Raw genomic sequence first — 110,667 nt, forward strand, 5'->3', positions numbered from 1 at the left:
ACCACGCATGGCCAACGCCACCAAACCCCAGGTGGGCAGATCTGTTGGCCATGAGTGGGCAGTTTTCATGGCCACCAGCGGGCATTTCTACTGGCCGCCCGTGGGCAGATCGGATTGGCCATTGACATCGGAGGATGAGCACGATTAACTGGTCGTCGTGAATCTCGTAAATGATGCGGTAATCACCCGTTCTGACGCGCCATTCCCCCGAGCCCCCCACGAGTTGGATCGCCCTGGGTGGCCGCGGATCGTCTGCCAAGAGGTCGATCGCTGCTTGAACTCGACGACGGACTTGCGGATCGAACTGGCGCAGTTGCCGTTCAGCCGCTGGCGCGATCTTCACCGAGTAGTTCATACGAGGCCGAGGTCTGCCTTCACCTGTTCCCAAGGAGTCGGTTCGCTTGTCGTGCGACGCATCTCTTCACGTGATTCCTCGGCGGCACGAATATCGGCCATGTCTTCGGCCAATTCGATGAGACGCTCCAAATCGTCGACGTCGATAACAGCCGCGACTCGCCGCCCGCGGCGAGACAAGAAGACCGGCTCGTGCTCGGTGCGAGCGCGGTCGATGATCGATGCGAGCTGGTCGCGTGCATCAGAGACGCTGACAGGGACTGTGGCCGACATTCTTCAATCGTACATTTCACCTACGGGATGTACAAGTGTCCTTCAAACGTACAACTGGCCTCCCGTTGAGGGTTCGGCTTGCGGACCAAACTCGGTGCCTGGGCACGGCGTCCCGAACGCACCGTCGGCCTTCACGTGGACGTCCGGAAAGCGTCTCAACGGCGACAGTGATGGCGGCGAGGTGGTCGCGCGCGACGACCTCGGTCAAGATTCGATCACTCAACGCGATGCCAACGCCATATACGTTCCCGGGGACGTCGGCGCCATCGACCCGGGCTGGTTTGTAATCGATGTGCTCTTTGGTCTCGGGCGAATCGAGCTGTCTCAGGAATTCGCGGACTACACGCTTCACACGAGCGGTCGTCGTCCACTGTTTTGAGCGGCGTGCGCTCTCGTCAGGCCACTGCCGGCGGTCGGTCGACTGCCGTGGTCTCACGCGGCCAGAGGAGCCAGCTCACCACAGCCCAGAGGACCAGCGATGCGATGGTCAGCGGGTTGTGGAAGTACATCACCCAGAAGCCGAGCCCGCGCGGCGCGTAGATGACACCACCGATGACGTCAGCTGGCACTGGCGTCGACGGATCCGCGGACGTATTCGCGTCCCCTTTGGTTGTCAACGTCCCGTCAGCGTTGACGCTGACCAGCCGGTGCGTCACCAGCTCATCTTGCTTGCGGAAGGTGATGACCTGACCGACCTGGTATTTGTCCACCTCAACGATGACGAGGCTCGCGGGCGGGACCGTCGGGCTCATCGACCCGGTTTGCACCACGTACGCGCGGTACGGCAGCACCCCCGAGACAAGCAGCGCCACAGGCGCGAGAATCAGCATGACGGCGATGACCGCAGTCACCAGGCGCCTGACCTTCTTGTTCACGAGCATCCTCTGATTGAGTACAAGAAACCCGGATGCCTACCTTCGGGTAGCAGGCATCCGGGTTTCAACCGCGTGTGACTACGGGGTCTGACCAACCTGCGTTGCAACAAGCTGGTACGGCAGGCCGCTGCCGACAACCACAGGGTTCGGCTTGGGCACAGTGGATACCGGGTAGGAGTTCCACACACCGCCGCCGGCCGCCGTCTGACCCTTCAACTTCGACGCGTAGCCGAAGGTGAAGTCGACAGTTCCGCTGGCCGAAGGTCCGACGTTGGACGCGATCTTGATCATCTTCGGGACAGGCCAGCAACCGGTCGGGGCGATCGGCCCGCAGCTGAGGTTCGCCGGGTCGTCCATGTCATCGCTCAGGTTCGCGGAGTCGAACAACGCCGTTCCGTTCGCCTTGACGTGGAACTCACCGTACGTGCCGAGGTCGTTCAACGCGTGCAGAGCGTCCACGTTGTTGAACACAACCCAGACGTCCTGAGGGCTGGCCCCCGTGTTCTGGTAGCCGGCGGTCACCGTCTGCGGCGTGCCAGGCAGCAACCCGGTGAAGTTCAGGTCCAGGCTTTCCGTGCCGGTGCCAGCTGAACCCACCACCTTGATTGAACCGATCGTGCCGGTGATGTCTCCCTGATGGGTGTCGCTGAAGTACGCGCCGGTGGTGCCGAGGCTGACAAGCGAGAAAGTGAGTGCGATAGCCGCACCTCCCGCTCCGACAGCCCACTTCTTTCTGGTGTTGTTTCTGGGCATGGTGAATCTCATCTCTGGTTGAATTCGGCTTCGGGTCCGAATGACAGCGATGCGATCCACTGTCCCCCACCGCTCAAGCTAGACCTGGTCTTCTGATGCCGTAAGCACCCGAAGTGACGGCTTGCGCATGGCTCTTCCGGTCCTGTATGGTTACCGGCCCCAGAATCAACAGTCAGACGCCACAGGAATATGCCGATGGCTGCATGTCCCCTCGGCGCGCCCTACCTGTCAGGGTGAGTTGAGGCCAGCAGCTCAGAGCAAGTCCACCGTTTGGCGTATGCGAACGTAGTCACACCAGGTTGATGGCGTCGCCATGATTGCCCCGATGGTAATTGGGGCGGCCAGCAGCCCCCGAGCCCATTCACCCGCACCGGGCTCGTGCGGGCTTGTTGTCAATGACCGCGGCCATGCGCCTGTCGGAATTCGCCTGACCCCTGTGGAGGTTCTCTTGGCTCGCTCATAGGAGGCAGACTGCTCCGGCATAGGCCACGGGCCGAGAGTTGCCGTTATGACCAGATCAGCAGCCCTCGCCCTCGACGTCGTCGTTCCTGTGTACAACGAACAAGAGACCCTTGCGCGCAGCATGCGGGTGTTGCACGCGTACCTGGTCGACTCGTTCGACGAACCCTGGCGCATCACCATCGCGAACAATGCCAGTACCGACAACACAGCCGCCATCGCCGAAGCCCTCGTCGCAGATTTGCCGGGTGTCCACGCCGTGCACCTCGCAGAGAAGGGCCGTGGCCGGGCGCTCAAGAATGTCTGGCTCGCCTCGCCGGCCGCGGTCGTCGCGTATGTCGACGTGGACCTCTCCACCGACCTTCGCGCGCTGCCGCCGCTCGTCGCCCCGCTGCTCTCAGGCCATTCCGACGTCGCCATCGGCAGCCGCCTGTCGCGCGGCTCCCGAGTCACGCGCGGCGGCAAGCGGGAATTCATCTCCCGGAGCTACAACGCGCTGGTGCGGGCGACGATGGGCGTCGACTTCAGCGACGCCCAGTGCGGCTTCAAGGCCATGCGCCGTGACGTCGCCCAGCGCGTGCTCCCGCTCGTGGAGGACACCGGCTGGTTCTTCGACACCGAGATGCTCATCATCGCCGAGCGTGCCGGGCTCCGGATCCACGAGGTGCCGGTCGACTGGATCGACGACCCGGACAGCCGCGTCGACGTGGTCGCCACCGCCACCGACGACATCAAAGGCCTCGTGAGGGTGGCCCACTCGCTCGTCACCGGGAGGATCCCCGTCGACGAGATCTATGCCGAACTCGGTCGTCCGCCCTTCGAACCGCCGACCCCGCCCACTTTCTTCGGCCAGGTGCTGCGCTTCGGCGTGATCGGCGTGCTGTCGACCGTTGCCTTTGCCGCGCTCTACCTGGTGCTCCAGGCCATGATGTCCGCCCAGCTGGCCAATTTCCTCGCCCTGCTCATCACGGCGGTCCTGAATACCTGGGCCAACCGGCGTCTCACCTTCGGCGTGCGCGGGCGGCGAAGTGCGATCAAGCACCAGGCGCAGGGCCTCGTGATCTTCGGCCTGGCCTGGCTCGTGACGAGCGGATCGCTCCTCGGGCTGCACTTCCTGCGCCCGGATGCCGGTGCGCAGGCCGAGATCATCGGGCTCACCGCGGCCAACCTGCTCGCGACCGTCATGCGGTTCCTGCTGTTGCGGCTCTGGGTCTTTCGGGGCCAGAGTTCCCCGGCACCGACCCGGATCGAACCCCGAACTTCCCGCGACGATGTCATCTCCCGTGTCCATTTGTCCCCCAACCAGAAAGTAGCCAGTTCATGACGACCCAGGTCGCCCCCCGGCCTCTCGCATCCCCGTTCGGAACACGCGTCGCCGCCCGTGTCGCAGCCCTGCCGCGCACCCTCGTGCGGGGCAGGCCCGACTCGGCGCGATGGGAGCGCCCGGCCCTGCTGGGCCTTCTGCTCGTCACCGCAATGCTCTACATCTGGAACCTGGGCGCGAGCGGCTGGGCCAATTCGTTCTATTCCGCGGCTGTGCAGGCCGGATCGGTCGACTGGACGGCGTTCTTCTACGGGTCTTCGGATGCCGCCAATGCGATCACCGTCGACAAGCCCCCCGCGAGCCTCTGGCTGATGGCCCTGTCCGTGCGCCTGTTCGGGCTCAGTTCGTGGAGCATCCTCGTGCCGGAGGCCCTGATGGGTGTCGCCTCGGTCGGTGTGCTCTATGGCACCGTGCGCCGCCGGTTCTCGGCCGGCACCGCGTTGCTCGCCGGTGCCGTGCTCGCCGTGACCCCCGTCGCCGCACTGATGTTCCGGTTCAACAACCCGGATGCCCTGCTCGTGCTGCTCCTCAGCCTCGCGACCTACTTCACGCTGCGCGGCATCGAAACCGGCAGGCTTAAATGGGTGCTCTGGGCCGGAGTGATGGTGGGCCTCGGCTTCCTGACCAAGCAACTCCAGGCCTTTCTGATCCTGCCGGTGCTCGCGGGCGTGTACCTCTACGCGGCGCCGCACAAGTTCGTCACCCGGCTCTGGCACTCTCTTGCGGCACTCGGCGCCGTGACCGTCTCGGCCGGCTGGTGGGTCGCCGTCGTCGAACTCGTTCCCACAAGCTGGCGCCCCTATATCGGCGGCTCGCAGACGAACAGCTTTCTCGAGCTGACCTTCGGCTACAACGGGTTCGGGCGCCTCACCGGGAGCGAGACCGGGAGCGTCACCCCCGGCGCTGCGACGGCGACGGGTGCGGGCTCGATGTGGGGCGAGACCGGAATCTTCCGGCTCTTCCTCGGCGAGTTCGGCGGCCAGATCACCTGGCTCCTCCCCGCTGCGCTGGTGCTACTCGTCGCCGCCCTCGTCGTGCTGCGACGCGCCCCGCGCGTCTCCCCCCGCCGGGCCTCTCTTCTCCTCCTAGCGGGCTATCTTCTCCTGACCGCGCTAGCCTTCAGCTTCATGGCCGGGATCTTCCACGCCTACTACACGGTGGCCCTGGCCCCCGCACTCGCCGGGACCGTCGCGATCGGTGCGAACCTCGTCTGGATGAAGCGCACAGCGCTCTGGGCCCGGATCACCGCGGCCGGTGCAATGCTGGCCACGAGCGTATGGGCGTGGGTGCTGCTCGACCGGGCTGTCGACTGGTGGCCGTGGTTGAAGTTCGCCGTCGTCGCGCTCGGCATGATCGCGGCAGTTCTGCTGATGCTCCCGCCCAAGATCGGCCGCCCCAGCTCGCCGTCCGGCACAGTGCTGCGGTGCGTGACCGTCGCGGTCTCTCTCACCGGCGCGCTGTTGGCACCGGTGGCCTACACGCTCGAAACCGTGTCGACGGCCCACACCGGGTCGATCGTCACGGCCGGGCCGACCGTTTCCGGAAGCATGGGCGGCATGGGCGGAGGCGGAATGCCCGACGGCGGGGGCGGCCTCCCGGGAGCAACGACCGGAACTGCCGACGGCACCGGAGGCCCGCCGCCCACGGGAACCAGGGGAGGCGCCAACGGTCCGCCGGCGGTCGGAACGGGCACGGCGCCCACCGGCGTTACGGGCGGCACCGGGACTACGCCGACTGACGGCACCGGCGGCGGCCGCGGGGGCGGGGGCGGCGCACCCATGGGGTCCGTTGCCGTGAGTTCAGAGCTTGCCGCACTGCTCTCCGCTGATGCCGCCAGGTACACCTGGATCGCCGCGGCCGTCGGATCGGACTCGGCCGCAAGCTACCAGCTCGCGACGGAACTGCCGGTGATGGCAGTCGGGGGCTTCAACGGCAGCGATCCCGCTCCGACGCTCGCTGAATTTCAGGCCGACGTGGCCGCCGGGAAGATCCACTACTTCATCGGAGGAACGGCAGGCCAAGCCAACGGCGGATCGAGTGAATCGACCGAGATCGCGGCCTGGGTCGCGGCAACCTACACAGCCCAGACCGTCGACGGCGTCACGCTCTACGATCTGTCAGCGGCCGTGGACACGGCGGCATAGGCCGACCGTCGGCAACGGCAAACCGGCGCCGGCGCCTCGGAGCAGGCAGCAAGCTCATCCGTCACGCGACAACAGTTGTCACGTGACCGGCCCGTTCGGACTTGTGTCGGGTAGTTGGGCCTCGAGAACTCGTCGCGGCGATGATCCACGCGGATTGCGGCTGCTCGCATCGGCTATACCCCACTGGCAGCTACCGCCAGTATTGATTCATGACCTCAATCACGACCGGACGAACCCGGTCGCAGCGCCTCGACGCCCTGCCGTGGACACGCAAGCACTCCTCACTACTCGGTGGCAGCGGTATCGGGTGGGTCCTCGACGCGATGGATGTCGGACTCATCTCGTTCGTTATCGCCCAACTGGTCGTGGTCTGGAACGTCGAGGCCGCCGACCTGTCCTGGGTCGCATCCGCTGGGTTTCTCGGCATGGCGATCGGCGCGAGTGTCGGCGGACTGCTCGCCGATAAGCTCGGTCGACGCCAGGTGTTCGCGCTGACACTCCTGGTCTATGGCGTATTCACCGGGTTGTCGGCGCTCGCCTGGTCGATCGGCGCGCTCGTAGCCCTGCGGTTCCTGGTGGGTCTCGGGCTCGGTGCGGAATTGCCCGTCGCCTCCACGCTGGTGAGCGAGTTCGCTCCCGCCCGCATCCGCGGTCGCGTCGTCGTGATTCTCGAGTCCTTCTGGGCCGTCGGCTGGACTGCTGCGGCACTCATCGGCTACTTCGTCGTGCCCACCAGCGATGACGGATGGCGCTGGGCTCTCGCGCTCGGGGCCATACCCGCGGTCTACTCGATCGTCGTGAGGCTCCGTCTGCCCGAGTCAGTGCGGTTCCTCGAGGCCAAGGGCCGGTACGCCGAGGCGGAGAGGATCGTTCGGGACTTCGAGGATGCCGCGAACGTGCCGGCGCCGCCCGTGACATCCGCAGCTCTCGCACCGGATGTCACGATGGAGGAGCCCAAGCCCACCCTGTTCGGTGCGGTATTGCGTCGGCGCACGATCTCGCTCTGGATCGTCTGGTTCTGCGTCAACTTCGCGTACTACGGCGCCTTCATCTGGCTGCCGACACTGCTCGTGGCGCAGGGTTTCTCCTTGGTGCGTTCCTTCGAATACACGCTCATCATCACGCTCGCGCAACTGCCTGGCTACGCGGTGTCGGCCTGGCTCGTGGAGAAGTGGGGACGACGCCTCACCCTTTCCGCCTTTCTCTGCGGGTCAGCGATCTCGGCGGGTTTGTTCGCCACCGCCGGCGATGTCACGGCCATCCTCGTTTACGGTTCGATGCTGTCGTTCTTCAACCTCGGTGCGTGGGGAGCGCTCTACGCGGTCACGCCCGAGCTCTACCCCACGCGGGTCCGCGGAACCGGGGCCGGTTGGGCCGCCGGTTTCGGCCGGTTGGCATCGATCATCGCGCCGCTGTTCGTTCCCCTGCTTCTGGCGATCGGGGGTGTGGCGCTGCCCTTCGGGGTGTTCGCCGCGGTGTTCGCGGTGGCGGCGATCGCGGCCCTCACCCTGCCCGATCTGCGAGGTCGTGCGCTCGAGGACTGAGATTGTGCGCTCCGGCTCGATTGCAGTCAGCGCATGACGCGGTGGCGGAGATAAACAACTCCTGAGCTGAAGCTGCGGGTCTCGACGAGTTCGAGGCTGACTCGGTGTCGGCTGTGGGGGAAGAACGGAATGCCCCCGCCGACCAGCACCGGGTAGACCCTGGCCCGGTATTCATCGATCAGACCCAACGCGGCCGCTTCGGCGGCGAGAGTCGCGCCGCCGATCGCGATATCGCCCCTTTCCGGCTCGGCTCGTAACCGTTCGATCTCCTCCGCCAGACCGCCGGATGCCAGGCGGGCATTGCCCTGCACCGCCGACAGCGTGGTGGAGAAAACTATCTTGGGCAGCGGCTTCCAGATCGCGGTCCATTCACGCTCCGATTCGTCGAGCGACGGATCCTGGTCGGCGGTCTCCCAGTACAGCATCGTCTCGTACAGCCGTCGCCCCAGTAGGTGAACACCAATGTCTCGAGCCTCCTCGATGACGAATCGAAAGATCTCCTCTTCGGGCGGCGGCGAGGCGATGTTGCCGTCCGGTCCGACAATGTAGCCGTCGAGGGAGACGCCCATCGAATACGTAACCCGGCGCATCAGAAGACCTCCTCGTAACGCATTGAGAGTACTACCGCTGCACTGTGATCTGCGTCAGAATGTTCGCGTCAGGCGATCGATGGCAAGCTGAGCGTTGACACTGGGAATACCAATCCGGACTGCGGCTTCGGCTGCGCCGATCACGGGTTGGCGAAGGAGAATATCCACCAGTCGGCGGACTGCCTAGTCTCGTCCCGCGCGGATGCGACCACGCCATTCGACGAAGTCAGAGGCGTTGCGTGCGCTGTTCAGAGCGTGAGAAGCATCGTGTCGGATCCGCCGTTTCGACCGGCCACCGTGAATCCAACGCGCTGATAAAGGTGTCGAGCTCTATTGCCGTCTTCAACACTCAGACTCAGAGCGCGCAAGCCTCGCGCCTTGGCGGACGCAATCAGCTGTGCGAGCAAGTCACTGCCGATGCCCGTCCCGCGAAAGCCTTCGAACGTCGTGATGCTCAACTCGGGGGTGTCCAACTCGACGAATCCATAGCCGGGGCTTTCCACGGGCAGGAATACGAGCCACGCGACGGCTCGAACGGTGCCCCCGTCGTGGTCCACCAGGCCAAAGTCTCGCCCACGAGGGAAGGTGCGGAAGTAGTGGGTGAGTTCGTCCGACTCATCGACGTCGTCGAAAGTGAACCGGGGGCCGATCCAGTTCATGTTGGCCAGTGTTGCCCGGCGGAGGAGACCACGATCCTCTTCACGTAGTGCTCGAATCGCCATAGCGAAAGTGTATGCGTGAGACGCCGAGCTCACCCGATCGCTCGCCCAGTGGCCGTTGGCTTCCTGGGCCGAACTTTCCGACGCCTCAGTAGGGTTAGGCCATGGTGAATGCGTCACGTCCCCACCCAGCCGTCCCGGCCAATCTGATCGACACGCTCAACGCGTGGAAACCACTCGGGCAGGGCCAGAGCGAGCTGCGTGATGAATACGTCTCGTTCGTCAGCGCGTCTCCTGGATCTGCCCTGGATCGGGACGGGGGGTCGGAGCACGTGACTGCGAGTTGTTTCGTCTTCACCCCCGATCTCGCCCAGGTTTTGCTGTGCTTTCATCGAAAGGGGCGTTTCTGGGTTCAACTCGGCGGCCATGTGGAGGCAACGGACGTATCTGTTCCATCGGCAGCCCTTCGTGAGGCCCGCGAGGAAGGCGGCATCAACGACATTCGCCCGGTCGGAGGCGTCCTCGACGTCGACCGTCACACCCTGGGTGCCGGCTTCACTCGTTGCAGCGTGCATTGGGACATCGGATTCGGAGCGATCGCGAGGACTGATCTGGCCCCGTCCACCAGCTCTGAGAGCGAGGATGTCGCCTGGTGGCCCGTCACGGGACTGCCCGACAACGTGCCTCCGCACTTCGGGAACCGCGTACTCAGGATTCTTGACGAAATCTTGAACCAGGGCGACACCGAGTAAGGCATCACCTTCGGCGAGCGTCCTTTTCCGATGGGCTTCACCCTGATCGGAATCGCGCCCGAATTGGCCGTCAGGCGTGTGTCGGATCCGACGGTACCGGCGTGTTCGGCGGCGACGCCCGAGTGATTCCTGACCTTCTCTCAGCCTAACCATAGTGTCCTGATAGGCGCGGCCCGCAGGCTTCATTTCACCAACCGGAGACTCCGGGCAGGACGGAAGGAACCACCATGAAGAGGAAACTGATCGCCGGAGTAGCGGGCGTGGCTTTGGTCTCGGGTGTCGGGCTGGGCATGGTCCAGACCGCCCAGGCCGAAACCCCCACCCCCACAGCCGGCTCATCGGAACTGTCTGGCGAAACCGCCAACCCCACCGGCCGTCACGATGGCCACGGCGGCAAGGGATTCGACGCCGCAGCACTGGCCACCAAACTGGGACTGCCCGCGGCCACCGTCTCGGACGCCCTGACCGCAGTGCGTGATCAAACCGCCGCTACCGCCCGCCCATCCCCGGATGCCACCCAGGCCGAGAGAGAGGTCGCCAGGGATGCCCGCCGGACCGAGCTCGCCAAGGCACTGGCCGCCGAGTTGAACATCGACGAAGCCACGGTGACCACAGCCCTGACCCAAGTCCAGTCCGAGCAGGAGGCCGAAAGGGCCGCCCAGACGAAGGCCACCCTCGACCAGGCCGTGACCGACGGCACCCTGACCCAGACTGAGGCGGACGCCGTCCAGAAGGCCCTGGCAGCCCACATCATCACCACCCGAGACGGAGGTCACGGCCGACGCTGACGAGACCAATCCAGTGGAGGGTCTGCGACTGACCATCGCAGGCCCTCCTGCCTGCGACCTCTGAGATTCCGGCTATGACTGTTCGGCCAGGCACCGCGCGCGGCCCGGCTCCCCCGGAGAATCGCCGTTTCTGCGGAGAGTCGACGTTGCAGGAGCGATGTCGGCGCGATCGCCGATTTTCGAAAGTCGTGCAAGATTCGCAACGGATCTGACACATTCAGTATGTGACGATCGACAGCACCAGAGCAGCCGCCGATGCAAATGAGGGCGTGGCGATGCCCGCGGGCACCGACCTGCCTGTTTCGCGACCGGGCCACGACCCGAGCACGGATGCGGCGTGGTTCACCACCGTGGTCCGCGAGCATTCCGCCGCGCTCGTGCGCTACTTTGCGCGCCGCGGCCCACGTCAAGACGCCGAAGATCTTGCCGCCGAGGTCCTGGCGGTTGCCTGGCGCCGACGCGCCGACGTTCCGCTTGAGGCCGTCCTCCCCTGGCTGTATCGAACCGCCGGATTCACTCTCGCCAACCATCGCCGCAAACTCATCGACCTCCCCGTCGACGTGGTCCCCGAGACGGGCACGGTGCGCGTGAGTGAACACCCAGAACTGAGCGCGCTCTTTGACGCCGAGCTTCGCGGTGCGCTTGAGAGCGTCGGCGAACGCGACCGCGAAATCCTGCTCCTGCACGCGTGGGAAGGTCTCGACGGCGAGGAACTCGCGGAGGTGCTCGGCATCTCCCGCTCCGGATCGGATGCCGCACTCTCGCGCGCCCGCAAACGACTGCGAGAGGCATGGACGGAACGACTTTCCTTCTAAGCGCCTGCAAGGTTTGAAACGCACCGCACATATCCGTAGATGAACCACACTCACGGAGGGTGAACGACATGAACGACATGAACGATACGAACAGCATCAACGACGACAACGAGCTCGACCCGCTCGCCCGGCTGCGCGCCGCAGACCCCGCGGCCGACGTTGAACCCCGCGCGGGATTCGCCGACGCCGTTGTCGAGGACACCCTGGCGAACACTCTCCCCGAGCCCGCCACCGAGTCGGCGCCGATCGCTGATCTGAGCGCAGCGCGTGCGCGCCGGCACCCCCGGTGGATCCCGTTCGTGGCGGTCGCCGCATCACTCGTGATCGTCGGCGGCGCTGGATTCGGGATTGGGGCGTCGACCGGTCAGACCACGAACTCCGCAGGCGGCGCCGTTCCCGCCATTGTGCTGCCGGGCGCCGGAAGCGGCGGGTCAGCGGCAGAGGGAGGCACAGCCAACGGCGGCTTCGCCGGGGCTCCTTCCGGTGCGCCATCCAAAATGTCCGCGGGCGGCGTGTCCGACATGACGTACCCCTTCGGATCCGGCCGCAGCAGCTTCAGTTCTTCTGGCCTGTCGGCGACCGCGGGCACGGCGCCGGCGTACACCTTCGACGCGCGCACCGCATCCACTACTGAGCGGGTCGCCGCACTCGCCACGGCGCTCAAAGTCCAGGGAAGCCCGAAAACGATGGACGGCTCCTGGCTCGTGGGCGCGCCAGACGGCACCACGCCGTACCTCTCCGTGAGTCTCGACGGGATGCTCAGCTTCTCCTTCACCGATCCACAGATCAACCCGTGGCAGTGCGGCCTGGATGCCAACTCAACCCAGCCGTGCGAACCGCCGACTGATCTTCCGAACCAGGACGCCGCGATCGCCGCGTTGCGCTCGCTGATCGCTTCGGCCGGGCGAGACCCGGGGTCGTTCGAATACAGCTCAGACACGTGGGAGGGCTCGTTCACGCGGAGCGCGCAGGCCTGGCCCGTCATCGACGGGCGGCGCATCGACTCAGCCTGGGGCCTCGAGCTCACGGCTGCCGGCGTGTACAGCGCCTCCGGCGCACTCGCCGACATCGTTCCGCTTGGCGACTATGCCATCGTCAGTGAACAGGCAGCGTTCGAACGGCTCTCTGACCCGCGGTTCGGCGCCCAGATGACGGGCGGACCGATGGCCCTGCGTTCCCAGACCGCACCGGGGACCACCGAGTGGGTGCCGCCCACGGAGCCGCCGGTGACCCCCGCAGCGGGTACGTCGCTGTCGTGGCCCGTGAACAAGATCGACATCGTCAGCGCGCGACTTGGTCTCACGACCCAATGGCAGCCCGACCGCAGCGTGCTCGTTGTCCCGGCCTATGAATTCACGGATGCCGACGGCGGCAACTGGACGGTCATCGCCGTCGCCGACTCGAAGCTCGACTTCGCAACGAGGTAGTGGGTATCGGGATCGTCCACTCGTCAAGCGGGATGTTCGACGATGGCAGGTCGCTTTCACCGGACCCGGGAACACCTCTCGGTTGGCGAGAGAAGACAACTCACGCGACTGAGGATTACGCCGCAGGCGGTCTGCCCGACGTTCGCAGTTTCGCCGGGGAGTGACCGGCCGACGACCACGGCCCGGTCAGCCCGATGACGGCGAACGCCGAGGTAGGCATCGACGCCGACTCGCCGGCGAGGAGCGTGATCAGGTCTTCGAACCCGGGGTTGTGCCCGACCATGACGACGGTGTCAACGTCGTCCGGCAGTTCGGCCACAACAGCGAGGAGTCGAGTACCGGACGCGGCATACATCCCGTCGTCGATCCGGACCGATGGCCGATTATCGAGCTCACCCGAGGCGATCTCCCAGGTACTCCGAGCTCGGGTGGCCGGCGAAACAACGGCGAGGTCGATGCCTTCGAACATGCGGGCCAGCCACCGCCCTGCGCGGTGGGCCTGTCGGAGCCCGTGCTTGCCGAGCGGGCGGTCGACGTCTGCCTGCCGGACCGACCAGTCCGACTTGGCGTGCCTGAGAAGGATCAGCGTGCGCTCATTCATCATGGACTTGGCCTGACGTCGTGCTGCACCATGCCTACAGTCTGCCAGTGCTCATCGGCCGGGCGAGCCGGAAGCCCCACGCTAAACGCCATGACGCAGGGCGTCGCCGTCGAGCCGATACGTGGTCCAGCCATCGAGCGGGCGAGCGCCGAACGACTGGTAGAAGCCGATTGCCGGCTCGTTCCAGTCCAGCACGTCCCACTCGAGCCGGGCGTAGCCGCGCTCCACACAGATCGCGGCCAGGCGGGCCAGCAAGGCCTTGCCGTACCCACTCCCCCGGTACGCCGGCCGCACATAGAGGTCCTCGAGGTGAATGCCATGCACGCCCTCCCAGGTCGAGAACGTGAGATACCAGATCGCCACCCCGGCCAGCGTGCCCTCCTCCGCGCCATCGACGACGAGCGCAAAGACGGCCGGGCTCTCTCCGAACAGTGCCGACCGGAATCCGTCTTCGGTCGCCTCGACCGCGTCTGGTTCCTTCTCGTACACGGCGAGCTCGAGAACGAGCCGAAGGATTTCGAGGATGTCTGACGGTTCGGCGGGGCGCAGCAGGCTCATACACTGAGCGTACGTTCTTGCGGCCGCGTCACCGACCTCCGGCCAGGCGGCAAGGCCCGGGCGACCGGAGGAGAGATATGACGGTACTCATTGCGGGATGCGGCGACCTCGGCACCGAGGTGGGTCTGCGCTTCGCGGAACTCGGGCACGACGTGGTGGGCCTGCGTCGCAACGCTGCCCGGCTGCCCCCGGCCATCACGGGGAGGTCGATCGACCTCAGTCTGGAGAAGCCGGTCGTGCCACCGGGCACCGAGACCGTCATCGTGGCGCTTGCCGCCGGCAGCCGCACAACCGAGTCGTACACGGCGGCCTACGTCAACGGGCTGCACAACCTCCTCGATGCTCTCGACGAGGCCCCGGTCACGCCGCGACGCGTGCTGCTGGTGTCATCAACGGCCGTCTACGACGTGAACGACGGCAGCTGGGTCGACGAGCTGACACCGGCGAACCCCAGACCGGGCACCGCGGCCATCCTGCTGGAGGCAGAACGGATGCTGCACACACGCATTCCAGAGGCGGTCGTGCTCCGACTGGCCGGAATCTACGGACCGGGCAGGGAACGGCTGATCACTCAGGTGCGCGCGGGACACGCCACCGTGTCTGCGCTGTCACGGCACACGAACCGCATCCATCGTGACGATGCGGCAGCGGCGATCGTGCACCTGATGGCGCGTGACGAACCGCCGGCTCCGCTCTACCTCGGCGTGGACAGCGCCCCGGTCGTCGGCATTGATGTGCTTAACTTTCTCGCCGGTGAGCTTGGCTTGCCGGCGCCGATGGTCGTGGAGACCCGCAGTGGGCGCGGCGGCGACAAACGCCTCCGCAATCAGCGCCTGCTCGACACGGGATTCAACTTCACCTACCCGAGCTATCGCGAGGGCTACCGCGCCATCCTCGAGGGCAGCGGGACCCGCCATGCCTGATGAAACTCAGAGCCTGCGCGCGGACGCCGGCGAAGAATGGTGGGGACTCCACGCCGATCGAGCGAAAGCGGTATCGGGGAGCAAGCCCGAGGTCGCCGAACGGCTCGCTCTCGAGCTGGTCGACGGACCGTGAAGCAGTCGTCCGGTTACCGCGCGGGCGTCGTCCTGGTCCTGGCCGCTTCGATCCTGTGGGGAACGAGCGGGACGGCAGCAACATTCGCCCCCGATGTCAGCCCGATCGCCATCGGCGCGACGGCCATGGGATTCGGGGGGCTCTTGCAGGCGCTGATCGCTCTGCGATCAATCCGACACAACGGCCGTGGTTTGCGAGGACAGTGGAGGATCGTGGCTCTGGGCGCGATCGCTGTGACGATTTACCCGCTGGCTTTCTACACATCCATGCACCTCGCCGGCGTCGCCGCGGGAACGGTCGTCTCCATCGGCTCCGCGCCCATCTTCGCGTCCATCATCGAACGTGTGGCCGACCGGCATCGCTTGACTCGCCGATGGGTGACCGGTGCCGGCCTGGGAATCGCCGGCGCTACCGTGCTCTGCGTTGCCGAGTCAGCGACTCCCGGAGCAAGCCGCGCCTTCGATTCCGCGCTGGGCGTCTTCCTTGGCCTGCTCGCCGGGCTCACCTACGCCCTGTATTCATGGGCCGCGCACCACGTCATCGAGACCGGTGTTCCGGCTCGGCCCGTGATGGGCTCCATTTTTGGCGTCGCCGGGGCACTGCTCATGCCCGTCGCGTTAGCCCCGGGTGCCCCCTTTCTGTCCTCGTGGCCTACGGCATCCGTGGGGATATACCTGGCCGTCATACCGATGTTCGCCGGCTACGTCCTCTTCGGAATGGGCCTCGCCCGGGTGCGCGCCAGCACAGCGATCGTCCTGACCCTGGTCGAGCCCGTCGTCGCGGCCATACTCGCCGTCGTGATCGTGGGAGAACGACTCCCAACCCTGGGATGGGTAGGGGTAGGCCTTATCGTCAGCAGTTTGATAGCGCTCACTTTCCGATGGCCGCGGCGCAACGAGCCGATCATTCGTTCCAGCCGGATCGATGACCGGCAGATCGCACTCCCGCCGTCTTGATCGTCTAGAAGGAGTTCACGGATAGCGCGTGCTCCAGTGGCTCGTGCTTCAGTGGCTCGTGCTTCAGTGGCTCGTGCTTCAGTGGCTCGTGCTTCAGTGGCTCGTGCGCTCCGGCCCGACCCGCGCCGAACGTACGGACTGGTAGTGCCGTGCCGCACGGGCTCGGTTGCCGCAAGCAACCGAGCACCATTCCCGTCGGGGGTGTGTTTTCAGGAAGTAGAGCACGCAGCCGGGCGCGTAACAAGCCCGCAGATGGGAGCCGTTCTCGCCCAGTAGATGCAGGGCTTCATAGGCGACTTCGGCCAGGCCGGCACCCACCGGTGACACTGCAGAATCGGCCGCCAGTACGAGACGACCGTCATTCAGCCGCAGCAGCGGGATAGTACGCGCGCTGGCCGCCACGTTCACAATTCGGGCGGCGTCATCCACGTGCGCCACGGTTGACGCTGCAGCGGAACGCTGATCGTCCGTGACGTGGGCTGCCAGCCTGCGCACCGAGTCTCGCAGATTGAGCGCGCTTTGGAGCTCCTCCTGAGTGGCCGTGACACCCTCGCGGTCGACGCCGACAGCATCCAGCCATGCGTCCACGTCCGACGGGACCGCGAAGTCGTCGTGCAGACCATCCGTGTCCGCCCAGATAGTCGCCATCAAACGCACCGGCGTCGGTTCTTCCGCGAGCACCCAACTGCGCTCTGACCCCATCTTTTCCATAGAGCCAATCTATCACGGAAGAATTGACTTGCATGCGTTAGAACAATCGTGTTATAACTTCTAACGGATGAACACAAGTTCTTCCGTTAGAAATCAAGGAGACAGAAGCAGATGACCGCCACCACCACCCTCGCCATCCTCGCCCCCATTCAGCCTGAGACCGCCACCGGCGTTGCCAAGGAGCTGCTCGACCAGGTCCAGAAGGGACTGGGTCTCGTTCCGAACATGACGAAGGTCATGGCCAACAGCCCCGCACTGCTGAAGGGGTACCTCGCGCTTTCCGCTGCGGTCGGATCCGGCGGCCTGCCCGCGGCGGTACGTGAGCGCCTGGCGATCTCCACCGCTCAGCTGAACGGTTGCGAGTATTGCCTCTCCGCCCACACCTACATCGGCAGCAATATCGCCAAGGTGGATTCCGCCGAGCTGGACTCCGCGCGCCGCGCCGAGTCGAGCAACCCGCATGTGGCCGCGTTGCTGAAGCTCTCCAACACGATCGCCGAGAACGCGGGCGACGTGGACGATGACGCGATCGCGGCGGCCCGCGCCGCCGGCGTGACCGACTCGGAGATCGGTGAGCTGGTCGCCAACCTTGCGCTGAACATCCTGACTAACTACTTCAACGTGCTCGCCAATGTGGAGAACGACTGGCCCGTCATCGGACTGTAAGCCTTCCCTCGCCCTCAAGGAGATGATGACCATGACCGGAACACAGCAGCTCGCCGACGTGGGCTTCCACGCCGGCGAGCTTGCCGTGCAACACCAAGCCGGGGTCGAGCAAGATGCGGCTCGCCTGTCCCGAATGCTTGAGCCCGCCGCCCTGACTGGCGGCATCGCGGGAATCCTCAGCGACCGAACGTTCCTCGTCATCTCCGGGAGGGATGCCGCCGGACGGCTCTGGACGTCCCCACTGGTCGGCAAACCCGGGTTCCTGGAGGTGCCGTCCGAAACCACCGTCGCGGTCCATGCCGTGATCCCCGCAGGAGACCCATTGCACGGGCTGCCCGCAGGCCAGAAGGCGGGGATGACGACGGTCGAATTCGCCACCCGGCGCCGGGTGCGCATCAACGGCACCCTCGCCGTGAGCGGCGGTGATCTTCTTCTCATCGAAGTCGAGCAGGCCTACGGCAACTGCCCGAAATACATTCAACAACGCCTTCTCGCACCCGAAGACCGCGACCGGACCGGCCGCGATCACGTTCGCGAGGGCAGCACGCTCGAGCCGGAAGACCTGGAGCTGATCCGGGCCGCCGACACCTTCTTCCTCGGCACCGCGAACCCCGAACGAGGCGCTGACGCGTCCCACCGCGGCGGCCCACCCGGTGTCGTCCGCGCCGACAGGTACGGGCTGTGGTGGCCCGATTACCCGGGCAACAATCTCTTCAACAGTTTCGGTAACCTCGCCGTGAATCCTGAAGCCGCCCTGCTTTTCTTCGACTTTTCCACCGGACGCACGCTGCACCTCTCGGGCACGACCCAGATCGACTGGGGAGAACCCGGCCGTCCCGGAGACGACGGACACACCGGCCGTATTGCACGGTTCACCCTGCAGCGCCTCGTGGCCGGTCATCTGCTCCCGGCGCGGGAGACTGCCCACACCCCCTATCCGCGTAACCCCGCACTGACCGACTGACAAGGACACGTTTCGATGACCGAATCCCGCCCCCCGTTCCCGCCTTTCGATTTGCCGACGGCGCTCCAGAAGGTCCAGGCCGCCGAGGACGGCTGGAACAGCCGTGACCCCGAGAAGGTCGCCCTCGCCTACACACCGGACTCGGTGTGGCGCAACCGCGACATGCACGTCATCGGCCGTCCGGCCATCATCGAACTCCTCACCGCGAAATGGCAACGCGAGCAGGACTACGCACTCCGCAAGGGACTGTGGGGCTTCCGCGAGAACCGCATCGCCGTCCGCTTCCAGTACGAGTGGCACGATGATCACGGCCAGTGGTGGCGCAGCTACGGCAATGAACTGTGGGAATTCGAGTCCAGCGGGCTGATGAGCCGCCGCGAGGCATCCATCAACGACCACCCGATCGCCGAGGTCGAGCGTCGCATTTTCGGACCCCGTCCACATTCCGAACTCGGTGTCGACTTCCCGGTCTGGTGACCGCCATGAACGGGGAGAAACCGTACGCCGCACTCGCGCAATCGGACCCGGCGCTCGACCACGTGAAGCCCTGCAGCGAGTCCGCGGGCGTCCAGGGCCCCGAGCTCGTCGCGTGAACATGCGATGCTGACCGTTGAAACGTGACTACTCGGACTTCTCCAGTTGCCCTTGCATGGTGACCCACCAGCGGGCAAGGGCGTCACGTTCGGGCAGCGACGCGACAATCCCGGACTCAACCATGTCCCGAGCAACGGGGAGGTCGATACAGGCCTCATCCAGAATCCGTGCATCGATGTAGCCGAGTACAGACGCCAGAGTGGCGAGGGCACCGCGGCCGCGCCCCGGGGCGGCCACATTGATCCACGCGACCGGCTTCCCGGAGACTACCTCGCTGCCGACGGTCCAATCGAGCAGGTTCTTGAAGCTGCCAGGCAAGGTGCCGGCGTATTCGGGCGTGCTGAACAACATCGCATCGGCGTGACTGATCTGCTCCCGCAGCTCGGCAATCGCTGCCGGGACAGGGTCGCGGTCGTCATCCGGGTTGAATGAGGGCAATGCGGACAGGCCCGAATACAGAATTGCGGTAGAGCCTGCCGGTGCCAGTTCACGCACGGTTGCCAACGTGGCGTTGTTGGTCGATGATTTCCGTGTGCTGCCCGACACAAGCAACAGTCTCATGATCTATCCAATCTTATTGGCCGCTCTGTGCCGCGATGCGGCACCACATCCAGCGATACGAACACAGGAGGAACAGCATGTCAGTGAACGTGAATCAAGAGGAGTCCAACGGTGAGACTCGTCTCGCCTACATCCTCGGCGTGCCTCTGGCCGAGAATGTGGTGCGGCAATGGCCACAGATGGGCGAGATCGTGCGCACCAGCAAGCTCATCGGCAGCGTGGAGGGTAACTTCGCCGAACTGACGCTCGAGGTCGGAAGACGCCTTCACCTTGCAAATGTCGTGGTGGTCGAGTGGACCTGCAACTATGGCGACGGTCGCCTGTACCGCAACGTGACCATTGGTGAACTCGAGAACGGGAAGGCCGTGCGAGTAACCGACTACTGGGGCGAACCCACCGACACCCCGCAATGGCGCGCGCCGATGACTGACCGGCTCGACATGCCCGGCGACGGCATCTGGAAAGACAACGAACACCTCAGCCACCACTAGCGGGACTGCTGACGATTTCAAACAATGCCGGAAACTCCGGGTCAGTGCTACGCCGTGGCGACGCTCACGGTCACCGGCGTCGCGTTGGCGAAGAGGTCGAGCACGGGGCAGTGGGCGTCGACCGCCGCCCGAAGCTCCTGATAGCGGGCGTCTGTCTCCGGGCCGGTGATGGTGATGTCCAGGCGCACCGCGGTGAAGCCGGCGCGAACAGATTCCTCGATCCCGAACAGGCGGCGGGCGTCGAGGTCACCCTCGGCCTTGACGTCGATCTCATCCACCCGGATTCCGAGGGCGTGCGCGTAGAGGCGGTAGACGACGATCTGGCAGGAGATGAGTGCTCCGAGCGCGAACTCCACGGGGCTGGCGGCGATATCGTCTCCGGCTAGCGCTGCGGGCTCGTCCACCTGGAAGCTGTGCTTGCCTGCCGTGATTGTCGACGCGACCGAGCCCTCGCCGGTGCCGCGCACGCGATAGGTCAGCAGCCCATTGGCCACATCGGCGGCGATTCGTTCCTGCCAAGCCGTGCCGGCCTCGGTCAGTCGCGTGGCGCGCTCGTCGGCGGTGACAAAGGTTACGGGGAATACGTCGAGGAGAGTCATGCGCCGACAGTACTGCGGATGCCGCCGCCCGCGAAGAGCGCACCGTCATAGCGGGACTCCCGCGGTAACACTGCGCCTTATTGGCCAATCCCGGTGGGTGAGGAGCAGTTCGGCAGCCCCGGCAAGCGGTGCAGCGTCGCCACGGGCGGCGCCGTTCACACCCCTCAATGCACGTCGTCCGCAGGCACCGGGACCTAAGTCTCTATTTGCGCATTATAGTCCCGCCTACTGTTGGCAGCAGTGCAGGCGGCGCCCGCCCGGCGGGAGAAACGGAATCCCATGAGAAGCTCACAACGAGTATCGGGGCCCCCCACACGCGCAGTGCACGTGCAGAAGTTGACGAGGTTCGCCAGGATTGGTCGACTCCTCGTCACTGGTGTACTCATGGCGCTTCTGGGAGTGATTGCGGTCGGGCAGCCTGCACAGGCGGACGGAGGTCAGTCGGCGGACGAAGGCTACGTCATGGTTCAGCAGGCTCTGAGCTTTCTCGTCAACGAACCGGGCGAGGACGGCACGGCCGAGGCCCTCATGAGGGTCGACAACGCGCTTGCAGCGGAGGATCAGGATGGCGTCGATGTGTCGATGGTGAATGAGGCCAGAGATGCACTAGTAGCTGGGGACACCGTGGCCGCTCGCACTTTGCTGCAGGATTCCATCACGGAGGCAATCAATGAGCTCAGCCCCGCCGTGGGCGAGCAAACCGGCACGACGATCGTGCTGGCCCCATTTCCGTCGCGAGGTCCACTCAGTCTCGTTGAATGGATGCTCCTCGCCCTGTCGGCGATTGCCCTGGCCATTGGCATTGCACTCTCGGTCAGATTCCGACCCGGCGAAAGCCTGAAGGAGTTGCGACGCGACATTTCCGACGCGGCGGGCGAGAACAGCAAACGGTCCGAAGCCACGGTTGCGGGAGAAAAGTAAATGTCCACTGAACTCGCCAACGGCAAGCCAGCATCCACCCCCGAGGAAACCCGCTCGTGGAGTCGAAAGGCGTGGGACGTCATCGACGAACGCATGGGTATCTCGGCTCTCGCCTACCCTGTCCCGGAACACGCCAACCGGATCGCCTGGACTCTCGGCGGGATCACGGTGCTGAGTTTCGTGCTGCTCATTGGGTCGGGAATCATTCTGACCCAGTTCTACGCACCGAGACCCGCACTCGCAAACCTATCGGTCCGAGCGATCGAAGCGAACGACTGGGGCAGGCTGTTTCGCGGTGTCCATTTTTGGGCGTCCCAAGCCATGTATGTCGCAACTGTTCTGCACCTCGTCAGAGTGTTTCTGACGGGATCGTATAAGAGGCCGCGGGAGGGGAACTGGCTCGTCGGGGTCGCGATGTTCGGGCTCCTGACATTCGCCGTCTTCACTGGCACGGTGCTCAAATGGGATCAGGAGGCCTACGAGGCGCTCGGTCATAACCTTGAACTCGGCAAGCTCCTCGGCGGGGTGGGCTTCTGGTTTTCCCCTGGGTTCTCGAGCGGGGTCTCGATTCTTCTGCGGCTATACGGCGCGCACGTGGTCATCATTCCCGGCATGATCCTGGTGCTCGTCTTCCTGCACTTCCTGCTGGTAAAACGGCACCATATGTCTCCCCACCCGGCATTGCCTGTCGGAGCGTCTCCTGATCAGGCGCCAGATTCAGAACCCACTCAGCCCTTCACCCGACACATCCGCCGTCTGGTGGCCTTCGGGGTCGCATTGTCCGGACTTCTCGGCATCCTTGCCATTCTTCTGCCGGCGCCAATCGGCTCCCCCCCGGTGGCAGGGATCGAAATCACCCTTCCGCCCTGGATGTTCTGGTGGCCGTTCACCCTGGAGAACTGGTTCGGGCTGGCCGCGATCGTCTGGGGAGAAGTGGTCTTCTTCCTGCTCCTGGCAATCCTCCCGTTTGTCGATCGAAACCCCAATAGATTGTGGCGCCGCCGCCCTGTTGCGATGACCATCGCCGCAGTCTTAGCCCTCGCCCTGATCGTGCTGACCATCCTGATGGCAGTTACCCCAGCTCAGACGCACCTGTGAGCGAGGGAGCACGGGACCGAGCCCGGGGGGAGTCCCCCCTGCGACGTGCGCATATCTCGCTGTGGATCCTTGTCGGGATTGCGATATTGGCTACCGGCGGCCTCAGCTTGACCGTGACTGCGCCACCCAGCCCGATGGTCGGCTTGGGCTTTGGTGTCAGCGCACTCTTCCTGATCGTCTCTCTCCTGCTCGCAGGACGTGTGACAATCGCCCTCGAACGCAATCGCCGGCTCAACCGTCCGGTCATTCCGGAGGGCGATTCCTTCCCCATTCTCCGCAAACTTTTTCGTTTAGCTCCCGCCGCCCCACAGAAGAAGCCATAGCCTCTCGACGCGCAAGCCGAGAACTTTCTCAATCCTCAACCTCCGGGCTCGTCGTTCTCCGCCGCACAGGTCAATCCGGCCGACGCCAGTAGTCTGGCCCTGTGAACGATGCAGCGGCCGGGGCGCCGAAGAAGATTCGACTGCGGAAAGCGACCGGTCATCTGTCGTCGACGCCGGCAGACGCGTCCCGGATCATCTGGGTCGTGCGCGTCGCCGCCGCGGCCGGCGTCCTGGTCGTCGCCTGGGCGTGCCTGACCGGTTGGGGCGCCATCGTGCACGGCCACCCGCTCTACGCCGTCCTCCTCCTCGCGACCCTTCTCGCATCCGTGTTCGTCGGCTGGCGGTCGGTTCGCCCCCGGCGCAGTAGTCCGGGGTGGCGTCGCATCGCCCGCGTCGTCCTTGTCGTCGCGTCGATCGCGTGGATCGCGCTGATCGCGTGGCTGCGCCCGTTCTCCGCGCTCGAGCCGGCCCTGACTGCGATGGGCTCGGACACCAGCGTCACCGTCGCCGAGGGCCCGACCCGGATCGTGATGACTCCGACCGGCGCCAACAGCCGCACGGGAGTGTTCTTTCAGCCCGGTGCCAAGGTGGACGCCCGCGCGTACGCCGCGGTCCTGCGCCCGTTGGCCGAATCCGGTTACACCGTCATCATCCCCAAGCAGCCGCTGGGCATCGCTTTCCTCTCCGTCACGGCCTTTGACTCCACCAGGGCCAGCTACCCCGGCATCACGCGCTGGGTCGTGGGCGGGCACTCCCTGGGCGGAACCGTCGCCGCGATCGAGGCCGACTCGGGCGATGTCGACCCCGTCGCACCCGTCGTGGGCCTGCTTCTCTATGCCTCGTACCCTGCCAACGACATCAGCACCTCGCTGACCGCGAAGGTCCTGTCCATTTCGGTAACCAGCGACGCACTCGCCACCCCCGACAAGATCGAGGCATCCAGGGAAATCCTGCCCGCCGGATCAACGTTCAGTGCGGTCGGGGGCGCTGTGCACGCCTACTTCGGTGATTACGGCCCGCAGCCGGGCGACGGAACTCCCACGGTCAGCCACGACGACGCCCGCGTCCAGATCTCCCGCGACAGTGTCGCCTTCGTGGCCCAACTCAGCGAGTGATCGCCGACAAGACAGCGGTTAAGCTTGCTCCGTGCCTCACCCCAACAGTCGCGCCGCCAAGGCCGTTCGTCGACGCAAACGGCGCATGGCGCTGGTCGAGAATGATCTGACCGCAGAGCAGTGGGCGACCCTGCAACAGCTGTGGGGAGGGTGCGCGTACTGCGCAGCAAGCGACCGCGCGCTGCAGCGCGACTGCGTGCAGCCGATCTCCCGCGGCGGTCGCTACACGCTCGACAACATCGTTCCGGCGTGCGGCTCATGCAACGCCAGCAAGAGCAACGACGAGGTGACGAGTTGGATGCGTCGCAAGAAGTTGGACGAGCGCCGTTTTCTCCTGCGTTTCGTGGAGGTGCGGGCCTCGCTGGTGCTGACACCGGATGCGGGCACGGCTTGACTCGCACGGGGTGTCGGGCGGTGAATCGCCGACTCTCGATGAACTGCAGCGGCGTTGCGCCACGCGTCCTGAAGTTGTCGCCGAGCACGCGAGTTGCTCTCACCGCATCACTCGCAGCAGACTGGACTTACCGGATCGCTATTGAGTCTTCCGCCTGCGGCTAAGGAGCTCACCATGACCGAACCGAACGATGCCAACGATGCACGCGTCGGCCTGTACATCGACTTCGACAACATCGTCATCTCGCGCTATCAGCAGCTGCACGGACGCAATGCGTTCCAGCGCGACGGCATCCGCGATTTCGACCGGTCGAGCCGGGATGCCGACCCCGAGGTCGCCGCACGCCTGGCCGCCGCAACGGTCGATTTCAACGCCATCATCGATTTCGCCGCATCATTTGGGGCCCTCGTCGTCAACCGGGCCTACGCCGACTGGTCGGTGCCCGTCAACGCGAGCTACCAACGCCAGCTCATGTCCCGAGCCGTGGACCTCACCCAGCTGTTCACCGCGACGACCCGGGGCACCAAGAACGGCGCCGACATCCGTCTCGCCGTCGACGTGGTGGAAGACCTCTTCCGACTGCCCGATCTGACCCACGTCATCATCGTCGCGGGCGACTCGGACTACATCGCCCTCGCCCAGAAGTCGAAGCGACTGGGTCGCTACGTCGTGGGCATCGGAGTCGCGGGGTCGACGAGCACGTCGCTCGCGGCGGCCTGCGATGAATTCGAGGACTACGACTCGCTCCCCGGAATCGTGAAGGTCGCCGCGACCGCACCCGTCGCCGCGGCTCCCGCCGAGCGGTCCAGGTCTGGCAAGAAGGCTGCGGAGCCCGCGGAGGAGCCGCCCAAGGCCGCGCCCGTCGAAGCTCGCAGATTCACGACGATCCCGATGTTCTCGCACACCGACGACTCGCAGTTCGACGAGCCGGAACCGGCCGAGGACATCGACCCGCAGACGGTCGCAACGGAGCTCCTCGTGCGCGCGCTACAGATCGGTCACGCCAAGGGCGACGCCGACGAGTGGCTCAACACGGGCACGGTCAAGAACCAGATGCGCAGGATGGACCCCTCCTTCAATGAGCGGCCGCTCGGCTACCGCTCCTTCACCGACTTCCTCTCCTCGCGCGGCGACCTCGCCGAGCTGGTCGAGGACGGTCCGCAACGGCTGATCCGCCTGCGCCCCGAGGGTAACGCCAAGCAATAGCGAGGCACTGAACGGCGCGGGCACCCGCCGAGCCTGGGACTGTGCCACGATGGGCCGGTGACGACCAGACTTCAGACAATGCCTCGAGAGCGATTCGATGCGTGGCTGCTGTCCACGCACGAGGACTACGTGGCGTCCCGGATCGAATCGGGTGAAACCGAGATCCAGGCCAGGGAAAATGCCGACAGATCATTCGCGGCGAATTTCCCCGGTGGAGAACTGCTCGCCACACATCGGGTATTTGACGTCCTCGACGGCGATGAACCGGTGGGCTACCTGTGGATCGGCCCGCAGCCGAACCGCCCGGATGCCTGGTGGGTCTTCGATGTGGAGATCCTGCCCGCGCTGCGCGGGAAGGGATTCGGACGCCAGGCCATGCTCCTGGGCGAATCGGAGGCGCGCCGTCTGGGTGCCACCTCGATTGGCCTCAACGTGTTCGGTTACAACACCAACGCTCGGGGTCTCTACGAATCCCTCGGCTACGAAGCCACGGCAATCCAGATGAGCAAGAGCCTGACGCCTGCTCTGTAGTCAGGGCCCCGACCGGCGGGAACGTGCGGAAACCGCAGTGGTCACGCTCCGAGCAAAACCAGCAGGTGGTAGACGACGTAGGCCGGCCACACGATTGCCTGGAGCAGCCCCAGGATGACGCCCCAGAATGTGCCGTTCGACAACGACACGAAGTAGATGGCGGCTCCGATATACGCCAGAAGGAATACGAAACCCAGCGGGCCTTCTCGCACGATCACCCGTCCACGACCATCCGTCGCCATCCGATCCTCCGCTTCCCCACATTCGCAGCCACTCCGTCGCCACCAGGCTAGCCGGAGCGCCCGGCCTACGACACCCCGGGCGGGCCGCAGTGTGGCATGATGCCGCCGTGACCGATCACCGTGAACGCCGCATGCTCCTCGACACCGCCGGACTGTACTTCCGTGCGTTCCACGGAGTTCCCGACACCGTGCACGCGCCGAACGGGATGCCCGTGAACGCCGTTCGCGGGCTGCTCGACATGATCGCCGGGCTCGTCACGGAGTTCCAGCCGAGCGAGATCGTGGCGTGCTGGGACGACGACTGGCGACCGCAGTGGCGCGTGGACCTCATCCCCACCTACAAGAGCCACCGGGTCGCAGCGATCCAGCCGGTCGATGACGGCCATCCGATCGAGGAGGTACCGGACCTGCTCACACCGCAGATCGCGGTCATCCGCGAGGTGCTCGGCGCGCTCGGGATCCCGGTGATCGGCGCCCCGCGGCACGAGGCGGACGACGTGATCGGCACGCTAGCCTCGAACTCGCCGCACCCCGTGGATGTCGTCACCGGTGACCGCGACCTCTTCCAGCTGATCGACGACTCTCGCGAGGTCCGGGTGATTTATACCGGTCGCGGTATGGCCAGGCTGGAGGCGCTGACGGATGCCGCGCTCGAGGCCAGGTACGGAGTCACCCCGGCACAGTATGCGGACTTCGCGGCCCTGCGCGGGGACGCGTCGGATGGTCTGCCCGGCGTGCCCGGCGTGGGAGAAAAAACCGCCGCCTCGCTCCTGTCCAGCTACGGCAGCCTTGACGGGATCGTCGCGGCTGCCGCGGACCCTGCATCCGTGATGGCAGCATCCGTGCGCGCCAGGATGCTCGCTGCCGCCGACTACCTGACGGTGGCCCCGGCAGTGGTGAAGGTCGTCCGCGATCTCGAGCTGCCCGGCTTCGACGCCCGCATCCGGTTCGGTACTCCAGAGCGCACGGCCGAACTGCACCGGCTGGCCACCGAGTGGGGGCTCGGGTCGTCGTTGGAGCGCGCTCGAGTAGCCCTGGCCGCACGGGCGTAGCTGAGCCCAGCCCGACAGGCCAGATTTCGTTGCTTTACGCCCCGCTCGCACCACCGAAGTCGAAATGGTCGATGATGGCATGGGCGGTGATCCGCCCGACGACAGTCCCCCGCACCCGCCGACCAGAGAGCCGCCACCGCATGCCGCGCAACGAGATCGCCCCGGAGGGCGAGCGGTGACGGCCGAGAGCCCCGGGCTGCTGGGCTTCGGCCGCAGCACCTGGTTGAAGCTGGCCTGGGCGCTCCCCCTCGCGATCCTCGCCCTCGCCGCGGTCGTGCTCGCGGCCAGGGGCATTCGCGCCCTGCCCGATGCCCAGTCCTTCCTGGCCGACTACCCGGGCACCTCACCGCTGCCGGCCGGGGCCCCCGTCGGATTCCCCGCCTGGCTCGCCTGGCAGCACGGCCTGAACGTATTCTTCCTCCTCTTCATCGTGCGCTCGGGCTGGCAGATCCGCACGGCCGGACGTCCGACAGCGTTCTGGACCCGCCGGAACACCGGCCTCGTGCGCACGAGGCGAGCCCCCACCCGAATGGGCATCAACGCCTGGCTGCATCTCACCGTCGATCTGCTCTGGGTGGTCAACGGAGTGTTGTTCTACGTTCTGCTCTTCGCCACCGGCCAGTGGGTGCGGATCGTGCCGGTCAGCTGGGACATTTTCCCGAACGCGGTCTCCGCCGCGCTCCAGTACGCCTCGCTGGGCTGGCCCGTCGGCGACGGCTGGGTGAACTACAACGCCCTGCAGACCTTGAGCTACTTCAGCATCGTGTTCGTGGCCGCGCCGCTCGCCCTGGCCACCGGCATCCGCCTGTCACCGCTCTGGACCTCGCGCCGACTCAGCAGGCTGGTTCCGATCACCGCGACGAAGGTCGTTCACGTCGGCGTAATGGTCTTCTTCCTGTTCTTCATCGTGGTGCACGTCACGCTGGTTCTCGCGACCGGCGCCCTCCGCAACCTGAACCACATGTACGCGGCGACGAGCGACGACGGCTGGACCGGATTCTGGATCTTCGCCGCGTCGCTGGTCGTGATGGTACTGGCCTGGTTCGCGGCCGGTCCACGCTTCCTGCGAGCCGTCGCCTCGCTGGGCGGAACCGTCACGAACCGCTGATGCCCGCCGCGGGATCGGTGCACCGGGAGACGGAACGAATGATGACCTGTTGGGGGTCTGTGTCGTTCGTGATCGAAACCCGGTAGATCAGCAGCTGCTCGCCGACGAATTTGAGAGCGAGATTAGCGTGGCTGCCCAGCGTGCGCAGGGTGACGCTCCAGCCCAGGTCTTCATATTTTTCGGTGACGCTCTCGATCCACGCATAGCTGTCGAAGTCCGCCCCGACGGTCATCGTGCGGGACACGGAGATCTCCTCGCCGCCGGTTCCGTCCGGACAGTCGGCGGTCTCGCTCGCGTCCGACGACGTCGTCACGGTGCCGGACGGAAGCGTCGCGGCGATCGAATCGACGTCGACGAGAACTTCCGCGATCACTCCGGCACGGGTGGTGGGCCTGTCCGTGTGAATGTTCTGGCTGATGATCACGACCACGACCAGGATCACGAGCACCGACACGGCCAACGCAATCGTCGGGCCGACCTTCCAAAACTTTCCCCTGGTCCCCATTCGCGCAGCCTATCGGCCGACCGAGAACAACTGGAGAAACTCCCTCCCAGAGAATGCCGATTTTGCTGGGCTACGATCTTCTGGTGCCTCACCCGTTACCTTCCCTCCACATCGCGCTCGTCTGCCTGCACACCTCGCCGGGAGCAGAGCCGGGATCCGGTGACGCCGGCGGCATGAATGTCGTCGTGCGGCAGCAGGCGGAGGCTCTGGCGGCGGCCGGCCACACCGTCGACATCCTGACCCGCCGCTCGTCGTTCGAATTGTCCGGCGACGTACAACTGACCCCGGGGGTCACCCTGCGATTTCTCGATGCCGGCCCGGCCGAGCCCGTGGCCAAGGGCGACCACGAGGGGTTCATCGAAGAATTCCGGCTGCGGATGAGCACCCTCGGCCCCTACGACATCTACCACTCCCACCACTGGTTCTCCGGCATGGCGGCTCTGCCACTTGCCGACCTCCGCGGCGTGCCCCATGTGCAGAGCTTCCACAGCATCGCGGCCGACGAATCCACCCCACTGTCGGCCGGTGAACGCCCCGAATCCCCTGGGCGGATGGCCGGTGAAGCGTGGCTCGCTCGCGAATCCGACGCCGTCGTGGCAATCAGCGCAGCCGAGGCCGAAACGGTCATCCACCGCCTCGGCGGCTCGCCGGACCGGGTCGCAATCGTGCCGCCCGGCGTCGACGGCTGCCTGTTCCGACCGAACGTTCCTAACCCCGATCCCGGCCGCGGCTACGCAATCGTGGCCGCCCGGCTTCAGCCTCTGAAAGGCCTCGACCTCGCGATCGAGGCCATCGCCGCGGTCCCTGCCGCGGTGCGCCCCGAGCTGGTCATCGCCGGGGACGCCTCGGCCGACTACGACGGGTACGTCGACGAGCTCAAGGCGCTCGCGGCTCGGCACGGGATCGAATCCGGCGTGCGGTTCCTCGGTCCGCAGTCCAGGGTCGCCCTGGCCGCCCTGCTGCGCGGTGCCCGCGTGGTGCTCATCCCCTCGCACTCCGAGACCTTCGGCCTGGTCGCCCTCGAAGGCGCGGCGAGCGGCGTGCCCGTCGTCGCCGCGGCGGCCGGCGGCCTGCGCGAGGCCGTTCTGCACGGCGACACCGGGGTGGTGCTCGAGTCGCGCGACCCGGCGGTCTGGGCCGAAGCCGTCACCACGATCCTGTCGGACCCCGGGCTCGCCCAGCGCCTGTCCGTCGCGGGGCGCGAGCACGCGGAAGACCTCGACTGGCCCCGGTCCGCGGCCGGCCTGCTGGTCGTCTACCGCTCACTCCTCGGCCCCGGTGCCGGCAACCGCTTGCATCTCGCGATCGCGTGAGCGTGCAGGGCCTGGGCGCGTTCGCGCTCTTCGTACACGCCCACCCCGACGATGAGACCATCTCGACCGGGGCGCTGATTGCGGAACTGGTCGCGCGGGGCATCCGGGTTTCGCTGCTCACCGCCACTCGCGGCGAGCGGGGCGAAGTCGTTGCGGGTCCGCTCTCCGGCCTTGAAGGCACCGCCGCACTCACCACGGCGCGTGAACAGGAACTAAGGCTGGCCACGGCCGCACTCGGAGTCTCCGAGCAGTTCTGGCTCGGCGACCCGCCCGCCCGGGCCGCCGGTCTATCCCCCCGCCGTTACCTGGACTCGGGCATGACCTGGATCCGTCCCGGTCTGGCCGGGCCGGCCGACGATGTCGATGACGATGCCCTCGCGATTGCCCCGCTCGATGACGTGACGGCGGACGTCGCCGCGCTCGTCGCGGTCCTGAAGCCGGATATCGTCATCGGCTACGACAGCGGCGGGGGCTACGGTCACCCTGACCATGTGCGGATGCACGATGCCACGCTCGCCGCCTGCCACGCCAGCGGCACGACTTTCGCGGAGATTCTGCACCAGCCCGCAGCCGCCGAAGAGTGGTTCGAGCTCGATCACCACCTCGCCACGGTGACCGCGGCCCTTCGCTGCCACGCCAGCCAGCTGACCGTTGACGGGGCCGACATTGTGCACTCCGGCGGGCAGCGGGAGCCCATCACCACCTCGATCGGCCTGCGCGTCATTCCGGCCGATGCTCAGGATTATCAGCAAAAGGGGGTTTGATTGAGGGATGACCAGCATTGACACGAACGCGGCACTCGTCATCATCGACGTACAACAGGGATTCGACGAGTCCGAGTGGGGCACCACCGGCAATCTCGACTGTGAGAAGAACGTCGACGCCCTCGCCGCGGCCTGGGTTGCCACCGGTCGGCCGATCGTCGTCGTGCGCCACGACAGCACGAAGGCCGGATCGTCGCTGCATCCGGGACAGCCGGGCAATGCGCTCAAGCCGAGCGTCGCCGCGCTTCCCGCCAGCCTTCTGGTGGCCAAGAACGTCAACTCGGCCTTCATCGGCGAACCCGACCTGCACCTGTGGCTGGGCGGGGAACGCATCCACCAGCTCGTCATCTGCGGCATCCAGACCAACATGTGCGTGGAAACCACGGCCCGTATGGGCGGCAACCTGGGCTACGACGTGATCGTCCCGCTGGACGCGACCCGCACCTTCGGCCTGGCGTCGCTGAGCGGGACAGGACCGTCCGCCACCGCAGATGAAGTGATGCGCATGACTGCTTTGAACCTGGAAGCCGGCGGTTTCGCCACGGTGACGAGCACCGCGGAACTGCTCCCGCTGGTCTGATCTCCGCGCCCTTCCGCGCGGGGATCCACTCCTCCACATTGTGGGTTTGATCAGGTTATCCACACCCCTCGGTTGGCGTCATGGTGCGGGCTGGGAATGTCGGTGGCTGGTCGTAGTGTTCGGGTATGGCCACCCCGGTGAGTACCTCCCAACAAGAGCTCGGACGGCTCTTCGACGCGGTCGCGGCAGCCGAGAAGGCGATCGCCCAGTGCTTCGCCGCCCGGGCCGAGGCTGTCGACCGGGCCCGCCGCTACAGCGCCGCGCACGCCGCGGGGATTCCGCTCAGCCTGCAGGCGCGGTGGACCCGGGAGGAGATCGCCGAACGCGAGCTCTCCAGCGAGCTGGCCGCCACCCTGCGGATCCCGGAGCGCACCGCGGAGAACCTCCTCGCGGAGAGCCGGGCTCTGGCCGATGACCTGCCCGGCACCCGGGCGGCGTTGGCGGCGGGGCGGATCAGCTACCGGCACGCGCAAACGGTGGTGCAACAGTCCTGGTCGATCCCGGTCGGCGGACTCGCCGCCTTCGAACAGGCGTTATTGCCCGCGGCGGAGACTCTGACCGTGGCCAAACTCAAGCACAAGGCCCGCCTGTTGCGGGAGCGGCTGCACCCGGAGACGATCACCACCCGGCGGGAGAGGTCGATCGGGGACCGCACCAGCGGGGTGATCCCCGAGCACGACGGGATGGCGACGCTGTACGTGACGACGGGGGCGGAGCTGGTGCAGGCGATCTTCCACCGGGCCACCGACCTCGCCACCAGCCTGCAGGGCCCGGGCGAAACGCGCACGCTCAGCCAGATCCGCACCGATGTGCTCAGCGACCTGCTGATCGACGGGGTCACCCCCACCGGGGTGGGCGCGGGAGTGAAAGCGAGCGTGCAGGTGACCGTGCCGGTCATGACGCTCCTGGGCCACAGTGACGAGCCCGGCTACCTCGAGGGGTACGGGCCGATCGACGCCGACACGGCCCGGGACCTCGCCTCGCGGGCGCCGAGCTTCACCCGGCTACTCACCCACCCCGAAACCGGGGTGATCCTCTCCGTCGGCCGAGACCGATACAAGGTCCCCAAACGCATGCGCCGCTTCCTCCGCCTCCGCGACGAAACCTGCCGCTTCGTGGGCTGCAACCGGTCCGCCCGCAACGCGGAACTCGACCACACCCATGACTGGGCGCTGCTGGGCATGACCGCAGCCGACAACCTCGCCCACCTCTGCACAGCCAGCCACGCCCTGAAAACCCAAACCCGCTGGACCGTCGCCCAACAACCCGGCGGCATCCTCACCTGGACCTCACCCACCGGGCGCGACTTCACCACCGAACCAGCCACCATCCTCCCCACCGAACCACCACCGCCGGCGCCGGCGGCAGCTGACTACGACGACGCACCGTTCTGAGGCCCCGAGCCTGCTCACGCCGGTGTTGATCCGCTATCCGGCCGGCACTCCCGTCATCAGGATCGCCGTGAGCCCGACGAAGGCCACCACGTTCAGCACGACGGTCCCCCAGAATGCCGCCCGGAAGCTCGCCTTCTGCGTCTTGTGACGGAGGGTCTGCTGGGCGACGATGGCACCCGGCCAGCCCCCAACGACACCCCAAACGAGCAAGGCACTTTCCGACACCCGCCACCGGCCGGCGGTCGCCGCAGACTTGTCAACCGCATAAGCGACGAAGCAGCCGACGCTCGCGGCGAGGTAGACACCGGCGACCCAGATCGGCAGCGGCCAAACCGCGTTCACGACCAGGTAGACCACGAGAAACGCCGGTATTGCGAGATAGGCGCCCGCGCCTGACCCTGATCGTCGCTTCGAGCCCCGAGGCGCCTGCCTAGTGTGTGTTCTGCCCCGGCCCATGAGTCGAGCGTAACGTTCCGGCGCGAGATGACCTGCGACCGTAGGTTGGGAGGCATGACCTCATCGCCAATGCCGACACGTCCCGACAAGCACGACCCGCGCAGCCTTGGTTTCGCCACCCAGTCGGTTCATGCCGGCAACGAGATCGACACCGGTTCCGGTGCGCTGCGCACGCCCATCGTGATGGCGAATTCCTACGCGCTGCCCGACGACCCTGCTGCGCTGAGCTGGTCCGGCACCGACGTTCCCCTGTACACCCGCAACAGCGGCGCCAACCAGCTGGGCCTGCAGCAGAAGCTTGCCGTGCTCGAGGGAGGCGAGGATGCCGTCGCACTCGCGAGCGGAGTCGCCGCCCTGCACGCGGTCTTCTTCACACTGTTGCGCACCGGCGACCACGTCGTCGTCGCCGATGTGACCTATGAGGCGGTCTTCCGGCTCTTCACCGAGCTCTTGCCCGAGAAGTACGGCATCCAGGCCAGCTTCGTCGACCCGACCGACCTCGACGCCGTGCGGGCTGCGATCCGTCCCGCAACCCGACTGGTGCACATCGAGTCGGTCGGCAACCCGACGACCAAGGTGACGGATGTCTCGGCCATCGCCGATATCGCCCACGCGGCCGGCGCTCTGCTCTCGATTGACAACACCTTCACTCCCCCTCCGCTGTTCCGCCCGCTCGCGCTGGGTGCCGACCTCGTCGTGCACTCGTTGACGAAGTACATCAACGGGCATGGCGACGCGATGGGTGGCGCCGTCATCGGCCGTGCCGACCTGATCAAGCGGATCAAACTCGACGCGATGGTCGACGTGGGTGGGGTAATCAGCCCGTTCAATGCCTGGCTGATCATGCGCGGCTCCGTCACCCTGCCGTTGCGCTTGCGCCAGCACTGTGCCTCGGCTCAACTGGTCGCGGAGTTCCTCGAGGACGACCAGAGGGTGGCCTACGTCGCCTACCCGGGGCTGGCGTCGCATCCACAGCATGCCGTCGCGGCACGCCAGTTCGGCCGGGGCTTCGGCGGCATGATGGCGTTCGCTGTTGTCGGTGACGCGGCAACCCAGAACCGGTTCGTGTCGAACCTGCGGGTGATCACCTCCGCCGTGTCGCTCGGCCACGACGAGACCCTGATCGTGCACGTCGACGCGTCCGGGCCGAGGGTGGCCGCCTACCCGCCGGAGTTCCGCGAGTTCGGTCACCTGCGTCTTTCGGTCGGGCTGGAAGACGCCGACGACCTGGTCGCCGACCTCTCCGCTGCCCTGGCCGCGACGTTCCCGTGAACCGTTACGGAATGTAGTTGAACTCGTCCGGGTTCGGGCCGGTGCGCTCGTCGCGGTTCAACGCCGTGATGGCCGCCACGTCGTCAACGCTGAGCTCGAAGTCGAAGAGGGCGAAGTTTTCCTCGACCCGGCTGCGGGTAACCGACTTCGGGAAGACGATGTCTCCGCGCTGCAGGTGCCAACGCAGGGTGACCTGGGCGGCGGAACGGCCGATTCGGTCGGCGATCGCCGTGATGATGGGGTCGCCGAGCACCTTGCCCTGGGCAATCGGCGACCAGGCCTCGGTCGCGATACCGTGCTCGCTGTTGAACGCGCGCAGGTCGTCCTGAGCCAGGTAGGGGTGCACCTCGATCTGGTTCACGGCGGGTACCGTACCGGTCTCGTCGAACAGGCGCTGCAGGTGGTGCCGCTGGAAGTTGGAGACTCCGATGGACTTGACACGTCCGGAGGCGAGCATCTCCTCCATGGCCCGCCAGGTCTCCACGAAGTCGCCGACCGCCGGGAGCGGCCAATGGATCAGGAACAGGTCGAGATAGTCGAGCCCGAGGGTCGCGAGGCTGGTGTCAAAGGCGGCCAGGGCATCCGCCCGATGGTGAAAGCCGTTGTTGAGTTTGCTGGTGACGAACACCTCGGAACGGTCGAGGCCGGATTCACGCACGGCCTCACCGACGCCCTGCTCATTGCCGTACATCTCGGCCGTGTCGATGTGGCGGTAGCCGACCTCGAGGGCTGCAAGAGTGGCCCGTTTGGTGCCGGCCGGCTCGATCTGGAATACGCCGAAACCGAGCTGCGGAATCGCCTGCCCGTTGTTCAACGTAATGGTGGGAACTGCCGAGGTTGTTGTCGTCATTCCGGGTATCTCCTTCGGTCGGGGCGGTGCGCCGAGGATGGTGCGCACCCCACCCTGACCCCAACCCCACGAGGGACGTCCGGCATTCCCATAGTCAGCGAACGGTCAGGCCGAACGGTCAGGCCGCCACAAGGTCTGCGACGCGCGCGCCGGCGACCTGGCGCTGCAGTGCGGCGAGAAGGAGCGGGAGCTGCTGCGCCGGCGCATCCGGCGCCTCGGGGTGCCATTGCACTCCCGTGATCGGTGCCGACTCGTGTTCGACCGCCTCGACCAGCCCGTCCGGGGCGATGGCCGCGGGAACCAGACCGGCGCCCAACGCTCCGACGCTCTGATGGTGGGCGCTCTGCACCGAGACGGCCACCGAGCCGAGGCTGTCCAGCAGTCCGCTGCCACCCAGAAGTTCGACGGGGTGTTCGCTCAGGATCTGGTCGACCGGCACATCCACGTTGCGGTGGATGCCGTCTTCGATGTGCTGCACGATTCCGCCACCGAGAGCGACGTTGATGATCTGCAGACCGCGGCAGATGCCCAGCAGCGGAGTCTCGCGCTCCACGGCGCGTCGGACGAGGGCGATCTGTCCCTCGTCAGCCCGGTCGTAGTGGCGGGTCTCCCCCTCGTAACCGTCGGCCCCGCCGTAGAACCCGGGCGTGATGTCCTCGCCGCCCATGATCAGGATGGCATCGCAGCCGTCCGTCGCCTCAAGCAGCTCTGCCGGCGTCATGTCGGCCGCCGCGAGGCGGGTGACGTGCCAGCCGCCGCGTTCCCCAGCGGAGACGGCCGTTGAATTGAGCACCTGCACCTTGGCGTGGTACGCGGGACGATCCGGGCGGTGACCGGTGACCTCGACGACAGCGAGGCGGGGAGCATCCGACGCAGAGGCCGACTCGGGCGAAAAGTGCCTGGTCATGGTCGCCTCCGTTTCGATCGTTGTGGTTTCACCAGTCTGGAGACTCAGCGGGGTTCCCGCCACCGGCCCCGTAACAGTGCGAAACAGTGCCGGGGTGCCAACTCGACGGTCTCATAGACGCACCACACCTCACCGCTCTATGCTCGGCACGAGAAACACCCGCGTAACGACGGTTTTGTGAGGATGTGGGCCCATGCGGTCTCGGTGGTTGGTCCCTGTCGTTGTGGCGGCGCTGCTCGCCTTCTCCGTCCCCGCTCTTGCCGCTCCCGGTGCCGCCCGGGCCGAGGACCCCGTCACATTCGGCGCGAGCCACATTGCGGACAAGGTCGGCGCCGTTGCGGGGCGCACCGACGAGGTGACGGCCGCCCTGGACAAGCTGTACGCCGACACGCGAACCGACCTCTTCGTCGTCTACGTCGGCTCCTTCACCGGGGTGGCCGACCGCCAGCAGTGGGCAGACACGACCGCCGACGACAACGGACTCGGCACCAACGACATCCTGCTGGCCATCGCCACCAACGATCGGGAGTACCAGCTTTCGGTCGCCCCGGACTTCGCCCTGACGGATGCCCAGCTCCGCGAGGTCGAGACCGTCGCGATCGAGCCGGCCCTGCGGGTCAACGACTGGGCCGGCGCGGCCATCGGAGCCGCGAACGGTCTCGCCGCCGGTCTCACGGGCGGGGCCGTCACCGCCCCGGACATCACCCCCGGCGATGCCTCCCCCAGCCCGCCCGGCGGCGGATCGTCCGGCCTCATCCTGGTGATTCTGATCGTGATCGCCCTCCTCTTCGCGGGTGCCGTGGTCTTTTTCATCGTGCGTGGCCGGCGGAAGGGCGCCCTGTCGCCGGCCGGGCCTCCGCCGACCGGCCTGCGAGCCCTGTCGACAGCCGAGCTGAAGCGACGCGCGGCGAGCGCGCTCGTGCAAACGGATGACGCGGTCAAGTCGAGCGACCAGGAACTCGGCTTCGCAATCGCCCAATTCGGCGCCGGCACGACTGACGCCTTCCGCACCGCTCTCGCCACTGCCAGGGCGCAGCTCACCGAGGCGTTCACCCTGCAACAGCAGCTCGACGACTCCGAACCGGACACCGAGGAACAGCAACGGACCTGGTATGCCGGAATCATCGACCTGTGCGGCCAGGCAAACACCGTCCTCGACGAACAGACCGAGGACTTCGACGAGCTCCGGCAGCTGGAGAGGCAGGCACCCGAGGCCGTGGCCGCGGCCACCGGGGAGGTTGCCGCGATCGAGGCGCGCATCAGCACGGTCGATGCGGCCCTGGCCACCCTCGCCGCCAGGTACACCGACGACGCGATCGCCACGGTTGCCGACAACCCGCGTCAGGCGCAGGAACGGATCGATTTCGCCCGATCTGCCCTGACCGAGGCCAACACGCGCCTCACCGCCGGCGATACCTCCGCCGCCGTCGTGGGCGTGCGCGCGGCCGAGGAGTCGGTCGACCAGGCCAGGTTGCTGCTCGACGCCGTCGACCGGCTCGGAGCCGATCTGCAGAGCGCGTCCGTCAGCGTGGCAGCGACCCTCGCCGAGCTGCAGGCCGACCTGGTCACCGCCCGCGGACTGCCGACGAACACCCCCGCCTCTGCGGCGCTGCCCGGTGTGATCGCCGCGACCCTGCAGACCGTCGACGCGGTCACCACCCGGCTCGGGGCCGGGCGGCTCAATCCTCTCGAACTGATGCAAACGCTCGAGGCCGCGAACACCCGGATGGACGCGGCCCTGCAGGGTGTGCGCGACGCCGTCGCGAATGCCCAGCGGGCCCAGGCCGCGCTCAACCAGAATCTGCTGGCCGCCCGAGCCCAGGTGTCCGCCGCGGAAGACTTCATCACGGCGAGGCGGGGTGCGGTCGGCGCCGAGGCGCGCACACGCCTCGCCGAGGCGGGTCGTCTCCTGGTCGAGGCGGAAGCGGCGAGCGCCGTCAACCCGGATGCCGCCCTCACCGCCGCCGCGCGGGCCAACTCCCTGGCCGCCAACGCCATCGCCCTCGCCCGGAGCGACGTCAACGGTTTCTCGGGCGGCCAGCCGGCCGGCGGCCTCGGCAACGTCTTCGGAGGCGGCGGAAATCAGGGCGGCAGCGGGATGATGGGCGCCATTCTCGGCGGCATCGTCATCAACTCGATCCTCGGCGGCGGGGGAAGCGGAGGCGGCGGTCGCCGCGGCGGGGGTGGAGGCTTCAGCATTCCCGGCGGATTCGGCGGGGCAGCCAGCCGTTCCCGACGCGGAGGCGGCGGCAGGTTCTAAGCCGCGCGGCATCCGCGTGGCCGCTTGACCATCACAACCGGCATGTTCACCAGATCATGCGATCACCGGCACACACCGACAGAATGGGACTATCCCCAGTCTGATCCCACGAAAGGACACAGCAATGACAAAACAGTCCATCTTTGGCCGCATCGCCCAGCTGGCGAAGGCCAACATCAACTCGCTCCTGGACTCTGCCGAGGATCCGAAGCAGATGCTCGACCAGATGGTGCGCGACTACTCCAACAGCATCGCCGACGCGGAGAGCGCGATTGCGGAGACCATCGGCAACCTGCGGCTGCTCGAAGACGACCACCGCGAGGACGTGGAGGCGGCCACCGAGTGGGGCGGCAAGGCACTGGCCGCGAGCCGCAAGGCTGACGAGCTGCGTGCGACGGGAGCCACGGCAGACGCCGACCGCTTCGACAGCCTGGCGAAGGTGGCGCTCGGCCGCCAGCTTCAGTCCGAGAAGGAGGCGAAGATCGCCGAGCCGCAGATCGCGGCCCAGTCGGCCGTCGTCGAACAGCTCAAGAACGGCCTCAACGCGATGAAGGAGAAGCTGACCCAGCTTGCCTCCAAGCGCAACGAACTGGTCGCCCGGTCCAAGACCGCGGAGGCGCAGACGAAGGTGATGGATGCCGTCAAGAGCATCGACATCATGGACCCGACCAGCGAGGTCTCCCGGTTCGAGGACAAGATCCGCCGTGAGGAAGCCCGCGTCCGCGGCGCCAGCGAGCTGGCCGCGTCCAGCCTCGACGCCCAGTTCGAGAGCCTCGAGGACCTCGGCGAGCTGACCGAGGTCGACGCCCGCCTGGCCGCCCTCAAGGCGGGCGGCGCCGGCCGGCTCGAGCAGTAGCACGAGAGGTAAGCCTGGCAATCGGGCGCCGGCGGGAACATCCAGCCGGCGCCCGTCGTTGTCGGTCGCATGACAACAATCGGACTCATCGGCGCCGGGAACATCGGCAGCCAGCTCGCACGACTCAGCGTGGCCAACGGCTATGACGTCGTCATCAGCAATTCGCGAGGGCCGGAAACCCTGCGCGACCTCATCGAGGAACTCGGCCCCCGCGCCAGGGCCACGACCGCGACCGAGACGGCCGCGGCGGGCGACCTCGTCGTCGTGACCATCCCGCTCAACCAGATCGACACTCTGCCCGTTGCGGAGCTGGCCGGCAAGGTCGTCATCGACACGAACAATTACTACCCCGGACGGGACGGCAATATTGCCGCCCTCGACGAGGAGTCGACCACCACCGCGGAACTGTTGCAGGACCGGCTCTCCGCCTCGAGCATCGTCAAGGCCTTCAACCACATCTACGCGGCCGACCTGACCACGGATGGCCAGCCCGCCGGCTCGGACAACCGGCGCGCCCTCGTGATCGCCGGCGATGACACGGCGGCCTCAGCCACCGTGACCGCGCTGCTCGATGAGTTCGGCTTCGACACCGTCAACCTCGGCCCACTCGCCGAGGGCTGGCGGATCCAACGTGACACCCCCGGCTACGGCCCGCGCCTGAACGCCAGCGAACTCAGGGAAGCCACGGCAGCGGCGCGCCGGTACCGCGACCAGTAGCACGACCTACTCGCGCACCCCGCAATCGCGCACCCCGTGCTCGCGCACCGCGAGCACGGGGGAGCATACTGAAGGTATGGCTCCCACGTTCGTTGTTGTACCGCAGTGGCAGGGTTCGATTTCTCCTCGCGCGATGCGCCTGAGCGACGGGGCGGAGGCCATTCGAGGCGATCTCCCCTCGTCCGCGACGCGGGAAGTCCCCGTGCCGGTCGAGGCGGGCGACGCACTGGACACCGGGATCGACCGGTTCTCCACCCTCGTGATGGTGCGCGAGCGCCTGGCGACCGCGCTGCGCACGACCACGACACCGGTGCTGACGCTCGGCGGCGACTGTGGCGTGTCCCTCGCGTCGGTCGAACACGCCGCCCGGCAGCATCCGGCCGACCTCGCCGTGGTCTGGCTCGACGCCCACCCCGACCTGCACACCGCGGACACCTCTCCCTCCGGTGCGTTCGACGGCATGGTCCTGCGTGCCATCACCGGCGAGGGCACCGACGGTCTGGCGCTGACCGGAGACGACAGGGTACCGCTGGACCGGGTGATCCTCGGCGGGACACGGGACATCGATCCGGCCGAGGCCGAACTGATCGAAGACCGCGCAGTAACGAACCTCTCGGTCGACGAACTCGACACCCCCGACGCCCTGCTCGCCGCCGTGCGCGCGACCGGTGCGAGTTCGTTCTACCTGCACATCGACCTGGACGTTCTCGACCCGGCGGCCATCACCGGTCTGGCTGACCTGATGCCATTCGGGTTGAGCGTCGAGGCGCTCAACCGCACCATCACCGCCTTGCGGGGGGAGTTCACCCTCGCCGGGGCGACCATCGCCGGCTTCGCCCCCGCCTCGCCGGAGGCGGCCAACGACGACCTGCCGACGATCCTCCGGATCATCGGAGCACTCACGCGCTGACCGGGGATTACTCAGGGGCACGACGCGTAGCATGGGAACGACGCGCCGAGCGTCGCGACGCCAAGGGAGGCATCCGTGAACCTGCAGAACACCGTTCCCGACCAGCCGAGGATCATCACCGAGCGGCGGGGGCACGTGTTCCTGATCGGGTTCAACCGCCCCGACAAGCGCAACGCGGCCGACCTGGCGCTGTTGCAGCAACTCGCCCTCGCCTACGGCGAACTCGAGCGTGACCCCGAACTGCGTGTCGGCCTGGTCTACGCGGTCGGCGACCATTTCACCGCCGGCCTCGACCTTGCCGACATCGGGCCGCGCCTCGGACCGAACGGGATCGACATGGTGCCCGAGGGCGGCATCAACCCCTGGCAGGTCGAGGGCCAGACCCTGTCCAAGCCCGTCGTGATGGCCGTGCAGGGCACCTGCCTCACCCTCGGCATCGAACTCATGCTCGCCAGCGACATCTCGGTCGCGGCCGAGTCCACCCGCTTCGGCCAGATCGAGGTCGCCCGCGGCATCCTCCCCTTCGGTGGGGCCACCATCCGGTTCCCACGAACGGCCGGCTGGGGCAACGCGATGCGCTGGATCCTCACCGGCGACATGTTCGACGCCGCCGAAGCCCACCGGATCGGGCTCGTCCAGGAGGTCGTGCCCGACGGCACCCAGTTCGACCGGGCCCTCGAACTGGCCGAGCGCGTCGCCGGTCAGGCCCCGCTCGCCATCCAGGCAACGTTGGCCAGCGCCCGCACCGCCGTGCGTGACGGAGAGGCCAAGGCCGCGGCGGGCCTACAGCCCGCACTGGCCCGCCTCGCCGCGACCGAGGATTCCCGGATCGGCATGGAGTCGTTCCTCACCCGCACCCCGGCGACCTTCATCGGCCGCTGATCACGCCCCGGATCAGGAGAACAACGATGACCGAACCAGCAGGCACCACCGACAACTACGACGTGATCGTGATCGGCGCCGGCGCCGTGGGTGAGAACGTCGCCGATCGGGCCGTGCAGGGCGGGATGCGCACCGTGATCGTCGAGAGCGAACTGGTCGGCGGCGAATGCTCCTATTGGGCCTGCATGCCGTCGAAGGCGCTGCTCCGGAGTGGGGCCGCGGTGGTCGCCGCCAAACGGGTGGGTGGGGCGGCCGAGGCCGTCGCCGGCGAACTGGATATCGCGGCCGTGTTGCGCCGCCGGGATTCTTTCACGAGCAACTGGTCTGACGACGGCCAGGTCAGCTGGCTGGGCAAGACCGGAATTGCCCTCGAGCGCGGCCACGCCCGGCTGAGCGGCGTGCGCGAGGTGACCGTGACCCACGAGGACGGCACCAGCACCGTGCTGACCGCCGCCCACGCCGTGGTCGTGAGCACCGGGTCCGCCGCGCTGCTGCCCGACATTCCCGGCCTGGCCGACGTGGCGCCGTGGACCAGCCGCGAGGCAACCAGCGCCCGCAGCATCCCGGCCCACCTCGCCGTCATCGGCGGAGGAGTCGTCGCGGTCGAGATGGCCACCGCGTACGCCTCGCTCGGGGCGGCCGTCACGATGATCGTGCGCCACGGCCTGCTCGGCGCGATGGAGCCGTTTGCGGGCGACCTCGTCCTGGCCTCGCTCCGCGAGAACGGTGTCACCGTGCGCACCGGCGTGTCCACAACCGGCGCGGCCCGCAGCAAGGACGGCCAGGTCGTGCTCACCCTCGACGACGGCACGACGGTCACCGCCGCGGAAGTGCTCGTCGCCACCGGCAGGGTGCCCCGGACCGGCGACCTCGGACTCGAGGCGGTCGGGCTCAGATCGGACGACTGGCTCACGGTCGATGACACCATGCTCGTTCAGGGAGACGCCGCAGAGCTCGACGGGCAGTGGCTCTACGCCACCGGAGACGTGAACAACCGCGCGCTGCTCACTCACCAGGGCAAGTACCAGGCCAGGGCCGCGGGCGACGTGATCGCCGCGCGGGCCGCAGGCCGGCCGGTCGACGACGCACCGTGGGGAACCCACGTTGCAACGGCCGACCACGCCGCGATTCCGATGGTGACCTTCGGCGATCCGGAGGTCGCGTCGGTCGGGCTGACCCAGGCCGCCGCGGAGAAGGCCGGACTCCGCATCCGGGTGCTGGACTACAACCTGGGCTGGGTCGCCGGGTCGAGCCTCCACTCCGACGGGTACACCGGATCGGCCCGAGCGATTGTCGATCTCGACCGGGAGGTGCTGGTCGGCGTCACGTTCGTCGGCCAGGACGTTGCCGAGCTGCTGCACGCGGCGACGATCGCCGTGGTCGGCGAGGTGCCGATATCCCGGCTGTGGCACGCCGTGCCGAGCTACCCGACGATGAGCGAGGTCTGGCTGCGCCTGCTCGAGGAGTACGGGCGACCGTAGGCCGTGGTCCGGTTCGGTGAGTACGCAGCTTCGGGACGGGACACCGGCCTAGGCTGGGGATGTGCGCCGCATCCTCTTCGACTCCCCCATCAGCCAGGCCGGCTACCTCTACGCCACCCTGGTCGGCCTCGTCTGGGGTTCCATCTGGAGCACCGGCCGGGTCGAACGCCGCGGTGGCCTCATCGTGTTTCGCGGGATGCCGGCCTGGGCCTTCGGGCGCGGCGGCTCCTGCGTCGGCGGCTGCTACCTGACCAACCAGAACGCCTCCGACCGCATCCTGGAGCATGAGGCCGTGCACAAGCGCCAATGGCAGCGCTTCGGCATGGTCTTCCCGCTGCTCTACCTGGTGGCCGGCCGCAATCCACTCCGCAACCGCTTCGAAATCGAAGCCGGACTCGACAAGGGCGGCTACCTCGCCCAGGGGGAACACAAATGAACCAGCGAACCATCATCATCACCGGCGCCAGCGATGGCATCGGCGCAGCCGCGGCGCGAAAGCTCAGCAACGACGGCGCCCACGTCGTCATCGTGGGGCGCTCCCCCGACAAGACGGCGGCGATCGCCGCGGAGCTCGGCGTTGACTTCTTCGTGGCCGACTTCGCCCGGCTGGCCGAGGTGCGCGGGCTCGCGGCAGAACTGCAGGAACGCTACCCGCGCATCGATGTGCTCGCCAACAACGCCGGCGGCATCATGGGCGGCCGGGAACTGACCGTCGACGGTCACGAGAAGACGTTCCAGGTGAACCACCTCGCCCCGTTCCTGCTGACCACCCTCCTGATCGACCGGCTCACCGAGAGTTCGGCCACCGTGGTCAACACGTCGAGCGCCGCCAACAGCGTCTTCGGCAAGTTCGATCTGGACGATCTCGATTCCGAACGTTCGTACTCGGCGAACCGGGCCTACGGCAACGCCAAGCTTGCCAACATCCTCTTCACCCGTGAGCTGCACCACCGTTTCCACGACCGCGGCATCAACACCGCCGCATTCCACCCCGGCGTCGTCGCAACCGGCTTCGCCGCCGGCTCGACGAGCGTGATGCGGGTCATCTACCGCACGCCGCTCAAACGTTTCCTGATGGCGCCGGAGCAGGGCGCGGACACCCTCACCTGGCTGGCCACGGCAACGCCCGGCACCGACTGGGTCTCAGGTGAATATTACGAGAAGCGCGTGGTGCAGAAGGCGAACCCGCAGGCGTACGACCCGGCCCTGGCCGCCGGGCTCTGGGCCCGCAGCGAAGCCATGACCCACGAATCGGCGGCGCCCGTCCCGGAGTGACCGTCCCGGCCCGACAGTTTCACGATCCCAACTGAATTCACGATCCCAACTGATTTCACGATCCCAACTGATTTCACGATCCCAACTGTTTCACGATCCCAACTGAGGAGATGAACGATGAGCTACGCACACACCATCACCATGGATGCTCCATTCGACGAGGCGGTGCAGTTGACCAAGGCCGCCCTGGCCGAACAGGGCTTCGGGGTGCTGACCGAGATCGACCTGCACGCCACCTTCGCAGTGAAGCTCGGGGCCGAACAGGCGGAAGCGGTCGGCGAGTACATCATCCTCGGCGCCTGCAACCCGGTGCTGGCCAGCCGCGCAGTTGCCGCCGACCCCAGCATCGGGGCGCTCCTGCCCTGCAACGTGGTCGTGCGGCGTGCCGTCGGCGCGACCGCGACGACGGTGCAGGCCATCGACCCGGCCATCATGGTGCAGTTGAGCCATGCACCGGAGATCAAGGACGTCGCAGCGGACGCGGACACCCGACTGAGGGCCGCCCTGGCCTCCATGCTGACGCCCCGATAGCCCGGCGCGACCGGCAACGAGAAACGCCCGGCCTCCGCGGAGGCCGGGCGTTTCTGCCGTGGCAGCCGGAGTGCTACTCGGCGGCGTAGCCTGCGGCGGCCTCGGCGAGCAGGTCCGCCTCGGCCCACGTCGCAAGGTTCGCCCGCAGCTTCGCCCCGAGGTCGGCGTCGACGCTGGTCCAGTAACCGATGGCACGCTCGGTGACCTCCGGACGCTCGACGCCGCTGATGGCGCCCGTGATGGTGTCCAGGAAGCGAGCCTTGGCCGCGTCGTCGAAAACGTCGCGGTAGAGCGTGCCGGCCTGGCCGAAGTCGCTGTCCTCGCTGCGCAGCGTCGCGGCGGCGCGGAGCAGCTCGCCGTCGTTCTCCCAGCCGCCTTCGGCAGCGAGGAGCGGGTCGGCGACGGGGCCACCGAGCGAGTTCGGAGCGTAGTTCGGCGCCTCAGGAGCGTTGAAGTGGTGTCGCGCCGCGCCATCCTGCGAGTAGTTGTTCACCGGGGCCTTCGGCGCGTTGACCGGCAGCTCGGCAAAGTTGGTGCCGACGCGGTAGCGCTGTGCGTCCGGGTAGGAGAAGATGCGCGCCATCAGCATCTTGTCCGGGCTCGCCGCGATGCCGGGCACGAAGTTTGCCGGCGAGAAGGCCGCCTGCTCGATCTCCGCGAAGAAGTTCTGCGGGTTGCGGTTGAGGGTGTGCGTGCCGATCTTCACCAGCGGGTAGTCGGCGTGCGGCCAGACCTTGGTGAGGTCGAACGGGTTGAACCGGTAGGTCTTGCCATCCTCGTACGGCATGATCTGCACCGAGACGTCCCAGGACGGGAAATCGCCGGCCGCGATGGCGTCGTGCAGGTCGCGACGGTAGTAGTCGGCGTCGGCACCGGCGATGAGCTCGGCTTCCGAGCCCTCCATCTCGATGTTGCCCTGGTTGGAGGTGAAGTGATACTTCACCCAGAAGCGCTCGCCCTCGGCATTGATCCACTGGTAGGTGTGCGAGCCGAAGCCCGGCATCTCGCGCCAGGAGCGCGGCAGGCCGCGGTCGCCCATCAGATAGGTGACCTGGTGCGCGGATTCGGGAGAGAGCGTCCAGAAGTCCCACTGCATCGTGGCGTCGCGCAGACCGGAACCCGGCAGTCGCTTCTGGGAGTGGATGAAGTCGGGGAACTTGATGCCGTCGCGAATGAAGAACACCGGCGTGTTGTTGCCGACGATGTCGTAGTTGCCCTCCGAGGTGTAGAACTTCACCGAGAAGCCGCGCACATCGCGCCAGGTGTCCGGGCTGCCCTGTTCGCCGGCGACGCTGGAGAAGCGCTGCAACGTCTCGGTGGTGGTGCCGGGCTGGAAGACCGCGGCGCGGGTGTACGCGGACACGTCACCGGTGACCTCGAACGTGCCGTGCGCCCCGCCGCCCTTGGCGTGCACGATGCGCTCCGGAATGCGCTCGCGGTTGAACTGCGCGAGCTTCTCGACGAGGTAGCGGTCGTGCAGCGCCGTGACGCCGTCGGTTCCGACGGTCAGCGAGTGCTCGTCGCTGGCGACGGGCGTTCCCGTCTGGGTGGTCGTTGGCTTGATAGTCATCGTGCTCCTTTGTTCAACAGCAGGGGTGCGGAGGAAAGCGTGGTGGCCAGCTCGACCTGGCAGGTGGGGCACACGCCCCAGTAGGTGACCTCGGCGGCCTGCACGGCGAAGCCGGAGGCGTCCTCCGGCGTCAGGCACGGCGCAGCGCCGACGGCGCAGTCGACGTCACGCACCGTGCCGCAGCGCGTGCAGACGATGTGGTGGTGGTTGTCGCCGACCCGGCGTTCGAACAGGGCAGCGGAGCCCGACGGTTCGATCTTGCGGGTCAGGCCGGCCGCCGTGAAGGCGGCGAGCACGCCGTAGACGGCCTGCAGCGACGTGCCGGGAAGGTCGGTGCGCACCGACGCGAACAACCGGTCCGCGGTCGAGTGCGGTGACTCGGCCAGGGCGAGCAGAACGGCCAGGCGCGGGGCCGTGACCCGGAGTCCGGCGGCCCGGATGCTGTCGGCGAGCGCTTCCGGGCGGTGTGTCGTCTCGGGAGGGGAGACCTCGGTGCTCGTCATCATCACCTCGGCCCCGTCATGCCCCCAAGGCTAGTCCTTGTTTTGAATTACTCAAAATAAGACCTAGGCAGCGGGCTGACCACCGGCATCCAGCGCCTCGTCGGGCGCCAGCGCGACCTCGTAGATCTCCACCACCTGGGTCAGGAAGGCCTCGATCACGGCACGGTCCTCCGGCGAGAGCTCCTGGGTGAGCGCCGCGACACCGCCGATGACGGGCATCAGTGCCTCGACGGCCCGAGCCACCGACGCGACGGCCGGAACGACGACGACCTTGCGGCGGTCGGAGGCGTGCGGGTGCCGCTGAACGTGGCCCAGCGTGACGAGGCGGTCCACGACGAGGGTCGTCGCCGCAGTGGAGATGTCCAGTCGCCGGGAGAGCTCGCTCGGCGTGAGGGACCCCGCGACCATCAGGTGTTCCATGGCGGACAGATCGGTCGGGTTGACCGCGAGGGCCGCGCCGACGTGGCGCTCGAAGTCCCGGGAGAGCGTGACGATCTTGCGCAGCTGATTGCCCACGCCGCCGGAACGCGGCAGGCCGATGTCATTGAAGCCGGTCTCGCCGGAGTCCCCGCCGCCCGGCGCGGAACCGGGGGCTGAGTTGCGACGCTGGTCCATAGAAGACATACTAGTACAAACATAGCTAGGATGCTTAGCAATAAGGCTCATTGGAGGAAATTGTGATCGCAATCCTGCGCTTCATTACCGGTCGACGCACGGCCTGGCTGGTTCTTTCCGCCACGTTTATCGCCGTCGGGATGATGTTCAGTCTCCTCCCGCAGGATAAATCAGAGGATTTCCCGACCTCCGGGCTGCCGAGTTCGAGCCAGGCCGCCCAGGTCGACAAGCTTCTCGCTGACTTCCCGTCGGCCAGGCAGACCTCCGCAATCGTGGTCTGGAGCAGGACCGGAGCCGACCTGTCCGCCGCCGATGTCACGGCCATCACCGACCGCGCCGCCACCCTCGGCGAGCAGTCGATCGCCCCGCGCGCCACGACCCCGCGGTTCAGCGACGACAAGCGGGCCGCGATCAGCGTCGTCCCACTCGAGGCACAGGAGGCCACCGCCGATATCGGCAAGACGGCCACCGATATCCGGGCGTCGGCCTCGGCCGACCTGCCGACCGGGCTCACCGCCTACGTCACGGGACCGGTCGGGTTCCAGTCCGACATCACCAATGCCTTCGCCGGCGCCGATCTCCGACTGCTGCTCGTCACCGTGATCGTCGTCGCGGTGCTCCTCATCGTCACCTACCGCAGCCCCGTGCTCTGGATCGTCCCCCTGGTCGTGGTCGGGGTGGCCGACGGCCTGTCCACGGTCGTGGTCGGCGCCCTCGCCGGCCCGTTCGGCATCGTTCTCGACCCGTCGGTGGCCGGGATCCAATCCGTGCTCGTCTTCGGGGCCGGCACGAACTACGCCCTGCTGCTCGTGGCCCGCTACCGGGAGGAACTGCTGAGGGTGGAGAACCGCAACACGGCCATGCTCACCGCCGTGCGCAGCGCCGGACCGGCGATCGCCGCGAGCGGCGGCACGGTGGCGCTCAGCCTGTTCACCCTGCTCTTCGCCGAGCTCTCCGGCAACCGCGCCCTCGGCTTCGCCTGCGCGATCGGCGTCATGGTCGCCATCCTCTTCGCCCTGATCGTGCTGCCCGCGGCCCTCGTGGTCTGCGGTCGCGGCCTGTTCTGGCCCTTCGTGCCGCGCTACCTGGCCGGTCTGGAACCGAAGCGCGCAGGCTTCTGGACCCGACTCGGCCGCGGCGTCGCTCGCCGGCCGGTCCTCGTCGTTGCCACCTCGATCGTCGGCATCGGTGCACTCAGCCTCGGCCTGTTCGGCGCCTCGGTCGGCCTCTCCCAGGCCGACCAGTTGCTCGGCAACCCCGAATCGGTGCAGGCCCAGAAGATCGTCGACGTTTCCTTCTCGGCCGGCCTGACCAGCCAGACCGTCGTGCTGGCCCCTGACTCCGCGGCCGGCGAGGCCGCCTCCCTGGCCTCCGCCATGACCGGGGTCGAGTCCGTTCAGCCGGGCGAGAGCGCGAACGGCCGCACGCGGTTGAATCTCTCCCTGACCAGCGAACCGGGCAGCGACGACACGTTCGGCACCATCACCGCCCTCCGCGGCGCCTACGGGGACGCCACCGGCACGGTCTCCGAGTCGCTCGTCGGCGGCAGTGACGCCACCGCGCTCGACAACCGCACGAGCGCCCAGGCCGATCAGGACCTGATCATTCCGATGATCCTCGCCATCGTCTTCGGCATCCTGGCCATCCTGCTCCGCTCGTTGGTGGCACCCGTGCTGCTGATCCTGAGTGTGCTGGCGACCTTCTTCGCCAGCCTCGGCGCCTCCAACGCGATCTTCCAGAACCTGATGGGCTTCCCTGCCTTCAACACGAACGTGGTGCTCTTCGCGTTCCTGTTCCTGGTGGCGCTCGGGGTGGACTACAACATCTTCCTGACCACCAGGGCGAGGGAAGAGGCCCACCGCCATGGCACGAAGGAGGGGATGGTGCGCGCCCTCTCCTCCACCGGCGCGGTCATCACCAGCGCCGGCATCCTGATCGCCGCGGTCTTCGCCGTGCTCGGAGTGCTTCCCGTGGTCGCCCTGACCCAGATCGGCGTGATCGTCTGCATCGGGGTGCTGCTCGACACCCTGGTCGTGCGCACCCTGGTGGTGCCGGCGCTGGTCTTCATCACCGGCGACCGCTTCTGGTGGCCGTCCCGTCCGGCCGCTCAGGCGCCGCGGATCTGACCGTCAGCCCTGCTCCGGCGGCACCCGGTGCTGCCAGAGCAGGCGCCGCTCGAGCTGCGCGCCGAGCGCGAGCAGGGTGGCCTCTCCGCCTGGCCGGCCGATCAGCTGCACCCCCATCGGCAGGCCGTGCTCGGTCTGCAGCACCGGCAGCACGATGGCGGGCAGCCCGGCCACGTTCACCATCGACGTGAACGGCGTGTAGCGCACCTGCTGGGCGAAGTTCGCCTCGCCGTCTTCCCGGTCGTACCAGCCCACCGGGCGCGGGGTCATCGCGAGCGCCGGCGTGAGCACGGCATCGAACCGGGAGAGCTGGGCGATGAAGGAACGCTCGTAGGCGGCCAGCGTGGAGAGCGCCTCGGCCAGGCTGCGCGCCGTGAGCGCACGACCGCGGCCGACGAGCCACCGGGTGAGGGGTTCGAGCAGCCCAAGCTGCTCCTCGGTCTCGGCCGGGATACTCGCGGCCCCCGCCTGCCAGATCGTGCGGAAGGCGGGCGCATAGCCGGGGTCAGGGGTCAGCGCCGTCTCCTCCAGGCCGTGCCCCATGGCGGCGAACTCGGCGACCGCGAGGTCCAGCGCCGCGCGTGCCTCCGGCGCGAGGTCGATCGGGTAGTCGCCGTCCCAGGCCGAGGTGGTCATCACACCGAGCTGGAACCTGCCATCGCCGCGCACGGCGGCCGCCAGCAACGGGGCGTCGTCGCCGGGCGCCCGGAGGGTGAAGGGGTGCTGCGGATGCCCGCCGCGGGGTGTGATCATCGCGTCCAGCAACAGCGCGGCATCCGCCACTGTTCTCGCCAGCGGCCCGCCAACGCTGAGACCGCCGAGCTTGTCGATACCGGAGGCGGCCGGCACCCTCCCCCGCGACGGCTTGAGGCCGACCAGGCCGCATGCCGCTGCCGGTATCCGAATCGATCCGCCCCCGTCGGAGCCGGGCGCGAACGGGAGGAGGCGTGCCGCGACGGCGACCGCCGCGCCGCCGCTGGACCCCCCGGCGCCGAGTTCCCGGTTCCACGGGTTACGGGCCGGGGGCTCGGCGAGGCTTTCGGTGTAGGAGGGCAGCCCGAACTCGGGAGTGCTGGTCTTGCCGAGGCTCACTCCTCCGGCCGCGTCGATGGCCTGCACAAGCTCGTCGGACTCCGCCGGAACGAAGTCCCGCATCAGGCGTGAGCCGAAGCGGGCCGGTACCCCGGCACGAAGCTGGAGATCCTTGTCGGCGAACGGAAGCCCCCAGAGCGGTGCCGTGCGCGGCACTCGTTGTTCGACGAGACGGGCGCGAGCCCGGGCCGCGTCCGCGGTGACGGTGACGAACGCGCCGAGGGCGGGGTTGGCCGCGTCGATGCGGGCCAGGTAGTGCTCGGTCAGCTCGGCGGGGCCGAGCTCGCCGCGCTGCAGCGCCTGCCACTGTTCGAGCGCGGTCAGTTCGTGGGGTTCGGCCATGCTCGGCTCAGGCGCCAAGCCCGGTCAGGAGCGCCTGGAACGCGCGCGGGGCAGCCGTGAGCACGGATCGCGCCGCCCAGGTGCCGGCCCAGTGTGCGACCTGGGCAACGTTGATGATCTCGTACTGCACGACCGAGCCGGAATTCTCCGCGAGCACCCGGTACTCTCCGCGATACCACCAGCCACGCTGCACCACGATCAGGCGCTGGGCGGGGTCACTGAGGAACCGGCCACCGGCGCCGGCACCGGCGCGCGGCTCGAGCGCACGGAGGAGCCGGGGGTAGACGGCGGTCGGGGCGGCGTCGAGGTGGCCGGCGAAGGAGCGCAGGACCGTGTGTCGCTCGGGCAGGTCGAGGGGAGCATCGGTCATCCCTCGACTTTACGCGGGCCGACGGCGCTAGCCTGAAACAATGAGAAACAGAGTGTTCAACCCGATCGGCACCGTCGCCCTGGTCACGGGGGCATCGAGCGGTCTGGGCGCCGGATACGCGCGGGAACTCGCCCAGCGCGGGGCCGATCTCGTCCTCACCGCCCGGCGCCAGGAGCGGCTCGAGGGACTCGCCGTCGAGCTGGCCGAGAAGTACGGCACCGTGTCGACGGTGATCCCCCTCGACCTGGCCGCCCCTGGCGGCGTCGCCGAGCTGGTCAACGACCTGCACTCCCGCGACATCACCATCGGCACGCTCGTCAACAACGCCGGCTTCGCCACCTCCGGCGACCTGGTCGACGCCGACCCGGCCCGGCTGGCCGAGGAGGTCTCGCTCAACGTGGCGGCCCTGACCGCGCTCACTCGCGCGCTGCTGCCCGACCTGCTCCACACCAGCCGGGCACAGCCGGCCAGCGCGGCACTGGTGAACCTCGCGAGCACCGCTGCGTTCCAACCGGTTCCCGGGATGGCGGTCTACGGTGCGACGAAGGCCTACGTGCTCAGCTTCACGGAAGCGCTCTGGTACGAAACCCGCGCTTCCGGCCTCAAGGTGACGGCGATCTGCCCCGGCGCGGTCGACACCGAGTTCTTCGAGGTCGCCGGGCGCAGGCCCGACTCTCGCCGTGCCCTGCTCACTGTCGCCGAGGTCATGCGTACGACGTTCGCGGCCCTCGACCGGGCGTCCACCCCGCCGCACGCCGTGAGCGGCCTGCGCAACACGGTGCTCGCCGGAGTGGCCGGTCGGCTCCCCCACCGCGCCGTCGTCAACGCCGTGGGCCGGATGAACCGTTCCGGTCCGACCGCCTGACCTCCCCCGGTCGCTGGTCGCCGCGCCCCAATCCGCAGGCCGCGCCCGCGCCCGCGGGCGCGCGCTGCCGAAACCGGCGCGGCAACGCGCTACTTGAGGCTCTTCTGCATCAGCACGGTGCCGAGCCACCGGTCGAACTTGAAACCGACCTTGCCCATCCGGCCGATTTCCTCAAAGCCGAAGTCGCGGTGCAGCTTGACCGAGGCATCCGCGCCCTGGTCGGCGATCACCGCGATGATCTCCTTGAGGCCGGCTGCCTTCGACCGGGTGATCAGTTCGCCCAGCAGCACCCGGCCGAGGCCCTTGCCGGTCGAGGCCGCGCCGAGGTAGATCGAGTTCTCGACCGTGAAGCGGTAGGCCCGCTTCTCTTTCCAGGGGCTGACCAGCGCGTAGCCGAGGATCTGGCCGGCCGGCGAGACGGCGACGACGAACGGCATCCCGAGCTTGCCGAGGTAGTAGAACTTGCTCCGCCACGCGGCGAGGGTCATCGGGTCGACGTCGAAGGTCACCGTGCTGTTGGCGACGTAGTAGTTGTAGATCTCGCGGATGTACGGCAGATCCGTGATCTGGGCCTCACGCATCGCGTATTCGAACGGCGCCTCGGGTGCCGGCTGCGGCCGGAGGTGTCTGGGCAGCTGTCGACGCGGCTGGTATTCCTCTTCAAGCACGTGTAACTCCTCACCCGGAAGCTTCCAGATTACCCGAGCGACCAGTCGACGGGAGCCGCCCCCGCCGCGAGGAGCATGTCGTTCGCGCGGCTGAACGGCCGGGATCCGAAGAAGCCCCGGCGCGCGGACAGCGGGCTGGGATGCGCCGACTCGATCACGGGCGTGTCACCGAGCAGGGGGCGCACCTTCGCCGCGTCCCGCCCCCACAGGATCGCGACCAACGGACGCCCCCGTGCGACGAGGGCGCGGATGGCCTGCTCGGTCACTGCCTCCCAGCCCCGGCGCCGGTGCGAACCGGTCACGCCTTCCTGAACCGTCAGCACCCGGTTCAGCAGCAGCACCCCCTGGTCGGCCCATTTCGATAGATCGCCGTTTCCGGCCGTCACCTCGATGTCGCCCCGCAGCTCCGCGGCGATGTTCTGGAGGCTGCGCGGCAGCGGGCGCACGTGTCGCTCCACCGCGAAGGCCAGGCCGATCGGATGCCCGGGAGTCGGATACGGGTCCTGGCCGAGAATGAGCACGGACACGGCGTCGAAGGGGTCCCGGAAGGCGCGGAAGATCGTGTCGACCGGAGGCAGCCAGGGGCGTCCCGCCGCCGTTTCCGCGCGGAGGAACCGGTCCATCTGGTCGATCTCGGCCGACACCGGTTCGAGCGCGAGGGCCCAGCCCTGGTCGATCGCCCCGGACAGGGCGAGCGTCTCCAGGCTGGTCGGGGGCACCCGCGGTCCGCTCAGGCGCCGAAGGTGCTGACGAGCACCCCGCCGTCGGCCTGGCTGACCCTCCACACGCTGCCGGCCCCGACGACGCCGAGCGCTCCGACGCCGACGATCAGGGCCGTGCTCTCGTCGATCGCCAGTCCGCCATCGATCAGGCCGGCCTCGGTGGCCGCGACCAGCCGGGAGAGCGTTCCCCATTGCGCCGCATGCACCTCGACGGTGACGTCGAGGAGCCCGATGCCCGGTTCGATCGTGATCTCGTCGAGGCCTTCGGCGGCATCCTGGGTGGTCACCTCGACCCCGCCCATCCGCCAGCCACCGATCAGGGCGCGTTCGGCCGCGATCATGGCACCGGCGGAAAAGCCGAGGTAGGGAATGCCCGCGGCCACCTGGCGGCGGATCTCGCCGGCGATCGGCGCGACCGCGGCGAGATAGGCGGGGGTGAGCCCGCCACCGATGACGATGCCGTCGACCTCGGAGACCGCGAGCAGCCCGGCGAGTTCGCCGTGGGCGAGGGTGGTGATCCTCGGTTCGAGTTCCCCGGCGGCGCCGATCGCGGCGACGAGGTTCGCCGCGTGTTCCGGGCCGTCGGCCTCGCGCACGGCGATGATCGCGATCAGGGGCGCGGTGCGGCCCTGGGCCACGCCGCGCGCAGTCGCTTCGACCAGGAACGGCCCGTAGACGGCCGCGTCGTGGGCGGGAGTCCAGCCGCCGCCGACCAGGTGCACGCTCACGCGCTCACCTCCATGGCTTCGGCGGCGACAACCAGCGGCAACGACGACCACGGGAACACGATCCAGCGGTCGGTCTCCCGCCAGGTGTAGTCGGGCACGAGCACCGTTCTCGGCTTGGTGTACAGGGTGGCGGTGCGCACCTCGGCGGCGGAGTCGCGCAGCAGGGCGACGACGAGGGCGAGGGTGTGCCCGGAATCGGAGACGTCGTCGACCAGGAGAACGCGCAGCCCGGCGAGCGCCGGGGCGTCGAGCATCGGCCCGGACAACACGGGCTCCGGCAGCCGCTCGTCGATGCCGGTGTAGAACTGCACGTTGATGCTGCCGCAGTTCTTGGTGCCCAGCGCGTAGGACATGGCCCCGGCGAGCAACAGCCCGCCGCGGGCGATGGCAATCACGACATCCGTCTGGTAGCCGCTGGCCAAAACCGACGCGGCCAGCGTGCGGGCCGCGTCGGCGAAGACATCCCATTCGAGGACTTCTCGTTGAATCCCGGTCAGGTCTGTGCCTGCGTCATGCGCGTCGAATGCCATTCATCAATGCTAGGTCACGAGACGGTCACGGAAGGTGCCGCTCCTCGTGACCGTTGTAGAGCGACAGTGGCCGGATGAGCGCATTCTCCGCGGTCTGTTCGATGATGTGAGCCGTCCAGCCGGTGAGCCGGGCCGCGACGAAGAGCGGCGTGAAGGTGAGGGTGTCGAATCCCATCAGGTGGTAGGCCGGGCCCGACGGGTAGTCCAGGTTGGGCAGGATGCCCGTGCGCGCCGTCATCGCCGCGGCGAGCGATTCGTAGAGGTCGAGCAGGTCGGGCCGGTCGTAGTGTTCGATCAGCGTGAGCAGGGCCGTGTACATGGTCGGCACCCGGGAATCGCCGTGCTTGTAGACCCGGTGCCCGAATCCCATCACCTTGTGCTTGGCGTCGAGGGTCTGCTTCAGCCAGGTTTCGGCCCGCCCGCCGGCACCCTGGCCCGCGCCGATCTCGTCGAAGATGTGCATGACGGCCTCGTTCGCGCCGCCGTGCAGTGGACCCTTCAGGGCGCCGATCGCACCGGTCACGGCGGAGTGGTAGTCCGACATCGTTGAGGTGATCACGCGCGCGGTGAAGGTGGACGCGTTGAAGGAATGCTCGGCGTACATGATCATCGACACGTCGAAGGCCTCGACGACGACGAGCTCGGGCACCTCGCCGAAGGTCATGAACAGGAAGTTCGCCGAGTAGCCGAGGTCGTCGCGGGGTTCGACCGGGTCCAGCCCGTGGCGGCGGCGCTGGTCGTACGCGACGATCGACGGCATCTGCGCCCACAGGCGCAGGCCCTTGGCCCGGTTGGCTTCCGGCGACGGGTCGTCGACCTGGGGGTCGTTGGCGCCGATCAGGCTCACAGCGGTGCGCACGACATCCATCGGGTGAGCCGTCATCGGCAGCTCGTCGATGACCCGGCGCACGGCCGGTGCGAGGTGCCGCAGCGATCGCTCCTGCTCCTCGAAGGCGGCCAGTTCGGTGTCCGTCGGCAGCTCCCCGTTCCAGAGCAGGTAGGCGACCTCCTCGAAGCTGCGCTGCGAGGCGAGCTCCTGCACGGGGTAGCCGCGGTAGAGCAGCGAGTTGGAGTCGGGGTTGACCTTGGAGACGGCCGTCCTGTCGACGACGACACCCGCGAGGCCCTTGAAAACCGTCGGTTCGTTCTGAGTCATGACGCTCCTTTGCGTTTCTACGAGGGGAGATGCGGGTTGAGGGTGAAGTTGAACACCCCGGAGTCGAAGTGGCTGTATGCCGGATAGTCGAGCAGATCGTACAGTTCCGCCCGGTGCTGCATCTCCGGCAGGAGGGACGTCAACGATCCTTCCGCCTCGATGGTATCGAGGCCGCGCTCGGCCGCGCCCATCGCCAGGCGCAGGAGCGAGACCGGGAAGATGACGATGTTCATCCCCACGTCGGCGAGCTGCTGCACGGTGAAGAGCTCGCCCTTGCCGAATTCGGTCATGTTCGCCAGGATCGGCACGTCCACGGCGGCCCGGATCGCGGCGAACTCGGCCAGCGACGCCATCGCCTCGGGGAAGATCGCGTCCGCGCCCGCGTCGACGAGTCCCTTCGCCCGGTCGACCGCGGCGGCCAGCCCGTCGACCGCTCGGATGTCGGTGCGCGCCATGACGAGAAAGTTCGGGTCCCGGCGGGCATCCACCGCCGCCCGGATTCGCTTGGCGGCAGTGTCGAAGTCGACGACCTGCTTGCCGTCGAGGTGCCCGCACCGTTTCGGGTTGACCTGGTCCTCGATGTGCATCCCGGCCAGGCCCGCGTCTTCGAGGGTCTGGATGGTGCGCGCCACGTTCATCGGTTCGCCGAAACCGGTGTCGGCGTCGACGATGGCGGGGAGGTCGGTCATCCGGGCGATCTGCTGGCTGCGCCCGGCGACCTCGGTGAGGGTGGTCAGTCCGATGTCAGGCAGGCCCAGGTCAGCCGAGAGCACCGCCCCTGAGATGTACACGCCCTCGAAGCCCTTGGCCCCGATCAGGCGGGCCGAGAGCGGGTTGAATGCGCCGGGGAAGCGAAGCAGTCGTCCACCGGCGAGCGCCGCCCTGAGCTCGGCGCGCTTCTGGGCCGGAGTAACGCTGGAGTACAGCATCAGAAGATTCCGACCGGGGTGGGGAGTGAGGTGAGCAGGCCGTTGGCGGCCACGATCGTGAGCTCGCCGAGTTCCTCGGCGGCCAGGCTGGGGAGGCGCTGGGCGGCGCTGAGGAAGCGCACGATCTCACCCTCCTCGAGCACATCGGCGGCGAGCACACGGAACTTATTGATGTACTCGGCGCGGCCGAACGGCTTGGCGCCGAGCGGGTGTGCGTCGGCGACCGCGAGCTCGTCCACGATCCGGGTGCCGTCGGCGAGCAGGATCTCCACCCGGCCGCCGAAGGCCTGCTCTGCCGGGTCGAGCGAGTGGTAGCGCCGGGTCCACTCTGGGTCCTCCGTCGTTCTCACCCGGTTCCACAGCGCGACCGTGTCGGCGCGACCGGCGCGCTCGGGCCGGTAGGAGTCGACGTGGTGCCAGCTGCCGTCCTGCAGAGCCACCGTGAAGATGTAGGGGATCGAGTGGTCGAGGGTCTCCCGACTGGCGGTCGGGTCGTATTTCTGCGGGTCGTTCGCCCCTGATCCGATCACGTTGTGGGTGTGGTGACTGGTGTGGATGACGATGGACTCCACGATGTCCCTGCCGTCCGGTCCCTGAGCCTGTCGAAGGGCAGGGTGCTCGCGGTGAAGTTTGCGGGCGAGGTCGATCAGCGCCTGGGCCTGGTATTCGGCCGAATGCTCCTTGGTGTAGCTGTCCAGGATCGCCCGCTTCGCCTCGCCGGCCTCCGGCAGGGACACGTCGTAGGCGGCACCCGGACCATCGAGCAGCCACGCGATCACGCCGTCTTCGCCCTCGTAGATCGGCGTCGGGCTGGTTTCGCCGCGCATCGCCCGGTCGACCGCCTCGACGGCCATCTTGCCGGCGAAGGCCGGCGCGTAGGCCTTCCAGCTGGAGATCTCACCCTTGCGGGACTGCCGGGTCGCCGTTGTCGTGTGCAGCGCCTGCCCGACGGACTGGAAGATCGTGGCCGGGTCGAGGCCGAGCAGGGTGCCGATCCCGGCGGCGGCCGACGGGCCGAGGTGGGCGACGTGGTCGATCTTGTGGGCGTGCAGGCTGATCGCCTTGACCAGGTCGATCTGCACCTCATACCCGGTGGCGATCCCGCGCACGAGGTCGCGCCCGGTCAGGCCCCTGGACATGGCGAGGTGCTGGGCCACGGCGACGACCGGCGGGATGTTGTCGCCGGGGTGCGAATACTCGGCGGCGAGGAACGTGTCGTGGTAGTCCAGTTCGCGTACGGCCACGCCGTTGGCCCAGGCCGCCCACTCCGGGGAGACCCTTCTCGAGCGCTGTGCACCGAACACGGTCGAGCCGACCCCGTTGAAGGAACGGGGGTGGGCCAGCGCCTGCGACCGCGCGGCGACCACGGGTCGCCGGGTCAGCGAGGCGGCAGCGACGGCCGCATTGTCGATGACCCGGTTGATGATCATCTCGGTCACCTCGTCGGTGACCGGCACCGGGTCGGCCGCGCATTCGGCGATCTTCCAGGCGAGCTGATCGGTTCGGGCCAGGTTTTCGTCGCTGCGGTGAACACGAACGTGATGTTGCTGCACGGTGGTTCCTTTCGGTTAGGCGACCGGGCCGGTCGGCTGCCCCTGGATCGCCGCGAGGACGTTCGTGAGGCTCTGCTGGAGGTGGACGTGGGTGGCGTGCGCCGCGAGCGAGGTGTCGCCGGCGATGATCGCGTCGATGATGAGCAGGTGCTCGGCCGCCGCGGAGCGCAGCCGGTCGGGGTTGCCCCTGGCCAGACGACGGATGCGAGCCAGGTGGGTGCGCACGGTGGCCAACGCTCCGACCAGGAAGGGGTTGGCGACGGCGGCGGCGACCGCATCGTCGAATTCGTCGATCAGGTCGTAGTAACGGTGCAGGCCCGTCTCGCCCTGCGCGAGCAGCGCGGGGGCGGCGAGGAACTGGTCTCGGAGGGCCAGGAAGACCGCGGGGTCCCGGCGGTCGGCCGCGATTCTGGCGGCGTGCTCCTCGAGCGCCCTGCGCACCTCGTAGAGCTCGCGGATGCTGTCGACGTTCATCTCGGTGACTATGAAGCCCCGTCCGGGGCGGCCGGCCACGAGGCCGTCGGCGATCAGTCGGGCGATCGCTGCCCGCAGCGGCGTACGGGAGACCCCGATCCGGGCCGATTGCTCGATCTCGAGCAGCCCGGTCCCCGGCGGCAGAATCCCGTCGAGGATCTCACCGCGCAGCTGGCGGTAGGCGCGCTCGCCGGCGCGCAGCGGGGCGGCGGGTCCCGCCGTTGGGGTTTCTGTATACACAGACCCCATGTTATTCCCTTTGAGGGGGTTTCGTGCAAGACTTCGAGCATTCTATGTATACATAGGAGCTTCAATGGGGAGGTTCACACATGACAAGCGACTCGACCGCCGGTTATCACCAGACCTGGCAGCGGAGCATCGATGCGGGCACTCGCGCCGAATTCTGGCTCGAGGCCGCAGGCGCCATCGACTGGATCACGCCACCCAGCGTCGCCCTGGAGGAACGCTCCCCCGGCGCCTGGACCTGGTTCCCCGACGGCGAGCTGAATACGAGCTTCAACGCCCTCGACCGTCATGTCCTCGCCGGGCGTGGTGATCAGACGGCCGTGATCTACGATTCCGCGATGTCGGGCACGCGCACCAGGATCAGCTACCTCGACCTCCTCGGTCGGGTGTCACGCTTCGCGGGTGTGCTCAGGGACAACGGGGTCGTCAAGGGTGACCGGGTGATCGTCTACCTGCCGATGATCCCCGAGGCCATCGTCGCGATGCTCGCCTGCGCCCGGATCGGCGCCATCCACTCCGTCGTCTTCGGCGGCTTCGCGGCCAGCGAGCTGGCCGTGCGCATCGACGACGCCCGGCCGACCGTGATCGTGACGGCATCCGGCGGTCTGGAGCCGGGCCGGGCGGTCGCGTATCTGCCGCTGGTGGAGCGGGCCATGGCCCAGAGCGCGGGATCGGTGCGGACCGTGATCGTGCAGGCCAGGGAGCTGATCCCGGGCAGCGCCGCCGACTACGCCGGGGCCGACGGCGTCGCCTGGCTGGATTGGGCGGAGGAGGAGCGGAAGGCCGAGCCGGCCGAGCCGGTGGCCCTCCGATCCGAGGACCCGCTGTACATTCTCTACACCTCGGGCACGACCGGGAATCCGAAGGGAATCGTGCGAGACAACGGCGGCCACGCCGTCGCCCTGGCCTGGTCGATGCGCAACATCTACGCGGCCGGCGTCGGCGACGTGTTCTGGGCCGCATCCGACGTCGGCTGGGTGGTCGGCCACTCCTACATCGTCTATGCCCCGCTCCTGGTCGGGGCGACCACCGTCATCTACGAGGGCAAACCGATCGGAACCCCGGATGCGGGCGCGTTCTGGCGCGTCGTCGAGGACTACCGGGTGAAGGTGCTCTTCACCGCACCGACCGCCATCCGTGCAATCCGCCGGGTCGACCCGGAGCTGCACGAACTCGAGAAGTACGACGTCTCCAGCCTGCACGGACTGTTCCTGGCCGGGGAACGCCTCGACCCGGAGACCTACCACTGGGCCAACGACGGCCTGCATTGCCCGGTCGTCGACCACTGGTGGCAGACCGAGACCGGCTGGGCGATCTGCGCCAACCCCCGCGGCATCGCCGAGCTCGAGACCAAACCGGGTTCGGCCACCTTCCCCGTGCCCGGCTACGACGTCGTCATTCTCGACTCGAAGGGACGGCCGGTCACCCGGGTCGGCAAGGACGGGAATATCGCCATCCGGCTGCCGCTGCCGCCCGGCAACCTGCTCGGCATCTGGGGAAGCGCCGAGCGCTTCGCCAGCGCGTATCTGGCGGCCTTCCCCGGTTTCTACGCCACCGGGGACTCCGGCCACTTCGACGACGACGGCTACCTCTACGTGATGGGCCGCACCGATGACGTGATCAACGTGGCGGGCCACCGCCTGTCCACCGGCTCGCTCGAGGAGGTGCTCACCATGCATCCGGCGGTCGCCGAGTGCGCCGTGCTCGGCGTACACGACGCGCTCAAGGGCCAGCGCGCGGCCGGTTTCGTCACGCTCAAGGCCGGCGCGTCGATTGACCACGACACCCTTGCGAAGGAGCTCGTCGGTCTGGTGCGCGAGCACGTCGGTCCCGTCGCGGCGTTCCGGGACGTGACCGTCCTCGACCGGCTGCCGAAGACCCGCTCCGGCAAGATCCTGCGCAAGACGATCCGGCAGATCGTCGACGGCGAGCCGTACACCGTGCCGCCCACCATCGAGGACCCGGCCACCCTCGAGGCGTTGAAGTTCGCCGTGCACGGCACCCAGCAGGACTGAGCCCTGCCCCCAGCCGGGGGGAGTAGCCTCATGGGCGGACCAGAGGACCGGGCCTAAGCCCGTGTCGAGCCCATGTCAAGAAGCAGGAGATTCCGATGAAAGCAGCACGTTTCCACGGCCAGAAGGACGTCCGGATTGAGAACATCGATGAGCCGGAAACCCGCAGCGGAACGGTGAAGATCGCCGTTGCCTGGTGCGGCATCTGCGGCACCGACCTGCACGAGTACCTCGAGGGCCCCATCTTCATCTCGGCGCCGGGCCACCCGCATCCGCTCTCCCACGAATCGCTCCCCGTCACTCTCGGCCATGAGTTCTCCGGAACCATCGAGGAGGTCGGCGACGGCGTCGAAGGACTCCACGTCGGGGACAACGTGGTCGTCGAACCGTACTTCGTCTGCGGCGAATGTCCGCCCTGCAAGGCCGGAAATTACCACCTGTGCGAAAAGATGGGCTTCATCGGCCTCGCCGGCGGCGGTGGCGGCCTGAGCGAGAAGGTCGTCGTCGACCAGCGTTGGGTTCACCCGATCGGTGACATCCCTCTCGACGAGGCCGCCCTGATCGAACCGCTCTCCGTCGCGCACCACGCGGTGGTCCGGAGTGGGGCGAAGGCCGGAGACGTCGCCATCGTCGGCGGCGCGGGACCCATCGGGCTCCTGACGGCCGCAATTCTCAAGAGCATCGGCGTGACCACGATCGTGTCCGAGCTCAGCGCTGCCCGCAAGGAAAAGGCTCGCTCCAGCGGCGTCGCCGACTACGTCATCGACCCGACGAGCGAGGACCTCAAGGCCCGCGTACTCGAGATCACCGGGGGCATCGGCACGGATGTCGCATTCGAATGCGCAGGCGTCAACGCGGTGCTCGACGCGATGCTCGACGCTCTGCGCCCGGCCGGGGTGCTCGTCAACGTCTCCATCTGGGGACACCCGGCCACCGTCGACATGCAGAAGATCGTGCTGAAGGAGATCGACCTGCGCGGCACGATCGCCTACGTGCGGGACCACGAGGACACCATCGACCTGGTGCGGTCCGGCAAGATCGACCTCAAGCCGTTCATCACCGGTCGGATCGCCCTGGAGAATCTGGTCTCCGAAGGGTTCGACACCCTGGTGAACCACAACGACACCGCGGTGAAAATTCTGGTTCACCCGTAGGCATCAGCCACGCACGCGTCAGTCTTTGGGCGCCAGCGGCCCCCGCGCGACCCGCGTCGGGGCCGCCTGGGCGACCGGCTTGATCGTGATCAGGTCCAGGTTCACGTGCGGCGGGCGTTCGACGCTCGACACGATCGTCTCCGCGATGTCCTCCGCGACGAGCGGATTCGGCACCCCGGCATAGGCGGCCGCGGCCTTCTCCGCGTCACCACCGAATCGGACCAGGCCGAATTCGTCGGTCTTGACCATCCCGGGGGCGACCTCGATCACCCGGATCGGCTCGCCGTTGAGTTCGAGGCGCAGCACCTCCATCAGGGCGTGCGCGGCGAACTTCGCCGCGTTATAGCCGCCACCGCCGAGGTAGGCGACGTGCCCGGCGATCGAGGTGACCGTGACGATGTCCGCGGAACCCCCATCCGTGCGGATCGCCGCCCGGAGCAGCGGCAGCACGGCGCTGGTGACTCGCTTGACCGCGAGTACGTTGATCTCGAACATCCAGGCCCAGTCCTCGATCGAGGAGTTCTCGACGCTGTCGAGCCCGAGCGCGCCGCCCGCGTTGTTGACCAGCGCGTGCACCGGCCCCGACTCCGCCAGGAAATCCCGGAGTGCATCGACGTCGGCCTGGCTCGTCAGGTCCGCCGTGAATACCGTGGCACCGGTCTCCGCGGCGAGCGCGGCCAGCCGGTCGGCCCGGCGGGCGACACCGACCACGTCCCACCCTTTTTCGCGGAACAGGCGCACCGTGGCGGCCCCGATTCCTGAGCTGGCACCGGTCACGACAACTCTTCTTGTACCCATTCCCCCATTCTGCTGGGACAATGGGTCCAATGAGTGCACGAGTCGCCGGCAGGCCCCATCAGAAGAAGCGACGAGTCCCCCTCTGGGACAACGCTCGCTGGATCGCCGTCACGCTCGTGGTGATGGGGCACGCGATCCTCAAACTCATCCACGGGTCGGACCTCGCCTACGAGGCCTACCTGTTCATCTACGCCTTCCACGTGCCGCTGTTCGTCGCGGTCAGCGGCTACTTCGCCCGCTCCGGCCCCCCTGGCACACGGCAGCTGCACCGGCTGCTCACCGACATCGTGTTCCCCTACGTCGTATTCGAGACGATCTGGACCCTTCTGCACTGGCTGCTCGGCGGCGATTTCACCCTCGACTACTCCAGCGCCTCATGGACGCTGTGGTTCCTGATCGCCCTGCTCGTCTGGCGCCTCATCCTGCCGTTCATGGTGCTGCTGCGCTACCCGTTACTGATCAGCATCCTGATCTCGATCGGGGCCGGCTACATCGCGTCGATCGACGGCACCTTCTCCCTCTCCCGAACCCTGGGCCTGCTCCCGTTCTTCGTCTTCGGCTGGAAGCTGCGCCAGTGGAAGCTCACCGCCCGCTGGCTCGCGCTCGGTGTCGGTGAGGCATGGCGCTGGCGGATCGGCGCGCTGACCCTGTTTTCGGCGCTCCTGGGCACGATCGCACTGAACATCGAGGCCCTGCGCACCCTGCAGATCCGTCAGTTCCTGCTCTACAGCGCCGCCTACCCGACGTTCGGCTACGACCAGCTCTGGGCCGGCGGCATCCGCCTCGGCCTGATGTTCCTGGCGTTCGCCCTGATCATCGCGTTCCTCGTGCTCGTGCCGCGCCGCACCACCTGGTTCACCGCGCTGGGGTCGGCCACGATGTACATCTACATGCTGCACAGTTTCGTGTTGTTCCCGCTCCGCGAATCCGGCGTGCTCGGCGGACCGCAGCCCGCCTGGGTACTGCCGGCGCTGCTGCTGCTCAGCGTGGCGATCAGCGTGTTCCTGTCGCTTCCGCTCGTCAGGCGCGTGTTCCGGCCGATCATCGAACCTCGGGCGCGCTGGTTGTTCCGCAAACACGAGTCCACCCACACCGGAACCATCGTGCTGCCGCCGTTGGACCCGCCGGCGGAAAAGGACTGACCGGGCCGGCGCCGCGTGTGACGCCGTGTTTCACGGCCCGTTGCCCCCCTCCGGGCCGATGCCTAAACTCGCACCCAGAGCGATGGACGGTCCACGCTCGTCGAGGATTATCAGGGAGACCACCTCATGAGCGACAACGCGAAAGCCTGGAAGTTCGAAACCAAGCAGGTGCACTCCGGTGCCCAGCCTGACCCCACCACGAACGCCCGCAACACGCCGATCTACCAGACCACGTCCTACGTCTTCAATAACGCCCAGCACGCCCAGAATCTGTTCGCCCTGGCCGAATTCGGCAACATCTACACCCGCATCATGAACCCGACCCAGGCGGTCGTCGAGGAGCGCGTCGCCGCGCTCGAGGGCGGGACCGCCGCGCTGCTGCTCGCGTCCGGTCAGGCCGCATCGACCTTCGCGGTGCTGAACATCGCCGAGGCCGGCGACCACATCGTGTCCTCCAGCTCCATCTACGGCGGAACCTACAACCTCTTCAAGTACACGCTGGCCAAGCTCGGCATCGAGACGACCTTCGTGGAGAACCAGGACGACGCGGCCGAGTGGGCCCGCGCGGTGCGCCCGAATACGAAGCTCTTCTTCGCGGAGACCATCGGCAACCCGAAGATCAACGTGCTCGACATCTCCCTCGTCGCCGGCGTCGCGCACGAGGCCGGCATTCCGCTGATCGTCGACAACACGATCGCAACCCCCTACCTGATCCGCCCCTTCGAGCACGGCGCCGACATCGTCATCCACTCGGCGACCAAGTTCCTCGGCGGCCACGGCGCGGTCATCGGCGGCGTCATCGTCGACGGCGGCAGCTTCGAATGGTCCAGGAACGTCGCGAGGTTCCCCGGCCTGACCGAACCGGACCCGTCGTACCACGGGGTCAGCTACACCGGCGCCGTCGGCGACCCGATCGCGTACATCATCAAGGCGCGCGTGCAGCTGCTCCGCGACCTCGGCGCCGCGATCGCCCCGGCGAGCGCATGGCAGCTCATCCAGGGCATCGAGACCCTGAGCCTGCGCATCGAACGTCACGTGCAGAACGCCCAGGACATCGCCGAGTGGCTGGAGAACCACCCGGACATCGCCTCGGTCAACTACGCCGGCCTGCCGACGAGTCCCTGGTACGCCGCCGCCAACAAGTACGCCCCCAAGGGCGTCGGCGCTGTGCTCTCCTTCGAGCTCAAGGGCGGGGTGGATGCCGGCCGCGCCCTGGTCGACAACCTCGAGCTGTTCAGCCACCTGGCCAACATCGGCGATGTGCGGTCGCTTGTCATCCACCCGGCATCGACCACGCACGCGCAGCTCACGCCGGAGCAGCAGCTCACCGCGGGCGTCACCCCCGGCCTGGTTCGCCTCTCCGTCGGCATCGAGAACATCGCCGACCTCAAGGCCGACCTCGAGCTCGGCCTGGCGGCGGCGCGCGCGGTCGTGGAGGCATCCCGCGCCAACGCTTAACATCAGCGTCCCGACGGAGATCCCGCCCTGATCGGGCTGATCTCCGTCGGCGTCGTTAACCGGTGAGGTTCGTGCCGGTGGCGTAACAATGACAGCGGGCAGGCAATCACCCGCCAGAATGAGGGCGTATGGAATGGCAATTCTCCGCAGATACGGTCCCGTCGAGCTTCGTCACTGAGGCTCAGGCGCGCTCGCTCCTCGGCAAACCCCCCGCCACCGGCGCGTGGCGTGACGGTGACCCGATTGGTGCCCGCCGGTTCCTCGACGTCGGCCCGCTCCGCTTCGAGGCCGGCGGCAGCCTGGGCGCCGTGCGCGTCGCCTACGAGACCTGGGGCGAGCTCTCCCCCACCGGCGACAACGCCGTGCTCGTATTGCACGCGCTGACCGGCGATAGTCACCTGGTCGGTCCCGCCGGCACCGGGCACGTCACCGCCGGCTGGTGGGGCGGAATCGTCGGTCCAGGCCTCGCCATCGACACCGACCGGTGGTTCGTGGTGGCACCGAACATGCTCGGCGGCTGCCAGGGCAGCACCGGTCCGGCGTCACTTGCCCCCGACGGCAGCGAGTGGGGCACCCGCTTTCCCTACCTCACCATCCGGGACCAGGTCGCGGCGCAAGTCGCGTTCAGCGACCGCCTCGGCATCGACCGCTGGGCCGCCGTCATCGGCGGATCCATGGGCGGGATGCACGCCCTCGAATGGGCGATCGAGGAGCCCGAGCGCGTTGAGCGCCTGGCCGTCCTCGCCGCACCGCCGGTGACGACGGCCGACCAGATCGCCCTGAACTCGGTGCAGATCGAGGCCATCCGCTCCGACTCGCTCTTTCGCTCCGGCGACTACTACGACGCAGACGACGGCGACGGTCCGACCCGCGGCCTGGCCCTGGCCCGCCGGATGGCGCTGCTCAACTACCGCAGCCCGGCCGAACTGAACCTCAGGTTCGAGCGCGGCTGGCAGAGCGGAATCAGCCCGCTGGGAGCGGGCGGCCGGTTCGCCGTCGAGTCCTACCTCGACTTCCACGGCAACAAGTTCACCCGTCGGTTCGACGCCAACAGCTACATCACCCTCGTGCAGGCGATGGACTCGCACGACGTCGGTCGCGGCCGCGGCGGCGTCGCCGCCGCCCTCGCCAGGGTGAGCGCCCGATCCGTTGTGGTCGGCATCGACAGTGACCGGCTTTTTCCGGTCGCCGGCCAGCGCGAGATCGCCCGGCACCTGCGCGACAACCTCGATGGCACCGACCCGGTCGTACTCGAGTCGGGGTACGGGCACGACGGCTTCCTGATCGAGACCGAGGCCATCGGAGCCCAGCTGACCCGCCTCCTCGGCCAGCCGTCCGGGGGTTGACCCTAAAAGGGGCACGGTCCGGATATGGTGCTTCTTAGGCAGTACGAGGGATAATCCAGGCGACATGCAACGAATTCACAAAGAGCGCGACCGCCTTCTCCGGCGAGCCGCTCGACTGGCCGGGCTCTCCGGGTCGATCGCGGTCGTCGTCGTCATGCTGGTTCCGGGCGGCTTCAGCCTGACCCTGCTCGGCCGCTGTCTGCCGGCGCTTCTGCTCATGGTCACCGGACAGTACCTGCTCGGCCGCTCGGGCCGGATGCGCTGGGTGGCCCTTGTCGTGCTCGCCGGGGTGGGGATGATCCTCCTGATCGGCTTTTCCGAACCTCGGACCTCCGGCCTGAACCTGGTCGAGGAGACCGCGATCGGCGCCCTCGCCGCGACCGCGATGAGCTCCGTCGCGCTCGTCCTGGTCGTAACCGTCCGGCGGATGATTGCCCTGTTCACGGCGTTCGCCGCCACCCTGGCCGGCGTCTTCGCCACCACGATCTCCTCTCCCGCAGCGATCGTCACCCTGACCATCACCATCTGCGGCTGGTTCGCGGTCGCGCTCGCCGGCTGGTGGGTCGCCCAGAGCGTGCCCAGGGTGATGCAACGCATCGCCGCGATCGGACGCGCCCACCTGGCCGAACGACACGCCAGCGAACTCGAGGCCCAACGCCGGCAGGATGCCAGGCTCCTGCACGACACCGTGCTCGCCACCCTGACCCTGCTCGCCCACTCCGGTGTCGGTGTCAACCCCTCCGCCCTCCGCCAGCAGTCCGGCGACGATGCCCGGCTGCTGCGGCAATTGCGCCTGGGTGGCCTGCCGACGCCACGCCGCTCCGGCGTCTACACGCTCGAACCCGCCACAGCGTCCACACTCGGCAACACCCTCGAATCCGTCAAGCAACGGTTCGGCCGGATGGGGCTGGACGTTGACTGGCACGGCAGCGGCCAGGTGCTGTTGCCCAGCGACGTCCTCGACTCCTTCCTGCTCGCACTCGGCGAATGTCTCGAGAACGTGCGGCGCCACGCCGGGGTCGCGCGGGCCGACGTGACGATCACCGATGACGACACCACCGTGCGCGCCATGGTCACCGACGCCGGCGTCGGTTTCGATTTGCTCGGGGTGAGCGCCGAGCGCCTCGGCTTCGCCGAATCCGTCGTGGCCCGGCTTCGGGACGTCGGCGGTAATGCCCGGCTGTTCTCCTCGCCCGGCTCCGGCACGACCGTGGTGCTCGAGGTCCCCAAGTGACCGGCCCCGGCCTCGCCGGTGTCCGGATGGACGAGCTCCGACCGTCCGGTGCGAGCCGTCGGGACCTTCGCCAGAAGGAGGAGCAGGACCGCCAGGACCGTCGACGCACCTTCCGCCGCCCGGTGCGCACCATCGAGACCACCCGGGCGAACCAGAGCGGCCTGGGCGGCAGGCACCTCGGCATCGGCCTGTCCTTCAGTGGCGGATTCATCGCCCTGTTCCTGTTCTGGCGCTTCATGATCCAGTGGTACGACTATCCGCTTCCCCTGCCGAGCCTCGCGGCCTGGGCGCTGCTGACGGCCACGACCGTGCTCGCCCTGGTCACCGCGCAGAGATTGTCGGCACGCATGCCGGACTGGCTGTTCGCCGCGGCGCTGGCGTGTGGCGGCATCGTGGTTGTCCTCGACCTGGCCGGTTCGCGCGACACCGGCGACGTGGCGGTCTACCCGACCGCCGCCGCGGCCGTCGGCTCCCTGCTGATCGCCCTCGTTACCGTGCGCCGGGGCAGGGACGTCATCGGCGCGGCAGTGGTGTTCGGCGCGGTCCTGTTGGTCGGGGCGCTCACCGAGGTGCGTCCGGACCCGTTCACTCTCGCGCCCGACCTGATGACCATCGTGCTGGCCGTCCTGCCGCCGCTGCTCGGCGTCGCCATCGTGCGCTCCTTCCGCCGCATGGCCCAGCGGGAGCTCGACCTGGTGCTTGTCCAGAGCACGGTCTCGCAGCCCCAGTTCGCGGTGGGCATGCTCGCCTCGGAGGAGCTCGCCCGGATCGACCTCGACGCGGAGACTCTGCTCGACGACGTCGCCCAGGGCCGTTCCGTGCTTCCGCTCGGCGCCGAAAAGTCGACGACGGCCGCCACCCTCGCCACCCAGTTGCGCCTGCACCTGATCCAGGGACGACGGGAAACCTGGTTGCACCACGCGATCGCCGAGTCGGAGTTCCTCGGGCCGTCGGTGAACCTGCACGATCCGGCCGGTCTCGCCGGTCTGCTCGATCCGGCCCAGCGCGACGCCCTGCTCCGCACGATTTGGCTGCTGATCAGTGACACGAGCCGTGCCGAGGCTTCGGTTTCGCTCTCGCTCGGCCCGATCAGGCCCACCCACGGCGTCCGGGCGCGCCAGAAGTTACGATTTCCGATCGAATTGACCACCACGGGTGTGCCACGGCGCCGTGTCGACCCCGAGACGTGGCAAGCTATCCGAGTAGTGGGTCCTCACATCGATTCCAGCCAGGACGGGAGTCTTCGGGTGGAAATCGAGTGCAGTATCGACAATCCCGCGGATGCGTGAGGTCTTCGACAGAAGACCGTCGGGCTTACCGTTCGCGTGCAATGGCAGTAGGAGGCAGCAATGACGAATATCTCAATGTCGAAGATCGCAGCGCCGAGCAGGGAAAACCCCATCCGCCTCGCGTTGGTCGATGATCACCGGATGCTCCTCGGCGCGCTCACCGAGTGGATCAGAGGGGCCGCGGACGACATCAACATGGTCGCCGCCGTCACGACCTGGCCCGAGCTGCTCACTCACCCCGAGTTCCCCGTCGACGTCGTTCTCCTCGACCTCGACCTCAAAGACAACATCCCGGTCTCGCTGAAGATCTCCACTCTCAAGACGGCCGGAGTCAAGACCGTGCTGATGAGCACGTATTCCGAGCCCGGCCTGGTCCGCGAAGCGCTGGCCGCCGGAGCCCTCGGCTATCTCGTCAAGAGCGAGGAAGCGACCATGATCGTCGAGGCGATCCGAGCGGCCTACGACGGTGACTCCTTCATCTCGGCCGAGCTGGACGAAGCGCTCAGCGCCGGAACCGGCGGAGGGTCTCCCCGGCTGAGCGCCCAGGAGCGCCGGGTCATGGCCCTCTACGGCGCCGGTGAGCCGGTGAAGGCCGTGGCCCACCAGCTCGGCATCTCCGAGGAGACCGCGAAGTCTTACCTCAAGCGCATCCGGGAGAAGTACCGTCTCGCGGGCTTCGACGTCGGCACCAAGGTGGCACTGCGCAAGCGCGCCATCCACGACGGCATCCTCCTGCAAACCGACTAGACGCCCGGCTACCCGGCCGGGACGATCGTGATCGACTCGGTGGTCGGCGCCGCGGCTGCGTCCAGTGCCGCCTCGAGCCGCTCGACCTTGCTGGTCAGCTCGCCGGTCCGGCCGGGCCGGATGTCCGCCTTGAGCACCAGGGACACCCGCGGCCCCCACGCGCCGACGGCCTCGGTCGCCGCCTTGACCACGGCGAACACCTCGTCCCAGTCGCCCTCGATGGTCGTGAACATGGAGTCCGTGTGATTGGGCAGGCCGGATTCCCGGACGACCCGCACCGCCGCGGCGACGGCATTGTGCACGGAGCCTTCGGCGTCGTGGCCGCCTGATGGTGCGACCGAGAATGCGACGAGCATGGGGGTTCTCCTTCTGATCGGGATCCAGGCGGTCAGGCGCGGGAGCCGGAGCGCCAGAGCTGCCGCAGCGCCCACCCGAGAAGCACGAACTCGAGCAGGTTACGTACCGACAGCACGAGCACCATGAATGGGGCGGCGTCGAGCAGCCACCCATACAGATAAGGGTAGACGAGCTGGGTGAGGGCGGCGATGACCAGGAGGAGAACGGCAGGTAGTCGCCAGGCGCGGCCCCGCACCAGCAGCCCGAGGATGACCGGCGCGGCGAGCCAGCCGACGAATTGGGGTGAGCCGACCTTGTTGACCAGGATCAGGGTCAACACCAGTGCCAGCACGAGCGGCGGGTAGAGCCGGTCCCAGTCCGCGCCCCGGCGACGGGCGAGCCAGCCGAGCAGCAGGATCGCGGCCACCGCGAGCACGAGCAGGGGGGTCATCAGGACGATGACGATCCCGGTTCCGGTGCCGATGATCTGGTAGGTGAGGATCTGGTGGTCGTAGTAGATGAAGCTCCCGGGGATCCCCAACGCCGCCTGCCAGAGCCAGATCCCGGCGACGGGAGATTCGATCTGGATGCCCCGATCGGTCTGCTGGCTGACGAAGCTGAACACGTGTGCACCGCTGCCGAGACCCAGCGCCGCGGCGACGATCGCCGCGCTGGTGCCCAGGAAGACGGCGAGCACCCGCCACCGTGCTCTCGCCACCACGAACAGGGCCGCGATCATGGCGACCGGCCAGATCTTCACCCAGGTGGCAGCGGTGAGCAGCACCGTCGCGGCGATCGGCCTCGTCCGCACCCAGAGCACCGCGACGACCGCCATCGCCGCCGTGACAGCGTCGATCCTGGCCAGGGCGATCGGTCCGAGCAGCAGCAGGAAGGCCAGCCACCAGCCGGCGGCCAGGAGCGCACGCCGGTTCCGCCCCCGCCCGAGTAGAAACGCGAAGGCGACTCCGTTGAGCAGGACGACGATGCCCAGCCAGGTCGCAGCGAAGAGAGCCCGGCCGAACGTGAGCGAGGCGAGGATCGGCACGAAGGCGAGGATCGGGTAGACGAATCCGGTGTCGATGCCGACGATTGTGTGGCCGACCACCGCGCCCGTGGCCCAATCCGCGTAGACCTTCTCCACATCGCCGAGCGGCCAGCCCGGAGCGAGGAAGCAGAGCGCAACGAGCACAAGGTGCACGAGGGCGAAGCCGACCCAGAGCAGCGCCCGGGGCGCGGCCGCGTGCCGAGCGACGGATTCCGGCACGCTCAAATCACCCACCTTGCTCGTGGCCATCCTCGATCAGGCGGTCGTCGCCGCCCGACGCCCGCCACCCGCCGGGGCCAGGAGCGCCGCGATCGTGGCGGGCACGGCCTCGGCCACGTCCAACGCGGTGATCGGGCCGCCGGCCGACGCGCGCACCGCGGCGAGCGCGTGCACCAGCGCCGCGGTCGCGGCCAGGGCGGCGAGGGCGTCCGGATCCGTGTCGATGGCGGCGGAGTGGGTGGCGAGCAGCGCGCCGAGGATTCCGGCCAGCACGTCTCCCGAGCCGGCCGTCGCCAGCCAGGCCGGCGCCCCGGTGACGCTCAGGCGGGCGCCGCTCGGCGAGGCGACGAAGGTGACGGAGCCCTTGAGCAGCACCGTGACGCCGAGGTCGGTCGCGGCCCGGCCGGCCCACTCCCCCGGTGCGGCAGCGATCTCGGCCGCGGTCACCGTTTTGCCGCGCCGACTGAGCAGCCCCGCCAACTCTCGGAAGTGCGGGGTGACCACGGTGGGGCCGCCGGCGTGTTCGATCAGGTCAAGCACCCCGGCATCACACACGGCCGGCAGCCCGGAAGCGAGGGCCTCAACCAGCGCCGTGGCCGTCGCATCGTCGCGGGTGCCGGCATCCATGCCGGAGCCGAGCAGCCAGGCCTGGACCCGGCCGGGCACGGTGACGACCTCCGGCCGGCGTTGCAACACCAGGTTCGTCGCCCGGCGCGGTCCCCGGTAGCGCACCATGCCGACGCCGGCGCGCGCGGCGGCCTCGACCCCGAGCACGGCCGCTCCCGGGTACTGCCTGGACCCGGTGTGCACGCCGAGAACGCCGCGGCTGTACTTGTCATCGACCGGCTGGGGAACATCGATCCACGCCCGTGCGTGGCGCTCGTCCCACTCCAACCATTCCAGCGGTTCGCTCATGCACTCACGATAGGTTGTTTTGGAGAGTTCCGGGACGCACGACCGGGCGACCATACCGACTCATTGGGGATACCGTGGCCACTGCCGCACTGTTCGAACCGCTTTCTCTCCGCGGCGTCACGTTCCGCAACCGGATCTGGGCGGCCCCGATGTGCCAGTACTCGATCGAGGCGAAGGACGGGGTTCCCCGGGACTGGCACCTCGTGCACCTGGGCCAGCTGGCATCCGGCGGCGCCGGCCTCGTCGTCGCCGAGGCCAGCGCGGTCAGCCCGGAGGGCCGGATCTCCGACGCGGACACCGGCATCTGGAACGACGAGCAGGCCACGGCCTGGGCGCGAATCGTGGGCTTCATTCATTCGCAGGGCGCCGTGGCCGGCATCCAGCTCGCCCACGCCGGACGGAAGGCGTCGACGTGGCCGGCCTGGGGTCACGACGAGCACGGCACCATGCCGGTGAGCGCCGGCGGCTGGGGCACCGTGTCGGCGTCGGCGGTTGCGTTCCCCGGCTACGACCCGCCCGTTGCTCTCGACACGGCCGGCCTGCGTCACGTCGTCGCCGACTTCGCGGCGGCCGCCGGGCGAGCCATCGGCGCCGGCTTCGACCTCGTCGAGATCCACGCGGCGCACGGCTACCTGTTGCACCAGTTCCTCTCCCCGCTGAGCAACCGGCGCACCGACGAGCACGGCGGCTCGCTGGAGAACCGTGCCCGGCTCCTGTTGGCCGTTGTGGCGGCCGTCCGCGGCGCGATCGGCCCGGACCATCCTCTGTTCGTGCGGTTCTCCGCCACCGACTATGCACCGGACGGCTGGAACGAGGCCGACACGGCCACGGTCGCCGGCTGGGCGGCGGAGGCCGGAGCGGACTTCTTCGACATCTCCTCCGGCGGCAACGTCACGGGGGTGAGCATCCCGGTCGGGCCCGGCTACCAGGTTCCCCTGGCCCGCCACGTGCGGGCGGCGGCGGATGTCCCGGTGAGCGCGGTGGGGCTGATCACCACGCCTGAGCAGGCCGAACAGATCGTGGCCTCCGGCCAGGCCGACGCGGTCATGCTGGGCCGGGAGCTGTTGCGCGACCCGCACTTCCCGCTCCGCGCCGCGCACGAGCTCGGCGTCGGCGTGGACTACTGGCCGCCGCAGTACCTCCGTGCCAGGTGGCCGGAGGACTGAGCCGCCGGCTACAGCCGCCTGGTCGCGTCCTGCACTTCGCCGACGAGTTCCTCGATGATGTCCTCAAGGAACAGGACCCCCGTGGTCACACCGGATGCGGTGAAGGAGCGGGCCAGGTGAGCGCCGGAGCGGCGCATGGTCGCGAGGGCGTCCTCGAGGTCGGTGCCCTCGAAGATCGACACGAGCTGGCGAATGCGCTTGGCCGGGATCGGTTCCGCATGGCTTCCCTGTCCCGTCGATGCGTCGCCGTCGAGGTCCAGGACGTCCTTGAGGTGGATGTAGCCGGTGAGTTCGCCGGCACCGCTGACCAGCGCATAGCGGGAGAAGCCGTGCCGGGTCACGGCCTTCTCGACATCGGTCGGGGTGGCCGATTCGGGGAGGCTGATCAGGTCGGCGAGGTTCACCGCGACATCCTTCACCTTGCGGGTGGTGAACTCGAAGGTGGCGCTGAGCGCGCCGGTGCCATCACGCAGCACGCCCTCCCTGGTCGACTGGGACACGATCGTGGCCACCTCGTCCAGCGTGTAGGTGCTGGTCGCCTCCTCCTTGGGCTGCACTCCGAAAGTTCGCAGAACCAGGTTGGCGGTGGCGTTGAGGGCCACGATGACGGGCCTGACCAGTCGGCCGAAGAAGACCAGTGGCGGCGCGAGCAGGAGCACGGCCCGGTCGGGAACCGAGAAGGACAGGTTCTTCGGCACCATCTCGCCGAACACGACATGCAGGTAGGAGACCAGGAGCAGGGTGATCACGAAGGCGATCGCGGTGATCGCCTCGCCGGGCAGTCCGGTCAGTGCGAGCGGGTACTCGAGCAGGTGGTGGATCGCCGGCTCCGACACGTTGAGGATGAGCAGCGAACACACGGTGATGCCCAGCTGGGTGGTGGCCAGCATGAGGGTGGCGTGTTCCATCGCCCAGAGCGCCGTCTTGGCACTGCTTCGGCCGGCCTCCGCGAGCGGTTCGATCTGCGACCGGCGCGCGGAGATGACCGCGAATTCGGCGGCGACGAAGAAGGCGTTGGCGGCAAGCAGCACGAACAGCCAGGCGATTCCGGCCCAGTCACTCATTCGGGCTCCCCTCGTCCGGCGCCGCCGCAACGGTGGGCGTGAATCTCAGCCGGTCGATCCGGCGACCGTCCAGGCGCTCCACGGCGAACTCGCCCGTATCGATGGCGACGATGTCGCCGACAACGGGGAGACGTCCCAGTTCGCTCATCACGAATCCGGCGACGGTCTCGTACGGACCGTCCTCCGGCACGGCGATGCCGGCGCGTTCGAGCAGCTCGTCCGGGCGGAGCATGCCGGGGAAGGTGAGCGAGTCGGTGGAGAGCACGACTCCGGCGCGGGCGCGGTCGTGTTCGTCCGCGACCTCGCCGACGAGTTCCTCGACCAGGTCTTCCAGGGTGGCCACCCCGGCGGTGCCGCCGTACTCGTCCACGACAATGGCCATCTGGTAGCCGCGGCCGCGCAACTCGACCAGGAGCCCGTCGAGCTTCATGGTCTCCGGCACACGGATGGCCTCCGACTGCAGGGCGGATACCGGGACATCCGCTCGACGTTGCCTGGGCACCGCCACGGCCTGTTTGACGTGCACGATCCCGACGATGTCGTCAACGCCCTCGTCGACGACGGGGAACCGGGAGTAGCCGGTCTGCCGGGCCAGTTCGATGACCGCCCTGGCGGACGCGGTGCGCTGGATGCTCGCCACGCGCGGCCTCGGCGTCATCACATCGGACGCCGCGTGGCTGGAAAACAGCAGGGTGCGGTGCAGCAGGGTCGCGGTGTCCTTCTCCAGCAGGCCGGCGCTGGCGGAGCGGCGCACCAGCGACGACAGTTCCTCCGCCGTGCGCGCCCCGGACAGTTCTTCCTTCGGCTCGATCCCGATCGAGCGCAGCACCCCGTTGGCGCTGCCGTTGAGCATCAGCACGGCCGGTTTGAACACGGTCGTGAACAGGGTCTGGAACGGCATCACGAGCTTGGCGGTCTGGATCGGCAGGGCGAGGGCGAAGTTCTTGGGCACGAGTTCGCCGATGATCATCGAGGCGAGCGTGGCGATGACCACGGCGAGCGTCGTCGCCACGACCGGCACGACACCGGCCGGGAACCCCAGCCCGGTCAGCGGAGGGGTGAGCAGGGAGCTCAGCGCCGGCTCCATCGCGTAGCCGGTGAGGAGCGTGGTGAGGGTGATCCCGAGCTGCGCGCTGGAGAGGTGCGTCGACGTGATCCGGAGCGCCGCGATGGTCAGCACGAGGCGGGGTTCGCCACGGTCGCGACGCGCCTCAAGGTCGGACCGGTCGAGGTTGACCAGGGCGAATTCACTGGCCACGAACAGGCCGGTGCCCACGGTCAGGATCAATCCGACGCCGAGCATGAGCCACTCAAACATGCGATTCACCGCCCCGGTTCACGGGAGAGACCCCGATGGGGCGGCGGGAATGGTGGCCGGGCGATTTCGCAGAAGGGGGGTCGTCCATTATTCCCTCAACTATACGGCCATGGCCCGCCGTCGGAGCCGTCCGAACGACGACCGGGCACCCAGGTTTACCAGGAGACGGGGAGCGCCTTGCCCTCCTCGTACCCTGCCGCGGACTGGATCCCGACCAGGGACCTGGTGTGGAACTCGGCCACGCTGGTCGCGCCGGCATAGGTGAAGGAGCTGCGCACCCCGGAGGTGATCATGTCCAGCAGGTCCTCGAGCGACGGGCGCAGCGGGTCGAGGTAGATCTTCGAACTCGAGATCCCCTCGGCGAACAGGGTCTTCCGTGCGAGTTCGTACGGGTCGAGGCGATCGAAGCGTTCCCGGACGGCCTTGGTCGAGGCCATCCCCCAGCTTTCCTTGTACAGGGCGCCCGCCGCATCCGTCGCCAGGGTGCCGGGTGCCTCGATCGTGCCGGCGAACCAGGAACCGATCATGACCGATGCCGCGCCGGCGGCGAGCGCGAGCGCCACGTCCCTCGGGTAGCGCACTCCGCCGTCCGCCCAGACGTGCGCTCCGAGTTCCCGCGCGGCGGCCGCGGTTTCCAGCACCGCGGAGAATTGCGGGCGTCCGACCGCCGTCATCATCCGGGTCGTGCACATGGCACCGGGCCCGACGCCCACCTTCACGATGGTGGCTCCGGCGCCGACGAGGTCGCCGACGGCGTCCGCGGTGACCACGTTGCCGGCCACGATCGGGATGCCGAGACCGAGGTCGGCGACGATCTTCAGCGCACGGAGCATGCCGTCCTGGTGGCCGTGCGCGGTGTCGAGAACGAGCACGTCCACCCCGGCCGAGGCGAGGGCGGCGGCCTTGGCCGCGACGTCGCCGTTGATGCCGATGGCGGCAGCGACGCTGAGCCGGCCGTGCGCGTCCAGCGCCGGCTGATACAGAGTGGAGCGCAGGGCGCTCTTGCGGCTGAGGGTGCCGACGATGGAGCCGTGGTGCAGCACCGGCGCGAAGTCGAGGTCGGCCGCCGTCATCAGGTCGAACGCGCGGCGCGGGCCATCGATGTCGTCGGCGTCGAGTGAGGTCAGCGGGCCGTGCAGGAGGTCGCCGAGCCGAGCGTCGGACAGTGCCGTACCCAGCCGGGCGGCGTCGATGCAGCCCAGGTAGGCACCGTTCGCGTCCTTGATCACGAGCCCCTGGCCGGCCACCGGCGGCACCTGCTGCAGCGCCTGGACGACGGTGTCGCCGGGTCCGAAGACGAACGGTGTGTCGAACCTGGTCGACTGGGCCTTGACCCAGCGGATCGCGGCATCCAGCTCCTGCAGGTGCATGTCCTGGGGCAGCACACCGAGCCCGCCGCGCCGGGCCAGGGCCGCGGCCAGGCGCGGGCCGGTGACCGAGTTCATGTTCGCCGAGACCACGGGGATGGTGGCGCCGGTGCCGTCACCCGGGGCAAGGGAGACATCGAGGCGGCTCCGGATGCCTGATTGGCTGGGCACCAGGAAGACGTCTGAGTACGTGAGATCGTGACTGGGAACCGCTCCATAGAACTGCATGGAAATAACGCTAGCCCTCCGCGCGGATGCCCGCAGCCACCCTCGAGGGGATTAGGCTGGACGGGCAGACCGAACCGGCGATTTTTTCATCGTCTGGACATTCAGAATCAACGCAGAGAGTGGGAACCGGCTGTGTCAAGCCAGTTGACCGGTAGTGGATCCGACGAGACCACGTCGGGTGAATTCGGAGCGAACGAGTGGCTCGTCGACGAGCTGTACGAAAGGTACCTCGTCGACAAGAACCAGGTAGACGAGTCCTGGTGGCCCGTCCTCGAGAGCTACCACCAGACCGCGAGCGGCCAGGCCGCCGCCGGCACTGCGGATGGCCCCCCACCGGCACCGGCACCGACGACCGCCCCGGCCGTCGCCGCCCCGGCCGTCGCCGCCCCGGCCGCGGGTCCCGTCGTGTCCGAGCCGGCACCGACGACCGCCCCCGCCGCCGCCCCGGCCGCGGGTCCCGTCGTGTCCGAGCCGGCACCGACGACCGCCCCCGCCGAGTCCATCGGCGGCCAGCGCACGGCGCGCACCACCGGTGTCGCCCCCAAGCCGGTCCCCGTGCCCGCCGACGCCCCGATCACGAGCCCGCATCCGATCGCGACCGCGAAGGCAACCACCGAGGTCCAGGACGTCGTCACGCCGCTGCGCGGCATGTCGAAGAGCCTCGCCGCGAACATGGCGGTGAGCCTGACCGTGCCGACCGCCACGAGCGTGCGCACCATTCCGGCGAAGCTCCTGATCGACAACCGGATCGTGATGAACAACCACATGCGCCGGTCGCGCGGTGGCAAGGTGTCATTCACTCACCTGATCGGCTGGGCCCTGATCAACGCCCTCAAGATGTTCCCCAGCCAGAACGTCTACTACAACGAGATCGACGGCAAGCCTTCGGTGATCGCCCCCGCCCACGTGGGACTCGGCATCGCGATCGACCTGCCCAAGCCCGATGGCACCCGGTCGCTGATGGTCCCCGCGATCAAGCGCGCCGACACAATGACGTTCGGCGAGTACCTCTCCGCCTATGAGGACCTCGTCACCCGCGCCCGCACGGGCAAGCTCACCGCGGACGATTTCTCCGGCGCCACGGTCTCCCTCACCAACCCGGGCGGCATCGGCACGGTCCACTCCGTGCCGCGCCTGATGAAGGGGCAGGGCTGCATCATCGGCGCCGGCGCCCTCGACTACCCGGCCGAGTTCCAGGGCGCGAGCGTCAAGACGCTCACCGGCCTGGCCATCTCGAAGACCATCACCCTCACCAGCACCTACGACCACCGGGTGATCCAGGGTGCCGGCTCCGGTGAGTTCCTGAAGATCGTGCACGAGCTGCTGATCGGCGGGCACAACTTCTACGAGGACATCTTCTCCGCCCTCCGCATCCCGTACGAGCCGATCCACTGGGCGCCGGACATCAGCGTCGACCTGGCCAGCGCGGTCGACAAGACCGCCCGCGTTCAGGAACTGATCAACGCGTTCCGGGTGCGCGGTCACCTGATGGCCGACATCGATCCGCTCGAGTACACCCAGCGCTCCCACCCGGACCTCGACATCTCCAACCACGGGCTCACCTTCTGGGACCTCGATCGCGAGTTCGTCACCGGCGGTTTCGGCACCAAACGCCTGATGCTGCTCCGTGACATCCTCGGCGTGCTCCGCGACTCCTACTGCCGCACCACGGGCATCGAGTACATGCACATCCAGGACCCTGGCCAGCGCCGGTGGGTACAGGAGAAGATCGAGAAGTCCTACGTCAAGCCGACCCACGACGAGCAGATGCGCATCCTCGGCAAGCTCAACGAGGCGGAGGCCTTCGAAACGTTCCTGCAGACGAAGTACGTCGGGCAGAAGCGGTTCAGCCTCGAGGGCGGCGAGTCCACCATCGCCCTGCTCGACGCGATCCTGCAGGGCGCGGCGGATGCCGGGCTCGACGAGGTCGCGATCGGGATGGCCCACCGCGGCCGCCTGAACGTGCTGACCAACATCGCCGGCAAGACCTACGGCCAGATCTTCCGCGAGTTCGAGGGCACCCAGGACCCCCGCACGGTGCAGGGCTCCGGCGACGTCAAGTACCACCTGGGCACGGAGGGAACCTTCCGAGCCACCAACGGCACGGAGATGCCCGTCTACCTGGCCGCGAACCCGTCGCACCTCGAGGCCGTCGACGGCGTGCTGGAGGGCATCGTGCGCGCCAAGCAGGACCGCAAGCCGATCGGGACCTTCTCCACCCTGCCCGTTCTCGTCCACGGCGACGCCGCGATGGCCGGCCAGGGCATCGTCCTGGAGACGCTGCAGATGTCCCAGCTGCGCGGATTCCGCACCGGCGGCACGATCCACCTGGTCGTGAACAACCAGGTCGGCTTCACCACGCTCCCCGGCGACGGCCGCACCTCGATCTACGCCACCGACGTCGCCAAGACCATCCAGGCTCCCATCTTCCACGTGAACGGGGACGATCCGGAGGCTGTCGTGCGGGTCGCGGAACTCGCGTTCGCCTACCGCCAGGAATTCAAGCGGGACGTCGTCATCGACCTCGTCTGCTACCGCCGACGCGGCCACAACGAGGGCGACGACCCGTCGATGACCCAGCCGCTGATGTACAACCTGATCGAGGCGAAGCGCTCGGTCCGGAAGTTGTACACCGAGGCCCTCGTCGGTCGTGGCGATATCACCCAGGCGGAATACGAGGCCGCGCACGGCGACTTCCAGGACCGCCTTGAGCGCGCCTTCATGGAGACGCACGCCGCGCAGTCCTCGTCGATCCCGATCGTGGGTGTGGGCGGCTCCGCTTCCCGCGGCCTCGGCGACAACCATGACCAGGACGACGCGGTCGGCGAACCCGCCACGACCGGCGTCCCCGAAGCAGTCGTGCACCTCATCGGTGACGCGTTCATGAACAAACCGGCCGGCTTCACGGTGCACAACAAGTTGCAGCAGCTGATGCAGAAGCGCCTCGACATGAGCCGCAACGGCAACATCGACTGGAGCTTCGGCGAACTGCTCGCCCTCGGCTCCCTGCTGGTCGAACGCACCCCGGTGCGCTTCGCCGGCCAGGACGCCCGACGCGGCACGTTCGTTCAACGGCACGCCGTGCTGCACGACCGCATCAACGGCCAGGAGTGGTTGCCGCTGGCGAACCTCAGCGAGGACCAGGCCCGGTTCTGGATCTACGACTCGCTGCTCAGCGAATACGCCACCATGGGCTTCGAATACGGATACTCGGTGGAACGCGCCGACGCTCTCGTGCTCTGGGAAGCCCAGTTCGGTGACTTCGCCAACGGCGCCCAGACCGTCATCGACGAATTCGTCTCGTCCGCGGAGCAGAAGTGGGGCCAGCGGTCCTCCGTTGTCCTGCTCCTTCCCCACGGCTACGAGGGCCAGGGTCCCGACCACTCGTCGGCAAGGATCGAACGTTACCTGCAGCTGTGCGCGGAGAACAACATGACCGTCGCTCGCCCGTCGACGCCGGCCTCGTACTTCCACCTGCTCCGCCGCCAGGCCTACATGCGGCCGCGCCGCCCGTTGGTCGTCTTCACGCCCAAGTCCATGCTCCGCCTGCGCGGCGCCACCAGCAGCGTCGCCGACTTCACCTCCGGCCGGTTCGAGCCGGTCATCGACGACGCCCGCATCACCGACAAGTCCAGGGTCAAGCGGGTGCTGTTCCTGGCCGGCAAGCTCTACTACGATCTGCGCGGCGAACTCGAGAAGAACCCGAACCCCGAGATCGCGCTGGTCCGGTTGGAGCAGTACTACCCACTGCCCAAGGTCGAACTGAGGAAGGTTGCCGATCAGTACCCGGATGCCGAACTCGCCTGGGTGCAGGACGAACCCGAGAACCAGGGAGCCTGGCCGTTCTTCTACCTGGAGACGAACAAACTGGGCCCGCGTCCGGTGACCCTGTTCTCGCGTGCCGCGTCGGCATCGCCGGCCGCCGGGTCCGCCAAGCGCCACGCCACCGAACAGGCCGACCTGATCAGCAGGGCGCTCACCATCTAGACCGAAGAGTCATCCCGTCGATAGGAGCCGCCACCATGCCAGCACGCGATGCAACCCGATTCGGTGAACCATGCTGGGCTGATCTTTTGACCTCCGACCCTGACGGGGCGCGTGAGTTCTACGGTCGTCTCTTCGGCTGGACTGCGGTGGAGTCCAGCATGGAGGGCAGCGACTACGTCACATTCCGGCATGGAGACGCCGATGTCGCCGGCATGGCCGTGCAGATGCCGGACTCGGAGTCACCCGATGTCTGGTCGATCTACCTGGCCGTCGAGGACGTCGACGCCAGCACCGTTGCCGCCCGGGCCGCGGGCGGCCAGGTGCTCGCCGAGCCGATGAATATCGGGTCGATGGGCCGGATGGCCATCCTGTCGGACCCGACCGGAGCGACGGTCGGCCTGTGGCAGCCGATCGACTTCACCGGGTTCGGCGTGATCGGCGAGGTAGGCACCCCGCTCTGGCACGAGTTGAACACCCTCGATTACCCGGCCGCGGTCGCGTTCTACGAGAAAGCCTTCGGTTGGACGCCGAGCGTGCTCAGCGACACCGACGAGTTCCGCTACAGCACCATCGGCGCCGAGGGCGCGATGGTCGCCGGCATCTTCGACGCGTCGGCGCATCTCCCCGCGGGAATGCCCTCACACTGGCAGCTTTACCTCGGCGTTGCCGACGTGGCCGCCGCCGCCGCCCTGGTCACGGAACTTGGCGGCACGGTGCTTCAGGAGCCGTGGTCCGCGGAATTCGGCACGTTTTCCCGGGTCGCCGACCGGACCGGAGCCATGTTCGTGCTCGGATCCGTCGACTAGCCGACGGGTCAGTGCTCGGACTGGAGGGTGCGCAGTTTCAGCAGCACCTGGTCGCGCAGGTCCTCCGGGGTGACCTCCCGGCAGGCGCGCTGCACGGCCTCGGTGAGGGTGCGCCCCACCAGATGCTCGTCGCTGCAATCGCCGCAGTGCGCGAGATGCTCCTGGATATCCGCGGCGTCTTCCCCGCGAAGTTCGTTGTGCAAGTATTCCTCGAGTTCGGCCTTGGCCTTCTCGCATCCACAGTCGGTCATGCTGATGTGCTCCCGGTTCGAGTGTGGCCTGTCGCCTCCGCGCCCAGTCCACGCTCGAGGGCGTAGCCGGACAGCAGGTCGCGAAGGAGTCGCCGGCCACGATGCAGGCGGCTCATCACAGTGCCAATGGGTGTTTTCATGATTTCGGCGATCTCCTGGTAGGAGAAGCCTTCAACGTCGGCGAAGTAGACAGCCAGCCGGAAGTCCTCCGGAATCGACTGCAACGCGTCCTTGACGGCGCTGTCCGGCAGGTGGTCGATGGCCTCGGCTTCGGCCGACCGGCTCGCCATCGCGGTGGTCGACTCGGCCCCGCCGAGCTGCCAGTCCTCGAGGTCGTCGATGGTGCCCTGATACGGCTCGCGCTGCTTCTTGCGGTAAGTGTTGATGAAGGTATTGGTGAGGATCCGGTACAGCCAGGCCTTGAGGTTTGTCCCCTGCTCGAACTGTGTGAACGCGGCGAACGCCTTCACGAAGGTTTCCTGGACCAGGTCCTGCGCGTCGGAGGGATTGCGGGTCATCCGCATGGCCGCCGCGTAGAGCTGGTCGATAAAGGGCAGGGCCTGCTCTTCGAACAGGTCGCGAAGGTCGCTCGCATCAGTTGTCATCACCGACGATTCTAGTTCGTCGAGATCAGTTGCGTTCGGTCGCTCCAGCACCATGGACAGCGCCATCCGTACCTCCCTCATTCTTCAGTCACCGACTATCCTGATAACCGATGTTGATCTCGAGATATTCCAAGCCTGAGTTCGATCCCTACGGCGACTCGTCGCCGGAGGAGACGGACCAGTGGTGGGCGGCGCCCACAGCCGGCGGACCGCTCGCGGCGGTGGTGTCCCTTCCGGGGTCGAAATCCCTCACCAACCGCGAATTGGTGCTCGCGGCCCTCGCCGAGGGTCCGTCCCTGCTTCGCTCTCCGCTGCACTCCAGGGACAGCGATCTCATGGTCGCCGCCCTCCGCCAGCTCGGCAGCACGGTTGAGGCCGTCCCCGGGCACGGCGAGTTCGGACCTGACCTCAGGGTCACTCCCGGCGAGCTCGTCGGCTCCACCACGATCGATTGCGGCCTCGCCGGCACGGTGATGCGGTTCCTGCCGCCGGTGGCCGCGCTCGCACTGGGCCCCACCACCTTCGACGGCGACGCCGGTGCCCGCCGCCGGCCCATGGCGACGACGATCAGTTCCCTCCGCGCGCTCGGCGCGGACATCAACGACGACGGTCGCGGCGCCCTGCCGTTCACGGTGCACGGCACGGGAAGCCTGTCGGGCGGCGAGGTCACCATCGACGCGTCCACGTCGAGCCAGTTCGTCTCCGGTCTCCTGCTGGCCGGCGCCAGGTTCGAGCGTGGCGTCCACCTCCGGCACTCCGGGGAGCGCCTGCCGAGCCTCCCCCACATCGAGATGACCATCGACACCCTCGCGCGCCGCGGAGTCGACGTGCGCAGCCCATCGATCGGCGAGTGGATCATCGACCCGGGCCCGATCTCAGGCGACGAGATCGACATCGAACCCGACCTCTCCAACGCCGCACCGTTCCTGGCTGCGGCCCTCATCGCCGGCGGCACCGTCACGATCACCGGCTGGCCGACGAGCACGACTCAGGTCGGCGCCCACCTCGCCGACCTCCTTCCCCTCTTCGGGGCCAGGGTCAGCCTGGTCGGCAACCGCCTGATCGTGTCGGCCGGCGAACGCCTCACCGGGGTGGACCTCGATCTGTCCACCGGCGGGGAACTCGCCCCCGCCCTCGTCGCCCTCGCCGCCCTCGCTGATTCGCCGAGCACAATTACCGGAATCGGGCACATCCGCCACCACGAGACCGACCGGCTCGCCGCCCTGGTCGCCGAGCTCAATGGTCTCGGCGGGGCCGTCACCGAGCTCCCCGACGGGCTCCGGATCGAACCCCGACCGCTGCACGGCGGAGCCTGGCGCAGCTACGACGACCACAGGATGGCAACCGCCGGCGCCCTGATCGGCCTGGTCGTGCCCGGTGTGGAGATCGAGAATATCGGCACCACAGCGAAAACCCTGCCCCAGTTCGTCGAGCTGTGGGACAACCTCGTCGCCTCGGGAACCGCGCCGGTCGTGCCGCGATGACGTGGTGGGCCAGCGCCGATGACGACGAGGAACCCGAGTTCGACGAATCCAGTGTGCGGGTGCGCCCGAACCGCAAGGGCAACAAACCGCGCACCAAGACCAGGCCGGAGCACGAAAACGCCCTGACCGGCCGCATCCTCTCCGTCGACCGCGGCCGCTACACGGTCATGCTCGACGAGGACCTGCCGTCCGAGCGCCGGGTGACCGCAGCCCGGGCCAGCGAACTGCGCAAGCACGCTGTCGTCACGGGCGACCGCGTCGACATTGTCGGCGACACGACCGGGGCCGAGGGAAGCCTCGCCCGTCTGGTGCGGATCGTGCCCCGCGTCACGCTGCTCCGCCGCAGCGCGGACGACACGGATGCCGTCGAGCGCGTCATCGTCGCCAACGCAGACCAGATGCTCATCGTCGTTGCCGCGGCGAACCCTGAGCCGCGCATCCGACTGGTCGACCGCTACCTGGTCGCCGCCTATGACGCGGGAGTCTCCCCCATCCTCTGCATCACCAAGACCGACCTCGCCGACCCGGCCGGCTTTCTCCACAATTTCGCCGGCCTCGACCTGCCGGTCTTCCAGAGCCGTGACGACGCGATGCCGCTGGCCGAGATCTCCGCGGCCCTGATCGGGCACGACACCGTCTTCGTCGGCCACTCCGGGGTGGGCAAATCGACCCTCGTCAACGCGCTCGTCCCCGACGCGCACCGGGCCGTCGGCGTCGTCAACACTGTTACCGGCCGCGGGCGGCACACCTCATCGTCGACGATCTCGCTGCGCCTCGAAACGGATGCCGGCCGCGGCTGGGTGATCGACACCCCCGGCGTGCGCTCCTTCGGTCTCGGACACATCAACACCGACAACATCCTCAAGGCCTTCACCGATCTGGCCGCGATCGCGGAGAAGTGCCCGCGCGGCTGCACCCACCTGCCGAACTCGCCGGACTGCGCCATCAACGAGGCGGTGGCGGCCGGAAAGCTCGGCGACACCGGAAAGGCGAGGCTGGATTCGCTGCAGCGCCTGCTCGCGACGTTCGCCGCGGTCCCGGCGCACTGAACGGCGCTAGCGTGGAGTAATGACCGACTCCACGCGACTCGCGGCCGGCGACACGGCCCCCGAATTCACCCTGACCGACCAGGATGGGGCACCCGTCGTCCTGGCCGACTTCGCCGGTGCGAAGGTGCTGCTGTACTTCTACCCGGCCGCGATGACGCCGGGCTGCACCACGGAGGCCTGCGACTTCCGGGACAGCCTCGGCTCGCTCGCCGCGGCCGGTTACACCGTGCTCGGTGTTTCCCGGGACTCCCCGGCGAAGCTCAAGGCGTTCCAGGAGCGGGACCAGCTCAGCTTCCCGCTGCTCAGCGACACCGACCTCGCCGCACACAACGCGTACGGCGCCTGGGGGGAGAAGAACCTCTACGGCAAGATCGTCACCGGCGTCCTGCGCTCCACCTTCGTGATCGACGAGGCTGGCGTCATCACGCTCGCCCTCTACAACGTGAAGGCCACCGGCCATGTGGCGAGCCTGCGCACGAAGCTCGGCCTGGACATCTAGGGCCTCTTCCCGGCGTCCTGCTCCGCGATGCGCGGCGCCATGCCGTCGCCTCCGGGCCCAGGGGCGGTCAAGCGGCCCCAGGGCGGTCTTGGGCGGCGCATCGGCTCAGCACTGCCGCCTGTGGCCGTTCAACCGCCGGCTGCCGCTACGAGGTGGCGTCGTCCCCGGCCGGCGCGGAGGTGGTCGCGGCGATCACCCGTGGCCTGAACAGCAGCGCCAGCACGACCAGGGACGGCAGCAGCAACGCCCAGCCCAGGTCGGGCCTGGCGTAGAGCCCCTGGAACGAGCCGACGGCGACGGCGATCTGCACGAGCTGCCAGGTGACCGCTGCCCCGCGGATCCAGGAGCGCCGGCGGAGCGAGTTGATCGCGATCGCGGTCACCCAGGCCGCGGCGATGAGCACGAGCACGAGGATTGCCAGCGCCGTCGCCAGCGAGGTCGGCGTCGCCGTGATCAGCTCGAGCACGAGCCAGCCGGCCGCCGCCCAGAGGAGGGCAGCCTCCGCGGCAAGGAGGGTGGCGAGCAGCAGGAGCGCGCGCGGTCGCGATGAGGCTCCGGGGGCGTTTTCACCGCCCGGAAGGTGCTCGGATCGTTCATTCACAGAGATATCCCATACGAAACTATTGATTTGACTCCACCATTATGCGACCATATTTGAGGCCCGGTTGACGCTCACAGGGACGTGAGTAGGTCTGATTGTGTAGATCTGACACCTTCCTGCAACCGGCAGCCTCCGCATCTTCGGCCAATCGGCCAGGCATCCCCGCAATCAAGGAGCACCCCTATGGACTGGCGCGACAAAGCTGCCTGCCTCACCGCCGACCCGGAACTCTTCTTTCCGGTCGGCAACACTGGTCCCGCAGTGGACCAGATCGAGAAGGCGAAATCCGTCTGCGCCCGTTGCAACGTGACCGAGGTTTGCCTGCAGTACGCCCTCGAGACCGGCCAGGACTCGGGTGTGTGGGGTGGCCTCAGCGAAGACGAGCGCCGCGCCCTCAAGCGCCGCGCCGCACGCGCCCGCCGCGCCTCCTAGCGCTCTACTTTTAAGGCATCCACCGCGGGGCTGCCGCCTTTCGTGAGTCCTGACAACGACGCGCAGCGTATCCATGACTGGGCGCCCGGTTCCAGGGACACCGGCCATTGGGCTGCCGCCTTTCGTGAGTCCTGACAACGACGCGCAGCGTCGTTGTCAGGACTCACGCATGTAGCGCAGGGGGATCTCGATCGTGACCTCTGTGCCGCTGCCCATCATGGTGTGCCAGTCGATGCTGCCGCTCAGCTCACCCTGGATCAGCGTGCGCACGATCTGAGTGCCCAGACCGGAACCGACCTTGCCCTCAGGCAGGCCGGAGCCATTGTCTCGCACCCGCACCGTGAGCGTCTCCTCGTTGCGCTCGGCCTCAATCGCCACTTCGCCCTCACGCCCGGCCAGCCCGTGCTCGACCGCGTTCGTGACGAGTTCGGTGAGCGCGAGCGCGAGCGGGGTGGCAAAAGCGCTGGGAAGAATCCCGAAACTCCCGGATGACTTCGGATGCGCCGTCGTGTTGTGCGCGGAGGCAACCTCCGCGATCAGGAGCAGCACCCGGTCGAACACGACGTCGAAGTCGACCTGCTGGTTGAGGCCCTCCGACAGCGTGTCGTGAACCACGGCGATGGCCGCGACCCGGCGCATGGCCTGGTTGAGCGCTTCCCTCGCCGTTTCGGAGTGCGTTCGGCGGGCCTGGATGCGCAGCAGCGACGCCACCGTCTGAAGGTTGTTCTTCACCCGGTGGTGGATCTCCCGGATGGTGGCATCCTTGGTGATCAACTCACGTTCCTGGTGCCTGAGCTCGGTGACGTCCCGGCACAGCACGATCGCGCCGATCCGTTCACCGCGGTTGCGAATGGGGATGGCCCGCAGCGACACGGTCACCCCCCGTGCCTCAATGTCGGTCCGCCACGGCGCCCGGCCGGTCACGACCAGCGGCAGGGACTCGTCGACGACCATCGTCCCCGTGAGCAGGCTCGTGGTCACCTCGGCGAGTGACTCGCCCTCGAGCTCGTCGATGAAACCCATCCGGTTGAACGCCGACAGGGCGTTCGGGCTGGCGAAGGTGGTCACTCCGTCCACGTCGAGCCGGATCAACCCGTCCGAGGCCCGGGGCGCTCCCCGCCGGGGGCCGGTCGGGGCGCCCAGGTCCGGAAAGTCGCCCGACGCGATCATGGCGAACAAATCGTTGGCACAGTCGTTGAAGGTGAGTTCCTGACGGCTGGGCGTGCGCGCCTCGCTCAGGTTGGTGTGCCGAGTGAGCACGGCAACCGGGGCGGCCGCGATCTTCGACCCGGTCGAGCTGAGCCGTCGCATCACGGGGATGGCGCGCACCCGGGTCGGGGTTTCCTCGTACCAGTCCGGGGCGGTCGTGTCGACGATCCTCGCGGTGTCGAAGGCCTCCGTCACCTGCTGGCGCCACTCCACCTTGATCCCCTGGCCCACGAAGTCCCGGTAGAACAGCGTGGCGGCGCTCGACGGTCGAGCGTGAGCGACCGCGACGAAACTCCCGGAGGTGCTGGGCACCCACACGACGATGTCGGCGAAAGCCAGGTCGGCGAGGAGCTGGGCGTCCGCGACGAGCATGTGGAGCCAGTCCACATCTTCGGCGCTACTGCGGCCCTGGGCAAGTACGAGATCACTGAGCGTTGACACGGTCAATAGCCTAGGTCCCCCGCTGCATGCCGCGGTCATCGAGAAGGCGACTGCACCCAATCGATGGTGTCGAAAGGGAGGATGGGCCATGCTGTGGAGATGAGCGCAACACCGGGAAAGCCTGATCGGTCCCTGATTGTCATCCTCGGCGTCATCGCCGCCCTCGTCATCGTAGCCCTGGCCGTCGTGTTCACCCGCGGGGAGCCGGCGCCGCTGGACGCGGACACTCCGGAGGGCGTTGTGCAGCTCTACGCCCAGGCCGTCCTCGCGGGCGATGAGCAAACCGCCGCCGACTACCTCTCCAAGGGGAGGCTCGACAACTGCGACCGGGTCGACCCCGGCCCGCTCGACAACGTGCGACTCACCCTGGTATCGAGCACCGTGCGGGAGAAGTCGGCCGACGTGAGAGTCTCCATCGTCACCGCGACCGACAACGGGCCATTCGGGGCCAGCGAATACGAGAGCGAAGACAACTTCGACCTGATCAAAACGAACGGACGGTGGCTCATCGACCGCACACCCTGGCAACTCACGATCTGCCCGAACCCGAAGGCGACGTCGTAATGGTCAGCCTGGTGCTGCTCGCCGCGCTCCTCGTCATCGGCGGCGGCGTAGCGGGAATCGTGATCGCCGCGCGCCGGTCGTCCGGCCCGAGGGACAGCACGGCCCAGCCGTCCGTGCGCCGGACCATCGTATTCATCCTCCTCTTCGCCCTGGTCGTCATCGCCGCGATTGGGCTGAGCGGCCTGCTCGGCCGACTCCTCGACGCGGGTAACGCACTGGCCTCCAACGACATCACCGGGCTGGCCCGTTCGCTCGCGTTCACGCTCATTGCCGGACCGTTCGCCGCGGTGCTCTGGTGGCTACTCTGGCGCAGAATGGCGGGACAGGACGAGCGGTCCTCCGTCGCCTGGGGTCTCTACCTGGCCGGCCTGTCCACGGTCGCCCTGATCACCGCATCCACAACACTGCTGACCTGCGCGGCCGCCCTGGTCCGCGGCGACTGGCAGCCCCAGAACCTCGCAACCGGGGTGGTCTGGGCCGGAGTGTGGGCCTGGCACCGCTGGATGTCCCGGGACGAGGCAAGGAGTCCCCGCCGGCTGGTCACCGGAGCACCCGTGCTCGGCTCCGTCTTCGGCCTCGCCATCGGGGCCGGCGGTCTCGTCACGGCGCTCGGTTCCCTGGCCGACGCCGCCATCGATGGTTTCTCACCGAGCGTCTTCGTCGGTGACCCGTGGTGGCACCTCACGCTCCAGGCGATCATCTGGTGCGTCGGCGGCGCCGCGATCTGGTGGTGGCATTGGGTCGTGGACGGCGCCCGTACCCTGCGCGGCGGCCTCGCCGACGTGGCACTGGTTGTCGTCGGCGTGGCCGGAGGGACGATCCTGACCCTCACCGGGGCAGGGATCGCGCTGTTCACCCTGCTGGAGCTGACCTTCGACCGATCTCTCCCGACCGCCCGGATCCTCGACCCGCTCGGATCCGCGCTGGCCGCGGCGGCCGTCGGCGCTCTCGTCTGGCAGTACCACCGGGGCCAGGTCCCCGCTCGGGCGGACCAGACCGGGTTCGCGGTCGGCGTCGTGACCAGCGGCATCGGCCTCGTGTGCGCGGCATCCGGCCTCGGCGTGGTCGTGAATTCGATCCTCGCCGCCGTCACCGTCACGCTCGCGGGGTCGGACACCCGCTCCCTCCTGCTCGGCGGGATCAGCGCTCTCGTCGTGGGAGGCCCCGTCTGGTGGGTGGCCTGGAAACCCGCCAAGGCCGTCGACGCCGCCCAGATCGGGGCCACCGGGCGGAGGGTCTACCTGATCCTGGTCTTCGGCCTGAGCGCCGTGGTGGCCATCATCACCCTGCTGGTGATCGGCTACCGTATCTTCGAGTTCGCGCTCGGCACGGGAACGGGCCAGAGCCTGATCGATCGGGTCCGTGCCCCCCTTGGCCTGCTGGTGGCGACCGGCCTCGCCGCCGGTTATCACTTCGCCGTCTGGAACCGCGATCGGTCCATGATCGCCGCGGCGCCGGGGAGGGAACGCACCATCGGACGGGTGATCCTCGTCACCGGCTCGCACCCGGAGCCGCTGGCCAGGGCCATTGATGACGCCACCGGGGCCGGCGTCACGGTCTGGCAACGGTCGGCCGTCGATGACGCCGCCGACAGCGGAGAGGGCCCATCGGCCGAGCAGCTGGTCGAAGCGCTCCGCGGCGTATCCGGCAATCGCGTGCTCGTCGTGACCGGACCGGGTGCCCGGATCGACGTGATCCGGCTGCGGGACTGAGCGTCAGCCCGCGGTCACGGCCCGCCGCCACCAGGCCCGTGCCCTACGTCTGGAGGGCGCCTGGTCGGGCACGGGCAGCAGCTCAGCCCGCACGAACCGGCGGATGCGTGCCCGCGCCGGTGACTTCGGCGCGGCATCGCGCAGGCTACGCCCGGTCAGGATCGCCGCATCCGCTCCCTGCTGGTCCTGCGGCACCAGGACCGCCGTTTCGATGCCGCCGAAGCGCCGCAGCGCCTGGATCACCTGCCCGCGCGGGTCCAGGCCGACGGCGCTGGAACGCACCCGGTTCATCACGACGCTCACCCGGTCGGTCGTGATCACGTCGGCGAGGTCGACCCAGGCCCGCAGGAACCGGGCCATCCCGACCGGATCGGCGAGACCGCAGGCGACGACGTGGTCGCATTCCCTGAGCCCGGTGAGGGTGGCCGCGTTCCGCCGCGGCGCGAACAGGTCGCTGGAGATCTCCTCGTCGCTTTCCAGGCTGAAGCCCGTGTCGAGCACGACGTAGTCGACCCAGCGTCGCAGTGCGTCGATGGTGCGGGTGACGCGCTCGCTCGAGAGCTCAGGCCAGCGGGACGGCCGGCCGATGCCGGTGAGAACCCAGAACGCCCCTGACGGCGAGTCGTACCGTTGCGCGACGCGCTCGAGTTCGGTCCGGGTGAGGCTGTCCGACCCGGCCAGCCGGCACGCCGCTGCGAAGCCGGGCGCCTCGTCGAGCATCCCGAGGCTGGGGGCGACCGAACCGCTGTAGGTGTCGATATCGGCGAGCACGACGGTGTGCCCCGCCGCGGCGATCTCCGCCGCAATGTTGATTGCCAGGGTGGTGCGGCCAGGCGCCCCGGCCGGGCCCCAGACGGCGATCACCGAGCCGGCCCGGGCAGGACCGGCCGCCGCCGCGCGGTCACCGATCCGCAACGGGATGACGACGCCGCCGCTGATCAGCCGCTCGATCTCGGGCCACCCGGCCGAGGCATCGAGCACCTCGTGCAGGCCCAGCGCCGCCGCGTGCCGCCGGTCCGCATCCGTGGCCGCGAGCGCGATCAACCGGATGCCGCCGCCATCGCACGCCGCGATCAGCTCGGCGCTCAGGGTGCTGCGGGCCGCCCCCACGATCACGACGTCCGGAGTGGCCTCACCGAGCAGGTCGAGAATGTCGTCCACGGTGCTCGGACGGGCAACGACGGCGTGCCCGTTCTCAACGATGTCGGCCAGCAGCCTGTCTTCGGTGCGGCGCGGCAGCGCCAGCGCGAGGGTGGCCACGGTCACTTCCCGAGCGGCTCGTTGACCGGGACGACCGCGACGGCGTCTCCGTTCGCGATCGCCTCGAGCACGGCCGCGACCCTGGCCTTGGGCACAAGGACTTCCACGGACCGCCGACCGTTGGCCGCGACCAGACCCGTCGGTTCGACGATTCGCACCACGGCGGCCTGTCCGACGAGCACCACGGGCGGGTCGAATCGTGCGTGGTCGCTTTGGCGCGCCGACCAGACGTCGACCACGGACCCCGGCCCGAGGGCGGCGGCGAGGGGGCTGGTGAGCTCGACGACGACGCTGGTCCGCATCTCCCCCGATCTGCGGCCGACCGCCGACGCGGGCACGAGCTCGCCGGCCGCGATCGTTCGGGTGACGACGACGCCGTCCCCCGGCAACCGCACGGGAGTGAGGTACAGGTCGTCGGCGCCGTCGAGGCGCACGTGCGTCACGGCGAGGTCGGCTGCCTCGATGCGGTCACCGACGGCGAGGGTGGACCGGGCGGCGTAGACCATCATTGTGCGGTCGCTTCCGGCGACGACCGCATAGACCCCGCTGACGGACGCGAAGACGAGGACCAGCCCGATCGCGAACCGAGGATCGAACCAGAATCTCGGCCGGGTCCTGCTCGTGGGTTTACTCACGCCCGTCCGCCTCCGTTCTCGAGATCCTGTCTCGTCGATATCCATCGTCGCCCACGCCGCCCGGTCGTGGGCAAGTTATCCACAGGACCGCGGCGTTCGCACTCCCTCGCGGTCGACAGCGGATAATCGGAACATGAACGATTCCGTTCCGTCCAGTGACGTCGGCCGTTTCCTCACCCTCGCCGACACCGCGGAGATCCTGTCGCTCTCCGCAGCCGAGGTGTTCGACCTCGTGCGCACCGGCGAGTTGCCCGCGATCCGGCTGGGCACGGCGGGGGCGTGGCGGGTCGAGCGCGTCGTGCTCGAGTCGTTCATCGAGGCCAAGTACGAGGAGTCCAGACGCATGGCGCTCTGGCAGCAGTCCGACTTCGGTAACATTCCCGAGCTCTCCGGCGGCCGCATCATCCGACCGGAAGACTCACCAAGCTAGAAGCACCCGCTAGAAAAGCAGCACGAGCTGAATCTCGGCCAGCGGCACGATCCGAGCGTGACGCACCTCCGCGGCCCTGCGCACCGTTCCCGCCGCGTGCACCGCCAGGTCGAAATGGTCCCGCCCAACCCGGTCGATCGTTCCGGTCAGGACTCCAGCACGGGTGCGCACCTCAACGCTCGCGCGTCGCCGGCACAGGTCGCGGAGCACGAACGACAGGCCGATCCGGTCCACCAGCCGGGCCGTCCGGCCGGGTTCGGCCGCCAGCGACGCGGCCACATCGTCGGCGGCCACGATCACCCCCGATACCGCGGCGAGCGGGAGCACACACTGCACGCCGAGGGTGGAGGCGTCGAGCAGGTCGGCGGCCAGCCAATCCCGGCCGAAGGTGGTCGGTCGCAGGGTGATGACCTCCCCCGAGGTGAGGGCCACCCGGAGGATGCCGGCACGCGTGCCATACCCGCCGGCCAGGCTGGTCAGTCGGTCCCGCAGGGAGAGCCGAGCCAGACGCAGCCGTTCCTCCTCGGCACGCAAGTCGACCTCGTCGGCGTTCAGCTCGTGTTCGAGCTGTCCCTCGAGGTCGTCGAACAGGTTGTCCCAGCGCACACCCCGAAGCTAGCCTGAGCGGCCGACCGGGGCCTCGGGTTATCCACAGGGGCGATAAATGCTGGACACCGGCGCGCAGGAATGATTGAGTGTCCGCCAGGGGTACCACCCCCGCATGGGGGGTCCCGTGATCCGCACGAATTCCAGGTCCACGCGCACCGCAGCACCAGCCGCACTCCCGCACCATCCCAATGCCAGAACCACCCGGAAGTCCCGGCGGTAGGCGCCAGGGCACCGGGCTCACGCGCCTCGGAGGAGTCATGACCCATCCCGCTGCCGACCCGGCACAACACGCCCGCCTGGACCGGTTCCTCGACGAGGACTTCTTCGGCCACCAGCCGGCTTCCCGCGAGCAGCTTCCCGATCCCGAGCCGCTGCTGGTCAATCTCACCCGGTGCGTGATCGAGGTGCTGGCGGGGGCACGCGAGCTGGACCAGCTGGCACGCTGGGTCAGCGACGACGTCTACCGTCACCTGCTCAAGCGCGTGGTGTTGTCATCCCGGGCGCGGGCCATCAAGGGCCTGCAGGCTCAGCGACCGGCCATCAGCATCGGCCGCGTCACCATCACCGAGCCACGCGACGGCGTGATCGAGGCCGTGGTGATCGTGCACAGCCGCGTTCGGGTGCGCGCCGTCGCGCTCCGCCTGGAGGGCATGGACCATCGTTGGCGGGCGAGCGCGATCAACGTCCTCTGATAATCCCGGCGGTTGATCCCGGCGCTCTACTTCTTGCCCTGGGCGCGTCGCTCTGCACGGTTGACCGGGGCCGGGCCGTTGTCGCGTTGGCCGAACGCCCCCCGCTGGGTGGAGGGCGCCCCGGCCGCTGCCGGCCCACCCTCTGGGGCGCCGTCATCCGCCGCCGCCTTGCGTGCCCGGTCCGTGGCCGCCTGCTGGATCTGACCGCGCTGGTTTCGCACTTCGACTCCACCGGAGTCGCTCGGTGCGGTATAGCTCAGCTTCTCATCCCCCGCAGTGGGGGCGAGACCCTTGGCCGCCACGACCGGACCGGCCACGGCGCCGGGCGTCTGGGTGACCTCGACCTCGAGGTTGAACAGGAAGCCGACGGTCTCCTCGCGGATCTGTCCCATCATCTGCTGGAACATGGCGAAACCCTCGCGCTGGTACTCGACCAGCGGATCACGCTGGGCCATGGCGCGCAGGCCGATGCCGTCCTTCAGGTAGTCCATTTCATAGAGGTGTTCACGCCAGCGACGGTCGATCACCGAAAGCACGACCCGGCGCTCGAGCTCGCGCATGGCGGGGGAACCGAGCGATTCCTCCCTGCCCTGGTAGGCGACCTTGGCATCCGAGATGATCTCGCGGCGCATGAAGTCGCGGTTGATCTTGCCCTTGTTGCCGGCCTCGGCGACGACCTCGTCGATGGTGAGGCCCACCGGGTAGAGCGTCCTCAGTTCGGTCCACAGGGCGTCGAAGTCCCAGTCGTCGCCGTTTCCCTCGCCGGTGTGCACGTCGAGGACCTCGTCGATGACGTCCTCGAGGAACCGCTGGGTTCGCTCGTGCAGGTCGTCGCCCTCGAGGATGTGGCGGCGGTCGCCGTAGATCGCTTCGCGCTGGCGGTTGAGCACGTCGTCGTATTTGAGCACGTTCTTGCGGATTTCCGCGTTGCGGCCCTCCACCTGCGCCTGGGCGCTGCGGATGGCACGGCTGACGACCTTGGACTCGATGGCCATGTCGTCCGGCACGCCCTGCCGGCCCATCAGGCTCTCGGCGGCGCCGGCATTGAACAGGCGCATCAGGTCGTCGGTGAGTGAGAGGTAGAACCGGCTCTCTCCGGGGTCACCCTGACGTCCACTGCGGCCGCGGAGCTGGTTGTCGATCCGGCGCGACTCGTGCCGTTCCGTGCCGAGCACGTAGAGACCGCCGGCGGCGATGACCTTCTCCGCCTCTTCGGCGACCTCGGCCTTGACGGCGGCGAACACATCGTCCCAGGCCTCCTCATAGTCGTCGGGGGTTTCGACCGGGCTCAGTCCCTTTGCGTTCATCTGGGCGACGGCGAGGAACTCGGCGTTGCCGCCGAGCATCACGTCCGTGCCACGGCCGGCCATATTGGTCGCAACCGTGACGGATGCGAGCCGACCCGCCTGGGCCACGATCGCGGCCTCACGGGCGTGGTTCTTGGCGTTCAGGACCTCGTGGCGCACACCCTTCTTGGCGAGCAGGCGCGACAGGTATTCGCTCTTCTCAACGCTGGTGGTCCCGACCAGGACGGGCTGGCCCTTCTCGTGCCGGGCCACAATGTCCTCGACGACCTGGCCGAACTTGGCCTCTTCGTTCTTATAGACCAGGTCTGACTGGTCCAGGCGTCGCATCGGCTTGTTGGTGGGGATGGAGACGACACCGAGCTTGTACGTGCTCATGAACTCGGCGGCTTCGGTCTCGGCCGTTCCGGTCATGCCGGACAGCCTGGAGTAGAGCCGGAAGTAGTTCTGCAGGGTAACCGTGGCGAGGGTCTGGTTCTCGGCCTTGACCGCAACACCCTCCTTGGCCTCGATGGCCTGGTGGATCCCCTCGTTGTATCGACGGCCCATCAGGATGCGACCGGTGTGCTCGTCGACGATCAGCACCTCGCCGTTCATGACGACGTAGTCCTTGTCCTTTTTGAACAGGGCGTTGGCCTTGATGGCGTTGTTCAGGAAGGAGATCAGCGGGGTGTTCGCCGACTCATAGAGGTTGTCGATGCCGAGGTAGTCCTCGACCTTTTCGATGCCGGGTTCCAGGACACCGACGGTGCGCTTCTTCTCGTCGACCTCGAAGTCCACGTCGGGAATGAGTCGCTTGGTGAGGCTTGCGAACTCGGTGAACCACCGGTTGGCCTCACCGGATGCGGGCCCGGAGATGATCAGGGGGGTCCTGGCCTCGTCGATCAGGATCGAGTCGACCTCGTCGACGATCGCGAAGTAGTGACCGCGCTGCACCATGTCGGAGGCCTGCCAGGCCATGTTGTCGCGCAGGTAGTCGAAGCCGAATTCGTTGTTCGTGCCGTAGGTGATGTCGGCCATGTACATCTCGTGGCGTTGTTCGGGGGTCTGGCCGGACAGAATGCAGCCGGTGGTCATGCCCAGGGCGCGGAACACCCGGCCCATCAGCTCGCTCTGGTAGCTCGCGAGGTAGTCGTTCACGGTGATGATGTGCACGCCGCGGCTGGTGATCGCGTTGAGGTACGCGGCGGTGGTCGCGACGAGAGTCTTGCCCTCACCGGTCTTCATCTCCGCGATGTTTCCCAGGTGAAGGGCGGCGCCACCCATGAGCTGCACGTCGAAGTGACGGAGGCCGAGGGTCCGGGTGGATGCCTCGCGCACCGCGGCGAACGCCTCGGGCAGCAAGTCGTCCAGCGACTCGCCGCCCGAGTAACGCTCGCGCAGCAGCACGGTCTCGTTCTTCAGTTCCTCATCGGTGAGGTGACTGAAGTCCTCTTCCAGCGCATTGATGGCCTTCGCATACTGCTCGAGTCGACGCAGAACGCGCCCCTCACCAACACGAAGAACCTTTTCCAGAATTGAGGCCACGAATGCACTCCATTAGTCGTCATGGCGCAGATTCACGCCTGTCGTCCGGCCGGACGCATGTATCCCGGCGCAGCGCGCCGACACAGCGGCAACTATAACAATGCTAGTTGGTCAGTTGCTGCGCTTGGTGGCCGACGGCACTGCCTCCGTGAGTTCGTCGCTGTTCTCGTCCAGTTCGATCACACCGTAGTCCCAGCCCTTGCGCCGGTAGACCACACTGGGACGCTTGGTCTCCGCGTCCTGGAACAGGTAGAAGTCGTGACCGACCAACTCCATGAAGTAGAGGGCGTCGTCCACCGTCATCGGGGCCGCTGCGAAGACCTTGCGGCGGATGACGACCGGGGAGTAGACCTCTTCCGGCGCCTCGGCCGTCGTTTCCTCGGTCACGACCGGGATCGCTCCCGTGCGCACCCGGTCGAGGGTCTCCGCGTCGGCCGGCGTGATGTCGACGACGCTGAAGTCCACCGACGCGGCGTCGTGGAGTGAGATCGGCCGGTGAGCGCCGCCACGGTGCAGCTTCTGACGGTCCTTGGCCCGGCGCACGCGCTCGAGCAGACGGCCGAGCGCCACATCGAACGCCGCGTACTTGTCCGAGCCGTCGGCCTCGGCCCGCACGACGGGGCCCTTGCCGATCAGCGTCAGTTCGACGCGGTCGTTGCCCGTCGCCCCGTTCTTTTCACGGTGGCGGCTGAGCTTGATTTCCAGGGCGAGGGCCTTGTCGGCGAGACCGGCAACCTTCTCGGCCTTCTCCGTCGCATATTCCCGGAAACGATCAGTGATCCCTAGGTTTCGTCCAACGATGTTTGTTTCCATGACGACCTCCAGATCTGGCGAACCGCCCTTTTATCTGGGCGATTAGTACGCGCCTTTAGCTCCCACCGTAGTGCTCCCCGGTGGATAAGTCATGGCTTTTGTCAACGAGTTTCCGTTGAACGGGAGGCGACGGCATGACGACGCCGTGTTTCCGCGAGAGTGGCCACTCCGACCACCTCGCCGCCGGCTTCGAGCACGGCGCGGCGGGCCTCGAGCACCGTCGCACCGGTGGTGAGAATGTCGTCGACGACCAGAGCACGGAATCCGTCCAGGGCCCGGACTGCTGCCAGGGACCCTCGTTTGTTCGAGCCGCGTTCCCCGCTGTCGAGGCCAACCTGGTCGGTGGTCTCGCGCACGGCACGCAGCACCCGCGTCGGCTTCAGCCCGCCCCGGAGAAGGAGCAGCTCGACAGGGTGGAAGCCACGCTGTCGCCAGGCCCGCCTGGTTGACGGCACGGTGACCAGATGGATACCCGACCGGCCGTCTTCGTCGGAGGTCGGCGCCGCGGCGAGCGCGGCGACGACGGCGCACCGGAGGGACGCGGCAAGCGCGCCGGCGGCATCCGTGCGGCCGCCGTCCTTGTAGGCGGCGATCACCTGCCGGACCGCACCGGAATAGTCCAGCGCCGACCACACCGGGACACCCCGGCGGTCGGCGCAGTGCACGGCGGGACGCAGCGCCGTGCGGCAGGCGGGGCAGAGCGACCGGTCCGGCCTGCCGCAGCCGCTGCAGTCGGTCGGCATCACGACCGCCCACGCGTCGAGCAGGGCCTCTCCGATCCCTCGCGACAGCCTCATCGGCCCATCGTTCCCCGTGCGCCCGCGGGCGGGCTCTGCTCGCCCAATCCGGTGCAGAGCCGCGCGGCGGAGCGCCGGGGAGGGGATGGCTGGCCGCCGATCTAGCCGCCGATGCCCTGCTGGGTGGCCAGCAGCGTGACCCCGTCGATGCGCTGCTGCCAGCCCAGTCCACGCTGAACCAGGAGCGCCCCGGACGCCGTGAGGGCCCGGAGGTCACGCAGGCTGTTGCTGCCGACAATGGCGACCGAATCCGGTGCGGACTCGAGGATCGAGCTGACGCCGCCGATTTGCTGGGCGACGATCCGCTCTTCGCCCCCGGGGATCACGGTCAGGTAGGCCACGGTGAGCTCATCGATCCAGGTGGCGTCGATCGGCTCGCCGACCTCGGAGGCCAGCTGGACCTCGTCGCCGAGAGCCACCGGCACGTTCTTCTCCCGCTTGATCGATACGACCACGAAACGGGTGTCGGTGCCCGCCCGAAGCAGCGCGATCAGCCGGGTGCCGTCGCGAGAGACCCGAAGGGACGCGATCGAGGAGGCTTCCGGCCATGGCGCCGGCACCGCGGTCGCGTCGCCGGAGGGACTGTAGACGAACAGCTCCCCCGGTCGGGCCGCCGGCACAGACCAGACGTAACCGTGGTTGTCGACCGCGGGTGCGATCAAACCCTGCCGCGGGTCGAGCAGCTTCGGATCCTCGCCCACCCGCACGCCGTAGACGCCGGACCCGGTCAGCGCGGCCGCGACCGTCTGCCCCGGCGAGAGCGTCACGGCACTGGGGCTGAGGGCCACGATCTGATCGGAGAGCCCGGGGATGGGCGTGGTGTTCTTCCCCGTCGCCGCCAGGAAGCCGAACTCGCTGTCGCGGAGCACGAGCGCCCGGGCGTCCACCCGGGGGTTGACCGTTGGCGCGTTCCCACCCAGGTCGCCGATGTCCTGGGAGTTCTGGTTGATCGTGATGGTCACGGACAACCCGGTGGGGAGGCTGTTTCTCAGCTGGACCCGCATCCGCTGCAGGGTGACCCGGTCGGCGTTGAGGGCTTCGCTGTTCAGATCGACCTTGGCGTCCCTGGCGATGACCTGAACCGCATCGGCGGTGAGTTTCGTCCCGGCCGGGAACGCGGTCACCACCGAGCCGGCCAGCCAGGGGCTTGGCCCGGCGAGCATGCCGTTGACGATCTTGGTCAGCGTGGCCGCGCCGCGCGGGAACCAGCGGAGGTCGGGCACCAGGAAGCTGAAATCGGGGTCGAAAAAGTAGAGCGCCTGGGCGGTGAACACGTCCCGGAACGTGTTCTGGTCGATCACCGTGCCGTTCGGGGCCGCGCTGATGCGCCATTGGCCGCCGACCTGAACGAACTGATAGCGCAACGGAACGGGGGCCGAGGATTCGACCTCCTGGTACTCGCCGATCTCGTCCACTTCCGCCACGGGGGTGACCGTGAACACCATCGTGCGCTCGTCGGCGACGACGACGCTCCGGCCAACGCCGTCGTCGACGGTCACACCGGACTCCGGACTCCAGGCGCCGCTGTAACTCGGGGCCAGGAACTCGCGGGCGATCTCGTAGTCGTTCTCCGGGCTGGTGGCCGCGTCAATGAAGCCGCGAAGGATGCCCTCCTGGCTGGCGTCCTTCTGCGGTCTGGACGGCAGGAACACCGGAGCGGGGGTGTCGCCAGGCTGCACCGCCTGGCCGGCCCTGACGCCGCCGTCCCTGGGGATGCCCGAGCACCCGGCCAGCAACAGTGCCAGCGCGAGCAGGCCGGCCAGGGTCCGGATGCGGCTACGCATGGTGACCTCCGGTCACGATGTCGGCGGTGGCCGGGGCGATTCCGGCATCGTCGGGCGGCAGCGGGCTCGGCGAGGACGTGAAGGTTCCCCGCGCGGTGCGCGGCAGGGTCAACCGGAAGCAGGATCCCTTGCCGGGGCTCGACCAGACCTGCAACCAGCCGCCGTGCACCGAGGCATCCTCGAGCGCGATCGAGAGGCCCAGACCGGTGCCGCCGATGGTGCGTTTGCGGGAGGGATCGGCCCGCCAGAACCGGTCGAAGACATGGGCGAGGTCGGTCTGGCTCATTCCCAGTCCGTAATCCCTGACGGACAGGGCGACGGCGGTCTCGCTGCTGTCGACGGAGACGATAATGGGTTTGCCTTCCCCGTGTTCGATGGCGTTGCCGATCAGGTTGTGCATGATCCGGCGGATGCGACGCGGGTCGACTTCGGCGTCCAGGTGACCGCCGGGCGCCACGAGGGTGAGCTGCGTGCCCTTCGACTCACCGAGGCTGCGGAGCCCGTCGATCGCATCCTCGGCCAGGTGCACGAGGTTCGTCGGTTCCGTCTCCAACTCCACCGACCCGGCGTCGTACTTGCTGATCTCGAGCAGGTCCTCGAGGAGCAGCTCGAAGCGTTCGACCTGAGCGTGCAGCAGCTCGGCGGTGCGCCCGGTGGCGGGACGGAATGTGGCGCGCTGGTCGTAGAGCAGGTCCCCGGCCAGCCGGATCGTGGTCAGCGGGGTGCGCAGCTCGTGCGAGACGTCGGAGACGAAGCGCTGCTGTACCTCGGAGAGGTCGGCCAGCTCCCTGATCTGGCTCTCCAGACTGTCCGCCATCCCGTTGAACGACCGGGCAAGGGTGGCGATGACGTCGGTGCCCTTCTCCGGGATGCGTACCCCGAGATCGCCGGACGCCAGCCGCTCGCTCGTCTCCGCGGCGACCCGGATCGGGGTGACCACGAAGCGCACCACAATCCAGGTGACGGCCCCGATCAGCAGAACGAGCAGGAGGCCGGCGACGATGAGCGTGCGCTGCACGAAGAAGAGGGTCGCCTCTGCCTCACCGAGGCTGTAGCCGATGTACAGCTCGTAACGGCCGGCGACCGGCACGGTGAGTTGAGATCCGACGACGATTCCCGGGGTTTCGCCGCCGTCGTCGGTGGAGAGCGTCACCGACTGCCAGAACTGTTTCCCCGAGTCTTTCTGCACCGATCCGCGGAGCTCGTCGGAGATGACCGAGGTCGATTCCCCGAACGTCGAGAAGTCCTGGGGCGCGGCCGTCGAGGGTTCCTGGCCGGGCACCCGGAACACGGCGACGAGACGACTGGACGACGCCGCCGAAATGGAACTGCGTGCGGAACCGAGCAGGCTCTGCACCTGTACCCGGTCGGAGGCATCGGAGGCGTCCAGGATGCCCTGGGCCGCGGCCGTCGCCCGGTTCGAGTCCAACTCGACCTGGCCCAGTCTGGACTGGAACAGGTCGTTTCCCACGCTGATCGACACATACACACCGACGAGGGCGATGGCGATGCCGGACAGTGCCACGGTGATCGCCACGGTGCGGAACTGGAGCGAGGAACGCCAGAGACGCGCGGTCCTGGCCGGCCAGGACCGCCAATCCCGCCAGTCGATGCGAACAAACCCGGTCTGGTCGGCCACGGGAATTAGCCGGCCGCGCCGGCCCGGTAACCGACTCCGCGCACGGTCATCACGATGCGGGGGTTGTCCGGATCGTCCTCCACCTTCGCGCGCAGACGCTGAACATGCACATTGACGAGCCGGGTGTCGGCCTTGTAGTGATAACCCCAGACCTGTTCCAGGAGCATCTCCCTGGTGAAGACCTGTTGAGGCTTCGAGGCGAGAGCAAGCAGCAGGTCGAACTCGAGCGGGGTGAGGTTGATCTGGCGATCGCCGCGACGCACCTCGTGCCCGGCCGCGTCAACGACCAGGTCGCCGATCTGCAGGGTCGCCGCGGTGTCGTTCGAGACCGGGCGGAGGCGGGTGCGAATCCGGGCGACGAGTTCCTTGGGGTTGAACGGTTTGACCATGTAGTCATCCGCCCCCGACTCGAGGCCCTTGACGACGTCGGTGGTGTCGGTCCTGGCCGTGAGCATGATGATGGGCGTTCCGGACTCGGCACGGATGAGACTGCACACCTCGATGCCGTCGAGGCCGGGCAGCATGAGGTCGAGCAGCACGAGGTCGGGTTTGGTCGCCCGGAACGCATCCAGCGCGAGCGCACCATCCGCGCAGAAGAATGGTTCGAAGTCTTCGCCGTGCAAGACGATGCCGATCATCTCTGCCAGCGCGGTGTCGTCGTCGACGACCAGAATGCGTGCGTTCATACGTCCGTTTTCAGCTCAGTCACCCTGGAATTCCCCCCGGTGAGTAGTGCAATCTTTAGTCCAAGAGTAGTCGAGACTTCGGCGCGATCCGGGAACGTCCCTGTTCGGTACCGAGGTGTGCCAGCATTGATCTCGTGACGGACCCGCGGAACTGGCAGTCCCCGACTGATGAGGGGCGAAATCCGCCGCGCTACGGCGAGCAGATCCCGCCGAATGCGCCGCCCGGCGGGCAACAGCCCGGCTGGACTCCGCCGCCTCGCCCCGGCCTGATCCCCCTGCGCCCGCTCGGCTTCGGAACGCTGCTCTGGGCGCCGTACCAGGTGCTCCGCCGCAACCCGAAGGCCACGTTCGGAAGCGCCCTGCTCATCCAGGCCGTGATCACCCTGGCTACCCTCGCGGTCGTCGGCACGGTGACGTTCTTCGCGCTGAGCCGGGTGGACAGCGCACCGCTCGCCGAGCGCGACGCCGTGCAGGCCGGGGCCTGGGTCAGCATCGCCCTGTCCGCCCTGATCCCGATCGCGCTCTCGCTCGTGGCCAGCGCCCTGCTTCAGGGCGTCATCGTCCTGGAGGTCGCCAGGGCCACCCTCGGCGAGAAGCTCCGGCTGGTCCTGCTCTGGCGGATGGTCGGCCGCCGGCTCTGGCCGCTGGTGCTGTGGACCCTCCTGCTCAGCACCGCGGTACTCGTGGGCCTCGGCGTCGTCGCCGGGGTCGTCGTGCTGTTCGTGACGCTCGGCGGGGCGTGGGTCTACCTCGGCGTCCTCGCCGGCGTCCTCGGCGTCCTGCTCTTCATCGCCGGCAGCGCCTGGCTCGGAACGAAACTGTCCCTGGTGCCGTGCCTGATCGTGCTGGAGCGACTCGGCATCCGCCGGTCGGTGCTGCGGTCGTGGTCGCTGACCCGCGGATACTTCTGGCGAACCCTCGGCGTGCAGCTCCTCGTCGCCGTGATCATCAACGTCGTCAGTCAGGTCGTGGTCACCCCGGTGAGCCTCCTGTTCACGGTGGCCACCTCGCTCGTCGACCCCAACGCCAGCTTCGACGCGTACCTGCCCTCGATCGTCCTCTATGTACTCGTGTTGTTCATCAGCCTCGTGCTCGGCGCGGTTGCGACGGTTGTCCAGTCCGCGACGGTCGCCCTGATCTACATCGACCTGCGGATGCGCAAGGAGGGCCTGGATCTCGAACTGGCTCGTTTCGTCGAGTCCGGTCCGGGCAGCGGCAGGATCGACCCCTACCTGGTGAGCGCCGGCCCGCGGACACCTGGGGCATGATCGGTGGGTGGGGGCTCAGAACGGCGGTGCTGGCCGGCATCCCCGTCGATCCCGACGCGCCGGAAGCCCGCAGCCTGCTCCGTGAGGAGCTGGCGAAGGCGCGGTACCAGTCGGCCCAGCCGACCTGGTTCGACCGGCTCTCCAAGGCCATCCTCGACTGGTTCGGCTCCCTCGTCGCGCCGTCCGGGGGCGGCCCGGCCGGCTGGGTCCCGTTGATCGTGACCATCATTGTGGCCGCGGTCCTGATTGCGCTCTTCCTCATCTTCGGTCTGCCCCGGCTGAACCGACGCAGCACCCTGGCCGACGAACTCTTCGGCGTGAGCGACCGCCGCACGGCGGCCGACCTCAGAACGGCCGCCCTGGCCGCCGCCTCACATCGGGACTGGACCCTGGCGGGCGAGGAGATGTTCCGGGCGGTTGCCCGGGGCCTGTTCGAGCGCACAATCCTGATTCCGACGCCGGGTACCACCGCGCACACCTTCGCGGATCGAGCCGCCGATGCGTTCCCGAGTGAGCGCGTCAGGCTCGCCACGTCAGCGGACGTCTTCGACGGACTTCGCTACCTCGGGGAGGACGGGACCGAGGCGATGTTCCTCGCCCTGGCCGCGCTGGAAAGCGACCTGCGTGCGGCAACCCCCGTCCGGCGGGAAGACCCAACGCCGCCGGGCGCGTCATGACCGGCGCTCCGGCAGCGGATGCGTCCACTCGGGCGACGCCGGACGCCGAGTCCTCCACGCCGACCCTGCGCCTGGCGTTCAGGCGCTCCGCGTTCTGGATCGCGGCCGGCGCCGGCGCCCTGATCGTCGCCATCATCGCCACCGTCCTGGCCGGTGGCGGCCAGGTCGGCGGGCCGCCTCTCGCCGCCGACAACCCGGCCCCGGCCGGCGCCATGGCCCTCGTCGAGGTTCTGCGGAGCCAGGGGGTGAGCGTGACCGTGGCCGATACCCTCGCCGAGGCGACGGCCGCGGCGGCCGGATCGACAGACTCCACACTGTTCTCCTTCGACGCGGACGGGTATCTCACCCGTACTCAGCTCGAAACGATGGCCGGCCTGGCAACCCGGACGGTCCTCGCGGACCCCGACTTCGACGCCATCCTCACGCTCGCCCCCGGCGTCGGTTTCGGAGGACTGGCCGGGACGGATCCCCGCACGGCGAGCTGCGACATCCCGGCCGCGGTCAAGGCCGGCCGCGTCTCCCCGGGCGGAAAGACGCTCTCCATCACGGCGAACGGCGATGCCGATGCCGACGGTTTGACCGGATGCTTCCCGTCGGGAGCAACCGCCTTCTCACTGGTGTCCCGGACCGCCGGCGACCGGACTCTCACGCTCGTCGCCGACACCGCGGTGTTTCGCAATGACACGATCACCCTCGATGGCAACGCAGCGCTCGCCCTCAACCTGCTCGGGTCCGGCGGCGACCTGATCTGGTACCTGCCGACCCTGGCCGATGTGGCCCGCACCGGGCCGCCGTCGCTCGGCGAGCTGACGCCCGGTTGGGTCACCCCGACGCTGGTGCTCCTCGTTCTCGTGTCCTTGGCCGCCATGGTCTGGCGTGGACGCCGGTTTGGCCCACTGGTCGCGGAGAACCTGCCCGTCACCGTGCGCGCCGGCGAGACGATGGAGGGGCGTGCCCGTCTCTACGCGCGCAGCAGCGCCCGCCTGCGAGCCCTGGATGCCCTGCGGGTGGGAGCGATCCAACGGCTCGCGGCGAAGGTGGGCCTGTCCAGGCTCGCGACCCTTGACGACGTTGTCCTGGCCGTTGCCGCGGCTGCGGGCCGGGCCCCCGCCGAGGTGCGGTTGACGCTCGTCGACGCCCTGCCGACCAGCGATCGCGACCTCGTCACCCTGTCCGACCGAATCCAGGATCTCGAGCGGGCCACCACGCGAACGCCAACGTCACCGCCACCCGGAAGAATGGACCCATGAGCACTCACACCGCTGCCGTCGACACCCTCCGAGATTCGCTCGTCCAGGTCCGCACCGAGGTCGGCAAGGCCGTCGTCGGCCAGGACGCCGCGGTGACAGGTTTGATCATTGCCCTGCTGGCCAGGGGCCACGTACTGCTCGAGGGTGTGCCGGGCGTGGCAAAGACGCTGCTGGTGCGCGCGCTCAGCCACTCCCTCAGCCTGGAAACCAAGCGCGTGCAGTTCACCCCCGACCTCATGCCCGGCGACGTCACCGGCTCCCTCGTCTACGATGCCAAGGTCGGTGAATTCGAGTTCCGTCAGGGGCCGGTGTTCACCAACATCCTGCTGGCCGATGAGATCAACCGCACGCCGCCGAAGACCCAGTCCTCGCTGCTCGAGGCGATGGAGGAGCGACAGGTCAGCGTCGACGGCGCGTCCCTGCCCCTGCCGGAGCCGTTCATCGTCGCCGCCACCATGAACCCGATCGAGTACGAGGGGACCTACACGCTGCCGGAGGCTCAGCTCGACCGTTTCCTGCTCAAGCTCGTGCTCGACGTTCCGGAGCGGGACGCGGAGTATGAGGTGCTCAGACGGCACGCCGAAGGATTCAACCCGCGCGACCTGGCCGGCGCCGGGGTCACCGCGGTACTCGGCCCGGAGCAATTGCGCGCGGCGCAGGCGGCCGTGTCCTCCGTCGGGTCCAGCCCGGACGTGCTCGCCTATATGGTCGACCTCGCGAGAGCGACCCGGCGCAGTCCGTCGGTGAAACTGGGCGTGAGCCCCAGAGGCACCACGGCGCTGCTGGCCTCGGCAAAGGCCTGGGCCTGGTTGAGCGGCTACGACTCGATCACCCCCGACCACATCCAGGCGATGGTCCTGCCGTGCTGGCGGCACCGGATCCAGCTGCGTCCGGAGGCCGAACTCGAGGGCGTCTCCGTGGACGCGATCCTGCGTGCGGTCATGGCTCAGGTCCAGGTTCCGATCTAGAGTGACGATCACCGGTCGCTTCGTCGCGCTCGTCGCCCTCGGCGTCGTGCCGATCGTTGCGCTTGGCCGCAGCCCGGGCATGGCCGCCGCGGTGCTCGGCGGGTGGCTGCTGCTCGTGCTCGGCCTCGGCATCCTCGACCTCGCACTGGCCGGATCGCCGCGCAGACTGGCACTCACGCGCAGCCTGCCGACCAGGGTCCGCCTGGGCGAGACGGTGACGAGCGACCTGTATCTGACCAACACCGGGAGCAGGCGTCTCCGGGCGGTCGTCCGGGACGGCTGGCAGCCGTCCGCCGGCGCGGGTGACAACCGCACCCCACTCCTCATCCCGTCGGGTGAACGGCGCGTCGTCTCCCTGCGCCTGACCCCGTTCCGCCGGGGCGAACGACGGGTGCAACAGGTGACGGTGCGATCGACCGGACCGCTCGGTCTCTGGGTGCGGCAGGCCAGCCTTGACTGCCCCGGAAGGTTGCGGGTGCTGCCGCCGTTCAACGCGCGCAAGCACCTCCCCTCCCGGATCACCCGGCTCAAGGAGCTCGACGGGCGCACCAGTCTCCTGGTCCGCGGTCAGGGCACCGAGTTTGATTCACTGCGGGAGTATGTGCGCGGCGACGACGTCCGATCCATCGATTGGCGGGCCACCGCACGTCAAAATGACGTCATGGTGCGCACCTGGCGCCCCGAACGCGACCGGCGCGTGGTCATCCTGATCGACAGCGGCCGCACCTCCGCGGCGCGAATCGACGACGAACCTCGACTCGACACCGCGTTCGAGGCGGCACTCCTGCTCGCCGGCCTCGCCTCCAAAGCGGGCGATCACGTCGACTTCATCGCCTACGACAGACGGGTGCGCGGCCGGGTCCAGGGCGCCCAGGGCGCAGAGCTCCTCTCACGGATGGTCGATGCGATGGCCGTGATCGACCCCGAACTGATCGAAATGGACTGGTCGGCCGTGCCCGGTCAGGTCCGGGCGGTGACCAGCCAGCGGGCCCTGGTCGTGCTGGTCACCTCGGTCGACGCCCCCGGCGCCTCGACGGCGCTGCTCTCGATGCTGCCGCAGCTCACCCGACGGCACACCGTTGTCGTCGCATCCGTGACCGATCCGACCACCCTGAGCGCCAGCCGGGAACGCGGCACCCGGGAGCAGATCTACCGGGCGGCGGCGGCGGAACGGGCCCTGCTCGATGTGGCGCGCGTCTCCGCCGCGATCCGGCAGCAGGGGGCGGACGTCGTCACGGGCTCCCCCGCCGATCTTCCCCCCGCCCTCGCCGACCGTTATCTCGCGCTCAAGGCGGCCGGTCGGCTCTGAACCGGTCGGCCCTGAACCCGTCGGCCCTGCGGAGGCGGCCCGGTCAGGCGGAGTAGATCCGTGTGCTGCCGGCTTCGTACTCGGTCAGGTCGCCGGATTCGCCGGCGCGGGTCGCCCTGCCCCCCAGCACGATCATGTAGGCGAGGAAGGCCAGGAGGGCGGCGGCTCCGATGCCGATCTTCACGGGCCACGGCCAGGGCGCCGGGGTGACGAAACCCTCGATCACGCCGGAAACGAAAAGAACCAGCACGAGTCCGATGGCGACCGTGGACAGTGCACGGGCATCCTCGGCCAGTGCCTGGGCCCGTGTGCGTCCACCCGGAGCGATCCAGGCCCAGAAGATTCGGAGCCCACCCGCGGCGGCCACGAAAATCGCGGTGAGCTCCAGCATCCCGTGGGGGGCGATATAGAGCAGGAAGACGTCGCCCTTGCCGTAGGCGAACATGACGCCGGCGGCAACGCCGATGTTCTGGGCATTCTGCAAGACGATGTAGGGAACGTAGACCCCGAGAATGCCGAACGCGATGCACTGCGCTGCGATCCAGGCGTTGTTGGTCCACACCTGCCCGGCGAATGACGCGGCGGGGTTCTCCGA

113 protein-coding genes (1 of these 113 only partly in view) are annotated in these 110,667 nt (G+C 68.1%); 63 read left to right on the forward strand and 50 right to left on the reverse strand.

The window, feature by feature from the left end; genetic code table 11:
- The coding region (locus tag QMG61_RS17430; protein ID WP_349358166.1) for a type II toxin-antitoxin system RelE family toxin at positions 1-355 on the reverse strand (355 nt) is incomplete at its 3' end.
- Positions 352-627: a type II toxin-antitoxin system Phd/YefM family antitoxin gene (locus QMG61_RS08365; RefSeq protein ID WP_283493884.1), complete on the reverse strand. Its 276-nt coding sequence runs from the start codon at positions 625-627 to the stop codon at positions 352-354. The genes QMG61_RS08365 and QMG61_RS17430, both read right to left, overlap by 4 nt.
- Before the next feature lie 94 nt (positions 628-721).
- On the opposite strand from QMG61_RS08365, the gene QMG61_RS08370 reads away from it, so the two are divergent.
- Positions 722-1,006, forward strand: coding sequence for a hypothetical protein (locus QMG61_RS08370; protein ID WP_283493885.1), 285 nt, complete (start codon positions 722-724; stop codon positions 1,004-1,006).
- Positions 1,007-1,022: 16 nt separating this feature from the next.
- On the opposite strand, the gene QMG61_RS08375 is transcribed toward QMG61_RS08370, so the two are convergent.
- Together QMG61_RS08375 and QMG61_RS08380 are read right to left on the reverse strand one after the other, a co-directional pair.
- Entirely contained in the window at positions 1,023-1,502 is a 480-nt protein-coding gene (locus QMG61_RS08375; RefSeq protein ID WP_283493886.1) for a signal peptidase I, read from the reverse strand.
- Positions 1,503-1,580: 78 nt separating this feature from the next.
- Complete coding sequence (locus tag QMG61_RS08380) at positions 1,581-2,255, reverse strand: hypothetical protein (protein ID WP_283493887.1); 675 nt, start codon at positions 2,253-2,255, stop codon at positions 1,581-1,583.
- Positions 2,256-2,763: 508 nt separating this feature from the next.
- On the opposite strand from QMG61_RS08380, the gene QMG61_RS08385 reads away from it, so the two are divergent.
- From QMG61_RS08385 to QMG61_RS08395, 3 genes are all read left to right on the forward strand, one after another.
- Positions 2,764-4,038 (forward strand): bifunctional glycosyltransferase family 2/GtrA family protein, encoded by a 1,275-nt coding sequence (locus QMG61_RS08385; RefSeq protein WP_283493888.1) that lies wholly within the window; start codon positions 2,764-2,766, stop codon positions 4,036-4,038.
- Entirely contained in the window at positions 4,035-6,182 is a 2,148-nt protein-coding gene (locus tag QMG61_RS08390) for an ArnT family glycosyltransferase (RefSeq protein WP_283493889.1), read from the forward strand. The genes QMG61_RS08385 and QMG61_RS08390 overlap by 4 nt, the downstream gene beginning before the upstream one ends.
- 209 nt (positions 6,183-6,391) lie before the next feature.
- Positions 6,392-7,726: an MFS transporter gene (locus QMG61_RS08395; protein ID WP_283493890.1), complete on the forward strand. Its 1,335-nt coding sequence runs from the start codon at positions 6,392-6,394 to the stop codon at positions 7,724-7,726.
- A 26-nt stretch (positions 7,727-7,752) separates the two neighbouring features.
- Here QMG61_RS08395 and QMG61_RS08400 read toward each other — a convergent pair whose 3' ends face one another.
- Positions 7,753-8,316 (reverse strand): dihydrofolate reductase family protein, encoded by a 564-nt coding sequence (locus QMG61_RS08400; RefSeq protein WP_283493891.1) that lies wholly within the window; start codon positions 8,314-8,316, stop codon positions 7,753-7,755.
- Between the two features lie 248 nt (positions 8,317-8,564).
- Complete coding sequence (locus tag QMG61_RS08405) at positions 8,565-9,038, reverse strand: GNAT family N-acetyltransferase (RefSeq protein WP_283493892.1); 474 nt, start codon at positions 9,036-9,038, stop codon at positions 8,565-8,567.
- Positions 9,039-9,139: 101 nt separating this feature from the next.
- Here QMG61_RS08405 and QMG61_RS08410 point away from each other — a divergent pair, with 101 nt between their 5' ends.
- From QMG61_RS08410 to QMG61_RS08425, 4 genes are all read left to right on the forward strand, one after another.
- Complete coding sequence (locus QMG61_RS08410; RefSeq protein ID WP_283493893.1) at positions 9,140-9,727, forward strand: NUDIX hydrolase; 588 nt, start codon at positions 9,140-9,142, stop codon at positions 9,725-9,727.
- A gap of 227 nt (positions 9,728-9,954) precedes the next feature.
- Positions 9,955-10,515: a hypothetical protein gene (locus QMG61_RS08415; RefSeq protein WP_283493894.1), complete on the forward strand. Its 561-nt coding sequence runs from the start codon at positions 9,955-9,957 to the stop codon at positions 10,513-10,515.
- 224 nt (positions 10,516-10,739) lie between these two features.
- Positions 10,740-11,330, forward strand: coding sequence for an RNA polymerase sigma factor (locus QMG61_RS08420; protein ID WP_283493895.1), 591 nt, complete (start codon positions 10,740-10,742; stop codon positions 11,328-11,330).
- Positions 11,331-11,398: 68 nt separating this feature from the next.
- Entirely contained in the window at positions 11,399-12,757 is a 1,359-nt protein-coding gene (locus tag QMG61_RS08425; RefSeq protein ID WP_283493896.1) for a hypothetical protein, read from the forward strand.
- A gap of 115 nt (positions 12,758-12,872) precedes the next feature.
- On the opposite strand, the gene QMG61_RS08430 is transcribed toward QMG61_RS08425, so the two are convergent.
- Positions 12,873-13,361: a SixA phosphatase family protein gene (locus QMG61_RS08430; RefSeq protein ID WP_283493897.1), complete on the reverse strand. Its 489-nt coding sequence runs from the start codon at positions 13,359-13,361 to the stop codon at positions 12,873-12,875.
- A gap of 78 nt (positions 13,362-13,439) precedes the next feature.
- Positions 13,440-13,916: a GNAT family N-acetyltransferase gene (locus tag QMG61_RS08435; RefSeq protein ID WP_283493898.1), complete on the reverse strand. Its 477-nt coding sequence runs from the start codon at positions 13,914-13,916 to the stop codon at positions 13,440-13,442.
- A gap of 77 nt (positions 13,917-13,993) precedes the next feature.
- On the opposite strand from QMG61_RS08435, the gene QMG61_RS08440 reads away from it, so the two are divergent.
- The 3 genes from QMG61_RS08440 to QMG61_RS08450 are packed head-to-tail and all read left to right on the forward strand — an operon-like array spanning position 13,994 to position 15,928.
- A complete protein-coding gene (locus tag QMG61_RS08440; RefSeq protein WP_283493899.1) occupies positions 13,994-14,839 on the forward strand; it encodes an NAD-dependent epimerase/dehydratase family protein in 846 nt (281 codons plus the stop codon).
- On the forward strand, positions 14,832-14,972 hold the full coding sequence (locus tag QMG61_RS08445; protein ID WP_283493900.1) for a hypothetical protein: 141 nt from the start codon (positions 14,832-14,834) through the stop codon (positions 14,970-14,972). The genes QMG61_RS08440 and QMG61_RS08445 overlap by 8 nt, the downstream gene beginning before the upstream one ends.
- Positions 14,969-15,928, forward strand: a complete 960-nt coding sequence (locus QMG61_RS08450) for a DMT family transporter (protein WP_283493901.1) — start codon at positions 14,969-14,971, stop codon at positions 15,926-15,928. Before QMG61_RS08445 ends, QMG61_RS08450 begins: the two co-directional genes overlap by 4 nt.
- 93 nt (positions 15,929-16,021) lie before the next feature.
- Here the strand turns inward: QMG61_RS08450 and QMG61_RS08455 are convergent, their stop codons facing one another.
- Positions 16,022-16,639: a CGNR zinc finger domain-containing protein gene (locus tag QMG61_RS08455; RefSeq protein ID WP_283493902.1), complete on the reverse strand. Its 618-nt coding sequence runs from the start codon at positions 16,637-16,639 to the stop codon at positions 16,022-16,024.
- Between the two features lie 111 nt (positions 16,640-16,750).
- Between QMG61_RS08455 and QMG61_RS08460 the strand changes: the two genes are divergently transcribed.
- The 3 genes from QMG61_RS08460 to QMG61_RS08470 are packed head-to-tail and all read left to right on the forward strand — an operon-like array spanning position 16,751 to position 18,746.
- A complete protein-coding gene (locus tag QMG61_RS08460; RefSeq protein ID WP_283493903.1) occupies positions 16,751-17,305 on the forward strand; it encodes a carboxymuconolactone decarboxylase family protein in 555 nt (184 codons plus the stop codon).
- Between the two features lie 31 nt (positions 17,306-17,336).
- The gene (locus QMG61_RS08465; RefSeq protein ID WP_283493904.1) at positions 17,337-18,269 is read left to right on the forward strand and encodes a pyridoxamine 5'-phosphate oxidase family protein; all 933 of its coding nucleotides are present in this window, start codon (positions 17,337-17,339) and stop codon (positions 18,267-18,269) included.
- Between the two features lie 15 nt (positions 18,270-18,284).
- Positions 18,285-18,746, forward strand: a complete 462-nt coding sequence (locus QMG61_RS08470) for a DUF1348 family protein (RefSeq protein ID WP_283493905.1) — start codon at positions 18,285-18,287, stop codon at positions 18,744-18,746.
- A gap of 144 nt (positions 18,747-18,890) precedes the next feature.
- On the opposite strand, the gene QMG61_RS08475 is transcribed toward QMG61_RS08470, so the two are convergent.
- Entirely contained in the window at positions 18,891-19,424 is a 534-nt protein-coding gene (locus tag QMG61_RS08475; RefSeq protein ID WP_283493906.1) for an NADPH-dependent FMN reductase, read from the reverse strand.
- Between the two features lie 77 nt (positions 19,425-19,501).
- Here QMG61_RS08475 and QMG61_RS08480 point away from each other — a divergent pair, with 77 nt between their 5' ends.
- Positions 19,502-19,915: a nuclear transport factor 2-like protein gene (locus QMG61_RS08480; protein ID WP_283493907.1), complete on the forward strand. Its 414-nt coding sequence runs from the start codon at positions 19,502-19,504 to the stop codon at positions 19,913-19,915.
- A gap of 47 nt (positions 19,916-19,962) precedes the next feature.
- Here the strand turns inward: QMG61_RS08480 and QMG61_RS08485 are convergent, their stop codons facing one another.
- Positions 19,963-20,514, reverse strand: coding sequence for an OsmC family protein (locus QMG61_RS08485; protein ID WP_283493908.1), 552 nt, complete (start codon positions 20,512-20,514; stop codon positions 19,963-19,965).
- A 384-nt stretch (positions 20,515-20,898) separates the two neighbouring features.
- Between QMG61_RS08485 and QMG61_RS08490 the strand changes: the two genes are divergently transcribed.
- The 6 genes from QMG61_RS08490 (at position 20,899) to QMG61_RS08515 (ending at position 26,102) form a co-directional block, all read left to right on the forward strand.
- Positions 20,899-21,435, forward strand: coding sequence for a hypothetical protein (locus tag QMG61_RS08490; RefSeq protein WP_283493909.1), 537 nt, complete (start codon positions 20,899-20,901; stop codon positions 21,433-21,435).
- Positions 21,436-22,533, forward strand: coding sequence for a cytochrome b N-terminal domain-containing protein (locus tag QMG61_RS08495; RefSeq protein ID WP_283493910.1), 1,098 nt, complete (start codon positions 21,436-21,438; stop codon positions 22,531-22,533).
- A gap of 424 nt (positions 22,534-22,957) precedes the next feature.
- Complete coding sequence (locus QMG61_RS08500; RefSeq protein ID WP_283493911.1) at positions 22,958-23,971, forward strand: alpha/beta hydrolase; 1,014 nt, start codon at positions 22,958-22,960, stop codon at positions 23,969-23,971.
- A gap of 31 nt (positions 23,972-24,002) precedes the next feature.
- Complete coding sequence (locus QMG61_RS08505) at positions 24,003-24,365, forward strand: HNH endonuclease (RefSeq protein ID WP_283493912.1); 363 nt, start codon at positions 24,003-24,005, stop codon at positions 24,363-24,365.
- Between the two features lie 174 nt (positions 24,366-24,539).
- Positions 24,540-25,571 carry an NYN domain-containing protein gene (locus QMG61_RS08510; RefSeq protein ID WP_283493913.1) on the forward strand — a complete coding sequence of 344 codons (1,032 nt, stop codon included), beginning with the start codon at positions 24,540-24,542 and terminating at the stop codon, positions 25,569-25,571.
- A gap of 78 nt (positions 25,572-25,649) precedes the next feature.
- A complete protein-coding gene (locus QMG61_RS08515) occupies positions 25,650-26,102 on the forward strand; it encodes a GNAT family N-acetyltransferase (RefSeq protein WP_283493914.1) in 453 nt (150 codons plus the stop codon).
- A gap of 41 nt (positions 26,103-26,143) precedes the next feature.
- Here QMG61_RS08515 and QMG61_RS08520 read toward each other — a convergent pair whose 3' ends face one another.
- Entirely contained in the window at positions 26,144-26,344 is a 201-nt protein-coding gene (locus QMG61_RS08520) for a hypothetical protein (protein WP_283493915.1), read from the reverse strand.
- 131 nt (positions 26,345-26,475) lie between these two features.
- On the opposite strand from QMG61_RS08520, the gene QMG61_RS08525 reads away from it, so the two are divergent.
- Positions 26,476-27,396: a 5'-3' exonuclease gene (locus tag QMG61_RS08525; RefSeq protein ID WP_283493993.1), complete on the forward strand. Its 921-nt coding sequence runs from the start codon at positions 26,476-26,478 to the stop codon at positions 27,394-27,396.
- A gap of 175 nt (positions 27,397-27,571) precedes the next feature.
- Complete coding sequence (locus QMG61_RS08530; protein ID WP_283493916.1) at positions 27,572-28,504, forward strand: cytochrome b/b6 domain-containing protein; 933 nt, start codon at positions 27,572-27,574, stop codon at positions 28,502-28,504.
- Here QMG61_RS08530 and QMG61_RS08535 read toward each other — a convergent pair.
- Positions 28,491-29,009 (reverse strand): hypothetical protein, encoded by a 519-nt coding sequence (locus QMG61_RS08535; RefSeq protein WP_283493917.1) that lies wholly within the window; start codon positions 29,007-29,009, stop codon positions 28,491-28,493. The two genes, QMG61_RS08530 and QMG61_RS08535, sit on opposite strands and share 14 nt — an antisense overlap.
- Before the next feature lie 53 nt (positions 29,010-29,062).
- Between QMG61_RS08535 and QMG61_RS08540 the strand changes: the two genes are divergently transcribed.
- From QMG61_RS08540 to QMG61_RS08555, 4 genes are all read left to right on the forward strand, one after another.
- Positions 29,063-30,322: a glycosyltransferase gene (locus tag QMG61_RS08540; protein WP_283493918.1), complete on the forward strand. Its 1,260-nt coding sequence runs from the start codon at positions 29,063-29,065 to the stop codon at positions 30,320-30,322.
- Positions 30,319-31,086, forward strand: coding sequence for a PIG-L deacetylase family protein (locus QMG61_RS08545; RefSeq protein ID WP_283493919.1), 768 nt, complete (start codon positions 30,319-30,321; stop codon positions 31,084-31,086). The genes QMG61_RS08540 and QMG61_RS08545 overlap by 4 nt, the downstream gene beginning before the upstream one ends.
- Positions 31,087-31,093: 7 nt before the next feature.
- Complete coding sequence (locus tag QMG61_RS08550; RefSeq protein ID WP_283493920.1) at positions 31,094-31,666, forward strand: cysteine hydrolase family protein; 573 nt, start codon at positions 31,094-31,096, stop codon at positions 31,664-31,666.
- Positions 31,667-31,791: 125 nt separating this feature from the next.
- Complete coding sequence (locus tag QMG61_RS08555; protein ID WP_283493921.1) at positions 31,792-33,060, forward strand: HNH endonuclease; 1,269 nt, start codon at positions 31,792-31,794, stop codon at positions 33,058-33,060.
- Positions 33,061-33,093: 33 nt separating this feature from the next.
- Here QMG61_RS08555 and QMG61_RS08560 read toward each other — a convergent pair whose 3' ends face one another.
- On the reverse strand, positions 33,094-33,417 hold the full coding sequence (locus QMG61_RS08560) for a DUF1294 domain-containing protein (RefSeq protein WP_283493922.1): 324 nt from the start codon (positions 33,415-33,417) through the stop codon (positions 33,094-33,096).
- Positions 33,418-33,570: 153 nt separating this feature from the next.
- Here QMG61_RS08560 and QMG61_RS08565 point away from each other — a divergent pair, with 153 nt between their 5' ends.
- Positions 33,571-34,788, forward strand: a complete 1,218-nt coding sequence (locus QMG61_RS08565) for a trans-sulfuration enzyme family protein (RefSeq protein WP_283493923.1) — start codon at positions 33,571-33,573, stop codon at positions 34,786-34,788.
- A gap of 4 nt (positions 34,789-34,792) precedes the next feature.
- Here QMG61_RS08565 and QMG61_RS08570 read toward each other — a convergent pair whose 3' ends face one another.
- Together QMG61_RS08570 and QMG61_RS08575 are read right to left on the reverse strand one after the other, a co-directional pair.
- Positions 34,793-35,638, reverse strand: a complete 846-nt coding sequence (locus QMG61_RS08570; RefSeq protein ID WP_283493924.1) for an aldo/keto reductase — start codon at positions 35,636-35,638, stop codon at positions 34,793-34,795.
- A gap of 118 nt (positions 35,639-35,756) precedes the next feature.
- Positions 35,757-36,545, reverse strand: coding sequence for a gamma-glutamyl-gamma-aminobutyrate hydrolase family protein (locus tag QMG61_RS08575; RefSeq protein ID WP_283493925.1), 789 nt, complete (start codon positions 36,543-36,545; stop codon positions 35,757-35,759).
- Between the two features lie 193 nt (positions 36,546-36,738).
- On the opposite strand from QMG61_RS08575, the gene QMG61_RS08580 reads away from it, so the two are divergent.
- The 9 genes from QMG61_RS08580 to QMG61_RS08620 all read left to right on the forward strand — a co-directional run bounded on the left by QMG61_RS08580 (position 36,739) and on the right by QMG61_RS08620 (position 45,457).
- Entirely contained in the window at positions 36,739-38,805 is a 2,067-nt protein-coding gene (locus QMG61_RS08580) for a TPM domain-containing protein (RefSeq protein WP_283493926.1), read from the forward strand.
- Between the two features lie 124 nt (positions 38,806-38,929).
- Positions 38,930-39,661, forward strand: a complete 732-nt coding sequence (locus tag QMG61_RS08585) for a PspA/IM30 family protein (protein WP_283493927.1) — start codon at positions 38,930-38,932, stop codon at positions 39,659-39,661.
- A 69-nt stretch (positions 39,662-39,730) separates the two neighbouring features.
- Positions 39,731-40,378: an NADPH-dependent F420 reductase gene (locus QMG61_RS08590; RefSeq protein ID WP_283493928.1), complete on the forward strand. Its 648-nt coding sequence runs from the start codon at positions 39,731-39,733 to the stop codon at positions 40,376-40,378.
- A gap of 76 nt (positions 40,379-40,454) precedes the next feature.
- The gene (locus tag QMG61_RS08595; protein ID WP_283493929.1) at positions 40,455-41,288 is read left to right on the forward strand and encodes an arginase family protein; all 834 of its coding nucleotides are present in this window, start codon (positions 40,455-40,457) and stop codon (positions 41,286-41,288) included.
- A 75-nt stretch (positions 41,289-41,363) separates the two neighbouring features.
- Positions 41,364-42,170 carry a crotonase/enoyl-CoA hydratase family protein gene (locus QMG61_RS08600; RefSeq protein WP_283493930.1) on the forward strand — a complete coding sequence of 269 codons (807 nt, stop codon included), beginning with the start codon at positions 41,364-41,366 and terminating at the stop codon, positions 42,168-42,170.
- Between the two features lie 26 nt (positions 42,171-42,196).
- Complete coding sequence (locus QMG61_RS08605; protein ID WP_283493931.1) at positions 42,197-43,651, forward strand: dihydrolipoyl dehydrogenase family protein; 1,455 nt, start codon at positions 42,197-42,199, stop codon at positions 43,649-43,651.
- A 61-nt stretch (positions 43,652-43,712) separates the two neighbouring features.
- A complete protein-coding gene (locus tag QMG61_RS08610; RefSeq protein ID WP_283493932.1) occupies positions 43,713-44,087 on the forward strand; it encodes a Fe-S oxidoreductase in 375 nt (124 codons plus the stop codon).
- Positions 44,084-44,926, forward strand: a complete 843-nt coding sequence (locus tag QMG61_RS08615) for an SDR family NAD(P)-dependent oxidoreductase (RefSeq protein ID WP_283493933.1) — start codon at positions 44,084-44,086, stop codon at positions 44,924-44,926. The genes QMG61_RS08610 and QMG61_RS08615 overlap by 4 nt, the downstream gene beginning before the upstream one ends.
- Positions 44,927-45,043: 117 nt before the next feature.
- Positions 45,044-45,457, forward strand: coding sequence for a DUF302 domain-containing protein (locus tag QMG61_RS08620; RefSeq protein WP_283493934.1), 414 nt, complete (start codon positions 45,044-45,046; stop codon positions 45,455-45,457).
- 73 nt (positions 45,458-45,530) lie between these two features.
- On the opposite strand, the gene QMG61_RS08625 is transcribed toward QMG61_RS08620, so the two are convergent.
- The 3 genes from QMG61_RS08625 to QMG61_RS08635 all read right to left on the reverse strand — a co-directional run bounded on the left by QMG61_RS08625 (position 45,531) and on the right by QMG61_RS08635 (position 48,145).
- Positions 45,531-47,027, reverse strand: a complete 1,497-nt coding sequence (locus tag QMG61_RS08625) for a catalase (RefSeq protein ID WP_283493935.1) — start codon at positions 47,025-47,027, stop codon at positions 45,531-45,533.
- Positions 47,024-47,530: a Fur family transcriptional regulator gene (locus QMG61_RS08630; RefSeq protein WP_283493994.1), complete on the reverse strand. Its 507-nt coding sequence runs from the start codon at positions 47,528-47,530 to the stop codon at positions 47,024-47,026. Before QMG61_RS08630 ends, QMG61_RS08625 begins: the two co-directional genes overlap by 4 nt.
- Before the next feature lie 63 nt (positions 47,531-47,593).
- The gene (locus QMG61_RS08635; protein ID WP_283493936.1) at positions 47,594-48,145 is read right to left on the reverse strand and encodes a MarR family winged helix-turn-helix transcriptional regulator; all 552 of its coding nucleotides are present in this window, start codon (positions 48,143-48,145) and stop codon (positions 47,594-47,596) included.
- Between the two features lie 62 nt (positions 48,146-48,207).
- Between QMG61_RS08635 and QMG61_RS08640 the strand changes: the two genes are divergently transcribed.
- Positions 48,208-50,271 carry an MMPL family transporter gene (locus tag QMG61_RS08640; protein ID WP_283493937.1) on the forward strand — a complete coding sequence of 688 codons (2,064 nt, stop codon included), beginning with the start codon at positions 48,208-48,210 and terminating at the stop codon, positions 50,269-50,271.
- A 3-nt stretch (positions 50,272-50,274) separates the two neighbouring features.
- Here the strand turns inward: QMG61_RS08640 and QMG61_RS08645 are convergent, their stop codons facing one another.
- Positions 50,275-51,705, reverse strand: a complete 1,431-nt coding sequence (locus QMG61_RS08645; RefSeq protein ID WP_283493938.1) for an amidase — start codon at positions 51,703-51,705, stop codon at positions 50,275-50,277.
- A gap of 7 nt (positions 51,706-51,712) precedes the next feature.
- Positions 51,713-52,075: a hypothetical protein gene (locus tag QMG61_RS08650; RefSeq protein WP_283493939.1), complete on the reverse strand. Its 363-nt coding sequence runs from the start codon at positions 52,073-52,075 to the stop codon at positions 51,713-51,715.
- A gap of 40 nt (positions 52,076-52,115) precedes the next feature.
- On the opposite strand from QMG61_RS08650, the gene QMG61_RS08655 reads away from it, so the two are divergent.
- On the forward strand, positions 52,116-52,940 hold the full coding sequence (locus QMG61_RS08655) for an SDR family NAD(P)-dependent oxidoreductase (RefSeq protein WP_283493940.1): 825 nt from the start codon (positions 52,116-52,118) through the stop codon (positions 52,938-52,940).
- A gap of 89 nt (positions 52,941-53,029) precedes the next feature.
- On the opposite strand, the gene QMG61_RS08660 is transcribed toward QMG61_RS08655, so the two are convergent.
- The 8 genes from QMG61_RS08660 to QMG61_RS08695 are packed head-to-tail and all read right to left on the reverse strand — an operon-like array spanning position 53,030 to position 59,940.
- The gene (locus tag QMG61_RS08660) at positions 53,030-53,608 is read right to left on the reverse strand and encodes a GNAT family N-acetyltransferase (protein WP_283493941.1); all 579 of its coding nucleotides are present in this window, start codon (positions 53,606-53,608) and stop codon (positions 53,030-53,032) included.
- Positions 53,609-53,637: 29 nt separating this feature from the next.
- Positions 53,638-54,327, reverse strand: coding sequence for a uracil-DNA glycosylase (locus QMG61_RS08665; protein ID WP_283493942.1), 690 nt, complete (start codon positions 54,325-54,327; stop codon positions 53,638-53,640).
- A gap of 11 nt (positions 54,328-54,338) precedes the next feature.
- A complete protein-coding gene (locus tag QMG61_RS08670; protein ID WP_283493943.1) occupies positions 54,339-55,058 on the reverse strand; it encodes a Type 1 glutamine amidotransferase-like domain-containing protein in 720 nt (239 codons plus the stop codon).
- Complete coding sequence (locus tag QMG61_RS08675) at positions 55,055-55,588, reverse strand: phosphoribosyltransferase (protein ID WP_283493944.1); 534 nt, start codon at positions 55,586-55,588, stop codon at positions 55,055-55,057. The genes QMG61_RS08670 and QMG61_RS08675 overlap by 4 nt, the downstream gene beginning before the upstream one ends.
- 25 nt (positions 55,589-55,613) lie before the next feature.
- The gene (locus QMG61_RS08680; protein WP_283493945.1) at positions 55,614-56,744 is read right to left on the reverse strand and encodes a bifunctional 2-methylcitrate synthase/citrate synthase; all 1,131 of its coding nucleotides are present in this window, start codon (positions 56,742-56,744) and stop codon (positions 55,614-55,616) included.
- Between the two features lie 17 nt (positions 56,745-56,761).
- Entirely contained in the window at positions 56,762-57,673 is a 912-nt protein-coding gene (gene prpB, locus QMG61_RS08685) for a methylisocitrate lyase (protein ID WP_283493946.1), read from the reverse strand.
- Positions 57,673-59,226, reverse strand: a complete 1,554-nt coding sequence (locus QMG61_RS08690; RefSeq protein WP_283493947.1) for an MmgE/PrpD family protein — start codon at positions 59,224-59,226, stop codon at positions 57,673-57,675. Before QMG61_RS08690 ends, prpB begins: the two co-directional genes overlap by 1 nt.
- Positions 59,227-59,241: 15 nt before the next feature.
- Positions 59,242-59,940 (reverse strand): GntR family transcriptional regulator, encoded by a 699-nt coding sequence (locus QMG61_RS08695; protein WP_283493948.1) that lies wholly within the window; start codon positions 59,938-59,940, stop codon positions 59,242-59,244.
- A gap of 89 nt (positions 59,941-60,029) precedes the next feature.
- Between QMG61_RS08695 and QMG61_RS08700 the strand changes: the two genes are divergently transcribed.
- Together QMG61_RS08700 and QMG61_RS08705 are read left to right on the forward strand one after the other, a co-directional pair.
- Positions 60,030-61,961: an AMP-binding protein gene (locus tag QMG61_RS08700; RefSeq protein ID WP_283493949.1), complete on the forward strand. Its 1,932-nt coding sequence runs from the start codon at positions 60,030-60,032 to the stop codon at positions 61,959-61,961.
- 95 nt (positions 61,962-62,056) lie between these two features.
- Positions 62,057-63,112 (forward strand): 2,3-butanediol dehydrogenase, encoded by a 1,056-nt coding sequence (locus QMG61_RS08705; RefSeq protein WP_283493950.1) that lies wholly within the window; start codon positions 62,057-62,059, stop codon positions 63,110-63,112.
- A gap of 18 nt (positions 63,113-63,130) precedes the next feature.
- On the opposite strand, the gene QMG61_RS08710 is transcribed toward QMG61_RS08705, so the two are convergent.
- The gene (locus QMG61_RS08710; RefSeq protein ID WP_283493951.1) at positions 63,131-63,910 is read right to left on the reverse strand and encodes an SDR family oxidoreductase; all 780 of its coding nucleotides are present in this window, start codon (positions 63,908-63,910) and stop codon (positions 63,131-63,133) included.
- A gap of 29 nt (positions 63,911-63,939) precedes the next feature.
- Here QMG61_RS08710 and QMG61_RS08715 point away from each other — a divergent pair, with 29 nt between their 5' ends.
- The 6 genes from QMG61_RS08715 (at position 63,940) to QMG61_RS08740 (ending at position 71,126) form a co-directional block, all read left to right on the forward strand.
- Positions 63,940-65,052: an acyltransferase family protein gene (locus QMG61_RS08715; protein WP_283493952.1), complete on the forward strand. Its 1,113-nt coding sequence runs from the start codon at positions 63,940-63,942 to the stop codon at positions 65,050-65,052.
- Between the two features lie 126 nt (positions 65,053-65,178).
- On the forward strand, positions 65,179-66,510 hold the full coding sequence (locus QMG61_RS08720; RefSeq protein WP_283493953.1) for a bifunctional o-acetylhomoserine/o-acetylserine sulfhydrylase: 1,332 nt from the start codon (positions 65,179-65,181) through the stop codon (positions 66,508-66,510).
- Positions 66,511-66,638: 128 nt separating this feature from the next.
- The gene (gene metX, locus QMG61_RS08725) at positions 66,639-67,856 is read left to right on the forward strand and encodes a homoserine O-acetyltransferase MetX (RefSeq protein ID WP_283493954.1); all 1,218 of its coding nucleotides are present in this window, start codon (positions 66,639-66,641) and stop codon (positions 67,854-67,856) included.
- A gap of 64 nt (positions 67,857-67,920) precedes the next feature.
- Positions 67,921-69,090 carry a sensor histidine kinase gene (locus tag QMG61_RS08730; protein WP_283493955.1) on the forward strand — a complete coding sequence of 390 codons (1,170 nt, stop codon included), beginning with the start codon at positions 67,921-67,923 and terminating at the stop codon, positions 69,088-69,090.
- Positions 69,087-70,379 (forward strand): hypothetical protein, encoded by a 1,293-nt coding sequence (locus tag QMG61_RS08735; protein WP_283493956.1) that lies wholly within the window; start codon positions 69,087-69,089, stop codon positions 70,377-70,379. The genes QMG61_RS08730 and QMG61_RS08735 overlap by 4 nt, the downstream gene beginning before the upstream one ends.
- Before the next feature lie 60 nt (positions 70,380-70,439).
- Positions 70,440-71,126, forward strand: a complete 687-nt coding sequence (locus tag QMG61_RS08740) for a response regulator (protein WP_283493957.1) — start codon at positions 70,440-70,442, stop codon at positions 71,124-71,126.
- Between the two features lie 8 nt (positions 71,127-71,134).
- On the opposite strand, the gene QMG61_RS08745 is transcribed toward QMG61_RS08740, so the two are convergent.
- The 3 genes from QMG61_RS08745 to QMG61_RS08755 are packed head-to-tail and all read right to left on the reverse strand — an operon-like array spanning position 71,135 to position 73,641.
- On the reverse strand, positions 71,135-71,482 hold the full coding sequence (locus QMG61_RS08745; RefSeq protein ID WP_283493958.1) for a thiamine-binding protein: 348 nt from the start codon (positions 71,480-71,482) through the stop codon (positions 71,135-71,137).
- Between the two features lie 32 nt (positions 71,483-71,514).
- On the reverse strand, positions 71,515-72,726 hold the full coding sequence (locus tag QMG61_RS08750; protein ID WP_283493995.1) for a glycosyltransferase 87 family protein: 1,212 nt from the start codon (positions 72,724-72,726) through the stop codon (positions 71,515-71,517).
- Between the two features lie 36 nt (positions 72,727-72,762).
- A complete protein-coding gene (locus QMG61_RS08755; protein WP_283493959.1) occupies positions 72,763-73,641 on the reverse strand; it encodes an ADP-dependent NAD(P)H-hydrate dehydratase in 879 nt (292 codons plus the stop codon).
- A gap of 74 nt (positions 73,642-73,715) precedes the next feature.
- Between QMG61_RS08755 and QMG61_RS08760 the strand changes: the two genes are divergently transcribed.
- Positions 73,716-74,807, forward strand: a complete 1,092-nt coding sequence (locus QMG61_RS08760) for an NADH:flavin oxidoreductase/NADH oxidase (protein ID WP_283493960.1) — start codon at positions 73,716-73,718, stop codon at positions 74,805-74,807.
- Positions 74,808-74,815: 8 nt separating this feature from the next.
- On the opposite strand, the gene QMG61_RS08765 is transcribed toward QMG61_RS08760, so the two are convergent.
- From QMG61_RS08765 to guaB1, 3 genes are all read right to left on the reverse strand, one after another.
- Positions 74,816-75,871: a hemolysin family protein gene (locus tag QMG61_RS08765; protein WP_283493961.1), complete on the reverse strand. Its 1,056-nt coding sequence runs from the start codon at positions 75,869-75,871 to the stop codon at positions 74,816-74,818.
- Positions 75,864-77,189 (reverse strand): hemolysin family protein, encoded by a 1,326-nt coding sequence (locus QMG61_RS08770; RefSeq protein WP_283493962.1) that lies wholly within the window; start codon positions 77,187-77,189, stop codon positions 75,864-75,866. Before QMG61_RS08770 ends, QMG61_RS08765 begins: the two co-directional genes overlap by 8 nt.
- A gap of 155 nt (positions 77,190-77,344) precedes the next feature.
- Positions 77,345-78,784 carry a GMP reductase gene (gene guaB1, locus QMG61_RS08775; protein ID WP_283493963.1) on the reverse strand — a complete coding sequence of 480 codons (1,440 nt, stop codon included), beginning with the start codon at positions 78,782-78,784 and terminating at the stop codon, positions 77,345-77,347.
- A 132-nt stretch (positions 78,785-78,916) separates the two neighbouring features.
- Between guaB1 and QMG61_RS08780 the strand changes: the two genes are divergently transcribed.
- Entirely contained in the window at positions 78,917-82,771 is a 3,855-nt protein-coding gene (locus tag QMG61_RS08780; protein ID WP_283493964.1) for a multifunctional oxoglutarate decarboxylase/oxoglutarate dehydrogenase thiamine pyrophosphate-binding subunit/dihydrolipoyllysine-residue succinyltransferase subunit, read from the forward strand.
- 35 nt (positions 82,772-82,806) lie between these two features.
- Positions 82,807-83,577, forward strand: a complete 771-nt coding sequence (locus QMG61_RS08785; RefSeq protein WP_283493965.1) for a VOC family protein — start codon at positions 82,807-82,809, stop codon at positions 83,575-83,577.
- Between the two features lie 8 nt (positions 83,578-83,585).
- Here QMG61_RS08785 and QMG61_RS08790 read toward each other — a convergent pair whose 3' ends face one another.
- Positions 83,586-83,828, reverse strand: coding sequence for a zf-HC2 domain-containing protein (locus QMG61_RS08790; protein WP_283493966.1), 243 nt, complete (start codon positions 83,826-83,828; stop codon positions 83,586-83,588).
- Positions 83,825-84,433 carry a sigma-70 family RNA polymerase sigma factor gene (locus QMG61_RS08795; RefSeq protein WP_283493967.1) on the reverse strand — a complete coding sequence of 203 codons (609 nt, stop codon included), beginning with the start codon at positions 84,431-84,433 and terminating at the stop codon, positions 83,825-83,827. Before QMG61_RS08795 ends, QMG61_RS08790 begins: the two co-directional genes overlap by 4 nt.
- Positions 84,434-84,543: 110 nt before the next feature.
- Between QMG61_RS08795 and aroA the strand changes: the two genes are divergently transcribed.
- From aroA to bcp, 3 genes are read left to right on the forward strand one after another with little or no spacing between them, the layout of a single operon-like run.
- Positions 84,544-85,917, forward strand: coding sequence for a 3-phosphoshikimate 1-carboxyvinyltransferase (gene aroA, locus QMG61_RS08800; protein ID WP_283493968.1), 1,374 nt, complete (start codon positions 84,544-84,546; stop codon positions 85,915-85,917).
- Positions 85,914-86,966, forward strand: a complete 1,053-nt coding sequence (rsgA, locus tag QMG61_RS08805) for a ribosome small subunit-dependent GTPase A (RefSeq protein WP_283493969.1) — start codon at positions 85,914-85,916, stop codon at positions 86,964-86,966. The genes aroA and rsgA overlap by 4 nt, the downstream gene beginning before the upstream one ends.
- Before the next feature lie 19 nt (positions 86,967-86,985).
- Positions 86,986-87,465 carry a thioredoxin-dependent thiol peroxidase gene (bcp, locus tag QMG61_RS08810; protein WP_283493970.1) on the forward strand — a complete coding sequence of 160 codons (480 nt, stop codon included), beginning with the start codon at positions 86,986-86,988 and terminating at the stop codon, positions 87,463-87,465.
- Between the two features lie 145 nt (positions 87,466-87,610).
- Here the strand turns inward: bcp and QMG61_RS08815 are convergent, their stop codons facing one another.
- Entirely contained in the window at positions 87,611-88,066 is a 456-nt protein-coding gene (locus tag QMG61_RS08815; protein ID WP_283493971.1) for a hypothetical protein, read from the reverse strand.
- A gap of 183 nt (positions 88,067-88,249) precedes the next feature.
- Between QMG61_RS08815 and QMG61_RS08820 the strand changes: the two genes are divergently transcribed.
- Entirely contained in the window at positions 88,250-88,498 is a 249-nt protein-coding gene (locus tag QMG61_RS08820) for a WhiB family transcriptional regulator (protein ID WP_035837005.1), read from the forward strand.
- 156 nt (positions 88,499-88,654) lie between these two features.
- On the opposite strand, the gene QMG61_RS08825 is transcribed toward QMG61_RS08820, so the two are convergent.
- On the reverse strand, positions 88,655-90,148 hold the full coding sequence (locus QMG61_RS08825; protein ID WP_283493972.1) for a sensor histidine kinase: 1,494 nt from the start codon (positions 90,146-90,148) through the stop codon (positions 88,655-88,657).
- A gap of 99 nt (positions 90,149-90,247) precedes the next feature.
- Between QMG61_RS08825 and QMG61_RS08830 the strand changes: the two genes are divergently transcribed.
- Together QMG61_RS08830 and QMG61_RS08835 are read left to right on the forward strand one after the other, a co-directional pair.
- Complete coding sequence (locus QMG61_RS08830) at positions 90,248-90,712, forward strand: LpqB family beta-propeller domain-containing protein (protein ID WP_283493973.1); 465 nt, start codon at positions 90,248-90,250, stop codon at positions 90,710-90,712.
- Positions 90,712-92,424 (forward strand): DUF5671 domain-containing protein, encoded by a 1,713-nt coding sequence (locus tag QMG61_RS08835; protein ID WP_283493974.1) that lies wholly within the window; start codon positions 90,712-90,714, stop codon positions 92,422-92,424. Before QMG61_RS08830 ends, QMG61_RS08835 begins: the two co-directional genes overlap by 1 nt.
- A 3-nt stretch (positions 92,425-92,427) precedes the next feature.
- On the opposite strand, the gene QMG61_RS08840 is transcribed toward QMG61_RS08835, so the two are convergent.
- Entirely contained in the window at positions 92,428-93,684 is a 1,257-nt protein-coding gene (locus tag QMG61_RS08840; protein WP_283493975.1) for a CpaE/TadZ family protein, read from the reverse strand.
- 2 nt (positions 93,685-93,686) lie between these two features.
- A complete protein-coding gene (locus QMG61_RS08845) occupies positions 93,687-94,319 on the reverse strand; it encodes a hypothetical protein (protein WP_283493976.1) in 633 nt (210 codons plus the stop codon).
- 133 nt (positions 94,320-94,452) lie between these two features.
- Between QMG61_RS08845 and QMG61_RS08850 the strand changes: the two genes are divergently transcribed.
- On the forward strand, positions 94,453-94,749 hold the full coding sequence (locus QMG61_RS08850) for a helix-turn-helix domain-containing protein (protein ID WP_283493977.1): 297 nt from the start codon (positions 94,453-94,455) through the stop codon (positions 94,747-94,749).
- Between the two features lie 9 nt (positions 94,750-94,758).
- On the opposite strand, the gene QMG61_RS08855 is transcribed toward QMG61_RS08850, so the two are convergent.
- Positions 94,759-95,355 (reverse strand): hypothetical protein, encoded by a 597-nt coding sequence (locus QMG61_RS08855; RefSeq protein ID WP_283493978.1) that lies wholly within the window; start codon positions 95,353-95,355, stop codon positions 94,759-94,761.
- A 260-nt stretch (positions 95,356-95,615) separates the two neighbouring features.
- Here QMG61_RS08855 and QMG61_RS08860 point away from each other — a divergent pair, with 260 nt between their 5' ends.
- Positions 95,616-96,050 (forward strand): Rv3235 family protein, encoded by a 435-nt coding sequence (locus QMG61_RS08860; RefSeq protein ID WP_283493979.1) that lies wholly within the window; start codon positions 95,616-95,618, stop codon positions 96,048-96,050.
- 26 nt (positions 96,051-96,076) lie between these two features.
- On the opposite strand, the gene secA is transcribed toward QMG61_RS08860, so the two are convergent.
- The 6 genes from secA to mtrA form a co-directional block, all read right to left on the reverse strand.
- Positions 96,077-98,881 (reverse strand): preprotein translocase subunit SecA, encoded by a 2,805-nt coding sequence (gene secA, locus QMG61_RS08865; protein ID WP_283493980.1) that lies wholly within the window; start codon positions 98,879-98,881, stop codon positions 96,077-96,079.
- A 111-nt stretch (positions 98,882-98,992) separates the two neighbouring features.
- Positions 98,993-99,694 (reverse strand): ribosome hibernation-promoting factor, HPF/YfiA family, encoded by a 702-nt coding sequence (hpf, locus tag QMG61_RS08870; RefSeq protein ID WP_283493981.1) that lies wholly within the window; start codon positions 99,692-99,694, stop codon positions 98,993-98,995.
- Between the two features lie 101 nt (positions 99,695-99,795).
- The gene (locus QMG61_RS08875) at positions 99,796-100,491 is read right to left on the reverse strand and encodes a ComF family protein (RefSeq protein WP_283493982.1); all 696 of its coding nucleotides are present in this window, start codon (positions 100,489-100,491) and stop codon (positions 99,796-99,798) included.
- A gap of 101 nt (positions 100,492-100,592) precedes the next feature.
- Positions 100,593-102,275, reverse strand: coding sequence for an LpqB family beta-propeller domain-containing protein (locus QMG61_RS08880; protein ID WP_283493983.1), 1,683 nt, complete (start codon positions 102,273-102,275; stop codon positions 100,593-100,595).
- Entirely contained in the window at positions 102,268-103,920 is a 1,653-nt protein-coding gene (gene mtrB, locus QMG61_RS08885) for an MtrAB system histidine kinase MtrB (RefSeq protein WP_502847023.1), read from the reverse strand. Before mtrB ends, QMG61_RS08880 begins: the two co-directional genes overlap by 8 nt.
- The gene (mtrA, locus tag QMG61_RS08890; protein ID WP_283493985.1) at positions 103,920-104,600 is read right to left on the reverse strand and encodes an MtrAB system response regulator MtrA; all 681 of its coding nucleotides are present in this window, start codon (positions 104,598-104,600) and stop codon (positions 103,920-103,922) included. The genes mtrB and mtrA overlap by 1 nt, the downstream gene beginning before the upstream one ends.
- A 134-nt stretch (positions 104,601-104,734) precedes the next feature.
- On the opposite strand from mtrA, the gene QMG61_RS08895 reads away from it, so the two are divergent.
- From QMG61_RS08895 to QMG61_RS08915, 5 genes are read left to right on the forward strand one after another with little or no spacing between them, the layout of a single operon-like run.
- Entirely contained in the window at positions 104,735-105,868 is a 1,134-nt protein-coding gene (locus tag QMG61_RS08895) for a glycerophosphoryl diester phosphodiesterase membrane domain-containing protein (protein WP_283493986.1), read from the forward strand.
- On the forward strand, positions 105,865-106,545 hold the full coding sequence (locus QMG61_RS08900) for a DUF4129 domain-containing protein (RefSeq protein ID WP_283493987.1): 681 nt from the start codon (positions 105,865-105,867) through the stop codon (positions 106,543-106,545). The genes QMG61_RS08895 and QMG61_RS08900 overlap by 4 nt, the downstream gene beginning before the upstream one ends.
- Positions 106,542-107,795, forward strand: coding sequence for a DUF4350 domain-containing protein (locus tag QMG61_RS08905; RefSeq protein ID WP_283493988.1), 1,254 nt, complete (start codon positions 106,542-106,544; stop codon positions 107,793-107,795). The genes QMG61_RS08900 and QMG61_RS08905 overlap by 4 nt, the downstream gene beginning before the upstream one ends.
- Positions 107,792-108,763 carry an AAA family ATPase gene (locus tag QMG61_RS08910; protein ID WP_283493989.1) on the forward strand — a complete coding sequence of 324 codons (972 nt, stop codon included), beginning with the start codon at positions 107,792-107,794 and terminating at the stop codon, positions 108,761-108,763. Before QMG61_RS08905 ends, QMG61_RS08910 begins: the two co-directional genes overlap by 4 nt.
- Position 108,764: 1 nt before the next feature.
- Positions 108,765-110,072, forward strand: a complete 1,308-nt coding sequence (locus QMG61_RS08915) for a DUF58 domain-containing protein (protein ID WP_283493990.1) — start codon at positions 108,765-108,767, stop codon at positions 110,070-110,072.
- 43 nt (positions 110,073-110,115) lie between these two features.
- Here QMG61_RS08915 and QMG61_RS08920 read toward each other — a convergent pair whose 3' ends face one another.
- Positions 110,116-110,667: the 3' portion of a stage II sporulation protein M gene (locus QMG61_RS08920; RefSeq protein ID WP_283493991.1), read on the reverse strand. It continues 444 nt past the right edge of the window; the window shows 552 of its 996 coding nt (coding positions 445-996); the start codon falls outside the window, past its right edge; it ends in the stop codon at positions 110,116-110,118.

Origin of the sequence: Cryobacterium sp. PH31-AA6 (assembly GCF_030063195.1) — a bacterium.
Taxonomy (GTDB): Bacteria; Actinomycetota; Actinomycetes; order Actinomycetales; family Microbacteriaceae; genus Cryobacterium.

What these genes read in the sequence shown, in the direction of transcription:
- QMG61_RS08385 (WP_283493888.1), top strand. Translation starts at nt 2,764, where the DNA reads ATGACCAGATCAGCAGCCCTCGCCCTCGACGTCGTCGTTCCTGTGTAC.
- QMG61_RS08430 (WP_283493897.1), bottom strand. Translation starts at nt 13,361, where the DNA reads ATGATGAATGAGCGCACGCTGATCCTTCTCAGGCACGCCAAGTCGGAC.
- QMG61_RS08535 (WP_283493917.1), bottom strand. Translation starts at nt 29,009, where the DNA reads ATGGGGACCAGGGGAAAGTTTTGGAAGGTCGGCCCGACGATTGCGTTG.
- hpf (WP_283493981.1), bottom strand. Translation starts at nt 99,694, where the DNA reads ATGGAAACAAACATCGTTGGACGAAACCTAGGGATCACTGATCGTTTC.
- QMG61_RS08585 (WP_283493927.1), top strand. Translation starts at nt 38,930, where the DNA reads ATGACAAAACAGTCCATCTTTGGCCGCATCGCCCAGCTGGCGAAGGCC.
- QMG61_RS08495 (WP_283493910.1), top strand. Translation starts at nt 21,436, where the DNA reads ATGTCCACTGAACTCGCCAACGGCAAGCCAGCATCCACCCCCGAGGAA.
- QMG61_RS08710 (WP_283493951.1), bottom strand. Translation starts at nt 63,910, where the DNA reads ATGGGTACAAGAAGAGTTGTCGTGACCGGTGCCAGCTCAGGAATCGGG.
- prpB (WP_283493946.1), bottom strand. Translation starts at nt 57,673, where the DNA reads ATGCTGTACTCCAGCGTTACTCCGGCCCAGAAGCGCGCCGAGCTCAGG.
- QMG61_RS08590 (WP_283493928.1), top strand. Translation starts at nt 39,731, where the DNA reads ATGACAACAATCGGACTCATCGGCGCCGGGAACATCGGCAGCCAGCTC.
- QMG61_RS08595 (WP_283493929.1), top strand. Translation starts at nt 40,455, where the DNA reads ATGGCTCCCACGTTCGTTGTTGTACCGCAGTGGCAGGGTTCGATTTCT.
- QMG61_RS08425 (WP_283493896.1), top strand. Translation starts at nt 11,399, where the DNA reads ATGAACGACATGAACGATACGAACAGCATCAACGACGACAACGAGCTC.
- QMG61_RS08395 (WP_283493890.1), top strand. Translation starts at nt 6,392, where the DNA reads ATGACCTCAATCACGACCGGACGAACCCGGTCGCAGCGCCTCGACGCC.
- QMG61_RS08680 (WP_283493945.1), bottom strand. Translation starts at nt 56,744, where the DNA reads ATGACTCAGAACGAACCGACGGTTTTCAAGGGCCTCGCGGGTGTCGTC.
- QMG61_RS08515 (WP_283493914.1), top strand. Translation starts at nt 25,650, where the DNA reads ATGCCTCGAGAGCGATTCGATGCGTGGCTGCTGTCCACGCACGAGGAC.
- QMG61_RS08400 (WP_283493891.1), bottom strand. Translation starts at nt 8,316, where the DNA reads ATGCGCCGGGTTACGTATTCGATGGGCGTCTCCCTCGACGGCTACATT.
- QMG61_RS08675 (WP_283493944.1), bottom strand. Translation starts at nt 55,588, where the DNA reads ATGGCATTCGACGCGCATGACGCAGGCACAGACCTGACCGGGATTCAA.
- QMG61_RS08525 (WP_283493993.1), top strand. Translation starts at nt 26,476, where the DNA reads ATGCTCCTCGACACCGCCGGACTGTACTTCCGTGCGTTCCACGGAGTT.
- QMG61_RS08910 (WP_283493989.1), top strand. Translation starts at nt 107,792, where the DNA reads ATGAGCACTCACACCGCTGCCGTCGACACCCTCCGAGATTCGCTCGTC.
- QMG61_RS08785 (WP_283493965.1), top strand. Translation starts at nt 82,807, where the DNA reads ATGCCAGCACGCGATGCAACCCGATTCGGTGAACCATGCTGGGCTGAT.
- QMG61_RS08470 (WP_283493905.1), top strand. Translation starts at nt 18,285, where the DNA reads ATGACCGAATCCCGCCCCCCGTTCCCGCCTTTCGATTTGCCGACGGCG.
- QMG61_RS08565 (WP_283493923.1), top strand. Translation starts at nt 33,571, where the DNA reads ATGACCTCATCGCCAATGCCGACACGTCCCGACAAGCACGACCCGCGC.
- QMG61_RS08655 (WP_283493940.1), top strand. Translation starts at nt 52,116, where the DNA reads ATGAGAAACAGAGTGTTCAACCCGATCGGCACCGTCGCCCTGGTCACG.
- QMG61_RS08715 (WP_283493952.1), top strand. Translation starts at nt 63,940, where the DNA reads ATGAGTGCACGAGTCGCCGGCAGGCCCCATCAGAAGAAGCGACGAGTC.
- mtrA (WP_283493985.1), bottom strand. Translation starts at nt 104,600, where the DNA reads ATGAACGCACGCATTCTGGTCGTCGACGACGACACCGCGCTGGCAGAG.
- QMG61_RS08860 (WP_283493979.1), top strand. Translation starts at nt 95,616, where the DNA reads ATGACCCATCCCGCTGCCGACCCGGCACAACACGCCCGCCTGGACCGG.
- QMG61_RS08900 (WP_283493987.1), top strand. Translation starts at nt 105,865, where the DNA reads ATGATCGGTGGGTGGGGGCTCAGAACGGCGGTGCTGGCCGGCATCCCC.
- QMG61_RS08720 (WP_283493953.1), top strand. Translation starts at nt 65,179, where the DNA reads ATGAGCGACAACGCGAAAGCCTGGAAGTTCGAAACCAAGCAGGTGCAC.
- QMG61_RS08510 (WP_283493913.1), top strand. Translation starts at nt 24,540, where the DNA reads ATGACCGAACCGAACGATGCCAACGATGCACGCGTCGGCCTGTACATC.
- QMG61_RS08435 (WP_283493898.1), bottom strand. Translation starts at nt 13,916, where the DNA reads ATGAGCCTGCTGCGCCCCGCCGAACCGTCAGACATCCTCGAAATCCTT.
- QMG61_RS08415 (WP_283493894.1), top strand. Translation starts at nt 9,955, where the DNA reads ATGAAGAGGAAACTGATCGCCGGAGTAGCGGGCGTGGCTTTGGTCTCG.
- QMG61_RS08700 (WP_283493949.1), top strand. Translation starts at nt 60,030, where the DNA reads ATGACAAGCGACTCGACCGCCGGTTATCACCAGACCTGGCAGCGGAGC.
- QMG61_RS08550 (WP_283493920.1), top strand. Translation starts at nt 31,094, where the DNA reads ATGACCAGCATTGACACGAACGCGGCACTCGTCATCATCGACGTACAA.
- QMG61_RS08905 (WP_283493988.1), top strand. Translation starts at nt 106,542, where the DNA reads ATGACCGGCGCTCCGGCAGCGGATGCGTCCACTCGGGCGACGCCGGAC.
- QMG61_RS08770 (WP_283493962.1), bottom strand. Translation starts at nt 77,189, where the DNA reads ATGTTTGAGTGGCTCATGCTCGGCGTCGGATTGATCCTGACCGTGGGC.
- QMG61_RS08705 (WP_283493950.1), top strand. Translation starts at nt 62,057, where the DNA reads ATGAAAGCAGCACGTTTCCACGGCCAGAAGGACGTCCGGATTGAGAAC.
- bcp (WP_283493970.1), top strand. Translation starts at nt 86,986, where the DNA reads ATGACCGACTCCACGCGACTCGCGGCCGGCGACACGGCCCCCGAATTC.
- QMG61_RS08615 (WP_283493933.1), top strand. Translation starts at nt 44,084, where the DNA reads ATGAACCAGCGAACCATCATCATCACCGGCGCCAGCGATGGCATCGGC.
- QMG61_RS08485 (WP_283493908.1), bottom strand. Translation starts at nt 20,514, where the DNA reads ATGACTCTCCTCGACGTATTCCCCGTAACCTTTGTCACCGCCGACGAG.
- QMG61_RS08480 (WP_283493907.1), top strand. Translation starts at nt 19,502, where the DNA reads ATGTCAGTGAACGTGAATCAAGAGGAGTCCAACGGTGAGACTCGTCTC.
- QMG61_RS08835 (WP_283493974.1), top strand. Translation starts at nt 90,712, where the DNA reads ATGGTCAGCCTGGTGCTGCTCGCCGCGCTCCTCGTCATCGGCGGCGGC.
- rsgA (WP_283493969.1), top strand. Translation starts at nt 85,914, where the DNA reads ATGACGTGGTGGGCCAGCGCCGATGACGACGAGGAACCCGAGTTCGAC.
- QMG61_RS08570 (WP_283493924.1), bottom strand. Translation starts at nt 35,638, where the DNA reads ATGACGACAACAACCTCGGCAGTTCCCACCATTACGTTGAACAACGGG.
- QMG61_RS08730 (WP_283493955.1), top strand. Translation starts at nt 67,921, where the DNA reads ATGCAACGAATTCACAAAGAGCGCGACCGCCTTCTCCGGCGAGCCGCT.
- QMG61_RS08455 (WP_283493902.1), bottom strand. Translation starts at nt 16,639, where the DNA reads ATGGAAAAGATGGGGTCAGAGCGCAGTTGGGTGCTCGCGGAAGAACCG.
- QMG61_RS08580 (WP_283493926.1), top strand. Translation starts at nt 36,739, where the DNA reads ATGCGGTCTCGGTGGTTGGTCCCTGTCGTTGTGGCGGCGCTGCTCGCC.
- QMG61_RS08490 (WP_283493909.1), top strand. Translation starts at nt 20,899, where the DNA reads ATGGCGCTTCTGGGAGTGATTGCGGTCGGGCAGCCTGCACAGGCGGAC.
- QMG61_RS08405 (WP_283493892.1), bottom strand. Translation starts at nt 9,038, where the DNA reads ATGGCGATTCGAGCACTACGTGAAGAGGATCGTGGTCTCCTCCGCCGG.
- QMG61_RS08755 (WP_283493959.1), bottom strand. Translation starts at nt 73,641, where the DNA reads ATGAGCGAACCGCTGGAATGGTTGGAGTGGGACGAGCGCCACGCACGG.
- guaB1 (WP_283493963.1), bottom strand. Translation starts at nt 78,784, where the DNA reads ATGCAGTTCTATGGAGCGGTTCCCAGTCACGATCTCACGTACTCAGAC.
- metX (WP_283493954.1), top strand. Translation starts at nt 66,639, where the DNA reads ATGGAATGGCAATTCTCCGCAGATACGGTCCCGTCGAGCTTCGTCACT.
- QMG61_RS08410 (WP_283493893.1), top strand. Translation starts at nt 9,140, where the DNA reads ATGGTGAATGCGTCACGTCCCCACCCAGCCGTCCCGGCCAATCTGATC.
- QMG61_RS08540 (WP_283493918.1), top strand. Translation starts at nt 29,063, where the DNA reads ATGCCGATTTTGCTGGGCTACGATCTTCTGGTGCCTCACCCGTTACCT.
- QMG61_RS08635 (WP_283493936.1), bottom strand. Translation starts at nt 48,145, where the DNA reads ATGGACCAGCGTCGCAACTCAGCCCCCGGTTCCGCGCCGGGCGGCGGG.
- QMG61_RS08820 (WP_035837005.1), top strand. Translation starts at nt 88,250, where the DNA reads ATGGACTGGCGCGACAAAGCTGCCTGCCTCACCGCCGACCCGGAACTC.
- QMG61_RS08850 (WP_283493977.1), top strand. Translation starts at nt 94,453, where the DNA reads ATGAACGATTCCGTTCCGTCCAGTGACGTCGGCCGTTTCCTCACCCTC.
- QMG61_RS08605 (WP_283493931.1), top strand. Translation starts at nt 42,197, where the DNA reads ATGACCGAACCAGCAGGCACCACCGACAACTACGACGTGATCGTGATC.
- QMG61_RS08555 (WP_283493921.1), top strand. Translation starts at nt 31,792, where the DNA reads ATGGCCACCCCGGTGAGTACCTCCCAACAAGAGCTCGGACGGCTCTTC.
- QMG61_RS08390 (WP_283493889.1), top strand. Translation starts at nt 4,035, where the DNA reads ATGACGACCCAGGTCGCCCCCCGGCCTCTCGCATCCCCGTTCGGAACA.
- aroA (WP_283493968.1), top strand. Translation starts at nt 84,544, where the DNA reads ATGTTGATCTCGAGATATTCCAAGCCTGAGTTCGATCCCTACGGCGAC.
- QMG61_RS08620 (WP_283493934.1), top strand. Translation starts at nt 45,044, where the DNA reads ATGAGCTACGCACACACCATCACCATGGATGCTCCATTCGACGAGGCG.
- QMG61_RS08790 (WP_283493966.1), bottom strand. Translation starts at nt 83,828, where the DNA reads ATGACCGACTGTGGATGCGAGAAGGCCAAGGCCGAACTCGAGGAATAC.
- QMG61_RS08625 (WP_283493935.1), bottom strand. Translation starts at nt 47,027, where the DNA reads ATGACTATCAAGCCAACGACCACCCAGACGGGAACGCCCGTCGCCAGC.
- QMG61_RS08440 (WP_283493899.1), top strand. Translation starts at nt 13,994, where the DNA reads ATGACGGTACTCATTGCGGGATGCGGCGACCTCGGCACCGAGGTGGGT.
- QMG61_RS08650 (WP_283493939.1), bottom strand. Translation starts at nt 52,075, where the DNA reads ATGACCGATGCTCCCCTCGACCTGCCCGAGCGACACACGGTCCTGCGC.
- QMG61_RS08520 (WP_283493915.1), bottom strand. Translation starts at nt 26,344, where the DNA reads ATGGCGACGGATGGTCGTGGACGGGTGATCGTGCGAGAAGGCCCGCTG.
- QMG61_RS08795 (WP_283493967.1), bottom strand. Translation starts at nt 84,433, where the DNA reads ATGACAACTGATGCGAGCGACCTTCGCGACCTGTTCGAAGAGCAGGCC.
- QMG61_RS08745 (WP_283493958.1), bottom strand. Translation starts at nt 71,482, where the DNA reads ATGCTCGTCGCATTCTCGGTCGCACCATCAGGCGGCCACGACGCCGAA.
- QMG61_RS08740 (WP_283493957.1), top strand. Translation starts at nt 70,440, where the DNA reads ATGACGAATATCTCAATGTCGAAGATCGCAGCGCCGAGCAGGGAAAAC.
- QMG61_RS08475 (WP_283493906.1), bottom strand. Translation starts at nt 19,424, where the DNA reads ATGAGACTGTTGCTTGTGTCGGGCAGCACACGGAAATCATCGACCAAC.
- QMG61_RS08465 (WP_283493904.1), top strand. Translation starts at nt 17,337, where the DNA reads ATGACCGGAACACAGCAGCTCGCCGACGTGGGCTTCCACGCCGGCGAG.
- QMG61_RS08645 (WP_283493938.1), bottom strand. Translation starts at nt 51,705, where the DNA reads ATGGCCGAACCCCACGAACTGACCGCGCTCGAACAGTGGCAGGCGCTG.
- QMG61_RS08445 (WP_283493900.1), top strand. Translation starts at nt 14,832, where the DNA reads ATGCCTGATGAAACTCAGAGCCTGCGCGCGGACGCCGGCGAAGAATGG.
- QMG61_RS08765 (WP_283493961.1), bottom strand. Translation starts at nt 75,871, where the DNA reads ATGAGTGACTGGGCCGGAATCGCCTGGCTGTTCGTGCTGCTTGCCGCC.
- QMG61_RS08830 (WP_283493973.1), top strand. Translation starts at nt 90,248, where the DNA reads ATGAGCGCAACACCGGGAAAGCCTGATCGGTCCCTGATTGTCATCCTC.
- QMG61_RS08880 (WP_283493983.1), bottom strand. Translation starts at nt 102,275, where the DNA reads ATGCGTAGCCGCATCCGGACCCTGGCCGGCCTGCTCGCGCTGGCACTG.
- QMG61_RS08575 (WP_283493925.1), bottom strand. Translation starts at nt 36,545, where the DNA reads ATGACCAGGCACTTTTCGCCCGAGTCGGCCTCTGCGTCGGATGCTCCC.
- QMG61_RS08380 (WP_283493887.1), bottom strand. Translation starts at nt 2,255, where the DNA reads ATGCCCAGAAACAACACCAGAAAGAAGTGGGCTGTCGGAGCGGGAGGT.
- QMG61_RS08875 (WP_283493982.1), bottom strand. Translation starts at nt 100,491, where the DNA reads ATGAGGCTGTCGCGAGGGATCGGAGAGGCCCTGCTCGACGCGTGGGCG.
- QMG61_RS08630 (WP_283493994.1), bottom strand. Translation starts at nt 47,530, where the DNA reads ATGACGAGCACCGAGGTCTCCCCTCCCGAGACGACACACCGCCCGGAA.
- QMG61_RS08365 (WP_283493884.1), bottom strand. Translation starts at nt 627, where the DNA reads ATGTCGGCCACAGTCCCTGTCAGCGTCTCTGATGCACGCGACCAGCTC.
- QMG61_RS08460 (WP_283493903.1), top strand. Translation starts at nt 16,751, where the DNA reads ATGACCGCCACCACCACCCTCGCCATCCTCGCCCCCATTCAGCCTGAG.